Source organism: Nocardioides oleivorans, assembly GCF_004137255.1.
Classification (GTDB): Bacteria; Actinomycetota; Actinomycetes; order Propionibacteriales; family Nocardioidaceae; genus Nocardioides; species Nocardioides oleivorans.
The window spans coordinates 3,093,052-3,207,126 of sequence record NZ_SDWT01000001.1 but is presented as its reverse complement, the minus strand read 5'-3'; the positions used below and the strand labels follow the sequence as shown (position 1 = coordinate 3,207,126).

Annotated in this window: 103 protein-coding genes, 2 pseudogenes and 1 riboswitch (2 of these 106 cut by a window edge); of the genes and pseudogenes, 38 read left to right on the top strand and 67 right to left on the bottom strand. The window is 72.5% G+C overall.

Features of this window, described 5'->3' with window-relative positions; translation table 11 throughout:
• The 3 genes in view from hisB to hisD are tightly spaced (each overlapping or abutting the next) and all read right to left on the bottom strand, a layout consistent with a single transcriptional unit that may run on beyond the window.
• On the bottom strand, window positions 1-192 hold the 5' portion of the coding sequence (gene hisB / locus EUA93_RS15335) for an imidazoleglycerol-phosphate dehydratase HisB (protein ID WP_129400919.1). It extends 417 nt beyond the left edge of the window; only the first 192 of its 609 coding nucleotides appear in the window; its start codon is at window positions 190-192; the stop codon falls past the left edge of the window.
• Complete coding sequence (locus tag EUA93_RS15330; RefSeq protein ID WP_129400918.1) at window positions 189-1,340, bottom strand: histidinol-phosphate transaminase; 1,152 nt, start codon at window positions 1,338-1,340, stop codon at window positions 189-191. Before EUA93_RS15330 ends, hisB begins: the two co-directional genes overlap by 4 nt.
• On the bottom strand, window positions 1,337-2,671 hold the full coding sequence (gene hisD / locus EUA93_RS15325) for a histidinol dehydrogenase (protein ID WP_242497396.1): 1,335 nt from the start codon (window positions 2,669-2,671) through the stop codon (window positions 1,337-1,339). Before hisD ends, EUA93_RS15330 begins: the two co-directional genes overlap by 4 nt.
• 77 nt (window positions 2,672-2,748) lie before the next feature.
• On the opposite strand from hisD, the gene EUA93_RS15320 reads away from it, so the two are divergent.
• Both EUA93_RS15320 and ybaK read left to right on the top strand, forming a co-directional pair.
• Entirely contained in the window at window positions 2,749-3,414 is a 666-nt protein-coding gene (locus EUA93_RS15320) for an LON peptidase substrate-binding domain-containing protein (RefSeq protein ID WP_129400917.1), read from the top strand.
• Between the two features lie 8 nt (window positions 3,415-3,422).
• Entirely contained in the window at window positions 3,423-3,938 is a 516-nt protein-coding gene (gene ybaK, locus EUA93_RS15315) for a Cys-tRNA(Pro) deacylase (RefSeq protein WP_129400916.1), read from the top strand.
• Between the two features lie 19 nt (window positions 3,939-3,957).
• On the opposite strand, the gene EUA93_RS15310 is transcribed toward ybaK, so the two are convergent.
• The 27 genes and pseudogenes from EUA93_RS15310 to mraZ form a co-directional block, all read right to left on the bottom strand.
• Window positions 3,958-5,742, bottom strand: coding sequence for a DUF3352 domain-containing protein (locus EUA93_RS15310; RefSeq protein WP_129400915.1), 1,785 nt, complete (start codon window positions 5,740-5,742; stop codon window positions 3,958-3,960).
• 72 nt (window positions 5,743-5,814) lie between these two features.
• Window positions 5,815-6,333: a hypothetical protein gene (locus EUA93_RS15305; protein ID WP_129400914.1), complete on the bottom strand. Its 519-nt coding sequence runs from the start codon at window positions 6,331-6,333 to the stop codon at window positions 5,815-5,817.
• Complete coding sequence (gene dnaE, locus EUA93_RS15300) at window positions 6,330-9,878, bottom strand: DNA polymerase III subunit alpha (protein WP_129400913.1); 3,549 nt, start codon at window positions 9,876-9,878, stop codon at window positions 6,330-6,332. Before dnaE ends, EUA93_RS15305 begins: the two co-directional genes overlap by 4 nt.
• Before the next feature lie 145 nt (window positions 9,879-10,023).
• Complete coding sequence (locus EUA93_RS15295; protein WP_129400912.1) at window positions 10,024-10,992, bottom strand: DUF2332 domain-containing protein; 969 nt, start codon at window positions 10,990-10,992, stop codon at window positions 10,024-10,026.
• Between the two features lie 30 nt (window positions 10,993-11,022).
• A complete protein-coding gene (locus tag EUA93_RS15290) occupies window positions 11,023-11,736 on the bottom strand; it encodes a GNAT family N-acetyltransferase (RefSeq protein WP_129400911.1) in 714 nt (237 codons plus the stop codon).
• 17 nt (window positions 11,737-11,753) lie between these two features.
• Window positions 11,754-12,692, bottom strand: coding sequence for an RluA family pseudouridine synthase (locus EUA93_RS15285; protein WP_129400910.1), 939 nt, complete (start codon window positions 12,690-12,692; stop codon window positions 11,754-11,756).
• Window positions 12,689-13,279 (bottom strand): signal peptidase II, encoded by a 591-nt coding sequence (lspA, locus tag EUA93_RS15280; RefSeq protein WP_129400909.1) that lies wholly within the window; start codon window positions 13,277-13,279, stop codon window positions 12,689-12,691. The genes EUA93_RS15285 and lspA overlap by 4 nt, the downstream gene beginning before the upstream one ends.
• Complete coding sequence (locus tag EUA93_RS22065; RefSeq protein ID WP_242497395.1) at window positions 13,252-14,319, bottom strand: TraR/DksA family transcriptional regulator; 1,068 nt, start codon at window positions 14,317-14,319, stop codon at window positions 13,252-13,254. The genes lspA and EUA93_RS22065 overlap by 28 nt, the downstream gene beginning before the upstream one ends.
• A gap of 159 nt (window positions 14,320-14,478) precedes the next feature.
• Window positions 14,479-15,252, bottom strand: coding sequence for a DivIVA domain-containing protein (locus tag EUA93_RS15270; RefSeq protein WP_129400908.1), 774 nt, complete (start codon window positions 15,250-15,252; stop codon window positions 14,479-14,481).
• 105 nt (window positions 15,253-15,357) lie between these two features.
• Window positions 15,358-15,651: a YggT family protein gene (locus EUA93_RS15265; RefSeq protein WP_129400907.1), complete on the bottom strand. Its 294-nt coding sequence runs from the start codon at window positions 15,649-15,651 to the stop codon at window positions 15,358-15,360.
• Window positions 15,652-15,675: 24 nt separating this feature from the next.
• A complete protein-coding gene (locus EUA93_RS15260; protein ID WP_129400906.1) occupies window positions 15,676-16,161 on the bottom strand; it encodes a cell division protein SepF in 486 nt (161 codons plus the stop codon).
• Window positions 16,162-16,222: 61 nt separating this feature from the next.
• Window positions 16,223-16,924 carry a YggS family pyridoxal phosphate-dependent enzyme gene (locus EUA93_RS15255; RefSeq protein WP_129400905.1) on the bottom strand — a complete coding sequence of 234 codons (702 nt, stop codon included), beginning with the start codon at window positions 16,922-16,924 and terminating at the stop codon, window positions 16,223-16,225.
• Entirely contained in the window at window positions 16,921-17,616 is a 696-nt protein-coding gene (locus EUA93_RS15250) for a purine nucleoside phosphorylase YfiH/LACC1 family protein (protein ID WP_129400904.1), read from the bottom strand. Before EUA93_RS15250 ends, EUA93_RS15255 begins: the two co-directional genes overlap by 4 nt.
• A gap of 238 nt (window positions 17,617-17,854) precedes the next feature.
• Window positions 17,855-18,794, bottom strand: a pseudogene (ftsZ, locus tag EUA93_RS15245) (cell division protein FtsZ); the annotation flags it as partial.
• Between the two features lie 215 nt (window positions 18,795-19,009).
• Window positions 19,010-19,798 (bottom strand): cell division protein FtsQ/DivIB, encoded by a 789-nt coding sequence (locus EUA93_RS15240; protein ID WP_129400902.1) that lies wholly within the window; start codon window positions 19,796-19,798, stop codon window positions 19,010-19,012.
• Window positions 19,799-21,211 carry a UDP-N-acetylmuramate--L-alanine ligase gene (murC, locus tag EUA93_RS15235; RefSeq protein WP_129400901.1) on the bottom strand — a complete coding sequence of 471 codons (1,413 nt, stop codon included), beginning with the start codon at window positions 21,209-21,211 and terminating at the stop codon, window positions 19,799-19,801. It lies immediately after the preceding gene.
• Entirely contained in the window at window positions 21,208-22,290 is a 1,083-nt protein-coding gene (gene murG, locus EUA93_RS15230; protein ID WP_129400900.1) for an undecaprenyldiphospho-muramoylpentapeptide beta-N-acetylglucosaminyltransferase, read from the bottom strand. Before murG ends, murC begins: the two co-directional genes overlap by 4 nt.
• A gap of 23 nt (window positions 22,291-22,313) precedes the next feature.
• Window positions 22,314-23,603: a putative lipid II flippase FtsW gene (gene ftsW / locus EUA93_RS15225; RefSeq protein WP_129400899.1), complete on the bottom strand. Its 1,290-nt coding sequence runs from the start codon at window positions 23,601-23,603 to the stop codon at window positions 22,314-22,316.
• Window positions 23,604-23,633: 30 nt separating this feature from the next.
• Entirely contained in the window at window positions 23,634-25,109 is a 1,476-nt protein-coding gene (gene murD, locus EUA93_RS15220; protein WP_129400898.1) for a UDP-N-acetylmuramoyl-L-alanine--D-glutamate ligase, read from the bottom strand.
• Window positions 25,106-26,218: a phospho-N-acetylmuramoyl-pentapeptide-transferase gene (gene mraY, locus EUA93_RS15215; RefSeq protein ID WP_129400897.1), complete on the bottom strand. Its 1,113-nt coding sequence runs from the start codon at window positions 26,216-26,218 to the stop codon at window positions 25,106-25,108. Before mraY ends, murD begins: the two co-directional genes overlap by 4 nt.
• Complete coding sequence (locus EUA93_RS15210) at window positions 26,215-27,615, bottom strand: UDP-N-acetylmuramoyl-tripeptide--D-alanyl-D-alanine ligase (RefSeq protein WP_129401281.1); 1,401 nt, start codon at window positions 27,613-27,615, stop codon at window positions 26,215-26,217. Before EUA93_RS15210 ends, mraY begins: the two co-directional genes overlap by 4 nt.
• A 5-nt stretch (window positions 27,616-27,620) precedes the next feature.
• Window positions 27,621-29,162, bottom strand: coding sequence for a UDP-N-acetylmuramoyl-L-alanyl-D-glutamate--2,6-diaminopimelate ligase (locus EUA93_RS15205; protein ID WP_242497394.1), 1,542 nt, complete (start codon window positions 29,160-29,162; stop codon window positions 27,621-27,623).
• A 17-nt stretch (window positions 29,163-29,179) separates the two neighbouring features.
• Window positions 29,180-30,946, bottom strand: coding sequence for a peptidoglycan D,D-transpeptidase FtsI family protein (locus tag EUA93_RS15200; RefSeq protein WP_242497393.1), 1,767 nt, complete (start codon window positions 30,944-30,946; stop codon window positions 29,180-29,182).
• A gap of 97 nt (window positions 30,947-31,043) precedes the next feature.
• Window positions 31,044-31,658 carry a cell division protein FtsL gene (ftsL, locus tag EUA93_RS15195; RefSeq protein WP_129400896.1) on the bottom strand — a complete coding sequence of 205 codons (615 nt, stop codon included), beginning with the start codon at window positions 31,656-31,658 and terminating at the stop codon, window positions 31,044-31,046.
• Window positions 31,655-32,644 (bottom strand): 16S rRNA (cytosine(1402)-N(4))-methyltransferase RsmH, encoded by a 990-nt coding sequence (gene rsmH, locus EUA93_RS15190; RefSeq protein ID WP_129400895.1) that lies wholly within the window; start codon window positions 32,642-32,644, stop codon window positions 31,655-31,657. The genes ftsL and rsmH overlap by 4 nt, the downstream gene beginning before the upstream one ends.
• 2 nt (window positions 32,645-32,646) lie before the next feature.
• Window positions 32,647-32,808, bottom strand: a complete 162-nt coding sequence (locus EUA93_RS21635) for a hypothetical protein (protein WP_165355172.1) — start codon at window positions 32,806-32,808, stop codon at window positions 32,647-32,649.
• A 278-nt stretch (window positions 32,809-33,086) separates the two neighbouring features.
• Window positions 33,087-33,515, bottom strand: coding sequence for a division/cell wall cluster transcriptional repressor MraZ (gene mraZ / locus EUA93_RS15185; RefSeq protein WP_090971700.1), 429 nt, complete (start codon window positions 33,513-33,515; stop codon window positions 33,087-33,089).
• A 537-nt stretch (window positions 33,516-34,052) separates the two neighbouring features.
• Between mraZ and EUA93_RS15180 the strand changes: the two genes are divergently transcribed.
• From EUA93_RS15180 to EUA93_RS15170, 3 genes are read left to right on the top strand one after another with little or no spacing between them, the layout of a single operon-like run.
• Window positions 34,053-35,057 (top strand): AAA family ATPase, encoded by a 1,005-nt coding sequence (locus tag EUA93_RS15180; RefSeq protein ID WP_129400894.1) that lies wholly within the window; start codon window positions 34,053-34,055, stop codon window positions 35,055-35,057.
• 9 nt (window positions 35,058-35,066) lie between these two features.
• Entirely contained in the window at window positions 35,067-36,335 is a 1,269-nt protein-coding gene (locus EUA93_RS15175) for a DUF58 domain-containing protein (RefSeq protein ID WP_129400893.1), read from the top strand.
• Entirely contained in the window at window positions 36,332-38,710 is a 2,379-nt protein-coding gene (locus tag EUA93_RS15170) for a transglutaminase TgpA family protein (RefSeq protein ID WP_129400892.1), read from the top strand. The genes EUA93_RS15175 and EUA93_RS15170 overlap by 4 nt, the downstream gene beginning before the upstream one ends.
• Window positions 38,711-38,836: 126 nt before the next feature.
• On the opposite strand, the gene EUA93_RS15165 is transcribed toward EUA93_RS15170, so the two are convergent.
• The 7 genes from EUA93_RS15165 to EUA93_RS15135 all read right to left on the bottom strand — a co-directional run bounded on the left by EUA93_RS15165 (window position 38,837) and on the right by EUA93_RS15135 (window position 46,613).
• Window positions 38,837-39,283: a DUF3040 domain-containing protein gene (locus EUA93_RS15165; RefSeq protein WP_129400891.1), complete on the bottom strand. Its 447-nt coding sequence runs from the start codon at window positions 39,281-39,283 to the stop codon at window positions 38,837-38,839.
• A gap of 111 nt (window positions 39,284-39,394) precedes the next feature.
• Complete coding sequence (gene dinB, locus EUA93_RS15160) at window positions 39,395-40,576, bottom strand: DNA polymerase IV (protein ID WP_129400890.1); 1,182 nt, start codon at window positions 40,574-40,576, stop codon at window positions 39,395-39,397.
• A gap of 33 nt (window positions 40,577-40,609) precedes the next feature.
• Window positions 40,610-41,347, bottom strand: a complete 738-nt coding sequence (locus EUA93_RS15155; RefSeq protein ID WP_129400889.1) for a methyltransferase domain-containing protein — start codon at window positions 41,345-41,347, stop codon at window positions 40,610-40,612.
• Window positions 41,348-41,366: 19 nt separating this feature from the next.
• On the bottom strand, window positions 41,367-45,179 hold the full coding sequence (locus EUA93_RS15150) for a DNA polymerase III subunit alpha (protein ID WP_129400888.1): 3,813 nt from the start codon (window positions 45,177-45,179) through the stop codon (window positions 41,367-41,369).
• An 11-nt stretch (window positions 45,180-45,190) separates the two neighbouring features.
• The gene (locus EUA93_RS15145) at window positions 45,191-45,625 is read right to left on the bottom strand and encodes an SAV_6107 family HEPN domain-containing protein (RefSeq protein ID WP_129400887.1); all 435 of its coding nucleotides are present in this window, start codon (window positions 45,623-45,625) and stop codon (window positions 45,191-45,193) included.
• A gap of 10 nt (window positions 45,626-45,635) precedes the next feature.
• The gene (locus tag EUA93_RS15140) at window positions 45,636-45,947 is read right to left on the bottom strand and encodes a DUF6504 family protein (protein WP_129400886.1); all 312 of its coding nucleotides are present in this window, start codon (window positions 45,945-45,947) and stop codon (window positions 45,636-45,638) included.
• Window positions 45,948-46,145: 198 nt separating this feature from the next.
• Window positions 46,146-46,613: a hypothetical protein gene (locus tag EUA93_RS15135; RefSeq protein WP_129400885.1), complete on the bottom strand. Its 468-nt coding sequence runs from the start codon at window positions 46,611-46,613 to the stop codon at window positions 46,146-46,148.
• A gap of 69 nt (window positions 46,614-46,682) precedes the next feature.
• Here EUA93_RS15135 and EUA93_RS15130 point away from each other — a divergent pair, with 69 nt between their 5' ends.
• From EUA93_RS15130 to EUA93_RS15120, 3 genes are read left to right on the top strand one after another with little or no spacing between them, the layout of a single operon-like run.
• Window positions 46,683-47,156: a YbaK/EbsC family protein gene (locus tag EUA93_RS15130; protein WP_129400884.1), complete on the top strand. Its 474-nt coding sequence runs from the start codon at window positions 46,683-46,685 to the stop codon at window positions 47,154-47,156.
• 12 nt (window positions 47,157-47,168) lie between these two features.
• Window positions 47,169-47,759 carry a DUF4126 domain-containing protein gene (locus EUA93_RS15125; RefSeq protein ID WP_129400883.1) on the top strand — a complete coding sequence of 197 codons (591 nt, stop codon included), beginning with the start codon at window positions 47,169-47,171 and terminating at the stop codon, window positions 47,757-47,759.
• Between the two features lie 20 nt (window positions 47,760-47,779).
• Window positions 47,780-49,084 (top strand): phytoene desaturase family protein, encoded by a 1,305-nt coding sequence (locus EUA93_RS15120; RefSeq protein WP_129400882.1) that lies wholly within the window; start codon window positions 47,780-47,782, stop codon window positions 49,082-49,084.
• Between the two features lie 109 nt (window positions 49,085-49,193).
• Here EUA93_RS15120 and EUA93_RS15115 read toward each other — a convergent pair whose 3' ends face one another.
• Both EUA93_RS15115 and metF read right to left on the bottom strand, forming a co-directional pair.
• The gene (locus EUA93_RS15115; RefSeq protein WP_129400881.1) at window positions 49,194-49,805 is read right to left on the bottom strand and encodes an SIMPL domain-containing protein; all 612 of its coding nucleotides are present in this window, start codon (window positions 49,803-49,805) and stop codon (window positions 49,194-49,196) included.
• A gap of 34 nt (window positions 49,806-49,839) precedes the next feature.
• A complete protein-coding gene (gene metF, locus EUA93_RS15110; RefSeq protein WP_207208697.1) occupies window positions 49,840-50,730 on the bottom strand; it encodes a methylenetetrahydrofolate reductase [NAD(P)H] in 891 nt (296 codons plus the stop codon).
• A 63-nt stretch (window positions 50,731-50,793) separates the two neighbouring features.
• On the opposite strand from metF, the gene EUA93_RS15105 reads away from it, so the two are divergent.
• Window positions 50,794-51,870, top strand: a complete 1,077-nt coding sequence (locus EUA93_RS15105) for a polyprenyl synthetase family protein (protein ID WP_242497392.1) — start codon at window positions 50,794-50,796, stop codon at window positions 51,868-51,870.
• Window positions 51,871-51,899: 29 nt separating this feature from the next.
• On the opposite strand, the gene EUA93_RS15100 is transcribed toward EUA93_RS15105, so the two are convergent.
• Genes EUA93_RS15100 through EUA93_RS15090 form a run of 3 tightly spaced genes read right to left on the bottom strand, consistent with a single transcriptional unit; the run spans window position 51,900 to window position 53,214 of the window.
• Window positions 51,900-52,334, bottom strand: coding sequence for a barstar family protein (locus EUA93_RS15100; RefSeq protein WP_165355171.1), 435 nt, complete (start codon window positions 52,332-52,334; stop codon window positions 51,900-51,902).
• On the bottom strand, window positions 52,331-52,843 hold the full coding sequence (locus EUA93_RS15095; protein WP_129400880.1) for a guanyl-specific ribonuclease: 513 nt from the start codon (window positions 52,841-52,843) through the stop codon (window positions 52,331-52,333). The genes EUA93_RS15100 and EUA93_RS15095 overlap by 4 nt, the downstream gene beginning before the upstream one ends.
• Window positions 52,843-53,214 carry an Rv2175c family DNA-binding protein gene (locus EUA93_RS15090; RefSeq protein WP_129400879.1) on the bottom strand — a complete coding sequence of 124 codons (372 nt, stop codon included), beginning with the start codon at window positions 53,212-53,214 and terminating at the stop codon, window positions 52,843-52,845. The genes EUA93_RS15095 and EUA93_RS15090 overlap by 1 nt, the downstream gene beginning before the upstream one ends.
• A 126-nt stretch (window positions 53,215-53,340) precedes the next feature.
• Between EUA93_RS15090 and EUA93_RS22330 the strand changes: the two are divergent.
• The 4 genes and pseudogenes from EUA93_RS22330 to EUA93_RS15075 form a co-directional block, all read left to right on the top strand.
• Window positions 53,341-54,297: pseudogene (locus EUA93_RS22330) on the top strand (protein kinase domain-containing protein); the annotation flags it as partial.
• Between the two features lie 213 nt (window positions 54,298-54,510).
• Entirely contained in the window at window positions 54,511-55,542 is a 1,032-nt protein-coding gene (locus EUA93_RS22325; protein WP_420819079.1) for a PASTA domain-containing protein, read from the top strand.
• 17 nt (window positions 55,543-55,559) lie between these two features.
• The gene (locus tag EUA93_RS15080) at window positions 55,560-56,459 is read left to right on the top strand and encodes a DMT family transporter (RefSeq protein WP_242497391.1); all 900 of its coding nucleotides are present in this window, start codon (window positions 55,560-55,562) and stop codon (window positions 56,457-56,459) included.
• Window positions 56,460-56,757: 298 nt separating this feature from the next.
• Window positions 56,758-57,711 (top strand): NADase-type glycan-binding domain-containing protein, encoded by a 954-nt coding sequence (locus tag EUA93_RS15075; protein WP_165355170.1) that lies wholly within the window; start codon window positions 56,758-56,760, stop codon window positions 57,709-57,711.
• On the opposite strand, the gene EUA93_RS15070 is transcribed toward EUA93_RS15075, so the two are convergent.
• From EUA93_RS15070 to EUA93_RS15055, 4 genes are all read right to left on the bottom strand, one after another.
• Entirely contained in the window at window positions 57,689-58,690 is a 1,002-nt protein-coding gene (locus EUA93_RS15070) for a threonine aldolase family protein (protein ID WP_129400876.1), read from the bottom strand. The two genes, EUA93_RS15075 and EUA93_RS15070, sit on opposite strands and share 23 nt — an antisense overlap.
• 158 nt (window positions 58,691-58,848) lie before the next feature.
• A complete protein-coding gene (locus EUA93_RS15065) occupies window positions 58,849-60,186 on the bottom strand; it encodes a class II 3-deoxy-7-phosphoheptulonate synthase (protein WP_129400875.1) in 1,338 nt (445 codons plus the stop codon).
• 57 nt (window positions 60,187-60,243) lie between these two features.
• The gene (locus tag EUA93_RS15060; protein WP_129400874.1) at window positions 60,244-61,623 is read right to left on the bottom strand and encodes a metallophosphoesterase family protein; all 1,380 of its coding nucleotides are present in this window, start codon (window positions 61,621-61,623) and stop codon (window positions 60,244-60,246) included.
• Between the two features lie 70 nt (window positions 61,624-61,693).
• The gene (locus EUA93_RS15055) at window positions 61,694-63,142 is read right to left on the bottom strand and encodes an APC family permease (protein ID WP_129400873.1); all 1,449 of its coding nucleotides are present in this window, start codon (window positions 63,140-63,142) and stop codon (window positions 61,694-61,696) included.
• A gap of 177 nt (window positions 63,143-63,319) precedes the next feature.
• Here EUA93_RS15055 and EUA93_RS15050 point away from each other — a divergent pair, with 177 nt between their 5' ends.
• Complete coding sequence (locus EUA93_RS15050) at window positions 63,320-64,516, top strand: pyrophosphate--fructose-6-phosphate 1-phosphotransferase (RefSeq protein WP_207208696.1); 1,197 nt, start codon at window positions 63,320-63,322, stop codon at window positions 64,514-64,516.
• Window positions 64,517-64,582: 66 nt separating this feature from the next.
• Here the strand turns inward: EUA93_RS15050 and EUA93_RS15045 are convergent, their stop codons facing one another.
• Window positions 64,583-65,812: an MFS transporter gene (locus EUA93_RS15045; protein WP_207208695.1), complete on the bottom strand. Its 1,230-nt coding sequence runs from the start codon at window positions 65,810-65,812 to the stop codon at window positions 64,583-64,585.
• A gap of 43 nt (window positions 65,813-65,855) precedes the next feature.
• On the opposite strand from EUA93_RS15045, the gene EUA93_RS15040 reads away from it, so the two are divergent.
• From EUA93_RS15040 to EUA93_RS15030, 3 genes are all read left to right on the top strand, one after another.
• The gene (locus tag EUA93_RS15040; RefSeq protein WP_129400872.1) at window positions 65,856-66,707 is read left to right on the top strand and encodes a DUF1028 domain-containing protein; all 852 of its coding nucleotides are present in this window, start codon (window positions 65,856-65,858) and stop codon (window positions 66,705-66,707) included.
• Window positions 66,704-68,173 (top strand): glycerol kinase GlpK, encoded by a 1,470-nt coding sequence (gene glpK, locus EUA93_RS15035; RefSeq protein WP_129400871.1) that lies wholly within the window; start codon window positions 66,704-66,706, stop codon window positions 68,171-68,173. The genes EUA93_RS15040 and glpK overlap by 4 nt, the downstream gene beginning before the upstream one ends.
• A 588-nt stretch (window positions 68,174-68,761) precedes the next feature.
• Window positions 68,762-69,988 (top strand): HNH endonuclease signature motif containing protein, encoded by a 1,227-nt coding sequence (locus EUA93_RS15030; protein ID WP_129400870.1) that lies wholly within the window; start codon window positions 68,762-68,764, stop codon window positions 69,986-69,988.
• Between the two features lie 206 nt (window positions 69,989-70,194).
• Here the strand turns inward: EUA93_RS15030 and EUA93_RS15025 are convergent, their stop codons facing one another.
• Window positions 70,195-71,088 (bottom strand): coiled-coil domain-containing protein 6, encoded by an 894-nt coding sequence (locus tag EUA93_RS15025; protein ID WP_129400869.1) that lies wholly within the window; start codon window positions 71,086-71,088, stop codon window positions 70,195-70,197.
• 91 nt (window positions 71,089-71,179) lie between these two features.
• Here EUA93_RS15025 and EUA93_RS15020 point away from each other — a divergent pair, with 91 nt between their 5' ends.
• Complete coding sequence (locus tag EUA93_RS15020; protein WP_129400868.1) at window positions 71,180-72,196, top strand: phosphotransferase family protein; 1,017 nt, start codon at window positions 71,180-71,182, stop codon at window positions 72,194-72,196.
• A gap of 25 nt (window positions 72,197-72,221) precedes the next feature.
• Here EUA93_RS15020 and EUA93_RS15015 read toward each other — a convergent pair whose 3' ends face one another.
• Together EUA93_RS15015 and EUA93_RS15010 are read right to left on the bottom strand one after the other, a co-directional pair.
• Window positions 72,222-72,674: a GNAT family N-acetyltransferase gene (locus tag EUA93_RS15015; protein ID WP_165355169.1), complete on the bottom strand. Its 453-nt coding sequence runs from the start codon at window positions 72,672-72,674 to the stop codon at window positions 72,222-72,224.
• A complete protein-coding gene (locus EUA93_RS15010) occupies window positions 72,671-73,567 on the bottom strand; it encodes an arylamine N-acetyltransferase family protein (protein WP_129400867.1) in 897 nt (298 codons plus the stop codon). The genes EUA93_RS15015 and EUA93_RS15010 overlap by 4 nt, the downstream gene beginning before the upstream one ends.
• A gap of 170 nt (window positions 73,568-73,737) precedes the next feature.
• On the opposite strand from EUA93_RS15010, the gene EUA93_RS15005 reads away from it, so the two are divergent.
• Genes EUA93_RS15005 through EUA93_RS14995 form a run of 3 tightly spaced genes read left to right on the top strand, consistent with a single transcriptional unit; the run spans window position 73,738 to window position 76,522 of the window.
• Entirely contained in the window at window positions 73,738-74,616 is an 879-nt protein-coding gene (locus EUA93_RS15005) for a DUF4397 domain-containing protein (protein ID WP_129400866.1), read from the top strand.
• 26 nt (window positions 74,617-74,642) lie between these two features.
• Complete coding sequence (locus EUA93_RS15000) at window positions 74,643-75,254, top strand: class F sortase (RefSeq protein ID WP_165355168.1); 612 nt, start codon at window positions 74,643-74,645, stop codon at window positions 75,252-75,254.
• Window positions 75,251-76,522, top strand: coding sequence for a hypothetical protein (locus EUA93_RS14995; RefSeq protein ID WP_129400864.1), 1,272 nt, complete (start codon window positions 75,251-75,253; stop codon window positions 76,520-76,522). The genes EUA93_RS15000 and EUA93_RS14995 overlap by 4 nt, the downstream gene beginning before the upstream one ends.
• Window positions 76,523-76,532: 10 nt before the next feature.
• Here the strand turns inward: EUA93_RS14995 and EUA93_RS14990 are convergent, their stop codons facing one another.
• A complete protein-coding gene (locus EUA93_RS14990; RefSeq protein WP_242497390.1) occupies window positions 76,533-77,192 on the bottom strand; it encodes a response regulator in 660 nt (219 codons plus the stop codon).
• A gap of 53 nt (window positions 77,193-77,245) precedes the next feature.
• Window positions 77,246-77,764 carry a flavin reductase family protein gene (locus EUA93_RS14985; protein WP_129400863.1) on the bottom strand — a complete coding sequence of 173 codons (519 nt, stop codon included), beginning with the start codon at window positions 77,762-77,764 and terminating at the stop codon, window positions 77,246-77,248.
• Window positions 77,765-77,852: 88 nt separating this feature from the next.
• Between EUA93_RS14985 and EUA93_RS14980 the strand changes: the two genes are divergently transcribed.
• A complete protein-coding gene (locus tag EUA93_RS14980; protein ID WP_129400862.1) occupies window positions 77,853-80,090 on the top strand; it encodes a fused MFS transporter/spermidine synthase family protein in 2,238 nt (745 codons plus the stop codon).
• A gap of 15 nt (window positions 80,091-80,105) precedes the next feature.
• On the opposite strand, the gene macS is transcribed toward EUA93_RS14980, so the two are convergent.
• Genes macS through EUA93_RS14965 form a run of 3 tightly spaced genes read right to left on the bottom strand, consistent with a single transcriptional unit; the run spans window position 80,106 to window position 82,847 of the window.
• Entirely contained in the window at window positions 80,106-81,245 is a 1,140-nt protein-coding gene (macS, locus tag EUA93_RS14975; protein WP_129401271.1) for a MacS family sensor histidine kinase, read from the bottom strand.
• The gene (locus EUA93_RS14970) at window positions 81,242-82,027 is read right to left on the bottom strand and encodes a lysophospholipid acyltransferase family protein (RefSeq protein WP_129400861.1); all 786 of its coding nucleotides are present in this window, start codon (window positions 82,025-82,027) and stop codon (window positions 81,242-81,244) included. The genes macS and EUA93_RS14970 overlap by 4 nt, the downstream gene beginning before the upstream one ends.
• Before the next feature lie 19 nt (window positions 82,028-82,046).
• A complete protein-coding gene (locus EUA93_RS14965) occupies window positions 82,047-82,847 on the bottom strand; it encodes an alpha/beta hydrolase (protein WP_242497388.1) in 801 nt (266 codons plus the stop codon).
• A 90-nt stretch (window positions 82,848-82,937) separates the two neighbouring features.
• Here EUA93_RS14965 and EUA93_RS14960 point away from each other — a divergent pair, with 90 nt between their 5' ends.
• Window positions 82,938-83,444 (top strand): hypothetical protein, encoded by a 507-nt coding sequence (locus EUA93_RS14960; protein ID WP_129400860.1) that lies wholly within the window; start codon window positions 82,938-82,940, stop codon window positions 83,442-83,444.
• Here EUA93_RS14960 and EUA93_RS14955 read toward each other — a convergent pair.
• Complete coding sequence (locus EUA93_RS14955) at window positions 83,381-84,754, bottom strand: hypothetical protein (protein WP_129400859.1); 1,374 nt, start codon at window positions 84,752-84,754, stop codon at window positions 83,381-83,383. The genes EUA93_RS14960 and EUA93_RS14955 overlap by 64 nt on opposite strands.
• A gap of 40 nt (window positions 84,755-84,794) precedes the next feature.
• Between EUA93_RS14955 and EUA93_RS14950 the strand changes: the two genes are divergently transcribed.
• Window positions 84,795-86,033 carry an ornithine cyclodeaminase, nickel-pincer nucleotide-dependent gene (locus EUA93_RS14950; RefSeq protein WP_129400858.1) on the top strand — a complete coding sequence of 413 codons (1,239 nt, stop codon included), beginning with the start codon at window positions 84,795-84,797 and terminating at the stop codon, window positions 86,031-86,033.
• On the opposite strand, the gene EUA93_RS14945 is transcribed toward EUA93_RS14950, so the two are convergent.
• From EUA93_RS14945 to EUA93_RS14930, 4 genes are read right to left on the bottom strand one after another with little or no spacing between them, the layout of a single operon-like run.
• Complete coding sequence (locus EUA93_RS14945) at window positions 86,018-86,989, bottom strand: ROK family protein (protein WP_129400857.1); 972 nt, start codon at window positions 86,987-86,989, stop codon at window positions 86,018-86,020. The two genes, EUA93_RS14950 and EUA93_RS14945, sit on opposite strands and share 16 nt — an antisense overlap.
• The gene (locus tag EUA93_RS14940; protein WP_129400856.1) at window positions 86,986-87,414 is read right to left on the bottom strand and encodes a hypothetical protein; all 429 of its coding nucleotides are present in this window, start codon (window positions 87,412-87,414) and stop codon (window positions 86,986-86,988) included. Before EUA93_RS14940 ends, EUA93_RS14945 begins: the two co-directional genes overlap by 4 nt.
• Complete coding sequence (locus EUA93_RS14935) at window positions 87,411-88,607, bottom strand: ArsA family ATPase (RefSeq protein WP_129400855.1); 1,197 nt, start codon at window positions 88,605-88,607, stop codon at window positions 87,411-87,413. The genes EUA93_RS14940 and EUA93_RS14935 overlap by 4 nt, the downstream gene beginning before the upstream one ends.
• Before the next feature lie 13 nt (window positions 88,608-88,620).
• Window positions 88,621-89,058: an SRPBCC family protein gene (locus tag EUA93_RS14930; protein WP_129400854.1), complete on the bottom strand. Its 438-nt coding sequence runs from the start codon at window positions 89,056-89,058 to the stop codon at window positions 88,621-88,623.
• Window positions 89,059-89,167: 109 nt separating this feature from the next.
• Here EUA93_RS14930 and EUA93_RS14925 point away from each other — a divergent pair, with 109 nt between their 5' ends.
• The 10 genes from EUA93_RS14925 to EUA93_RS14880 all read left to right on the top strand — a co-directional run bounded on the left by EUA93_RS14925 (window position 89,168) and on the right by EUA93_RS14880 (window position 100,321).
• On the top strand, window positions 89,168-90,964 hold the full coding sequence (locus tag EUA93_RS14925; protein ID WP_129400853.1) for an AMP-dependent synthetase/ligase: 1,797 nt from the start codon (window positions 89,168-89,170) through the stop codon (window positions 90,962-90,964).
• 263 nt (window positions 90,965-91,227) lie between these two features.
• Complete coding sequence (cpaB, locus tag EUA93_RS14920; RefSeq protein ID WP_165355167.1) at window positions 91,228-91,974, top strand: Flp pilus assembly protein CpaB; 747 nt, start codon at window positions 91,228-91,230, stop codon at window positions 91,972-91,974.
• A gap of 5 nt (window positions 91,975-91,979) precedes the next feature.
• Complete coding sequence (locus EUA93_RS14915; RefSeq protein ID WP_129400851.1) at window positions 91,980-93,218, top strand: CpaE/TadZ family protein; 1,239 nt, start codon at window positions 91,980-91,982, stop codon at window positions 93,216-93,218.
• 1 nt (window position 93,219) lies between these two features.
• On the top strand, window positions 93,220-94,659 hold the full coding sequence (locus EUA93_RS14910; protein ID WP_129400850.1) for a TadA family conjugal transfer-associated ATPase: 1,440 nt from the start codon (window positions 93,220-93,222) through the stop codon (window positions 94,657-94,659).
• The gene (locus tag EUA93_RS14905; protein WP_129400849.1) at window positions 94,656-96,554 is read left to right on the top strand and encodes a type II secretion system F family protein; all 1,899 of its coding nucleotides are present in this window, start codon (window positions 94,656-94,658) and stop codon (window positions 96,552-96,554) included. The genes EUA93_RS14910 and EUA93_RS14905 overlap by 4 nt, the downstream gene beginning before the upstream one ends.
• Before the next feature lies 1 nt (window position 96,555).
• Complete coding sequence (locus tag EUA93_RS14900) at window positions 96,556-97,485, top strand: type II secretion system F family protein (protein ID WP_129400848.1); 930 nt, start codon at window positions 96,556-96,558, stop codon at window positions 97,483-97,485.
• A gap of 4 nt (window positions 97,486-97,489) precedes the next feature.
• The gene (locus EUA93_RS14895) at window positions 97,490-99,052 is read left to right on the top strand and encodes a sensor histidine kinase (protein WP_129400847.1); all 1,563 of its coding nucleotides are present in this window, start codon (window positions 97,490-97,492) and stop codon (window positions 99,050-99,052) included.
• On the top strand, window positions 99,049-99,678 hold the full coding sequence (locus EUA93_RS14890) for a response regulator transcription factor (RefSeq protein WP_129400846.1): 630 nt from the start codon (window positions 99,049-99,051) through the stop codon (window positions 99,676-99,678). Before EUA93_RS14895 ends, EUA93_RS14890 begins: the two co-directional genes overlap by 4 nt.
• 175 nt (window positions 99,679-99,853) lie before the next feature.
• Window positions 99,854-100,045 (top strand): Flp family type IVb pilin, encoded by a 192-nt coding sequence (locus tag EUA93_RS14885; protein ID WP_207208694.1) that lies wholly within the window; start codon window positions 99,854-99,856, stop codon window positions 100,043-100,045.
• A 96-nt stretch (window positions 100,046-100,141) separates the two neighbouring features.
• Window positions 100,142-100,321, top strand: a complete 180-nt coding sequence (locus EUA93_RS14880) for a Flp family type IVb pilin (RefSeq protein WP_129400845.1) — start codon at window positions 100,142-100,144, stop codon at window positions 100,319-100,321.
• Window positions 100,322-100,450: 129 nt separating this feature from the next.
• Here EUA93_RS14880 and EUA93_RS14875 read toward each other — a convergent pair whose 3' ends face one another.
• The 3 genes from EUA93_RS14875 to EUA93_RS14865 all read right to left on the bottom strand — a co-directional run bounded on the left by EUA93_RS14875 (window position 100,451) and on the right by EUA93_RS14865 (window position 103,233).
• Window positions 100,451-101,635, bottom strand: a complete 1,185-nt coding sequence (locus EUA93_RS14875; protein ID WP_129400844.1) for a gluzincin family metallopeptidase — start codon at window positions 101,633-101,635, stop codon at window positions 100,451-100,453.
• Window positions 101,636-101,696: 61 nt separating this feature from the next.
• The gene (locus EUA93_RS14870) at window positions 101,697-102,617 is read right to left on the bottom strand and encodes a C40 family peptidase (RefSeq protein WP_242497387.1); all 921 of its coding nucleotides are present in this window, start codon (window positions 102,615-102,617) and stop codon (window positions 101,697-101,699) included.
• 83 nt (window positions 102,618-102,700) lie between these two features.
• Window positions 102,701-102,864, bottom strand: a riboswitch (cyclic di-AMP (ydaO/yuaA leader).
• A 162-nt stretch (window positions 102,865-103,026) separates the two neighbouring features.
• Window positions 103,027-103,233: a hypothetical protein gene (locus EUA93_RS14865; protein WP_129400842.1), complete on the bottom strand. Its 207-nt coding sequence runs from the start codon at window positions 103,231-103,233 to the stop codon at window positions 103,027-103,029.
• A gap of 98 nt (window positions 103,234-103,331) precedes the next feature.
• Here EUA93_RS14865 and EUA93_RS14860 point away from each other — a divergent pair, with 98 nt between their 5' ends.
• Window positions 103,332-104,195 (top strand): glycosyltransferase family 87 protein, encoded by an 864-nt coding sequence (locus EUA93_RS14860; RefSeq protein WP_129400841.1) that lies wholly within the window; start codon window positions 103,332-103,334, stop codon window positions 104,193-104,195.
• Here the strand turns inward: EUA93_RS14860 and EUA93_RS14855 are convergent.
• From EUA93_RS14855 to EUA93_RS14845, 3 genes are read right to left on the bottom strand one after another with little or no spacing between them, the layout of a single operon-like run.
• The gene (locus EUA93_RS14855; protein ID WP_129400840.1) at window positions 104,182-105,579 is read right to left on the bottom strand and encodes a hypothetical protein; all 1,398 of its coding nucleotides are present in this window, start codon (window positions 105,577-105,579) and stop codon (window positions 104,182-104,184) included. The two genes, EUA93_RS14860 and EUA93_RS14855, sit on opposite strands and share 14 nt — an antisense overlap.
• The gene (locus EUA93_RS14850) at window positions 105,576-106,811 is read right to left on the bottom strand and encodes an NYN domain-containing protein (RefSeq protein WP_129400839.1); all 1,236 of its coding nucleotides are present in this window, start codon (window positions 106,809-106,811) and stop codon (window positions 105,576-105,578) included. The genes EUA93_RS14855 and EUA93_RS14850 overlap by 4 nt, the downstream gene beginning before the upstream one ends.
• A 10-nt stretch (window positions 106,812-106,821) precedes the next feature.
• The gene (locus EUA93_RS14845) at window positions 106,822-107,109 is read right to left on the bottom strand and encodes a hypothetical protein (RefSeq protein WP_129400838.1); all 288 of its coding nucleotides are present in this window, start codon (window positions 107,107-107,109) and stop codon (window positions 106,822-106,824) included.
• A 105-nt stretch (window positions 107,110-107,214) separates the two neighbouring features.
• Between EUA93_RS14845 and EUA93_RS14840 the strand changes: the two genes are divergently transcribed.
• Complete coding sequence (locus EUA93_RS14840; RefSeq protein ID WP_129400837.1) at window positions 107,215-109,005, top strand: DEDD exonuclease domain-containing protein; 1,791 nt, start codon at window positions 107,215-107,217, stop codon at window positions 109,003-109,005.
• Between the two features lie 27 nt (window positions 109,006-109,032).
• On the opposite strand, the gene EUA93_RS14835 is transcribed toward EUA93_RS14840, so the two are convergent.
• A complete protein-coding gene (locus tag EUA93_RS14835) occupies window positions 109,033-109,311 on the bottom strand; it encodes an Lrp/AsnC family transcriptional regulator (RefSeq protein ID WP_129400836.1) in 279 nt (92 codons plus the stop codon).
• A gap of 172 nt (window positions 109,312-109,483) precedes the next feature.
• Between EUA93_RS14835 and EUA93_RS14830 the strand changes: the two genes are divergently transcribed.
• Together EUA93_RS14830 and EUA93_RS14825 are read left to right on the top strand one after the other, a co-directional pair.
• The gene (locus EUA93_RS14830) at window positions 109,484-113,602 is read left to right on the top strand and encodes an Ig-like domain repeat protein (protein WP_129400835.1); all 4,119 of its coding nucleotides are present in this window, start codon (window positions 109,484-109,486) and stop codon (window positions 113,600-113,602) included.
• A 53-nt stretch (window positions 113,603-113,655) separates the two neighbouring features.
• A protein-coding gene (locus EUA93_RS14825; RefSeq protein ID WP_129400834.1) for a hypothetical protein crosses the window boundary here: on the top strand, window positions 113,656-114,075 show its 5' portion. The gene runs 210 nt beyond the window's last position; the window shows 420 of its 630 coding nt (coding positions 1-420); its start codon is at window positions 113,656-113,658; the stop codon falls past the right edge of the window.

Genomic DNA, 114,075 nt, shown 5'->3' with positions numbered 1-114,075 from the left:
CGCGTCGATGTGGGTGTCGCCCGTGGTCCGCACGACGAGGTCGACGAGCGAGTGGCGGGCGAACGCGTCGAGCATGTGGTCGTAGAACCCCACGCCGGTCGACACCTCGGACCGACCGGTCCCGTCGAGGTCGACCTCGACGACGACCTGCGACTCCTTGGTGGTGCGCTCGATCTTCGCGGTGCGGCTCATGCGAGGTCCTTCTGCTCGAACTTGTCCTGGGGCGTGTCCCGGGCCGTCTCCTCGATGGTCTCCAGGAGTGCCTGCCTGAATGCTGCCATCTCCTCGGCCGTCCCGATCGAGACGCGCAGCCAGCCGTCGGGTCCGGTCTCGCGGATCAGCACCCCGCGGTCGACCAGCCCCTGCCACACGGCGTGCCGGTCGGCGATGCGGCCGAAGAGGGCGAAGTTGGCGTCGGAGTCGGCCACCTCGAACCCCTGCTCGCGCAGCCACGCCACCGTCGCGTCGCGCTCGACCCGCAGCTCCTCGACCTTGCCGAGCAGCTCGGGCGCGTGCCGCAAGGCGGCCAGCGCGGTCGCCTGCGTGACGGCCGAGAGGTGGTAGGGCAGCCGCACCACGCGGATCGCGTCGCAGATCGCCGGGTCGGCGGCGAGGTAGCCCAGTCGCGCACCGGCCAGGGCGAACGCCTTGCTCATCGTGCGGGTCACCACCAGGTTGCGGTGGACGGGCAGCAGCTCCAGCGCGCTCGGCGTACCGGTGCGCCGGAACTCGACGTAGGCCTCGTCGACCACGACGATGCCGGCCGGCTCGTAGGACGCGGCGGCCTCGCACAGCATCGTGACCGCCTCGGGCGGCAGCGCCGTCCCGGTCGGGTTGTTCGGGCTCGGCAGCAGCACGACGGTCGGCTGCTGCTCGAGGACCAGGTCACGCGCCGCCTCGAGGTCGAGGGAGAAGTCCTCCGCGCGGTGACCGGCCACCCACTCGGTGAGGGTGTCGCGGGCGTACTCCGGGTACATCGAGTACGTCGGCGCGAACGACAGCGCCACGCGCCCGGGGCCGCCGAAGGCCTGGAGCAGCTGCAGCATCACCTCGTTGGAGCCGTTGGCCGCCCACACCATCTCGGGCGTGATGCCGTCGCCGCCGTCGCCGTTGAGGTACGCCGCCAGCCCGGTGCGCAGCTCGGAGAACTCGCGGTCGGGGTAGCGGTTGAGCGTCACCGCCGCCTCGCCCACGGACCGCGCGATGTCGGCCGCCGCCTCCGGCGAGGGACCGTAGGGGTTCTCGTTGACGTTGAGCTGCACGGGCACGTCGAGCTGCGGTGCACCGTAGGGCTCGATCCCCTGCAGCTCCTCGCGCAGGGGTGGGAACGCGGCGCTCACTGCTCGGCTCGCGTCTCGGTCCGGGAGGCGTCGAAGCGGACGGTCACGGCCTGGCCGTGGCCCGGCAGGTCCTCGGCCTCGGCGAGCGCGACCACGTGGTCGGCCACCTCCGCGAGCGCGGCCTGCGAGTAGTCGACGACGTGCATCGACCGCGTGAAGGCACGCACCGACAGCCCGCTGGAGTGGCACGCACAGCCTGCGGTGGGCAGGACGTGGTTGGAGCCGGCGCAGTAGTCACCGACGGAGACGGGCGCCCAGGGCCCGATGAACACCGCACCCGCGTTGCGGATCCGGGCCGCGTGGGCCTGCGCGTCGGCCGTGTGGATCTCGAGGTGCTCGGCGGCGTAGGCGTTGACGACCTCGACGCCCTGGTCCATGTCGTCGACCAGGACGATGCCGGACTGTCGCCCGTCGAGGGCCGTGCGGATCCGCTCGGTGTGCCGGGTGGCGAACACCTGCTTGTCGAGCTCGGCCTCGACCGCGTCGGCCAGGGCCAGCGAGTCGGTGACGAGCACCGAGCCCGCCATCGGGTCGTGCTCGGCCTGGCTGATCAGGTCGGCCGCCACGAACGCCGCGTCGGCACTGTCGTCGGCGAGGATCGCGATCTCCGTCGGGCCGGCCTCGGAGTCGATGCCGACGACGCCGCGCAGCAGCCGCTTGGCGGCGGCGACGTAGACGTTGCCCGGGCCGGTCACGAGGTCGACCCGCTCGCACGGACCCGCGCCGTGCGCGAACATCGCGATGGCCTGCGCCCCGCCCACGGCGTAGACCTCGTCGACGCCGAGCAGCGCGCACGCGGCCAGGATCGTCGGCTCGGGCAGGCCGCCGCTGTTCTTCTGCGGCGGGCTGGAGAGCGCGATCGAGCGGACACCGGCCACCTGGGCCGGCACGACGTTCATCACGACGCTGCTCACCAGCGGGGCGAGCCCGCCGGGGACGTAGAGGCCGACGCGGTCGATGGGCACCTTGCGGTGGGTGACGACCGCGCCCGGGGCGAGCTCGGTGGTGACGTCGTGCTCGAGCTCGGCGGCCGAGGTGATCCGCAGACGCCGGATCGACTCCTCCAGTCCTGCCCGGACGGCCGGGTCGAGCGTCTCCAGCGCGGCCGTGATCGCCTCGCGCGGCACGGCGATCTCGTCGCTGTCGACCCCGTCGAAGCGCGCGGACAGCTCGGTGATGGCCTCGACCCCGCGGGCTCGTACGGCGTCGATGATCGGCTGCACCTGATGCGTGGCGGCCTCGACGTCGAACTCGGCGCGGGGCACGCTCGCGCGGTAGTCGACGGACGCCGGGTCGGCGCCCCTCAGGTCGATGCGGCGGATCAGGGACATGCCCCGATCCTAGTTTCCCCGGCGGGTCGCCCCGGCCTCGCGGGTGTGACGTGGACAGTGCGGGCTAGGGTCGAAGCGTGAGCGACCAGCTGCCGATGTTCCCGCTGAACAGCGTGGTGTTCCCGGGCATGAGCGTGCCGCTCCACGTCTTCGAGGACCGCTACCGCATGCTCGTGCGGCACCTGCTCACCGTCGAGGACCCGGCCGAGCGCGTCTTCGGCACCGTCGCCATCCGCGAGGGCTACGAGGTCGGTGACCACGGCGCCCAGTCGGTCTACCGCGTCGGCTGCGTCCTGCAGCTGACCGAGGTGGACCGCCGCGACGACGGCACCTTCGACATCGTCGCCGTCGCCCGCGAGCGGATGATGCTCGAGGAGATGCAGCGCGGCGAGGAGTTCCCCCACGGCGTGGTCGCCAAGCTCGGCGAGCCGGAGGTCGACGTACCGACCGAGGTGCTCGACCGCGCGCGCTCGACCTTCACCGCGTTCCGTGCTGCGATGACCGAGCTCCAGGGCGACCCGTTCAGCGGCACGCTCCCCCGCGACCCCGACTACCTCGCGTGGACGCTGTCGGCGCTGACGCCGCTGCCGATGGCCGAGCGGCAGTCGCTGCTCGAGGCCGAGGACGCGACCGAGCGGCTCGAGCTCGTCACCCGGCTGCTCACCGAGGAGCTGCGGGCGATCAACGTCATCCCGTCGCTGCCGGCCACCCAGGTGGCGCGCACCGCCTGGTCGCCGAACTAGATCCACTGATGGCGAAGAAGCCGAAGACCGCGGGGGGTACGCCGGCCACGGTGGCGCTGACCGCCGCCGGCATCGCCTTCGAGGTGCGGGCCTACGAGCACGACCCTCGCGCGGAGTCCTACGGGCTGGAGGCGGCCGAGGCCCTCGACGCCGACCCGGCGAGGGTGTTCAAGACGCTGCTCGCCTCCCTCGACCCCTCGACGGGCTCAGGACAGCGCGGCAGGCTCGTCGTCGGGATCGTGCCGGTCACCGGGCAGCTGGACCTCAAGGCGCTGGCCCGGGCGCTGGGCGGCAGCAAGGCCGTGATGGCCGAGGTCGCCGCCGCCGAGCGCGCGACCGGCTACGTCGCGGGAGGCATCTCCCCGATCGGGCAGAAGCGCGCGCACCCGACCGTCCTGGACTCCTCCGCCCTCAACCACGACACGATCCTGGTCTCGGGCGGGCGGCGCGGCTTCGACCTCGAGCTCGCACCGCGCGACCTGGCGGCGATCACCGCAGCGGTGACCGCCACCATCGGTCGCTAGGACTGGCCGTCCTGTCGGGTCAGTCGGTCGTCAGCTTGAGCATGCCGTGGACGACGTCGCCGTCCACCCAGCCGCTGACCCCGAACGACGAGAGCGGCTCGAGGTTCTTGCTGAGCTCGGGCTCGTCCTGGGTGAGCCGGACCAGCCAGTCGTCGTCGGCGTCGAAGTTCACGAACAGCACCGTCTGGGCGTCACCGTCGATGACCTTCGAGTAGACGTCGCTGCCGCCGAGGCCGCTGTCGCTCTCGAGCGTGCCGCGGTAGTCGTCGTTGAAGGCGAGCACGGCGTAGCCGTCGCCCTCGGTGACCTGGAGGTACTGCTCGGCCTCCGGGCCCGCGATCGCGCTGATCTTGTCGAGGACGGCCTGGATGTCGCCGGCGTCGCCCTTGATCTTGATGCCGACCGGGATCTCCTCCGGTCCGCCGTTGGCGATGGCGTCGGGGTCGATGCCGCTGCCGACGGAGACGGTCACGCCCTCACCGAGGAGGGTCTCGACGTCCTCGGGGAACGACAGGCCGGTCTCGGTCTCGAACTGGGCGAGCTGGTCGTCGATCGTGGCGGCCTCGTCGGGCGCGAGGGTCTTGACGTAGTCGAGCAGGCCCTGGGCCCAGCCGTCGCCGAGGGAGAAGCCGAAGGCGGCGATGGTGTCCTCGGGGAGGTCGGAGACCATGTCGACGCCCTCCTCGCTGGTGAGGAACTTCGTCAGGTCCTTCTGGTAGTTGCTCATGGCGTACTCGACCTCGACCGAGCCGTCGTCGAAGCGGACCGTCGCCGCCGCGCCGTCGAAGTCGTTGATCATCTGCTGCAGCTCCGGCGGGATCTCCTCCGAGCCGGTGCCCGACGCGGAGTCGTCGGCCGGGGACTCCTCGGTCGAGGTCTCGAAGCAGGCGTCCATTTCCTCCGACGTGGTGGCGTCGGCGAAGCACTCCTCGTCGAAGCCCAGCGCCTCCGGCTCGTCCGTCATGGCCAGCGGGTCGCCCAGCGGGACCCCGAGCATGTTGCCCATCCCGGCTGCGTCCTCGAGGTACTTCGCGGCCGACTTGGCGACGTAGAACGACATGAAGCCGTCGTCGCCGGCCTCGCCGGTCCACTCGCCGAAGGCGGAGTCCGCGGCGAGCGTGCCGTCGTCGGTGGCGTCGACGACCTGCTGCGCGATGTCCTTGGTCTCGGCGACGACCATCCAGTCCCCGTCGACGACCCAGCCGCCGGCCTCGCCGTCGGTGCTGCCGCCGCAGGTCTCGACCAGGGTGGCCATGCCCTCCTCGGCCTTGCCGGCGTCGCTGACCTGGACCACCCCGACCGCGGCCGGCTGGTCCTCGCCGAGGTCGACGGCGGCCATCGCCGCGCGAGAGCCGAGCCACGGCTTGACGTCGTCGGCGTAGTCGAGGCCCTCGCACTCGCCGGACTTGGTGATCTCCTCGAAGAGGCGCTCACGCAGGTCGTCGTCGGTGTCGAGGTTGACCTCGTCGGTGAAGGCCGGGAACTTGCGGAGCGTCTTGATGGCCTCGATCTTCTGGCCACCGGCCGGGTCGAGGTCGACGCTGGCGTAGGCGATCGTCGAGGCGGGCAGTGCCTCGGCGGGCTGGGCACCGGTCGAGAAGAAGCTGGTCGCGGCCCACGCCCCACCTGCGACGACGGCACCGCCGACGACGAGGGCGCCGAGCGCGACGAGACGCTTCTTGTTGTCGTTGCCCGGAGCGGCCATGGCCGGTCCCGAGCTGTCCAGGTATTCCGGGGTGCTGCCCGGACCGCTGGACTCGGGACTGAACTCCGGACCGTTGGGTCCACCCGGCGTCGTGCTCATCTCGATCTACTCCCCCACCGTCACACGCGCCCCGAAGAAGGTCGGGACCACCCCGTCTGGTCGGGGGTCAGCCTACCCACGCGAACGGCGGGTCAACCCCTGCTTCCCCAAGAGATAGGTGGCGACCAGACCAGCCATCGCACCGGCCGGGAGGGCGACGAGCGCGCTGGAGTGCCAGGCGACCCGGTCGGCGTCCGGAGCGGTCAGGACGAGGTCGCCCGGCAGGGTCGTGTAGTCGGGCTTGGCGGCGGCCAGCACCTGCGGATCAGGCGGTCCGAGCGCGTGGCCGACGGCGTACATCAGCAGGCCCGCGCCCACCGCCGCGACCAGCACCGTCACGGTGGTGACGACCTCCTGGTCGCGCCAGATCCCGCTCAGCACGCCGAGGACGATCCCGAGCGGGACCGCGATCACGACGAAGAGCGCGATGCTGCTGAACGACTGGTCGGGTCCGGCGGGCTCGAGGTACCACTGGCCCTGGTAGGTCACGCCCGTCGTCGGGTCCCAGAGCCACTCCCAGAGCACGCCTGCGGCCGCGCCGGCCACGAGGAACAGCGCGGACACGAGACCGATCCGGCGCAGGGCGCTCATCCGGCCAGGCACCCCGGCCCCAGCAGCTGCTTGAGGTCGGCGAACAGGGCGGGGCTCGGGCTCACCCGGAGGTTGTCGTCGAGCCGGAGCACCTTGGTCGAGCTGCGGGTGAGCAGGCGCAGCTGCACCTCGGTCATGCCGGGGTGGGTGCCGAGCACGTCGCGCAGCTGCGCCACCACCGGTGGGGTGCAGCGCGTCGACGGCAGGCTGATCACGACCGGACCGGTCGGTCCCTGGGTGAGGTCCGGAGCGGTGACCTCCTGCGCGCGGAGCTCGGGCTGGTCCTTGTCGCGCGAGAGCTGGCCCTTGATCCGCACGATGTTGTCCTCGACGAGCAGCGTCGAGGCGAGCGAGTACGAGCTCGGGAAGAGCAGCACGTCGATGGCGCCGTCGAGGTCCTCGAGCGTGATCGTGGCCCACGGGTCGCCGCGCTTGGTGATGCGCCGGGCGACCGACGTGATGAGCCCGCTCACCGTGAGGGTCGAGCCGTGCGGCCGGTCCTCGTCGAGCATCAGCTGGCCGATGGTGCAGTCGGTGCCCTGGGAGAGGACGTGCTCGAGGCCGAGGAGCGGGTGGTCGGAGACGTAGAGCCCGAGCATCTCCCGCTCGTGGCTCAGCAGGGTCATCTTGTCCCAGTCGTCGATGTCGGGGATGGTGACGCTCACCCCGAAGCCGCCGTCGTCCTCGCTGAGCCCGCCGAACAGGGAGTCCTGGCCGATCGCCTCGTTCTTCTTGAGGTCGACGAACTGGTCGACCGCGGTCTCGTGGACCGCCACCAGCGCGCGCCGCTTGTGCTTCATGTCGTCGAAGGCGCCCGCCTTGATGAGCGACTCCACGACGCGCTTGTTGCAGACCAGCGCGGGGACTTTCTCCATGAAGTCGTTGAAGTCGGCGTAGCGGCCCTTCTCCTCGCGCGCGGCGGCGATCCCGGCCACCACGTTGTGCCCGACGTTGCGCACGGCGGTGAGGCCGAAGCGGATGTCGTGGCCGACGGGCGTGAAGTCGGCGTGGGACTCGTTGACGTCGGGCGGGAGGACCTGGATCTTCATCCGGCGGCACTCGTTGAGGTAGATCGCCATCTTGTCCTTGTCGTCCTTCACCGAGGTGAGGAGCGCGGCCATGTACTCGGTCGGGTAGTTGGCCTTGAGGTAGGCGGTCCAGTAGGTGATGACGCCGTAGGCCGCCGAGTGGGACTTGTTGAAGGCGTAGTCGGAGAACGGGAGGAGGATCTCCCACAGCTTGTCGATCGCGACCTGCGGGAAGCCCCGCTCCAGCATGCCGGCCTGGAAGCCGGCGTACTGCTTGTCGAGCTCCTCCTTCTTCTTCTTGCCCATCGCGCGGCGGAGGTTGTCGGCGGCGCCCAGGGTGAAGCCGGCCAGGACCTGGGCGATCGCCATCACCTGCTCCTGGTAGACGATCAGGCCGTAGGTCTCGCCCAGCACCGGCTCGAGCGCCTCGGCCAGCGCCGGGTGGATCGGCTCGATCGGCTCGCGGCCGTTCTTGCGGCGGGCGTACTTGTTGTGGGAGTCGGCACCCATCGGGCCGGGACGGTAGAGCGCCGAGACGGCCGTGATGTCGGCGAACACGTCGGGCTGCATCGAGCGCAGCAGCGAGCGCATGCCCGAGCCGTCGAGCTGGAAGACGCCCAGCGTGTCGCCGCGGCCCATCAGCTCGTAGGTGGGCCGGTCGTCGAACGGCAGGTCCTCGAGCACCACGTCGAGGTCGCGGTTGACCTTGATGTTGGACAGCGCGTCCTCGAGGATCCGGAGGTTGGACAGGCCCAGGAAGTCCATCTTGACCAGCCCGAGCGACTCGCACATCGGGTAGTCGAACTGGGTGATGATCGCGCCGTCCTGCGGCCGCGCCATGATGGGGACGACGTCGATGATCGGCGCGCTCGACATGATCACGCCGGCCGCGTGCACGCCCCAGTTGCGGATCTGCCCCTCGAGGCCGAGGGCGGTGTTGAAGATCGTGCGGACGTCGGCCTCGGCGTCGTGCAGCGCGCGGAACTCGCCGCCCTCGCCGTAGCGCTTGTGGTCGGCGTTGAAGATGTCCTTGAGGGCGACGCCCTTGCCCATCACGTCGGGCGGCAGGGCCTTGGTGATGCGGTCGGAGATCGCGAAGCCGTGGTCGAGCACGCGGGCGGCGTCCTTGATCGCGGCCTTGGACTTCAGCCGGCCGAAGGTGGCGATCTGGGCCACACGCTCGCTGCCGTACTTCTCGGTGACGTACTTGATGACTTCACCGCGGCGGGCGTCGTCGAAGTCGATGTCGAAGTCGGGCATGGAGGGGCGCTCGGGGTTGAGGAAGCGCTCGAAGAACAGGCCGTGCTCCAGCGGGCACAGGTCGGTGATGCTCAGCGCGTAGGCGGCGATCGAGCCCGCGCCCGACCCTCGTCCGGGGCCGACGCGAATGCCGTTGCGCTTGGACCACTGGATGAAGTCGGCGACGACGAGGTAGTAGCCGCAGTAGCCCTTCTGCGAGATGACGCCGAGCTCGAGGTCGACGCGGTCGCGGACCTCCTGGGTCGTGCGCTCGCCGGGGTAGCGGGCCTCGATGCCGCGCCACACCTCCTTGCGGAACCAGCTCTCCTCGGTCTCGCCCGCCGGCACGTCGGCGCGGGCCATGTAGCCGCCGGTGGACTCGGTGAACTCGACGTTGCACCGCTCGGCGATGGCGAGGGTGTTGTCGCAGCCGTCGGGGAACTCCGACCAGAGCTCACGCATCTCGGCGGCCGACTTGATGTAGTAGCCACCGCCGTCGAACTTGAGCCGGTTGGTGTCGGAGAGCCGCTTGCCCGACGCGACGCAGATGAGGGCGTCCTGGCCGTCGGCGTCCTCGGGGTTGGTGTAGTGGGTGTCGTTGGTGACGATGGTCGGCAGGCCCAGCGTCCTGGCAATCTTGACCAGGTCCTCCCGGGTGGCCCGCTCGGCGGCGATGCCGTGGTCCATCAGCTCGAGGAAGAAGTTGTCCTTGCCGAAGATGTCCTGGAACTCGCCCGCGGCCCGGAGCGCCTCGTCGTACTGGCCCAGCGTCAGCCGGGTCTGGATCTCGCCCGAGAGGCACCCGGTGCTCGCGATGATGCCCTTGGAGTACTGCTGGAGCAGCTCACGGTCCATGCGGGGTTTGTAGTAGTAGCCCTCGAGGCTGGCCAGGCTCGCCAGGCGGAAGAGGTTGTGCATGCCCTCGGTGGTCTCGGCCCACATCGTCATGTGGGTGTAGGCGCCACCACCGGCGACGTCCTTGCCGCCCTCCTCGGCGAGGTCGCCCTTGCCCCACCGGATCCGCCGGCGCTCGCCGCGCGCGGTCCCGGGCGTGAGGTAGGCCTCGATGCCGATGATCGGCTTCACACCGTGGCGCTTGGCCTTGCTGTAGAAGTCGTAGGCCCCGTGCAGGTTGCCGTGGTCGGTCATCGCGATCGCCGGCATGCCGAGCTCGCTGGTGCGGGTGAAGAGGCCGTCGAGGAGCGAGGCCCCGTCGAGCATGGAGTATTCCGTGTGCACGTGGAGGTGCACGAAGTTGTCTGTGGAACCGGCCGACATGGAGGAGACTTCCGCGCCTTTCGTGGGTCGCTGACGGTGCCATCTCTGGCGGGGCTGCTGGCTGATCAGCCGGGGAAGGTGGGAAGAGCAACCAGCCTACGTCAGTGTGCCGGGCCCCACCGACAAGACACGGTCGTCCTCGCCGTCACCGCTCCAGCCAGTCGAGGGCGTGGCCGTGTCCGTGGCTCCAGGCGACGGGTACGCCGTCGAGCGCGGTCACGAAGCGACCCGAGGGGACCTCCAGGGCGCCCGTCACGCGCGGCAGCACCCGCCTGCCCTCGTTGCTGATCCACCGGCACCTCGCGTCGGCCACCAGGCCCGTCATCAGGTCGTGAAAGCGCTCGCGGTCGGCCGGCTCGAGGTAGGCGATCACGGCCGAGTGGAGGACCACTGGCGTGCCGTGGGCGGCCGCCTCGTCGACGAGGTCGACCACGTGGTCGAACAGGTCACCTCGCCGCAGCGACGGCGGCTCGCGCCGGGCCACCTCGACCGCGGCGCGCAGCCGGTCGCGGCGCTCGTCCTGCTCGGGCCACACCAGGTTCTCCAGCCAGGCCATCGCGTCGGCGTCGCCCACGTCGAGCGGGTTGAGGTCGACGCCAGCGCGCCAGGCGACCTCCGGGTGTGCGACCGGGACCGGCACCGGCCCGGTGGCCGTGGCGGTGAGGAGCCGGCCGCCGCTCCCCCGCAGCGCTCCGACCGGCGGCCAGTCGTAGTCGTAGCGGTCCGGGTAGAGGCACAGTCCGGCGCTCGCCCCGACCTCCACCAGCGCGAGCGGACCCTCCAGCAGCCCCAGCACCGGCGTCAGGGTGGCCAGCCGGCCGACCTCGTTGGTCTGGGTCGCGCGGGCCATGACCGTCGCCCTGACGGCGAGCTCCTGCTCGACCAGCACCCGTCGCAGGCCGGCGTACGACCCGGGCGCGGGCGCGCCGTGCCAGCGCGCCGCGGCGAAGACGAGGTTGGGCTGGCGCTTGATCGGCGGCAGCGTGGCCAGCCACGCCAGCACCTGCTCGTCCTCGATCACACCGAGCGCCCACTCCTCGAAGCAGGGCGAGTCGCCCGCGGCGTAGGTGGCGAAGTCGCGGTACTCGTCGATCAGGTCGCCGTGCAGCAGCATGGGGCCATCCTGCGCCTGCGAGCGCCTGACCTAGCGGCCGGGTGCTGCGGTGTCGGTCGCCGCGGCGATGGACTCGGCGATGATCAGGTCGACGATGCGGGCGACCCGCTCGACGCCGAGCTCGGGCACCACGTCCGCGACGCGACGGGCGATCTCGGCCTCGCGGGCAGGATCGCGCTCGGTGGTCGGCTTGATCCCCTGGACGACGCGGGTGAGCGCGGTCCGGCGGGCGAGCACGTCACCCAGGACGAGGTCGACCTCGTCGATCATCGAGCGCAGGAAGGCGAGCGGAGCACGGCCCGGCCAGACCAGCTTGATGTCGGGAGCCTTCTCGTCGTTGGCCGAGCCGTCGGTGCGCTCCAGTGCGAGGAAGCCGTGGCGCGCGTAGAACTCCCGAGCCGGGACGTTGGACTCGAACACCCAGAGCCCGACCCCGTGCGGGTGCTCGGCGAGGATCCGCAGCAGCAGGGCGGTGCCGACCCCGCTCCCCTGCGCGTCGGGCAGCACGTAGAGGTCGTCGAGCCAGGTGGGCGTGGCCCGGGTGTAGCCGACGACCCGACCCCCCAGCTCGGCCACGTGGACGTCGTACGACGCCAGGTCCCAGCCGGCGACCCATGCGCGCGCCTCGTCGGCGCTGTGCACGTCGGGTGGGAACGCCTCGCCCGCGCCGGCGCGCGAGGCGAGGTGCACCTCCGCGACGGCCGGCAGGTCCGCTGCCGTCGCCGGCCGGAGCGACAGGTCCATGGTCACCACGCGTCCCGTCAGTGGGCGTCGCGGATGACCTCGAGCGCGTGGGCGAGGTCGTCGGGGTAGGAGGACTCGTAGATGACGTGGTCGCCGGTCTCGGGGTGCTCGAAGCCGAGCCGCATCGCGTGCAGCCACTGCCGCTCGAGGCCGACCCGCTTCGCGAGCGTCGGGTCGGCCCCGTAGGTCAGGTCGCCGACGCAGGGGTGCTTGAGCGCGCTCATGTGCACGCGGATCTGGTGGGTGCGTCCGGTCTCGAGGTGGATCTCGAGCAGGCTGGCGAAGCGGTGCGCCTCGAGCGTCTCGTAGTGGGTCACGCTGTGGCGGCCGTCGGCCATCACCGCGAACTTGTAGTCGTGGTGGGGGTGGCGACCGATCGGGGCGTCGACCGTGCCCGCGAGCGGGTCGGGGTGGCCCTGGACGAGCGCGTGGTAGGTCTTGTCGACCGTGCGGTGGCGGAAGGCGTTCTTCAGCACCGAGTAGGCGTGCTCGGACTTCGCGATCACCATCACGCCGGAGGTGCCGACGTCGAGGCGCTGGACGATGCCCTCGCGCTCCTTGGCCCCGGAGGTGGAGATCCGGAAGCCCGCGCCGGCGAGGTGCCCGACGACGGTCGGGCCGCGCCACCCCGGCGAGGGGTGGACGGCGACTCCCACGGGCTTGTCGATCACCACGATGGCGTCGTCGTCGTGGATGATCCGGATGCCCTCGACGAGCTCGGGCTTCACCTCGAGGGGGTCACGCTCGGCAGGGATCGTGACGTCGAGCATGGCGCCCGCGTCGACACGGTCGCTCTTGCCGGCTGCCTCCCCGTCGACCTGCACCAGGCCCTGGGAGATCAGGTCGGCCGCCTTCGTGCGGGACAGGCCGAACATCCGCGCCATCGCGGCGTCCACCCGCTCCCCGGCGAGGCCGTCGGGGACGAAGACCGTGCGCTGCTCGGTGTGGGAGGTCACGCCGCCCCGGGATCCTGCTCGCGCACGCCGTCGGCGGCCGGGTGGGACTCCCGCGTGCCGTCGATCCGGATGCCGCGGAACGTCTGGAGGATGATCACGCCGGCGGCGATGTTGATGCACACGTCGGCGATGTTGAACACCGGCCAGCTCGGGAGCATCAGGAAGTCGACCACGTGCCCGTGGAACGGCTCGGGCTCACGGAAGATCCGGTCGGTGAGGTTGCCGCTGACGCCGCCGAGGAGCACACCCAGGCCGAGGGCCCAGCCCGTGCTGCCGAGACGCCGGCTCAACCACAGCACGACGACCACCGCGACCATCGCCAGGCAGGTGAAGACGATCGTGAAGCCGGTGCCCGTGCTGAACGCCGCGCCCGGGTTGAAGGTCAGGTGCAGCGTGAACCAGTCACCGATCAGGGGCACGTCACCGTCGGTGAGCGCCGACAGCGCCCACTGCTTGGTGCCGAGGTCCGCGGCGTAGGCCACGAGGGCCACTGCAGCGAAGACGAGGCGGGCGTCGATGCGTCGACGGACCCGCTCCGGATCGGCCTGGTCGCTGGGGTTCAGCGACGCTCCTCGCGCTGCTTGCATGACAGGCACAGTGTGGCATGGGGCCGCGCCATCAACCGATTCTTGCCGATGGGGTTGCCGCACGAGTCGCAGACGCCGTAGGAGCCGTCGTCGATGTGGGCCAGCGCCCGCTCGATCTCGGCCAGCGTCTCGCGCTCCTTGGCCAGCACGGTGAACTCGTGGTCGCGCTCGAAGCTCGTCGCGCCGACGTCGGCCTGGTCCTGGCCGGCGCCGTCACCGGCGTCGCGCATCAGGCCGGAGAGCTCCTCCTCGGCCTGGTTGACAATCACGGTGAGCCGGTCCTGGTGCTCCTTGAGCTCCTTGACGACCTCGTTGAGCTCGGCCCTGCTCCAGGGCTCCTCACCCTCGAGCACGACGAGCGTGCTGGGGGTCGCCTTGCGGACCTTCTTGGGTGCGGCCGACTTCTCGGGCGCGGGGGCGGCCTTCGTCACGGGAGCTGCCTTCTGGGTAGTCGCGGTCTGGGTGGCAACAGTCTTGCTGGCCGCTCCAACCTTCTTCGCCGCCGCCTTCTTCCCGGCAGCAGGGGTCTTCTCAGCCGGCGTCTTCTTCGCCGGGGCGGCCTTCTTCGCCGGGGCCTTCGCAGCGGGCGCCGCCTTCTTCGCCGGGGGGGCCTTCTTCGCCGGAGCCTTCTTCGCGGGAGCCGCCTTCTTGGCAGGAGCCTTCGCGGCCGGCGCGGCCTTCTTCGCGGGGGCGGCCTTCTTGGCGGGAGCCTTCGCGGCGGGCGCGGCCTTCTTCGCGGGGGCGGCCTTCTTGGCAGGAGCCTTCGCGGCGGGCGCGGCCTTCTTCGCGGGGGCGGCCTTCTTGGCAGGAGCCTTCGCGGGAGCCGCGGCCTTCTTCGCGGGAGCGGCCTTCTTCGCGGGAGCGGCCTTCTTCGCGGGAGCGGCCTTCTTCGCGGGGGCCTTCTTCTCGGCCTTCTTCGCCGCCGCCTTCTTCGACGACGCGGAGGTCGAGGCGGAGGTCGAGGCGGCCGGGCGACCGATCACCCGACGCGCGGCGGCAGCCGCCGTACCAGCCAGGGACTTGCGGGTTGTGCCAGCCATCTCCGAGGACCCCCAAGGTGCGTGGGTGTGGCTCACACCACACGGTGGCAGGGACAGTAGCCGCTGTCGGGGGGCGAGCCAACACAGCCACGCCGAAATGCGAGAACGACCACCCGGAAGGGCGGTCGTCCTCGCTTTTCACAGGCCTGTTCGAAGGTGTCAGCCCTCGTCGTCGCCGAGGACGGAGCGCAGCCGCTTCGGAGCGGTGCCGCTGTCCACCGGAGCCTGGCTCTCGGCGCCCGTGGAGAGCGACTCGAGCTGCTGGGTGAAGTAGGTCTTGAGGCGGGAGCGGTACTCGCGCTCGAACTGGCGCAGCGTCTCCACGTCGCCGTTGAGCTTGTCGCGCTCCTTCTCCAGGTCCCCGAACATCTGCTGGCGACGCTCGGCGGTCTCGGAGTCGAGCATCTGCGAACGCTGGCGGGCGTCGGCCTCCATGCGGTCGGCCTTCGTCTTCGACTCGCCCTCGAGGCGCTCGGCCTTGGTGCGTGCGGCGCCGACGATGCGGTCGGCCTCGTTCTTGGCGTCCTCGACGAGCTCGTCGGCGTTGCGGGTCGCGATCTCGAGCAGGCGGGCAGCGGCGTTGGACGCGTCGGCCACGGTCGAGACACGGACGGTCTCCACGGGCGCCGGCGCGGCGGCGGCCACGGGGGCCGGGGCGGCTGCGACCGGCTCGGGCTCCGGCTCGGGCTCGGGCTCCGGCTCGGGCTCCGGGGTGACGGGGGCGAACGAGACGGGCGCGGAGGCCTGGGTCGAGGAGCCACCGGACTGCGCGGCCGACAGCTTGGACCGGAGGTCGTCGTTCTCCTTGGTGAGGCGGGCGAGCTCGGCCTCGACCTCGTCGAGGAACTGGTCCACCTCGCCCATGTCGTAACCCTCACGGAGTCGTACAGGCGTAAAACGCTTGTTGCTCACGTCCTCAGGCGTCAGCGGCATGACCTCACCCAAACTTTCACTCTTCGAATACAACGGTGGCTCTGCTGTCAGAAGACAATAGCGCCCGGAATGCCACGGGGCACAGTGACCCATGTGACGGATGGTTCAGAGCTGGAAGATGGTGCGCACCACGTTGAGCAGCAGCCATGCTGTCACCATCACCAGCAGGAAGCTCAGGTCGAGGGCGACCTGACCGATCCGCAGCGGCGGGATCACGCGGCGCAGGGCCACGATCGGCGGGTCGGTGGCTGAGTAGACGCCCTCGAGCGCCACGAGCAGCGGCCCCTTCGGCTCCCACTGCCGCGCGAAGACCTGGACCCAGTCCACGATGAACCGGATCCAGAGCAGCGCGATGAAGAAGAAGAGGATGTAGTAGAGCGTCAGACCGATGGCGAGCACGGTGTCAGTATCGGGGACGACTGGTCAGGACTGGTTGAAGAACCCGTCCTCGGCCATCCGCTCCTTGTCCTCGGCCGAGATCGCCACGTTGGGCGGGGAGAGCAGGAAGACCTTGTTGGTCACCCGCTCGATGGACCCACGGGTGGCGAAGATCAGGCCGGCGGCGAAGTCGACGAGGCGCTTGGCGTCGTTGTCGTCCATCTCGCTCAGGTTCATGATCACGGGCGTGCCGTCGCGGTAGTTCTCACCGACGAGACGCGCCTCGTTGTAGTTGCGGGGGTGAAGGGTGGTGATGCGGCTCAACTCGGCCACGACTCCCGTCTGGACCGAGGCCGGTCGGCGGCGCTCGGCAAGGTCGGACACAGGGGCAGGGCGACGCTCGCGCTGGACCGGACGCTGGTCGACAGCCTCCTGGGTCGAGGTCTCGGCGTCGCCGTCGTAGTCGTCGTAGTGGCCGGTGTCCTCGAGCAGGCCGAGGTACTCGCCGATCTTGCGCATCGCGCCGCTCATGAGACTGATCCTCTGCTAGACCTGACGCCCCGGACGGGACGCCTGTTGACTGTTGTGGACATTACTGGACCGCAGGCCTCGGACCGAGGACCGCGGAGCCGACACGCACGTGTGTCGCACCACGCGTGATCGCCGCCTCCAGGTCGCCGCTCATCCCGGCGGACAGCACGGTGGCTCCGGGGTGGTCGGAGACGAACGACGCGTGGACGTCGGCGAGCCGGTCGAAGGCGGCCTCCGGAGCCTCGCCGAGGGGCGCGACGGCCATCAGGCCGCGCAGCCGGAGCATGCCCGCCTCCTCGACGGCGGCGGCGAGCTCGTCCAGCCCGGCCGGGTCGGCGCCGGCGCGGTGGTCGGCGCCGGGCGGGTCGAGGCTGACCTGGAGCAGGACGTCGACCTCGTGGCCGCGGCCGTGGGCGCCGCGCGACAGGGGGCCGACCAGCTTGGCGCGGTCGACGGACTCGACCACGTCGGCGTACGACGCCACGGCGCCGGCCTTGTTGGACTGGAGCCCACCGATGAAGTGCCACCGCAGGCCGAGGTCGGCGCACTCGGCGGACTTGGCCTCGGCCTCCTGGTGCCGGTTCTCCCCCACGTCGGTGACCCCGAGGGCCGCCAGGAGGCGCACGTCGGAGGCGGGGAAGAACTTCGTCACGACGACGAGGCGCACCTCGTCCGACGCGCGCCCGGCCTCGGCGCAGGCGGCGTCGATGCGACGGCGTACGGCATCGAGGTTGGCGGCGAGCTCGTCCGCCCGACTCGTCACGCGTGGCTCCAGATGACCCCGGCGAACCGGGTGGACGCGGCGCCGTCGCGGCGGTGCGAGGGCCAGGAGGCGTCCTCGCGCGTGCACACGTCGACCACACGGACGTCGGTGATGCCCGCAGCGGACAGCTGGGCGTGCACGCCCGCACCGAGGTCGAGGGCGGGGGTGCCCCACGAGGTGGTCGAGCGCGACTCCGGGACCAGTGCGGCCACGTCCTGCTGCATCTGCGCCGGGACCTCGTAGCACGCCCCGCAGACGTGCGGGCCGATCCACGCGATGCTCGGATCGGCACCCTGCTCGCGCAGCTCAGCGACCGTGGCGGGTACGACGCCCGCGGCCAGGCCGGGTCGACCCGCGTGCACCGCGGCGATCCAGCCCGTGGCCGGGTCGGCGAGGAGGACCGGCACGCAGTCGGCGGCACGCGCGAGGAGCGCCACGTCGGCGCGGGCCGTGACCATCGCGTCGCAGGACACCCGGCCGCTGGTCCGCGGGTCGTCGACGACGTCCACGTCGGCGCCGTGCACCTGGTGCATCAGCACGGGAGCCGCGCCGGTCGCAGCCGCGACCTGGCGCAGCGCCTCGGCCCGCGCCTCGGCCCCGGCAGCGTCGCCGAGGCTGAGGGAGAGGTCGGTGAAGGCGACCTCGATCACGAGGTCGCCTTCGATCCGGTCGCGGTGGTGGAGCAGCGTCACTTCAGGAAGTCGGGAACGTCGAGGTCGTCGTCGTCGAACTGCACCTGGCGGGCCGGGCGCGGTGCGCTCGGCGTGATCGGCTGCGCGGACTGGCTGGGCTGCGCAGCCGGGGTCGCCGCGGGCTCGGGAGCCTTCGTGGCGATCTGCTGGGCGGCGGCGCGGGTCTGCTCCTGCGTCTGCGCGGGCGGCGTCGTACGACCCAGCACGTTGCCGTCGGAGCGGCGCTTGGGCATGCCGCCGTCGAAGCCGGCCGCGATCACGGTGACCCGGACCTCGTCGCCGAGGGCGTCGTCGATCGTGGCGCCGAAGATGATGTTGGCCTCGGCGTGGGCGGACTGCGACACCAGGGCGGCGGCCTCGTTGATCTCGAACAGGCCGAGGTCGGAGCCACCGGCGATCGAGAGCAGCACGCCGTGCGCGCCCTCGATGCTGGCCTCGAGCAGCGGGCTCGAGACCGCCATCTCGGCGGCGGCGACCGCGCGGTCCTCGCCGCGGGCCGAGCCGATGCCCATCAGGGCCGAGCCGGCGTTGGCCATCACGGACTTCACGTCGGCGAAGTCGAGGTTGATCAGGCCGGGCGTGGTGATGAGGTCGGTGATGCCCGAGACGCCCTGGAGCAGCACCTGGTCGGCCTGCTTGAAGGCGTCGAGGATCGACACGTTGCGGTCGGAGATCGACAGCAGCCGGTCGTTGGGGATCACGATGAGGGTGTCGACCTCCTCGCGGAGCTGGCTGATGCCCTCCTCCGCGGAGTTGGCGCGACGGCGGCCCTCGAAGGCGAACGGGCGGGTGACGACACCGATCGTCAGTGCACCGAGCGAACGGGCGATGCGGGCCACGACGGGCGCGCCGCCCGTGCCGGTGCCGCCGCCCTCGCCGGCCGTCACGAACACCATGTCGGCGCCCTTGATGACCTCTTCGATCTCGTCGGCGTGGTCGTCGGCGGCCTTGGCCCCGACGTCGGGGTTGGCGCCGGCACCGAGGCCGCGGGTGAGCTCGCGGCCGATGTCGAGCTTGACGTCGGCGTCGCTCATGAGGAGTGCCTGGGCGTCGGTGTTGATCGCGATGAACTCGACGCCCTTGAGGCCGACCTCGATCATCCGGTTGACGGCGTTGACGCCGCCACCACCGATGCCCACGACCTTGATGATCGCCAGGTAGTTCTGCGCTGCTGCCACGGCTCGGGGCCTTTCGATTCTGGGACGGCTGGTGCGAGTACTGGGGAAGGGTGAGGAGGTCGATCGACCGGTGCCCTCGGCAACCGTGAACCCTAACGGTGAACCTGAGGGTTATAGTTATGTCAACCTCGCCTTTCGCTAGAGGTTAGGAGCCGGGCAGCACGAAACGCCGCCGGACACGCCCACCACGCGCGTGTCGGCAAAGAAATTCCGGCTCAGCCGCCGCTGGTGGTCGGGTTGCCGGGGACGCTGACGTCGTACACCTGCGCCTGGACGGCGGCGAGCAGCCCGTCGAGGACCTCGGCCTTGGTGGCGGAGTCCTCCGCGCTCCCCCACATCACCTGGCGCTGGTCGCGCAGGACGAGGGTGATCTGGTCGACCGTGGCGACCTCGACGTGGTCGACACGTGCGGCGAGGTCCTTCGGCAGTGCCGAGACGACGGTCGCGGCCTCCTTCAGCGCGTCGGTGCCGGCCGCGGCGCCCGGCCGGATGCGCGGCATCCCCTTCGGCGCGGCCTTGTAGTCGCGGAACACGACGCCGTCGGCGTCGAGCCCGCGCAGCCGACCGGCGAGCTCGACCACCGCGACAGGTGTGCGCTCGACGACCGCGACGCGCACGCCGTCGGGCCAGGAGCGGGTGACGTCGACCGACTTCACCTCGGCCAGCGCGCCGACCCGCGCCGAGGCGCGCGCCAGGTCGACGAGGGCGAGCTGCTCGCCGAGCGGGACGTCGGCGATCTCGCGGACCCGCGCGTCGCTGACCAGCGAGTTGCCGGTGACCTGGACCTTCTTCACCTGCAGCGCGGTCGAGAAGAACACCAGGTAGACGGCCGTGCCGATGAGGGCCACGACGAGCACCAGGGCCAGGACGTAGCGCAGCGACAGCCAGCGTCGCGCCCACTGGCGCCGGGCGAAGCGCCTGCGGGTGCGCTTCTCGGTGCGCTGCTGCTTCGCGTCGGGCCGTGCGGGCTGGTCGGTCCGGACCTCTCCGGTGCGCTGGTCCACTCAGGCGCTCCCGAGCAGCGCGAGCACCTGCGGACCGACGGTGGTGATGTCGCCGGCGCCGAGGGTGATGACGAGGTCGCCCGGGCGCGCCCGGGCGGCGAGCTCGCGGGCCGCGGCGGGCAGCCCGCCGACGTAGGCCACCTGCTCCGGCGCGAGGGGTACGGCGTCGGCGACGAGGCGGCCGGTCACGGCGGGGTCGGGATCCTCGCGGGCGACGTAGACGTCCAGCACGACCACCTCGTCGGCCGCGCCGAGGGCGACGCCCATGGCCTCACCGAAGATGCGGGTGCGCGAGACCAGGTGCGGCTGGAAGGCCGCGACGACCCGGCCCTCGCCGGCGAGCGCGCGGGCGGCCTCGAGGTCCCCGCGGATCTCCACCGGGTGGTGCGCGTAGGAGTCGTAGACGCGGATGCCGTCGACCTCGCCCTTGAGCTCCATCCGGCGGCCGGTGCCGGTGAACGCACCGAGGCCGTCGACGAGGGCGTCGAACGCGCAGCCCAGCCGCAGGCCGGTCGCCAGTGCGGCGACGGCGTCGAGGACGTAGTGGCGACCGGGGATCCGCAGCCGCACCTCGCCGAGGTCGGTGCCGGAGCGCGAGACCCGGCAGGTGGACGTGGAGCCGGCGAGCGCGAGGTCGTGGATCCGCAGGTCCGCATCGGCGGACTCCCCCACCGTCACCACGTCGAGGCCGGAGTCGCGGGCGAACCGCGCGAGGTCGGCGGCTCCGAGATCGTCGAGGACGCAGACCAGGAAGCCGTCGCGGTCGATCGAGTCGACGAACTCCTCGAAGGCGCGGTGGTAGGCCTCCTCCGTGCCCCAGTTGTCGAGGTGGTCGGCCTCGACGTTCGTGACGATCGCGGCGTGCGGGCGGTAGTGGAGGAAGGCGCCGTCGCTCTCGTCGGCCTCGGCGACGAAGAGGTCGTCGCTGCCCGCGTCGGCGTTGCGGCCGGTGGCGCTCAGCACTCCCCCGACGGCGTACGACGGATCCCGGCCGGCCGCGAGCAGCGCCGAGGTGAGCAGCCCGGTGGTCGTCGTCTTGCCGTGCGTGCCGGCCACGGCGAGGACACGTGAGCCGGCCATCACCGCGGCCAGCCCGGCCGAGCGCGGCAGGATCCGCAGGCCACGGCGCCGCGCCTCGAGCACCTCGGGGTTGTCCTCGCTGGCGGCCGTGGTCACGACGAGCGTGTCCGCGGCGGCCACGTGGTCGGCGTCGTAGCCGAGGTGGCAGGTCACGCCGAGCTCGCGCAGGGCGGGCAGGAACGGGGTGTCGTGGTCGTCGCTGCCGCTGACCTCGACACCCTGCTGCGCCATGATCCGCGCGATGGCGGAGATCCCGGCCCCACCGATGCCCACGCAGTGGACACGGCCGAGCCGGTCGGCGGGCAGGATCTCGTCGGGCACCGGGATCCTCATGCCGAGCCCTCCTGCCCGGCGTCCAGGATCATCCGGGCGAGCTTCTCGTCGGCGTCGAGCGGGATGACGCCCCGCGCGGCGGCGCCCATCTCGGAGAGCCTCCGGGCGTCGGTGAGCAGGCCCGGCACCGTGGCCTCGACCCACTCCGGCGTCAGCGCCCCGTCGGCGACCAGCAGTCCGCCGCCGGCGTCGATCACGGGCCGGGCGTTGAGCGACTGCTCGCCGTTGCCGATCGGCAGCGGGACGTAGATCGCGGGCAGGCCGACGCCGGACACCTCGGTGACCGTGTTGCTGCCGGAGCGGCAGAGGACGGCGTCGGCGGCGGCGTAGGCCAGGTCCATCCGGTCGACGAAGTTGAGCACGACGTAGGGCACCTCGCCCGACGGCACGTCGAGCTCGTGCCGTGGTCCGACGATGTGGAGGACCTGCACGCCGGCGGCGGCCAGGGCGGAAGCGGCGCCGGAGACGGCGGCGTTGATCCGGGCGGCGCCCTGCGACCCGCCGGTCACCATCAACGTCGGCAGGTCGTCGCGGAGCCCGAAGGTGGCCAGCGCCTCCGCGCGCAGCGCCGAACGGTCCATGGTGGAGATGAGCCGCCGGACGGGCAGCCCGGTGAGGACGGCGTGGGCCAGCGCGGTGTCGGGGAAGCTGGTAGCGACGTGCGTGGTCATCCGCGCGCCGAGCTTGTTGGCCACGCCCGGGATCGCGTTGCCCTCGTGCACCACGATCGGCAGGCCGCGGCGGCGAGCGGCCAGGTAGGCCGGGACCGAGACGTAGCCGCCGAAGCCGACGACCACGTCGGGGCGCACCCGGTCGACGACCTCGAGGGCGGCGGAGCGGGCGGCGCGCAACCGGGTCGGCGTACGCAGCAGGTCGGGTCCGGGCCGGCGCGGCAGCGGCACCCGGGGCACGACCTCGAGCGGGAGCCCCGCCTCGGGGATCAACCGGGCCTCGAGCCCCTCACGGGTGCCGAGGCAGGTGATCTCGGTCGCCGGGTCGAGGCGACGCAGGGCGTCGGCCGTGGCGAGCAGGGGCGAGGTGTGGCCGGCGGAACCGCCGCCGGCGAGAAGGACGCGCATCGGGGCCGAATCTATCGAGTGGGCTATCGGGTGGAGGCGGACAGCCCGGCGGACCGGTTGCGCCGCCGTGCCGCCAGGGCTGCGGCGGCGTCGGGCTCGCGCCGGGCGAAGCCGATGACCAGGCCGAGCGCCACCAGCGAGGGCAGCAGCGCGGAGCCGCCGTAGGACACGATCGGCAGGGGGATGCCGATGACGGGCAGGACGGCGAGCACCATGCCGACGTTGATGATCATCTGCCCGAGGATCCAGACCACGATGCCGAAGGTGGTGTAGCGGACGAAGGGGTCCTCCGTGCTGAGGGCGACCCGGATGGCGGCGTAGGCGATGGTGAAGAACAGGCCGATGACCAGGAGCGTGCCGACTAGGCCCAGCTCCTCGCCGAGCACGGCGAAGATGAAGTCGGTGTGGGCCTCGGGCAGGTCGCCCCACTTCTGGGTGGAGGCCCCGATTCCCTGGCCGAACCAGCCGCCGCTCGAGAGCGCGTAGAGGCCGTGGGCCGGCTGCCAGCCCGCGTCGGTGAAGTCCTTGAACGGGTCGGTGAAGTTGGTGATGCGCTTGAGCCGCTCCGCGTTGGTCGCGGCGAGCGCCAGGGCGCCGGCGCCGAGGATCGACAGGCTCAGCACGAAGAGCCGCAGCGGGGCCCCGACGACCCAGAGCATGCCGAGCAGGATCGCGACGAGGACCAGCGCGGTGCCGAGGTCACGACCGACGAGGACGAGGCCGATGACGGCGAAGAGTCCCGGCACGACCGGCACCAGCAGGTGGTGGAGCTCGCGCAACCGGCGCTCCTTGTGGGCGTAGATGTTGGCCGCCCACAGCACGATGGCGAGCTTGGCGACCTCGGCGGGCTGCATGGTGAACGGGCCGATCGCCAGCCAGTTCTTGTTGCCGTTGATGAGCACGCCGAAGCGCGCGACGAGCGCCAGCAGGACGAGCGCGAAGAGGAAGCCGGGGTAGGCCAGGCGCCGGATGTGCCTGATCGGCAGCCGCGAGGCGACCCATGCGCACGGCAGGCCGATCACGACCCACAGCAGCTGGCGCTTCACGACGGCGTAGGAGTCGCCGGTGCTGACGTAGGAGCGGACGCTCGAGGCGCTCAGCACCATGATCAGGCCGATGGTCAGCAGCAGGGCGGACGCCCCGAGGAGCAGGTAGTAGGAGGCGAGCGGCTTGTCGAGCGCCTCGCGCACCGAGCGCCAGCCGGCGACGACCCCGGAGCCGAGCGGTGCCCGGACCTTGGCCGAGACCTCGGGTGTCGTGGCGACCACGCTGCCGGGGACGACCTGGGTGTCGCCGGGGTTCACGATGGTCATCGGTCCCCTTCGGTCGTGGTCGGGCGCTGCTCAGGTCTGGCGGGCGATCCTGCGGTGGACGGCCGCTGCGAACGCGTCGCCGCGGGCGCCGTAGTGGGTGAACATGTCCATGGACGCGCATCCCGGCGCCAGCAGCACGGTGTCCCCGGACCTGGCGAGCCCGGCGGCAGCGTCGACGACCCGCTCCATGGGGTCACCAGTCTGGTCGTCTCCCACATCGATGACCGGCACATCGGGCGCGTGTCGCGAAAGTGCGTCGGCGACGACCTGCCGGTCGCGCCCCAGCAGCACGACGCCGCGTAGCCGGTCGCGGACGGCGACCACGAGGTCGTCGAAGCGCGCCCCCTTCGCGAGCCCGCCGGCGACCCAGACGACCGGCTCGAAGGCGGCCAGCGAGGACTGTGCCGCGTGCGGGTTGGTGGCCTTGGAGTCGTCGACCCACGTGACGCCGTCGGCCTCGGCCACGTGCGCGATCCGGTGCCCGTCGGGCCGGAAGGCGCGCAGCCCGTCGCGGACGGCCTGCTGGCTCACGCCGTGGGCCCGCGCGAGCGCGGCGGCGGCCAGTGCGTTGGCCACGAAGTGCGGGGCCGGCGAGGCGAGGTCGGCCAGCGTGCACAGCTCGGCGGCGCTGGAGGCGCGTTCCTCGATGAAGGCACGGTCGACGAGCAGGTCCTCGACCAGCCCGACGTCGCCCGAGGACGGCGTACCGAGGGTGAAGCCGACCGCCCGCGCGCCCTCGAGGACGTCGGCCTCGCGGACCATCTCCTGGGTCGCGGGGTCGGCCAGGTTGTAGACGCAGGCGCGCTGGACGCGCTCGTAGATCCGGGCCTTGTCGGCGGCGTAGTCGCGCATGCCGTCGGGACCGTCGTACCAGTCGAGGTGGTCCTCGGCGAGGTTGAGCACCGCGGCCGCCTCCGCGGACATCGAGTGCGTGTAGTGCAGCTGGAAGCTGGAGAGCTCGACCGCGAGCACGTCGTAGGGCTCGGGGTCCATCACGGCCTCGACGATCGGCAGGCCGACGTTGCCGACCGCGACGGCGCGCAGCCCGGCGGCGCGCAGGATCGACTCGAGCATCTGGACCGTCGTGGTCTTGCCGTTCGTGCCGGTCACCGCGAGCCACGGCGCCGCCGTCACGGGATCACGCAGGCGCCACGCGAGCTCCACCTCGCCCCACACCGGGACGCCACGCTCGCTCGCCTGCGCGAGGAGCGGTGCGGTCGGCTTCCAGCCGGGAGAGGTGACGACGAGGTCGACCTCGTCGGGCAGGACCGCGGTCGCGCCCGGCTCGAGGCGGACGGTCGCACCGAGGGTCTCGAGGAGCTGGGCCTTCTCGGCCTTCTCCTCGCTGGAGGACTCGTCGAGCGCGGTGACCGTGGCGCCGAGGAAGAGCAGGTTGTCGGCGGCGGCGAAGCCGGAGACGCCGAAGCCGGCGACGACGACGCGGACGCCGGACCAGTCGCTCGTGCGACCGAGGGAGTCGGTGCGGGAGTCGGTGGGGTCGCTCATCCGATGCCGGCGACCCACTCGGCGTAGAAGATGCCGATGCCCGTCGCGACCGCGAGGCCGGTGATGATCCAGAAGCGGATCACGATGGTGACCTGCTCCCAGCCGATCATTTCGAAGTGGTGGTGCAGCGGCGTCATCCGGAAGACCCGGTGACCCGGCTGCACCTTGAAGATGCTCCGGAAGAGCCCGCTCGCGCGGCTGATCTTGAAGACCGACACCTGGATGATCACCGAGACGGTGATGGCCACGAAGAGGCCGCCGATGATCACCAGCAGCAGCTCGGTGCGGGTCATGATCGCGAAGCCGGCCATCGCCGCGCCGAGGGCGAGGGAGCCGGTGTCGCCCATGTAGATCTGCGCGGGCGAGGCGTTCCACCAGAGGAAGCCGAAGCAGGCGCCGGTGATCGCGGCCGCGACCACGGCGAGGTCGAGCGGGTCGCGCACCTCGTAGCACTTGGGCCCGGCCTCGAGGGCGCACGACTGGCTGTTCTGCCAGATGTTGACCAGCGTGTAGGCGGCGAAGACGAGGATCGAGCAGCCGGCGGCCAGTCCGTCGAGCCCGTCGGCGAGGTTCACCGCGTTGCTCGCACCGGTGACGATCAGCCAGATGAGCAGGATCGCGAGCACCATCGGCAGCGCGAAGCCCTCGTGGTCGCGGATGAAGGAGATGTGGTTGGACGCCGGGCGCCAGCCGCGCTCGTCCTCCAGGACCGGGGACAGGGCGAGGACGCCGAAGACGAGCCCCACCACCGTCTGCCCGATCATCTTGGCGCGGCTGCGCAGGCCGAGGTTGTGCTGGCGGCTCACCTTGAGGAAGTCGTCGAGGAACCCGACCGCACCGATCCCCACGAGGAGGAAGAGCAGCAGCAGCGCGGACGCCGTCGGCGCCGAGCCGGTGATCACCTTGGCGGCGAAGTAGCCGACCACCGTCGCGATGATGATCACCGCGCCGCCCATGGTCGGCGTCCCGCGCTTCACGTGGTGCGAGGTGGGACCGTCGTCGCGGATCGGCTGCCCGAACCCCTGGCGGGTGAAGAAGCGGATCGCGTAGCGCGTGCCGAGCAGCGAGATCAGCAGGGAGAGTCCTCCTCCGAACAGGATGGCTCTCATCCGGTGCTTCTCCCTTCGTTGCCGCTCTCCGCGAGGAGGTCGTCGGCGATCAGTTCCAGTGCGGCCCCTCGTGATGCCTTCACCAGGACGACATCAGCAGCCGAGACATTCTGCCGCAGCCACTCGACTGCTTCGCCACGCCCCGCCGTGGGGATGGTCACTCCCCCACCTGCCTGCGACTGTTCGACGGCGGCGAAGCCGTCGGAGATCCCTCCGGCGCCGACGCTCACCAGCACGTCGACCCCGACCCGGGCGGCGTAGTCCCCGACGCCGCGGTGCGCCTCGGCGGATCCGTCGCCGAGCTCGCGCATCTCGCCGAGCACCGCGATGGTGCGCCGGCCGCTGCGCGCGCCGATGCCGCCGAGGGTCTCGAGGGCGGCCCGCACGGACTCGGGGTTGGCGTTGTAGGCGTCGTTGATGACCACCACGCCGTCGGCGCGCTCGGTGACCTCCATCCGCCAGCGGCTCGCGGGCACGACGTCGCCCAGGGTGTCGGCGACCGTGTCGAGGTCGAGCCCGGCGGCGAGCGCCATCGCCGCGGCGGCCGCGGCGTTGCGCCACTGGAAGGCACCGATCTGGGCCAGGTGCACCGTCGCGCCGGCACCGCGATGGGTGATCTCGAAGGACTGCCGGCCGATCTCGTCGGTGGTGACCTCGCTGACGACGACGTCGGTGGGACCTCCCGAGGTGCTGCCGAAGGTGGTGACGGCGGCCCGGGTGCGCGGTGCCATGGCGGCGACCAGGTCGTCGTCGGCGTTCAGCACGGCCGTCCCGTCGGCCGGCAGCGCCTCGACGATCTCGCCCTTGGCGCGTGCGATGGCCTCGCGGCTGCCGAACTCGCCGATGTGCGCGGTGCCGACGTTGAGCACGGCCGCGACGCGGGGCGGGGCGATCGCGCAGAGCTCGGCGATGTGCCCGACGCCGCGGGCGCCCATCTCGACGACGAGGTAGCGGGTCTCGGGCGTGGCACGCAGCACGGTCAGGGGCACGCCGAGCTCGTTGTTGAAGTTGCCCCGGGTGGCCACGGTCGGCGCGGCCTCCCCCAGCAGGTGGGCGAGGTAGTCCTTGGTCCCGGTCTTGCCCTGGGAGCCGGTCATGGCGAGCACGGTGACGTCGGGGAGCGCGTCGACCACGTGGCGCGCGAGCCGACCGAGCGCGCCGGTCACGTCGTCGACCACGACCGTGGGCAGCTCGGTGGTGCGACTGCCCAGGACCGCGACGGCGCCGGCCTCACCGGCGGCGGCGGCGAAGTCGTGACCGTCGACCCGCTCGCCGGAGATCGCGACGAAGAGCCCGCCGGCCTCCGGGGTGCGCGTGTCGAGGAACGCGCCGCCGGTGACGGTGGCGTCGCCGTGGGCCACTCCCCCGACGACGTCGGCGATCTCGGCCAGCGTCATCTCGATCACGACGTGCTCCCCTCGGCCCGGGCGCCGGTCGCGGCACCGATCTCCTCCGCTGCCACCACCCGGTCGTCGAAGGGGTGCACGACGTCGCCGACCGTCTGGCCGGTCTCGTGACCCTTGCCGGCGATCAGCACGACGTCGCCGGTGCGCGCTCGTCGTACGGCCTCACGGATCGCGAGCCGCCGGTCGCCCACCTCGAGCACCTCCGCGGCGCCCTGCGCCCCCGCGAGGACGGCGGCGCGGATCGACGCGGGGTCCTCCGTGCGCGGGTTGTCGTCGGTGACGACGACGACGTCCGCGAGCCGGGCCGCGATCTCCCCCATCACCGGGCGCTTGAGGGTGTCGCGGTCGCCGCCCGCTCCGACGACGACGACGAGCTGGCCGTCGGTGAGGGGGCGCAGCGTCGCGAGGACGGCCTCGAGGGCGTCGGGCTTGTGGGCGTAGTCGACGACGACGGAGAAGTCCTGGCCGCGGTCGACCTGCTCGAGACGACCGGGTACGCCGCCGACGCGCGCGATGCCGTCGGCGACCTGGTGCGGGTCGAGCCCGGCGAGCGCGGCCGAGGCGATGGCGGCGAGGGTGTTGGAGACGTTGAACTCCCCGGGGAGGTGGACCGCGGCCGCGACCTCGACGCCGGGCCCGGTCACGGTGAAGGTCGCGCCGCTCGGCGAGAGCACGACGTCGCTCGCGCGCCAGTCGGCGCCGGGGTCGCGGACGGAGTACGTCGACATCGGGATCGTGGCGACGTCGAGGAGCCGGCGGCCGAACTCGTCGTCGAGGTTGGTCAGGCCGACCCCCGCGCGCTCGGGGGTGAACAGGCTCGCCTTGGCCGAGAAGTAGTCGTCGAGGTCGTGATGGAAGTCGAGGTGGTCGCGCCCGAGGTTGAGGAAGGTGGCCACGTCGAAGACCACGCCGTCGACCCGGCCGAGCACGAGCGCGTGGCTGGAGACCTCCATCGCGCAGGTGTCGACGCCGCGCTCGCGCATCACGGCGAAGAGCCCGTGCAGGTCGGGCGCCTCGGGAGTGGTGAGCTGCGTCTTCACGTCCTCACCGGCGATGCGGGTGCCCACCGTGCCGATCACCGCCGAGGTGACGCCGGAGGCGGTCAGGCCCTGCTCGAGGATCCGGGTCGTGGTGGTCTTGCCCTGGGTGCCGGTGACGCCGATGACGCGCAGGTCGGTGGCCGGGTCGCGGTAGACGTGGGCGGCCAGCCGGCCGAGCACGCGGCGCGGCTCCGGCACGACGATCACGGGTGTCCCGGGCGGCAGCCGGTCGAGCCCGGTCGGGTCGGTCAGCACCACGACGGCGCCGGCGTCGAGCGCCTGGCCGGCGTAGTCGGCACCGTGGGCACGCGCGCCCGGCAGGGCGGCGTACAGGTCACCGGGGTGGATGCGTGCCGTGCTCAGCGAGATCCCGGAGACGGCGTAGGGCAGGTCGCCGTGGACGGACACGTCGGCGAGGCCGCCCAGCCAGTCGGCGAGGTCGGCTGCGGAGGTCGACGGGGCCTGCCGCGGCCGGGTCGCGCTCACTGCCTGGTCCACCGACCGAGGGTATCGACTCACCACTCGACGGGAAGACGCGACGGCTTGCCGCCGGTCGGAGCGACGCCGTAGCGGCCCAGGACGTAGCCCATGATCCGCGCGAAGACCGGTCCCGTGATCGAGCCGCCGCCGCCCTCGACCTTCGGGGCGTGGATCACGACGTAGACGGTGAAGCGCGGGTCGTCGGCCGGGGCGAACCCGCCGAAGGACACCGAGGTGCTGCCGTCGTAGACCCCGTCGACCACGCGCTGCGCGGTGCCGGTCTTGCCCGCCACGAGGTAGCCGGGCACCTGGGCGCCGGGGGCGACGCCGTCCTCGGGGTCGACCACCTTCTCCATCATCTTGGCGGTCGCCGTGGCGGCCTTCTTGCTGATGACGCGGCTGCGGGTGGCGGTGTCGGTGCCGACGGTGACCCCGTCGTCGGTGACGGCGGAGCCGGAGATGATGCTCGGCGAGACGCGGATGCCGCCGTTGGCGACGGTGTTGACCGCGGCAGCCATCTGCATCACGTTGACCGACAGCGACTGGCCGAAGGCGACGCGGTCCTTGGTCTGCGAGGTCATCGCCTCCCCGGCCGTGAGCAGCCCGGGCGACTCGCCGCGCACGCCGATGTTGGTGCGCTGGCCGAGGCCGAACTGCTTGAGGTAGGTGACGAGCTGCACCGGCGAGAACGCGTCGGCCGCCAGCACGGTGCCGATGTTGGACGACTTCGCGATGATCCCGGCCAGCGTCAGCCGGATGTCGCCGTGGTCGAACCAGTCGCCGATGACGCGGTCCTGGCGGGCCAGGCTGCCGGGCACCTTGAACTTCTGGCGGGGGAAGGCCTTGCCGGCGTCGATGAGGGACGAGGCGGTGAGCACCTTCTCCACCGAGCCCGGCTCGTAGGTGTCGTTCATGGCACGCGAGCCGAGGTCGTCCTCGTTCGCCTCGCCCGGCTCGTTGGCGTCGAAGGTCGGGTAGTCGGCCAGCGCGAGGGTCTCACCGGTGCGGGTGTCCAGCACCACGGCGGCGCCGCTCGCGGCCTGGTACTGCTCGACCGACTGCGCGAGCACCTTCTGGACGAACCACTGGAGGTCGCGGTCGATGGTCGTCGTCAGCGGCTTGCCGTTCTGGGCCGCCTTCACCGTGCTGTCGCGCAGCGGGATCCGCACGCCCTTGCTCGAGTTCGACTGCCAGGTGGCCTCGCCGTCGACGCCCGCGAGCTGCTTGTCGAAGGTCCGCTCGAACCCGCCGAGCGGCTCGTCGGTGCCCATGTAGCCGAGCAGGTTGGCCGCGACCTCACCGGCCGGGTAGTCGCGGATCGGGTCGTCCTCGAGCGAGACGCCCGTGAAGCCGGCGTTCTCGAGCTCCGCGAGGGTGTCGCTGGCCAGCGTGCTCGGCACCCGGCGGGCGACGTACTCGAACTTGCTGCCCTCCTTGCGGCCCTTCAGCGCGCCGAGCGCCTTGAAGTAGTCGATGGAGAGGCTGTCGGAGAGGATCCGGGCGATCTCGGGTGCGTCGTCGGCGGTCAGCGTCGGGTCGGCGACGACCATCTTGCCCTTGATCGAGTCGGCGAGGGGGACGCCGTTGCGGTCGAGGATGTCGCCGCGCTCGGCCGGCAGCGTCACCCGCGCCGAGCCCTCGGCGGCGGCCATGGCGGCGTACGAGCGGGGGTCCACGCCCTGCAGCTGCACGAGCCGTGCGCCGAAGAACGACAGGACGATCGCGATGAGGACGAACCCTGCTCGCAGGCGCAGCATCGGCGCGCCGCGGGAGGCGCCGCGCTTGGGGCGGGTGCTCGGCACTGGTCTCCTCGTCTCCTGGCCCCGCCGGGCCTGTCCCCGGCGGTCGCCTGTCGCTGAATCTAGGTGGGTCGGGCCGCGGATCCGCGCGACCGCGCCGTCACCGGTTGCGGTTCTTGCCCTGCTTGTTCTGGTTCTTGTTCTTCTGGTTCTTCTGGTTGCCCGCGGCGTCCGCCGTCGCGGACTGGTCCGTGGTCGTGTCGGTGGTCGTGTCGGTGGTCGTGTCGGTGGTGGGCGGGACGACGACGACCGTCGGGTCGGGCTGGAGCACCTTCGGCTTGACCGGGTCCGGCCCCTGGAGGCGGATCGCGTTCTCGCGGGTCGCCGGGGTGCGGACGCCGCTGGTCCTCCCGGTCTCGAGGTCGAGGAACACCGGGGCGGGCGGGATGACCATGCCCATCTGCTGGGCCGCCTCGGCCACCCGCTGCGGGTCGCGCAGCTGGTCGAGCTCCATGCGGAGGGTCTGCTCGCGCGCGGCCAGGGTGTCGGCCTCCCCCTCGAGGGAGGACGCGGCGAACGACGCCTGTTGCATCGAGGTGTTGAACAGGAGCAGCCCGACGATGCCGCCCACCAGCACCAGGCTGACCAGGGTCACGAACGGCACGCGCGGGGCGCGGGTGCGCACCCGGGGGACGACGGAGAGGCGCGCCTTGTCGACGGCCTCCTGGGCGATCCGGGTGACCCGGGTCCTGGTCTGCAGGGCGGGGCTGCTCATCGGTGGACTCCCTGGGGAAGGCGGGACGTGGACGGTGCTGCGGGGCGGACGCGCTCGACGGCACGCAGCCGGACGGACGCTGCTCGGGGGTTCTCGGCGATCTCGTGCTCGTCGGCCTGCTCGGCGCCGCGGGTGACCAGGCGCAGGGCCGGCTCGGCGCCGTCGGGGACGAACGGCAGGTCCGGCGGGACGTCGAGGCGGGTGGCCTCGGTGAAGGCGCGCTTGACCAGGCGGTCCTCGAGCGAGTGGTAGGACTCCACGACCACGCGCCCACCGACGCCGATGGCCTCGATCGCCTCCGGGATCGCGCGGCGCAGCACGTCGAGCTCGTCGTTGACCGCCATCCGGAGCGCCTGGAAGGTGCGCTTGGCCGGGTGGCCGCCCGTGCGCCGGGCCGGCGCCGGGATGGTCGCGTAGAGCAGCTCGACCAGCTCGCCGCTCGTCGTGAACGGCGTCGTCTCGCGACGGCGTACGACCTCGCGGGCGATCTTGCTGGCGAACTTCTCCTCGCCGTAGTCACGCAGGATCCGGGTGAGGTCCTGCGCCGAGGCGGTGTTGAGCAGGTCGGCGGCCGTCCGGCCCGTGGTCGGGTCCATCCGCATGTCGAGCGGCGCGTCCTCGGAGTAGGCGAAGCCGCGCTCGCGCACGTCGAGCTGCATGGAGGAGACGCCGAGGTCGAAGAAGATCGCGTCGACATGGTCGAGTCCGAGGCTGCCGATCACCTCGGGGATCTCGTCGTAGACCGCGTGCACCGCGGTGAAGCGGTCCCCGTGGGCGGCCAGGCGCTCGCGCGACATCCGGAGCGCCGTCGGGTCCCGGTCGATGCCGATGACCCGGGCCCCGGGGAGCCGCTCGAGGACGGCCTCGCTGTGGCCGCCGAGGCCGAGCGTGCAGTCGACGTACACCGAGCCGGGTGCCTCGAGGGCAGGCGCCAGCAGGGCGACGACCCGGTCGAGGAGCACCGGGGCGTGGCTGGGAGTCACCATGCTCAGCCCTGGCGGCCCAGGTGCGTCAGCACGAGCAGGCCGAGTGCCAGCGCCGAGGCGGTGGCGGCGGAGAAGACGACCAGGGTGAGCGCCTCGCGCGCCTGGTCGCGCACCCGGAGCGGCGGTGCCGCTGCGGTGCGTGCCAAGGGCTGGCTGGTGCTCATGGTCTCGACCCCACTGTTGGTGCTGCGTGCTGGCTGGCTGCTGGTCTGTCCTGCTGATCTGTCCTGCTGGCGGTGCGACTGACGCTCCCCGGTGCTCTCATGGGCCCCGGGGTGAGCCGCCGCACCAGGTCCCTGCCCGCTCCCTGCTGATGGGGTGGCCCTCTGGTGCCGGGGAAGTGCCCCAGATGGCCACGCGAGGGAGCGGGCTCGAGACCTGGTGATGCGGTCCGATGTCAGTTCTGCAGTTGTCGTGGTGCCGGTACTGGTGCTGGTCCTGCTCAGATCCCGGGGAAGACCTCGTCGCTGAGCTCGGAGAACTTCTGCTCCTGCTCCTCGGAGTAGGTCGCCCACGCCGTGGGGTCCCAGATCTCGATCCGGTTCATCGACCCGATGACCACGCACTCCTTGCGGAGCGACGCGTACTCCCGCAGCGGTGCCGGGATGTTGATCCGTCCCTGCTTGTCCGGCACCTCCTGGCTGGCGGCGGCGAACAGCATGCGGACGTAGTCACGGGTGCCCTTTTGCGTGACCGGCGCCTCGCGGAGCCGGTCGGTGAGCCTCCCGAAGTCCTCCAGCGACCAGACAGTGAGGCAGCGCTCCTGCCCCCTGGTCACCACGAGTCCCTCCGTCAGCTCGTCCCTGAACTTGGCGGGGAGGAAGAGGCGTCCCTTCTCGTCGAGCTTGGGCGTGTAGGTGCCGAAGAACATCCGGCACCCCCCTCGCTCGGCGGGAAAGTTCGACCCTGTCCCCCACTTCGCCCCACAGTACTCCACATCGCTCCACCGTCAACCAGATTCCGCGTGTCTCACGCGTGAATTTCGGCTGTTCCGCGCCGGCCGCGGCCGTACGCCGTCCCGGCTCGGGGCTAGGACGCCGACGCCCCGCTGAGCGTGGAAAGGGCTGATTCCACGCTCAGGAGGTCGTTTCCGCGTCCTCCGGGGAGCGCCGGTGGGGGAACCCGGGGCGCGGTGGTGGAGCGAAGTGGGGGAAGAGGTGGGGAAATGGGTGGGTGGCCCGTCGCTGGGGCGGTCTCCGGATATCCGGTGACCACCCCGCTTGTCGGCCGGGATCCAGGCCGACAAGCGGGAGTCCTGGGTGCAGAGGTCCCTCAGAACGGTCCGGTAACGGTCGCGATCGACCCCTCGGCCCGGGCTCGGGGAGCCGGGTATGTTGCGCGCACCACATACCGTGGTGCCGAGCGCCAGACTGGGACGACAGCAGTTCGACGAGGGGATGGGCGAGACGTGACGACTGGGCCAGCGGGTGGGACCTACGGGCAGGCGCCCGACCTGGACACCGTGCACCGGGTGACGAGCGCGGTCCGCCACAACATCGAGCGGGTGATCGCCGGCAAGCCCGACGTGGTCAACGCCGCGCTCGTGGTGCTGCTGGCCGAGGGTCACCTGCTCATCGAGGACGTCCCCGGTGTCGGCAAGACCCAGCTCAGCAAGTCGCTGGCCCGCAGCATCGACTGCTCGGTGGCGCGCATCCAGTTCACCCCGGACCTGCTGCCCAGCGACGTCACGGGCGTCTCCATCTTCAACCAGGACACCCGGCAGTTCGAGTTCCGCCCCGGCGGCATCTTCGCCAACATCGTGGTGGGCGACGAGATCAACCGCGCCTCCCCCAAGACCCAGTCCGCGCTCCTCGAGTGCATGGAGGAGCGCCAGGTCACCGTCGACAACGCGACCTACCAGCTCGAGAAGCCGTTCATGGTGATCGCGACGCAGAACCCGATCGAGATGGAGGGCACCTATGCCCTTCCCGAGGCGCAGCGCGACCGCTTCATGGCGCGCGTGTCCGTGGGCTACCCGGTCGAGTCGGCCGAGATCGCGATGCTCGAGGGCCACACCGCGCACAACCCGCTCGACGACCTCGAGCCCGTCACCGACGCCGGCGAGATCCGCAAGGTCATCGAGATCGTCGGCCGGGTGCACGTGTCCTCGGCCGTGCACCGCTACGCCGTCGCCCTGACCACGGCCACCCGCACGAGCGGCGACCTGCACCTCGGGGCGTCGCCGCGCGCGACGCTCCACCTGGTGCGCGCTGCCAAGGCGGTGGCCGCGACCCAGGGCCGCGACTACGTCCTGCCCGACGACATCCACGGGATCGCTGTCCCGGTGCTCGCGCACCGGCTGCTCCCCAACGTCGAGGCGACGATGAGCGGTCGCACGACGGGTTCGATCCTGTCCGGGATCGTCGAGTCGGTGCCGGTCCCCTCGGGTGCCGAGTCCAGCGGCCGTGCGTGAGGACCTGGCGTGCGTGAGGCACTCGCGTCCCTGACCGTCCGCGGACGGGCCTTCCTCGCCGCCGGCACCACCACGGTCGTCGCGGCGATCGTGGTCGGCCACTCCTCCGTCGTACGCATCGGGGTGCTGGTCGCGGCGCTGCCGCTGCTCACCGCGTGGTGGGTGGGGCGCTCGCGCTACCGCCTCGCGCTCGTGCGCACGGTGTCGCCGCAGCTGGTCGTCGCCGGCCAGCCGTCGACCGTCGAGCTGTCGGTGTCGAACGAGTCGCGTACGCCGACGGGCGTGCTGCTGCTCGAGGAGCGACTGCCGTACGTCCTGGGCACCCGCCCGCGCTTCGTGCTGGAGGGCCTCGGGCACGGCTGGCGCCGCCACGCGACCTACCAGGTGCGCTCGGAGCTGCGTGGCCAGTTCGAGATCGGACCGATGTCGGTGCGGGTCACCGACCCGTTCGGGCTGGTCGAGCTCGGCCGCACCTTCCACGCCACCTCGCGGCTGACCGTGACCCCGCGGACGGTCACCCTGCCGAACATCCCGCTGGGCGGTGCCTGGACCGGGTCGGGCGACAACCGGCCGCGCGCCTTCGCGACCGGCAGCGCGGAGGACGTCACCGTCCGTGAGTACCGCCGCGGGGACGACCTGCGACGTGTGCACTGGCGCAGCTCGGCACGCCTCGGTGAGCTGATGGTGCGTCGCGAGGAGCAGCCGTGGCAGTCGCGCGCCACCGTGTTCCTCGACAACCGCGGCACCTCGCACCGCGGCCAGGGTGCTGCGAGCTCCCTCGAGGGTGCGGTGTCGGCCGCCGCCTCGATCGCGGTGCACCTCGCCCACCACGGCTACACCGTCCGGCTCGTCACCGCGTCCGGCGACAGCCGCGAGACGCAGTGGCACTCGCAGACCGCCGAGGCGAGCACGGTCCCGCTGCTCGAGGCCCTCGCCGTCGTCCAGCTCGACCACTCCCCCGCCCCCGACACCCAGTGGCTCGCCGAGCCGGGCCACGGCGGTCTCACCGTCGGCGTGTTCGGTTCTCTGGCCGACTCGGACCTCCCGTTCCTGCGCCGGCTGCAGCACCACGCGTCGTCGAGCCTCGCCCTCGCGCTCGACGTGGACGCCTGGGCGCCGCACCTGCCGGTGCAGCCCGGCCGCGGCGCCGCGACCCACCTGACCGCGAGCGGCTGGCGCTCGGTGACGCTCGGCCCGCGCGACCGGCTCGACACCGCCTGGCAGGAGCTCGGGCTGATGGCCAGCCGGGCCACGGCGTCGGCGGGGGCGACGCGATGAGGTCGTCGATCGCGTCGTCCACCTGGAGCTCGCTCCCGCACCAGCTGCGCGTCGCCGGGATCGCCCTGCTCGCGGCGTGGACCACGGTCCTGTCGTGGCGGGTCCTCACCTCGGACTTCGCCGAGGTCGGCATCCCGCTCCTCCTGATCGGCGTCGTGCTGGCCGGCGGCGGTGCCGTGGCCCGTTGGAGCCGCCTGCCCGCAGTCGTGATCATCGCCGGCCAGCTCGTCGTCGGCGCCCTGCTCGTGCTCGGCACCGTCACCGGCTCACCGGTCCCGACGCCCGCCACCGTCGACTCGTTCGTGCTGGCCGTGCAGGACGCGTTCGAGACCTCGCGCAACTACGCCGCACCGGTGCAGGCCGGGGTCCCGCCGGTGCACCCGCTGCTGCTCATCGGCGGCGCGCTCGTGGTGTGGCTCGTCGACGTCCTCGCCTGCACCCTGCGCCGCGCACCGGTGGCCGGGCTCGCGCTGCTGGCGGCGTACACCCTCCCGGTCGCGGTGACCGGCGAGGCCGTGTCGTGGTGGCTCTTCATCGTCATCGCCGGCCTCTTCCTCACCACCGTCTTCCTCCAGCACAGCGACCACGTCTCCAGCTGGGGTCGCGCGCCCGATGGCGAGAAGGGCTCGTTCTCCGTGCGCACGGGCGCGATCGGCAACACCGCGCTCGCCCTGGGTGCCGCGGCGATCGCGCTGGCCGTCGTGGTCCCCGTCGCCGTTCCGACGATGAGCATGAGCGTCTTCGACGGCAACGGCCCGGGCACCCGCGAGGTCGAGGTCAAGGACCCGATGATCGACCTGCGCCGCGACCTGCAGCGCGGCCAGGACGTCCCCCTGCTCTGGGTCACCACGACCGGTCCGAAGCCGTCGTACTTCCGGATCTCGGTGCTCTCCCGCTTCAACGGCTCGTCGTGGACGCCGGGCGATCGCGAGATCCCCGAGACGCAGACCGCGACCGGGTTGATGCCGGCGCTCGACGGAGTCGCGCAGGACGTGCCGCGCAAGGAGTCCACCTACGACGTGCGCGTCGGCCCCGACTTCGCCTCGACGTGGCTGCCGACCACCGAGCAGGTCACCCAGATCTCGGCGGGCACCGACTGGCGCTTCGACGTGAACACCCGCGACTTCATCGGCGCCAACGACGACGTCACGACCGCCGACCGCACCTACGACTTCACCGGCGTCCAGCTCACCTACGACGCCGACTCCATGAACAGCGCGGTCTCCGGTGCGGGCTCGGTGGCCGGCATCTTCAGCGAGGTGCCGCCGTCGCTCAACAACGAGATCCGCCGGCTCGCCGCGAGCGTCACCGCCGATGCCCCCACCCGCTTCCAGAAGGCCCAGCTGCTGCAGCAGTGGTTCCGCCAGGACGGCGGGTTCCGCTACGACGTGAGCCAGGTCGAGTCCGCCGGCAACGGTGGTGCCGACCTGATGGCCTTCCTCAACGACCGGGTCGGCTACTGCGAGCAGTTCGCCGCGTCGATGGCGATCATGGCGCGCGTCATCGGCATCCCGAGCCGCGTGGCCGTGGGCTTCCTCGAGCCGGAGAAGTCCACCAACGGCTCGTGGGAGTTCTCCGCGCACGACCTCCACGCCTGGCCCGAGCTGTACTTCCCGGGCTCCGGCTGGGTGCGGTTCGAGCCGACGCCCGCCGACCGCGCCTCCGGCGTCCCCGGCTACACCTCGGCGGAGTTCGCGCCGATCACCGAGGAGCCCTCGCCCAGCGCGAGCCGCTCGACCGAGCTGCTGCCCGACCGCGGCGAGACCGCCGACCCCGCCGCCGAGTCGGCCACCGACGACACCAGCTCGATCCCGTGGGTGCCGGTGCTCGCCGGGCTCCTCGGACTCGTCGTGCTGGCGCTGCTGCTGATGACGCCGCGCCTCGTGCGCGGGGCCCGTCGGCGCCGGCGCCTCGGCGGCGACATCGAGGACCTCTGGGTCGAGCTGCGCGACGTCGCGCGCGACCTGGGTCACGCCTGGCCCACCGGGCGCTCACCGAGGCGGGCCGGCGAGTGGCTCGGACGCCTGCTCGCCACCCCGGTCGGGAGTGGCGAACGACCCGACCGTCCGCGTCGCGGGCGCGACCAGGCGCCCGAGGCCGCGGCCTCCCTCGACCGGCTCGTCCAAGCGCTCGAGCGCAGCCGCTACGCCCGCGACCCGGAGACCTTCACCGCTGACCGGTTCGCCGCCGACCTGGCTCTCGTGGAGGAGTCCCTCGCCGCCGGCGTCACGCCGCGCGAGGCACGACGCGCCGCGTGGTGGCCCGCCTCGGTCGTGGGGCGGCGTACGTCGTGGCGCCCCCGCGCGCGGTCGAGCCAGGCCGAGACCACCACCGACCACGAGTCGACCCGGACGGCCGACGAGCTCGTCGGCTGATCCGGTCGGGCGGGCGGCTTCCGGCTCCGGCTGTCGTCCGACCCGGCCGGGTCCGCTCAGTCGTCCGGACGTGCAACGAGCCCAGCCGATCCGGCCGGGCTCGTTCGTGGTGCGAGGGTGTGAAGCTCAGAGGCCGCGCTCGCGGCGGCGACGCCACCGCTCCTCCATGCGCTCCATGAAGGGGCTGCCCGACCGCTGGCGGGACGAGCGCCCCGGGCGGTGCTGGCGGCCACCGTCGACGACGCCGAGTCCGGACTTGCCGGAGGCGCGGACGGTGGGGTTCGCGTGACCCGGGTGACGGGCCGAGGTGAGGGCGAGGACCGCACCGCCGAGCATCACCACGAAGCCGAGGACACCGAGGACGGTCTGGAGGACGGTGCTCACGTCGATCAGCACTGCTGCGATCAGGAGGCCGATGCCCACGAGGAGGATGACGGCGCCGAGCACGACCCGACGGCGGGCGGCTCGCTGGAACGAGGTGCCACGCAGCGTGGAGGCCAGCTTCGGGTCCTCCTCGACGAGAGCGCGCTCCATCTGCTCGAGCAGTCGCAGTTCTTCCTCGGAGAGCTCCATCGTTCCTCCTCACCTCTCGAGCGCAAGTCTAGGCACGCTCCCGGGCGTACGGTAGGCGTCCTCCGAAAATTCACCCCACCGTGGGTGGATCCGTGTCACCGGCGGCGCCCGTCAGGCCCGCTCGACGACCAGGCTCGCGGGCCGGACGGCGGCCGAGCCGAACCTCCGGGTGGCCAGGTCGACGGCGCGATCGGCCTCCGCCCATCCGTGCTCCGGCTCGCCGAGCACCAGCTGGCGGTGCACGGTCGAGCGCGGCACCAGCCCCTCGACGCGTACGCCGACCAGGCGCAGGCGCGCGCGCTGCAGGCCGAGCGCGTCGTAGAGGCGCGTCACGGCGCGGTGGATCTCGACGGTCACGTCGGTGGCCTCGGACATCGTGCGCGAGCGGGTGATGGTGGTGAAGTCGGCGAACCGCACCTTCAGGGTGATCGTGCGTCCGGCCACCCCGGCGGCGCGCATCCGGCCCGCCACCCGGGCGGAGAGCCGCAGCAGCTCGCGCACGATCACGTCGCGGTCGTCGGTGTCACGGGAGAAGGTCTCGTCCGCACCCATCGACCGCTCGGGCTCGTGGGGGCCGGCGGTCGGGGTGAGGTCGCCGCGGTCGGTGCCCCATGCCAGGTCGTGGAGGTGGCTCCCGAGATGGTGTCCGACGGCGCGCTGCAGGGTGCGCACGGGCGTGTGGGCGACGTCGCCCACGGTGACCAGGCCGAAACGCTGGAGGAGGGCCTGCGTCTTCTCCCCCACGCCGTAGAGCTCACCGACGTCGAGCGGGTGGAGGAAGGTCGTGACCTCCGAGGGCGGCACCACGATCACTCCGTCGGGCTTGGCGCGGCGACTCGCCAGCTTGGCCACCGACACGGTCGCCGCGACGCCGACCGAGCAGGTGATCCCCTGCTCGTCGTGGATGGCCGAGCGCAGCTGCTCGGCGATCACGACCGGTGCGCCGAGCCGCCGGACGGACCCCCGGACGTCGAGGAAGGCCTCGTCGAGCGAGACCGCCTGGACGATCGGCGTGACCTCGCGGAACGTCTCCATGACCGAGGCCGAGACGCTGGTGAACGTGTCGTAGTCGGGCGGCAGGACGACGACGTGCGGGCACAGGCGGCGTACGCGGGTCATCGGCAGCGCCGAGCGCACGCCGTAGCGCCGCGCGACGTAGTTGGCCGCCAGCACCACGCCCCGCCCGCTGCCGCCGACCACCACCGGCTGGTCGACCAGGTCGGGGCGCTCGCGCAGAGCGACGGAGGCGTAGAACGCGTCCATGTCGACGTGCAGGATCGGGGTGTCGGTCATGCCGCACCCCCGGCACCCGGGCCGGCGCCGGTCTCAGCGAGCGGCGATGACGTGCAGCTGCGCGGCGAGCGGGAGGTACTCCGGCCGGGTGGCCACGGCACGCTCGAGCTCGACCAGGGCCGCGGTCGCGCCGGGCTCGAGGTCGAGCAGGCTCCCGTGCACCAGGTCGGCGAAGACCCGGACCGCCTGGACCGCGGACGCCTGCAGGCCGGCCGCCTCGAGCAGGTCGACGAGCTGGTCGTGGGTGAACCGCTGACCGCCGCGGCTCGTGGCACCCGCGTCGACCTCGTCGTCGAGCAGCTCGCGGGCGGCCTGGAAGTGACCGGCCATGGCGCGCGCGATGACCGCGGCGTGACGCTGGGCCACGAGCAGGCTGAGGTGCCCGCCCGGGCGCAGCACCCCGGCGATCGCGGACAGGGCCGCCGCGGGATCGTCGACCATCTCGAGCACGCCGTGGCACAGGACCAGGTCGGCCTCGTCGACCAGGGTGGCGAGGTCGGACAGGTCGCCCTGCTGGCCGGTGACCTGGTCGGCGACGCCGCGCTCGCGGGCGCGCCGGTCGAGCGAGGCGAGGGCGTCGGGGCTGGGGTCGATGACCTGCACGGAGTGCCCCAGCTCGGCCAGCGGCACGGCGAAGCCTCCGGTGCCGCCGCCGATGTCGACGATGCGGGCGTGCTCGCTGCCGTCGGCCTCGAGGAGGCGGCGTACGCCGTCCCAGACCACGCCCGCGCGGACGGACTGGCGGCGGTCGCTGGCAGAGGGCTGGGCCATGCCGTCAACCCTAGTGGCTTCATCCCGGGCTCCCGGGGCTGCGGTGCCACAAGTGGCGCGCGACGTCCTTGGCGGCGTCGCCGGCGGGCCGGACGTCGGCGTAGGGCGAGAGCTGGAAGCCGCTGCTGTGGACGAGCACGCGCCGGTGGGCGGGTTCGGCCGCGGCCGGCACGCGGGGTCGCACCAGCTCGGCGCGCACCAGCGCGAGACCCTCCTCGCTCGAGCGGGCGCGCTGCCACAGCGCGTGGAGCGGTGGCAGCTCCCAGGCCCCGGTGGCCCGCACGGAGACGCCGCGGCGCCCGGTCCGGCGGAGCTCGCCGCGCACCAGCAGCAGCCACGACGAGAAGACGGTGACGGCGAACGGGCCCTGGGCGTCCTCGAAGAACGTCGCGTCGACCGGGCCGCTGCCGTCGTCGACGGTCAGGAACACCACGCGGCGACCCGACCGGATCGGTGGCGTCTGGGTGGCGACCTTGACGCCCGCCACCAGGAGCTCCGACCTGCTCCGTCGTTGCAGCAGGTCGCGGCTGCGGGTCACGCCCAGCGCGTCGAGGAACTCGTCGTAGGCGGCGATGGCGTGCTGGGTGACGTCGAGGCCGAGGATCTCGAGCTCGGCGCGCATCCGTTCGACGCTGGTCATCTCCGGCAGGCCGGTCGGGCGCTCCCCCGGCTCCCCCGGCTCGTCCCCGAGGCGGAGGGTCAGCTGGACCGACTCGGCCTCGACCACCGGGCGGCTCGCCTGCGACTGGGCGGCTGCGCGTGCCCACACGCCGCCGTCGGCGAGGGCGTGCCGCTCGGTCGTCTCCGCGCCCCCTCGCGTCGTGGCGTCGGAGCTGTTGCGCCGCGCCGCCTCCGCGGCCGCGACGGTGGAGGGCGACGGCGTACGACCGCGCGACAGGCCCCGGGCGCGTGAGGCGCGCTCGAGCGAGCGCGCGTGGAGGTCGAGCTCGGCGACCTGGAGCAGCAGGTCGCGGCGGGTCACCCGGCCCCGCCGCGTCACCGGGTGCTCGCCCGAGCCGATGCCGTAGACGCCGTCGAACCCGCCGGCCAGCACCAGCCGCTCGAGGATCGGCCGGGAGACGCGGGCGCGGTGGAAGAAGTCGGACAGGGAGACGTAGGGCGAGCCGGCGCGGGCCTCGACGACCCGCGCCACCTCGGCCGCGCTGATCCCCTTCACGTCGGTGAGCGAGAGCCGGATCGCGTGCCCCTCCTCCGACGCACCGCGCTCGACCGAGTAGTCCGACGAGCTGGCGTTGACGTCGAGGCCGAGCACGCCGACACCGAGCTGGCGCGCGTCGTCGAGGATCAGCCGCTTGGGGTACATCCCCGGGTCGTGGGTGAGCACGCCGGCCAGGAAGTGGGCCGGCCAGTGGGCCTTGAGCCAAGCCGACTGGTAGGTCGGGAGCGCGAACGCCGCGGCGTGGGCCTTGCAGAAGCCGAACGACGCGAACGCCTCCAGGACCGCCCAGAGCTGCGCGACGAGCGGCTCGTCGTAGCCCAGCGCGGCGGCGCGGGCGTAGAACCACGTCTTCGTGGTCGCCATCCCGGCCGTGGTGCCGAGCGCGCGCCGCACCTCGTCGGCCTCGTCGTAGGGGACGCCGGCGAACCGGGCGATGATCTCGATGACCTGCTCGTGGAACACCACCACTCCGCGGGTGCCCTCCAGGATCGGGCGGAGGTCGTCGTGGAGGTAGTGCGGCTCGGCCCACCCGTGCTTGGCCTCGAGGTAGGGCGTGACCATGTCGCTCTGGACCGGGCCGGGCCGGAACAGCGAGATGTCGGTGATGATGTCGTCGAAGCTCTCGATGCCGGACTTGCCGACGAGCTCGCGCTGCCCCGGCGACTCGATCTGGAAGACGCCGAGGGTCTTGGCGGAGCTGATCATGTCGTAGGTCGTGGTGTCGTCGAAGGGCACCTGCACCTCGTCGTCGAGGTCGATGTGGACGCCGTCGACGCGGGATATCTCGGCGACGGCGTGGGCCATCGCGGACTGCATCCGGATGCCCAGCACGTCGAGCTTGAGCAGCCCGAGGTCCTCGACGTCGTCCTTGTCGAACTGGCTCATCGGGAAGCCCGCCCACGAGGCCTCGACCGGCGTGCGGTCGAGAAGCGTGGCGTCGGACAGCAGGACCCCGCACGGGTGCATGGCGATGTGGCGGGGCAGCCCGTCGAGCCGCTCGACGAGCCCGAAGAAGTGGTCGAGGGCACCGTCGCCCAGTCCACTCACCCGCAGCTCCGGCAGGTCGCGCAGCGCCATCCGCGCGTCACGCGCCCGGATGTGCGGGAACGCCTTGGCGATCGCGTCGACCTCGCCCGGTGGCATGCCGAGCGCGGCCCCGACGTCGCGCACGGCGTGGCGCACGCGGTAGGTGTCCATCATCGAGACCGCGGCACACCGCTCGCCGCCGAAGCGGTCGAGGATCGCGCGGTAGACCTCCTCGCGCCGGGCCGACTCGACGTCGATGTCGATGTCGGGCAGCGAGACCCGCAGCGGGGACAGGAAGCGCTCCATCAGCAGGCCGTGGCGGATCGGGTCGACCCCGGAGATGCCGAGGAGGTAGTTGACGACGCTGCCGGCGCCGGACCCGCGGGCCGCCCGGCGGATGCCCCTCGCGGCGATGAGGTCGGTGACGTCGGCGACGGTGAGGAAGTACGACGCGTAGCCCAGCGCGGCGATGACCTCGAGCTCGTCGTCGATCCGCTTCCACACCACCTGCTTCGGGCCGGTGCCGTAGCGCCACCCGATCGCCGCCTCGCACCGCCGGCGCAGCGCGCCGTCGGCGGACGACGCCGTCGCGTCGGACAGCTCGAGCTCGGGGAGGTGCACCTCGCCGATGCCCAGGTCGGCACGCGGGTCCATCGCGCACCGGTCGGCCACCAACCGGGTGCGGGCGAGCAGGCGCCGGGCCTCCAGCTCGCTGTCACCGAGCCCGGCGAGGCGGCAGACCTCCTCGGCGACGTCGTGCATCTGCTTGCCGGACTTCAGGAAGCCCTCGGCGTTGCCGCGGACACCACCGGGGCCGACGTCGCGGAGGTTGGCCGACCCCAGCGGGACGAGTCGACGGGCGGCGTCGAGCACGTCGATGGTCGGCGCGTCGAGTCGGTCGGCGTAGCGCACGGCGTTGGTCAGCACGGTCGCGAGCCCGGCGCTCCGGGCGATGCCGGCCATCCGGGCCGCGTGGGGCGCGGTGCCCGGCCCCCACTCCCCCGGTCGGCCGCCGAGCCGGTGGGAGACCAGCTCGACGACGACGTTGTCGCGCGGCAGCAGGTCGAGCCACGGCGCGATCGTGGCGAGCCCGAGGTCGTCGCGCCTTCGGGTGGCGGCGAGGCCGAGCTCCGAGGAGGGCCCGAGCAGCACCAGGAGGTCCCCGCCGGCGAGCCACGGCCCGAGCACCTCGAGGGTCGCCACCGGACGACCGCGCTCACCGGACAGGTGGACCGCGGACACCATCCGGCACAGCGCCGCCCAGCCGGACCGGCCGCTGGCCAGGAAGGTCACCCGCGGGTGGCCGCCCTGCTCGAGGGAGGTGTCGCGCACCGCGCCGCCCCGTGCCGGCGTACGACGAGGGGCGGGGCGGCCTGCGTCGCGGGACGGACCGCCCAGCGCACCGGTCGGTGCCACCGCGAGGTCGACGCCGAGCACCGGACGCATCCCGGCACGCTGCGCCGCCCGGACGAACCTGACGGCGCCGTAGGTGCCGTCGCGGTCGGTGAGGGCGAGGGTGTCCATCCCGTGCTCGGCGGCCCGCTCGACCAGCACGTGCGGGTGCGAGGCGCCGTACTGGAGGGAGAAGCCGGAGGCGACGTGGAGGTGGACGAAGGGGTCCGACACCTCGACCGCGCTCAGGCGACGCTGGCGTGCGGCACCAGGCCGAGCGCCTGCTCGATCACCGCCAGGAACCGGTCGGCGTCGCGCACGAGGTCGTCGGCCTCGCGCTCGGTCACCGCACGCGTCGACCCCGCCTCGGCCGCCGCGCGCTTGGCGGCGCCGGCGGCGAAGAAGCTGGCCCACTCGGAGAGCTCGGGTGCGACCTCGGCCAGCAGGACCCAGGCGTTCTTCTGGCGCCGGGCCCGCGGCGCGGGGCGCGCCTTCGCCGCGAGGAGCGCGGCCGCGGCGCACAGCGCGGCCACGTGGGCGCAGGCGTAACGGGTGGGCACGTCGCGCGCCGTGATCGCGTCTCGCAGCGAGGTCGCCGAGCGCTCGAGGTAGGAGTGGGCGGTGGCCGGCAGCATGTGCGGGCCGGGGGTGGGTCCGGGGAAGGGAGCGGTGTGGTCCATCGGTCCGCCCTCAGTCCTGGCAGCCGACGAGCTGCCAGCGCCCGTCGGTCCAGTCGAAGGACAGGTCGAAGACGCCGTAGGTCTCGCGCTCGTCGGCCGGGATCCCGCGACCGGCCTCGACCCGCCAGAGCTCGCGCTCGGTGACCAGCTCTGCCAGCGGGCCGTCCTCGGCGCGGCTGCCGGCGCCCTGCCACCACGGACCGGTCTCGATCCAGTGGGCCACCACCGCACGGACCTTCCACAACCGGCCTCGCCACAGGAACTGCTCGGGGTCCTCCGCCTCACCCCGTCGCACCTCGACCGGGTCGTCGTACTGCCTCATCGCGCCTCCTCAGCACATCCGTCGACCCCGGGGCCGACCCGGGCGGAGGTGGGGGTCGAGGTCACCGCCACCCGGGTCGCATCGAACATCTGTTCGAACACCGAGAACGGTACTACCCGGCACCGACAACCCGTCAAGGGCGACGGGCCGGACAGATCCGGACAGAGCCAGTCACAGCCGGACGGAGCCGGCGTGGGCTCAGACGTCGCGGAGGAAGACCGTGGTCTCGCGCCGCCAGAGGAGGAACGAGAGCACCAGGCCCTCGGCGATGACGAGCGCGGAGAGCACCACGAAGATCGCCGGCAGGTGCGACTTGAGGGCGACGGCGCCGACGAGGACGCCGACGCCGGCCGTCGCGGTGAGCACGATCCGCGCCCAGCCGTGGCCGCCGAGGAGGAACGACCCGAGCACCATCGCGAGCAGGGTGAAGCCGACGAAGGCCACGACCGCCAGTGCCACGAAGCCGGGCACGATCGGGCTGTCGCGCAGCTGGTCGATGCCGCCCTGGGCGAGGATCTCCTGGGCGGACGGGTTGCCGCGCGCCCAGCCGAGGATCACGTCGTCGCGCAGGAGCCAGATCAGGACGGTGATCACCGCGGCGGTGGCGACGATCAGCATCAGCACCCGCACGCTGTTGACCACGGATCGGGGCAGGTCGCGCGCCATCGTGGAAACTCCTGTGCTCGTCGAAGTGGTGCTCGTCGAAGTGGTGCCGGTCGTCGCTAGGCTCGCATCATGTCGACCGAGCACGCATCGATCACCTCATTTAGGGGTGAGCTCACCCGGCGCGGCGGCACCGGTGACGTGGTCATCCTGCCGGACAGCGCCCACACTGCGGCACTCGCCGCGGCGGCACTCGGGTGCGAGGTCGGCGCGATCGCCAACAGCCTGCTCTTCGACAGCGACGGCGAGCCGGTCCTGATCCTCACCTCGGGCGCCCACCGGGTGGACACGAAGGCGGTAGCCGAGCGCATCGGCGTGGCCCGGCTCACCCGCGCCGACCCCGACTTCGTGCGCCGCCACACCGGCCAGGTGATCGGCGGCGTCTCCCCCCTCGACCACCCCGCGCCGGTCCGCACGTGGATCGATCCGTGGCTGCGGCAGCACCCGGTCGTGTGGGCGGCCGCCGGCCACCCGGCGGCCGTGTTCTCGTCGACCTACGACGAGCTGGTGGCGATGACGGGCGCCGAGGAAGTCCAGGTCGACTGAGGTGGGACAGACGTGGACGCGCTCGCACTGACCTTCTCCAGCGGGTGGGCGAGCGGCATCAACTCCTACCTCGTGGTCCTGGTGCTGGGCATCGCGGACCGGGTCGGCTCCTTCGACGAGATCCCCGACGTGCTGGCCCGGTGGGACGTGCTCGCGGCGGCCGGGTTCCTCTACGCGATGGAGTTCATCGCCGACAAGATCCCCTACATCGACTCGACGTGGGACGCGGTCTCCACCGCGATCCGCCCGACCGCCGGTGCGGTGATCGGCGTGCTGCTCGCGGGCGACGCCTCCTCGCTCGACCAGGCCGTCCTCGGCGTCGTCGGTGGCGGCACGGCCCTGCTCAGCCACCTCGCGAAGGCCGGCGGCCGGCTCGCGCTCAACTCCTCCCCCGAGCCGGTGACCAACGTCGTCGCGAGCATCACCGAGGACGCCGCGGTGCTCGGGGTCGTGTGGTTCTCGCTCCAGCACCCGCAGGCGGCGGCCGCCATCGCAGGCGTGCTGCTCCTCGTGGGACTGGTGGTGCTGTTCCTCGTCGGGCGCCTGGTCCGTCGGGGCTGGCGGCGGTGGAGGCAGAAGCAGCCTCTCCGCCAGGCTGCCTGAGCGGGCTCTAGGGTTCCCCCGTGGCTCGTGTCGTGGTGGTCGGTGGCGGCTTCGGCGGCATGGCCGCTGCCGCGCGGCTGGCCAAGCTCGGCCACGACGTGACCCTGCTCGAGCGCTCCCCGCACCTCGGCGGTGCCCTCAGCAGCGTCGAGCAGGACGGCTTCACCTGGGACGCCGGCCCCACCAGCACGCTGCTGCCCGCCGTCGTCCGCGACCTGTTCCGCAAGTCCGGTCGTCCGCTCGAGCGCGAGCTCGAACTCCAGCCGCTCGAGCTGGTGCGCGAGCACCGGTTCGCCGACGACACGGTGCTGCGGCTCCCCGGGGGCTCCCGCGCCGCCCAGCTCGCGGCCGTCGACGAGCTCGGGCCGGGCCTCGGCGAGCAGTGGGTCGAGCACGTGGCGTCGTACGGCGACACGTGGGAGCTGCTGCGCCGGGAGTGGTTCGAGCGGCCCTACGACGCCGACGTCGCGCCCCGCGAGCTGACCGCCCTGCTCGACCGGCGCGAGTCGCTGCACAAGCGGCTGCGCCGCACGTTCCGCGACGAGCGGCTGCGCCTGGTCGCCGGCCACCGGCTCGTGATGGACGGCCACACCCTCCGCGACGTGCCGGTCCTCGCGGGGGTCGACGTCTACCTCGAGCAGCGCTTCGGGGCGTGGACCGTCCCGGGCGGGCTCGCGGCGCTCGGCTCCGCGATGGCCGCCCGCCTGGCCCAGCGCGGGGTCACCGTCCAGACCGGCACGACCGCGACCGACCTCGTGGTCCGCGAGGGTCGCGTCACGGCCGTCGAGGTGGCCGGCGGGAGCCTCGACGCCGACCTCGTGGTCGTCGCGATCGACCCGCGTGCCCTCCCGGCGCTGGCGTCGTACGTCAGCCGCACGATGCCCGCCTTCCCGCCCGTCGTGACCCACCTCGGGCTCGAGGGCGACGTGCCCGACCTGCCGCACGAGGTGGTCGTGCACGGCGAGCCCCTGATGGTCGTCCGCACCGGCGGCCGGGCGCCCGAGGGCGGGGCCGCGTGGACGGTGCTCACCCGCGGACGGATCTACGAGGACGTGCTCGTCGCGCTCACCCGGCGCGGCATCGACGTCCGCGCCCAGGTCGTGACCCGCGTCGACCGGACCCCGCGCGACCTGGTCGAGGCTTGGGGCGGCTCGCCCCACGGGATGCTGTGGCAGGGTCCCCGGTCGGCCCGCACCCGCCTCGGCCCGCGTACGCCGATCCCGGGCGTGCTCACCGCCGGCGCCCACGCGACCACCGGCTCGGGGCTGCCCTTCGCCGGGCTCAGCGCCGCCCTCGTCGCCGAGATCGTCGGCCGCGCGCACTAGCGCCGGGTTCGTCGGCCGCGCGCTGTAACGCCGGGTTCGTTGCTGTACCCACCCCCGTGCAGAGGGGTGGGTACACGCACCAACACGGCGTTACAGGCCGGTCGGGAGGTCAGTGCAGCAGCTCGAAGACGACCGTGACGGTCACGCTGACCGTCGTCTCGCCCGGTGCGAGCCCACGGGCGGAGTCGGCCGCCATCGCCAGCTTCGGCATCGGCGACGGGCCGTTGCCGGCACCGCCCTCGACGATCGTCTGCACCGGGCCGAGGCCGGCGGCGCCGGCCATCCGGGCGAGCTGGGCCGCACGCTCGCGCGCGTCCTGGAAGGCGGCCTCGCGGGCCTTGCCCTCCGCGCCGTGGTCCTCGGTGACCTCGAGCCCGACGCTGTCGACGGCGAGGCCGTCGCCGACCTCGGCCGCCAGCTCGCTGAGCAGCGCCCCGGCGCTCGCCAGGTCGGCACAGCCGACGGCGTAGGAGTGGCGCGCCTCGTAGCCCTCCTGCCGACCCTCGCGGTCGTGCGTGGGCCAGACCGTGATGCCGGTCGAGGCGACCCGGCGCTCCTCGGTGTGGCGCTGGGCGACCTCGACGACGGCGCCCGCCGCCGCGGACATCGCCTCGTAGGCCTCGGCCACGCCGGCGCCGCGGGCGACGGCGGCGAGCCGGACGACCGCGCTGTCGGGCGCGACCAGGCTGGTGCCGATCCCGGTGACGGTGACGGAGTTCATGCCCTCACCGTAGCCGCGGTGCCCGGCGACCGGATCAGGCGGAGATGCGCAGGTTCGCGAAGATCTCGCGGGTCGCCTTCGACCGGTTCAGCGTGTAGAAGTGCAGCCCCGGCGCCCCTGCGTCGAGGAGCTGCGCGCACTGCTCGGTGGCGATCGCGATGCCCTCGGCGCGCAGGGCCGGCGGGTCGTCGGCGAGCGGCTGGAGCCGCGCCACGGTCTCGGCCGGCAGGTCACGCCCCGAGAACTCGACCATCCGCTCCATCGAGCGCAGGTTCAGGATCGGCATGATCCCCGGGATGATCGGCAGGTCGGCGCCGACGGCGTCGGCCCGCTCCACGAGCCCGACGTAGTCGGAGGCGCGCAGCACCATGTCGGTGACCGCGAACTCGGCGCCGGCGTCCTGCTTGGCCTTCAGCACCTTGGCGTCCTGCTCGAGGTCGACGGCGTCGACGTGGCCCTCGGGGAAGGCCGCGACGCCGACCCGCATGCCGTGGCGCTCCCGGACCAGCGCGACCAGCTCGTTGGCGTACGTCAGCCCGCCCTCGGTCGACGTCCAGGGCGAGCCGGGGCCGTCGGGCGGGTCGCCGCGCAGTGCCATCACGTGGTGCACGCCGGCCTCGCCGAGCTCGTCGAGGACCGCGTCGAGCTCGTCGGTCGTGTGCCCGACGCAGGTCAGGTGGGCGACCGGGAGCAGGTCGGTCTCGCGGGCGATCCGCGCGGTGATCGCCACGGTGCGGTCGCGCGTCGTTCCGCCGGCGCCGTAGGTCACCGACACGAACGTCGGCCCGAACGGTTCGAGCTCGGTGATGGCCTGCCAGAGCTGCTGCTCGCCCGCCTCGTCCTTCGGCGGGAAGAACTCGAAGGAGAAGGACCGGCCGCCCTGCGCGAGGAGCTCGCGCATGCTCAGGTCCCGTGGGTGCGTCATGCGCAACAGCCTACGGAGGAGTGCGCCGTCCTCCGCAATCCGTCCACTGGCTAGGCTCCCACCGTGACGAGGACCGTGACGAGCTGGGACCCCGCCCCCTTCCGCGACCAGGTCCAGCAGGTCCTCGACGCGTTCCTCGACGAGCGCGAGGCCGAGCTGGCACCGCTCGGGCCCGACGCCGGCCGCCTGGTCGCCGAGGCGCGTACGGCGATGCGCGGCGGCAAGCGGTTCCGCGCGGCGTTCTGCCACTGGGGCTACCGCGCGGTCCGGCCCGCGGTCGCCGACGAGGCAGCACTGGCCCGCGCCTGCGCATCGCTGGAGGTGCTGCACGCGAGCGCACTCGTCCACGACGACTACATGGACGCCTCCGACACCCGCCGCGGTCGCCCCGCGACCCACCGCGCATTCGAGGCCGAGCACCGCGCGTCGGGCTGGCGCGGGGACCCCGAGCAGTACGGCGCCGCCGCGGCGATCCTGCTCGGCGACCTGCTGCTCGGCTGGGCCGGCGACCTGCTCCGTCACAGCGGATTCGACGCCGAGGCGACCGCTCCCGGCCTCACGCTCTTCGAGCTGTGCCGCACCGAGGTCATCGCCGGGCAGTTCCTCGACGTGTCGGTCCAGGCCCGCGGCCGCGCCGACGTCGACACCGCGATGACGGTCCTGCGCTACAAGTCCGCGAAGTACTCCATCGAGCGGCCGATCCACGTCGGCGCCGCGCTCGCCGGCGCCGACGCGGCCCACCTCGACCAGCTCTCGCGCTTCGGCCTTCCCCTGGGCGAGGCGTTCCAGCTGCGCGACGACGTGCTCGGCGTCTTCGGCGACCCGGCCGAGACCGGCAAGCCGGCCGGCGACGACCTGGTCGAGGGCAAGCGCACCGTCCTGGTCGCCCTCGCTCTCGACGCCGCCCCGCGCGCCGCCGCGGAGCGCCTCGACGCCGCCCTCGGTACGCCGCTCGCACCCGCCGACGTCGACGTCCTGCGCGGCATCATCGAGGACTCCGGTGCCCGCGCGCAGGTCGAGGAGGTCATCGGCCACCTGACCGACCGGGCCGTCGACGCCCTCGGCTCCGCCGACGTCGACCCGCACGCCCGCGAGGTGCTCACCGAGCTGGCCGCCGCGGCGACCCAACGCACGGTGTAGAGGGGCTCGCTCCCGCGTCGTCGTCGCCGCTAGTCGAGGCTGGTGATCCCCGGGAGGCCGGGGCCGTCGCCGCGCAGGAGCACCGAGAACGGCGCACCGCGGTCGGTGTGGGAGCGGGCACCGAGCACGCTCAGCGCGACGCTGAAGGCACGCTCGTCGGCGCGCGCGAGGGTGGCCCAGCCGTCCCACAGCAGGACCGCTCCGGCACGGCCGGTGCCGACGTCGTACAGGCAGTCGGCCAGGGCGTCGAAGTTCTGCCCGTAGTGCGCGGGGAAGGCGAGCGCCTCCCCGACCGCGGCGAGGAAGGCCGCCCTGGTGTCGGCGCCGGTCCAGCCGTCGACGTGCCCGTATGCCCAGCCGGCGTGCTCGACCGCATGGCGCACGTCGTCCGCCTCGAGCGCGCTGTGCCAGAGGTAGGTGCCGGGCGGCTCGTGCCCGGCGAGCAGGCCCGCGAGGCCGCTCACGGGTAGCCCGCGATGCGCGCGAACGACGCGTAGTGGTCCGCGGTCCAGTAGAGCTCGCCGTCGCCGCCCTCGACGATGCGCCGCGCACCGCGGTCGTCGGAGCCGGGCGTGGGGACGGTGTACTCGCGGTAGTAGCCGCGCGAGGCGTCCGGGAGGATGCCCTCGCGGTTCTCGAACGTGATCCCGTCGCGGTCCTCGGGGAACGGACCGCCGTCCTCGATCAGCGCGATCGTCTCCGCCACCTGGGCGGGCAGGTCGTCGACCCGCACGACCGGCAGTCCGCTGTCGGGGTCGACCGATCCGGTGGTCTCGGGCGGGGAGGTCTCGGGGAAGGTCGTCGTGTCGTCCGTCGAGACCGCGGAGGGCACGGTCGGCGACGACGTGGGGCCGCCACCGCTGGCGCCCGGGTCGTCCTGCCCGGCGGGGGTGAGGAACCAGATGACGAGCAGCACGGCGGAGGCGAGCAGCACCAGCCACCGGTAGCGCTGGCGTCCCGCCGAGGCCGCCATCAGTACTCCAGGACCTGGGCGCGCCGCTTGACCTCGCTCCCGCGGTTCTCGCGGAGCGCGTCGATCGGCCGGCCGGGGAGGTCGTCGTCGGTGAAGAGCCAGGCGATGCACTCGCGGTCGTCGAAGCGGTGGTCGTGCAGCAGGGTCAGCAGCCCGGGCAGGCCCTTGACGACCAGGCCGTCCTGGATGAAGTCGGCCGGCACGCGCGGACCGGCGCCGGGCTCCGACACCGCGGCGGCCAGCTCGTGGTCGCGGATCATGGTGCGGACCTTGCCCGGCGTCACGCCCAGCAGCTCGGACACCTGGCTCCAGTCGAGCCACTCGGGGACGAGGGCGGCGAGGTCACGGTCGGCGAGGGGGGTGTTGCTCATGGCGGAATTCTGGCACGCCGCCACGCCGGGCGCGCACGCGTGAGCGCGGCCCCGCGTGCGACTTCCGTAGAGTGGTGGCGCCGGATCCTTCCCCTTTCTCCGTCGTCCGGCGCTGGAGGTCGAGCAGTGGAGCCACCCGAGCACGCCCGCGCGCAGGCGCCCGGCTCCGGCGACCCCTTGGTCGGACGGCTCCTCGACCGCCGCTACCGCATCGGCCCCCGCATCGCGCGCGGCGGCATGGCGAGTGTCTACGAGGCCACCGACACCCGGCTCGACCGGACCGTCGCCGTCAAGGTGATGCACCCCGGGCTCGGCGACGACCAGGAGTTCGCGGCCCGGTTCGTCCGCGAGGCGCGCGCGGCGGCCAGGCTGAACCACCCGCACGTCGTCGGCGTCTACGACCAGGGCGACGACACCTCGGCCGGCCAGGACACCGTCTTCCTTGTCATGGAGTACGTCCCCGGCCACACGCTGCGCGACGTGATCCGCAAGGAGTCGCCGATGTCGCCGACCCGGGCGCTCGTCCTGCTCGAGCCGGTCGTGTCCGCGCTCGCCGCCGCCCACCGGGCGGGCCTGATCCACCGCGACGTGAAGCCGGAGAACGTGCTCATCGCCGACGAGGCGCACGGCGGGCGGGTCAAGGTCGCCGACTTCGGCCTGGCCAAGGCGGTCAGCGCCGACACGCAGCACACGGCCACCGGCGGCGTGCTGATCGGCACCGTCTCCTACCTCGCGCCCGAGCTCGTCGTCGACGGCCGGTCCGACGCCCGCGCCGACGTCTACGCCAGCGGCGTCGTGCTCTACGAGCTGCTGACCGGCCGGAAGCCGCACGAGGGCGAGTCGCCGATCCAGGTCGCCTACCGCCACGTGCACCACGACGTGCCCCTCCCCTCGCTGCTCCAGCCCGGCATCCCCGACTACGTCGACGCCCTCGTCGCGCGCGCGACGTCGCGCGACCGCGACCAGCGGCCGGCCGACGCCACCGTGCTGCTCCACCACCTGCACCGCGTCGAGCAGGCCCTGCGCGAGGGGCTGGGCTCCGACCCCGAGCTCGCCGCGGACCTGCGCCCGCGACCGGTGCCCGAGACCCGCTCGGAGTACGACGACCCCGGCAACGACACCACGCCCGAGCCCTTCGACGCGAGCGCGCTGGCGCTGCTCACCGAGGTCGACCCGCGCGACTCGGGCCTCGTCGACGACGGCAGCCCCGACCGCACGACCGCGCTCGAGCGGCACCCGGTCCACCCGTCGGCCCCGGCGCCGGTGGAGCCCGTCGGCGGCCCGGTCACCGAGCCGATGCGGACGACGCCTGCGGACGGGCCGCGCGCGGAGGCACCCACCTCCGCCGTGCCGGTGGCGCCCGCCCCGGGACGTACCCCCGGCACCTCCCCTGCGAAGTCCCCCAGCAAGGTCGCGCCCGTGGCCACGACGGCGCGCCGCCGCTCGGTCAGGGGTCCGCTCGTCCTGCTGCTCACCGTGCTGCTCCTGGCCGGCGTGGCGGGCGGTGCCTACTGGTTCGGCTGGGCGCGCTACACGACGACGCCGGGCGTGCTGACCCTGGACGAGGCGGCGGCCACCTCGAAGCTCGAGGACGCCGGCCTCGACGTCGCGATCGGCGACCCCGCCTACTCCGAGAACGTCGACCCCGGCCTGGTCATCTCGACCGACCCGGGTCCCGGTGGCAAGGTGCTCAGCGGCGGCACGGTCACCCTCGTGCTGTCCCTCGGGCCGGAGCGCTACGACGTGCCCGACCTCGCGGGCCGCACCGAGGACCAGGCCCAGGACGCGCTCGCCGCGACCAACCTCGCCTTCGGCAAGAGCGTCGGCCGGTGGAGCGAGACCGTGCCCGAGGGGCAGGTCATCCGCACCTCGCCGAAGACCGGCACCACGCTCAAGCCCGGTGCCCTCGTCGACCTCGTGCTGAGCCGCGGGCGCAAGCCGCTCACGATCAAGGACTGGACCGGCAAGTCGTACGACGCCGCGAAGGCCGCGCTCGAGGGCCGCAAGCTCCAGGTGACGGTCACCGACGAGCAGTACAGCGACACCGTCGCGGAGGGCGACGTCATCTCCCAGGACCCCGCCACCGGCACCCTCTACAAGGGCGACACCGTCTCGTTCGTCGTCTCGCTCGGCCCGGAGCTGGTCGAGGTGCCGCGGGTGCGCGCGATGGGCGTCGAGGCCGCGACCGAGCTGCTCGAGGGCCTCGGCTTCGTGGTCGAGACGGAGCAGGCCGACAACTATCTCGGCCTCGGCTTCGTGTTCAGCTCCGACCCCTCGCAGGGCGACGAGGTGCCCAAGGGCTCGACGATCACGCTGTTCCTCATCTGACGCCGTAGCGTTCCTCCGTGACACCCGAGCAGACCCGACGTACGACCCTGCTCGCGGCCCTGGCGCTCCTCGCGCTGGCGGCCTGCTGGGGCAGCACGTTCTTCCTGATCAAGGACATGCTGGACCGGGTCCCGACGCTCGACTTCCTCGCCGTCCGGTTCGCCATCGCCTCGCTCGCGCTGCTGGTCGTCGCACCGAGGGCGATCGGGCGCCTGTCCCCCGCCGTCCGCCGCCACGCGGCCGTCCTCGGCCTGCTCTACGGCGTCGCGCAGATCCTCCAGACCGCCGGCCTCGCGCACACGCCGGCCAGCATCAGCGGCTTCGTGACCGGGCTGTACGTCGTCTGCACGCCGCTGCTGGCCGCGATGATCCTGCGCACCGCGATCCCGCCGGTCACGTGGGCGGCCGTGGCGCTCGCGACGGTCGGCCTCGGGGTCCTCGCGCTCAACGGCCTCAGCATCGGCTACGGCGAGCTGATCACGCTGGCCTCGGCGGTGCTCTACGCCCTCCACATCGTGGGTCTCGGCGCCTGGTCGAGCGCGCAGGACGCGATCGGCATGACGACGCTGCAGGTGATCGTCATCGCGGTGGTCTGCACGACGGCCACCGCGCCCGACGGGATCGTGCTCCCCGACCGGACCTCCGACTGGGTGTCGGTGCTCTACATGGCCGTGATCGTCGGTGCGCTGGGCCTGCTCGGCCAGACCTGGGCCCAGGCCCACCTGCCACCGACGCGCAGCGCGATCATCATGAGCATGGAGCCGGTCTTCGCCTCGTTCTTCGCGGTCTGGCTGGGCGGTGAGAACCTCACCGCGCGGCTGCTGGTCGGCGGCGCGATGGTGCTCGTCGCCATGCTCACCGTCGAGCTCGCACCGCGCCGCGTGGTCGAGGGCGAGGTCCCGCACATCGCCGTCTGAGGCCCCGCCCGGCGGACTCCTCGTGCCGGGACGTCCACGCGTCGTCGGCGACGCCCCTTATCGTGTGGCTGTGGACAGGTGCGTGGCGTGCGGAGCCGAGCTCGGCGTGGGTCGGTTCTGCCTCAACTGCGGACACCCCGTCGGCGCCCCGGCCCCGACGCCCCCGCCCGAACCCGCGCCCGAACCCAGGCCCGAGCCCACGCCCGAGCCCACGCCCGAGCCCAGCCCCCGGCCGACAGCCGAGCCGGCACCGACTCCCGCGCCCGTGCCCCCGCCCGTGCCCCCGCCCGTGCGGCCGATGCCGGCACGGCCGGTCGCGCCGCCCGCGCAAGCAGCCGACCCCGTCGCCGCACCCGTCACGCCCCCGGCAGCCACGACCCCCGCCACCCCGACGCGGAGGCCGTCGCTGCCGAAGCTGCCCGGGCGCCCGAAGCGGCCCGCGCGCCCGGAGAGGGCCACGCGCGAGCGCCCGCCCGGTCGTCGTACGGCCTGGGACCCGGACGAGGAGCTGCTGCCCTACGAGGAGGTCGACGGCCTCGAACCCGACTACCCCGTGCACGGGCGCGCCTGGATCGCGTGGGTCGCGGGTGCCGCCCTGCTCGTGGGCCTCGTGCTCGTGCTCCTGCAGGTCTTCGCCACCGACGACGAGGACGTCGCGGCCGACCCCGGCAGCACGGACTCGGCCTCGGTCGACCCCTCGGGCACCTCGGAGCCCGACCCCGGCTCCGAGGAGACGGCCCCGGCATCGAACGAGGGACCCACCGGCACCGGCCCGCGGATCCAGCTGGCCACCGGGGCGACCTTCGTCGTGCCGGACACCGCGCCGCCGACCCAGGACTTCGACGGCACGACGGTCGCCTACGACGCGTCCCAGATGGGCGACGGCAACCCGAGCACCGCGTGGCGCACCGAGGGCGACGCCACCGGCGAGACCATCACGGTCGCGCTCACCGAGCCCGGCGTCGTCTACCGGGTCGGCCTGGTCAACGGCTACTCCAAGCAGGTCGAGGGCGTCGACTGGTACCCCAACAACCGCCGGATCCTCGCGGTCACCTGGACCTTCGACGACGGCAGCACCCTCGCCCAGACCTTCGCCGAGCGACCCGGCCTGCAGATGCTCAAGGTGCCGCCGGTCGAGACGAGGACCGTGACGATCACCTTGGACTCGGTGACGCCGCCCGGTACCGGCAACCTCGGGCGCGACTACACCGCGATCAGCGAGGTCTCGGTCATCGGGCGCTCAGCCGACTGAGCACCGCCGCCGCCTGCTCGGCGTCGGCCCGGCTGACGTCGAGGTGGGTGACGAGCCGGACCGCGCGCGGACCCACCGCCGAGATCCGCACCCCCTCGTCGGCCGCCTGCGCGACGAACGCCGCGGCGTCCGGCCGCTCGACGACGACGATGTTGGTGTCGACGTCGCCCGGGTCGAGGCCGAGGGCCTCCCCGAGCAGCCGCGCGTGGGCGTGGTCGTCGGCGAGCCGCTCGACGTGGTGGTCGAGGGCGTACGCCGCTGCCGCCGCGAGCACGCCGACCTGGCGCATCCCGCCGCCCATCCGCTTGCGCCGCACCTTGGCCTCCCCGATCGCGTCGGCGGAGCCGACCATCAGGGAGCCGACGGGCGCGCCGAGGCCCTTGGAGAGGCAGACCGCGAGGACGTCGGCGATCCGGCCGTAGTCCGCGAGCGGGGTACCGGTCGCGACGTGGGCGTTCCACAGCCGGGCACCGTCGACGTGGACCTTGGTGCCCACCGAGTCGGCCCAGGCACGGAGGGCGCGCAGGTCCTCGATCGGCAGGATCGCGCCGCCGGCGAAGTTGCCGGTGTTCTCGACGGAGACCGCGGCGGTGCGCACGAAGTACATCCCCATGTCGGGGGCGAACATCGACTCGATGGCCGGCAGGTCGACCTGTCCCCGGGCGTGGGTCCAGGTGCGCATGGTGAGACCCGAGATCGCTCCGTGCGCGCCGAGCTCGGCGCGCGCGATGTGGGCCGAGGACTCGCAGAGCACCTCCTGCCCGGGTGCGACGAGCGAGGCGACGGCCAGGACGTTGGCCATCGAGCCCGTCGGGGTGAAGAGGGCCGCCTCGTGGCCGAACATCGCGGCCACCCGCTCCTGCAGCGCGTTGACCGTCGGGTCCTCGCCGTAGACGTCGTCACCGACCTCCGCACGGGCCATCGCCTCGCGCATCGCGTCGGTCGGCCGGGTGAGGGTGTCGGAGCGCAGGTCGATCACCCGACCATCCAACCAGTGGCCGTCGACCTACGGACGGGCGGTGTGCCTTCGGCAGCCGTGCTTCGACACGCCCGTCGGCCGGGTTCGCGAGCTCACCCGGTCGGGGCTTGCTCAGCCCCTTCGGCCACGCGCCCGCTCGCACGCTCGCGGTCGCTGCCTCAGGCCTTCCGCAGCATCTCGGCGACGAGGAAGGAGAGCTCGAGGGACTGGACCCGGTTGAGGCGGGGGTCGCAGACGGACTCGTAGCGGTTGGCCAGGCCGGCCTCGTCGATCTCCTCGCCGCCGCCGACGCACTCGGTGACGTCGTCACCGGTCAGCTCGACGTGGACGCCTCCGGGCCAGGTGCCGAGGCTGCGGTGCACGTCGAAGAAGCCCTGGACCTCGTCGATGACGTCGTCGAAGCGGCGGGTCTTGTAGCCCGAGGACGCCTCGAAGGTGTTGCCGTGCATCGGGTCGCAGACCCACGCCACGTTGAGCCCCTCGGCCGTGACCTTCTCCACGAGGGCCGGCAGGCCGTCGCGGATCTTGCCCGCGCCGAAGCGGGTGATGAAGGTGAGCCGGCCCGGGGTGTTGTCGGGGTTCAGGCGCGCGGCGTAGGCCAGGGCGTCGTCCGGCGTGGTCGTCGGGCCGAGCTTGATGCCGATCGGGTTCCTGATCCTCGACAGCAGCTCGACGTGGGCGCCGTCGAGCTGACGGGTGCGCTCGCCGATCCACACGAAGTGCGCCGAGACGTTGTAGGGAGCGTCCGTGCGCGAGTCGATGCGCGTGAGGGACTGCTCGTACTCCAGCAGCAGCGCCTCGTGGCTGGAGTGGAAGTCGACGCGGTGGAACTCGTCGGGGTCGGCGCCGATCGCCTGCATGAAGGTCAGTGCGCGCTCGATCTCGTCGGCCACCGCCTCGTAGCGCTGGCCGAAGGGCGAGTTCTGCACGAAGTCGGTGTTCCATGTGTGGACCTGGCGCAGGTCGGCGTAGCCGCCGGTGACGAACGCGCGGACCAGGTTGAGCGTCGCCGCCGAGTTGTTGTAGACCTCGACCAGCCGCTGCGGGTCGGGGATGCGTGCCTCGGGGGTGAAGTCGTAGCCGTTGACGGCGTCGCCGCGGTAGGCCGGGAGGGTCACGCCGTCGCGGGTCTCCATGTCGGAGCTGCGGGGCTTGGCGTACTGGCCGGCGAGGCGGCCGAGCTTCACCACCGGCACCGAGGCGGCGTACGTCAGGACGACCGCCATCTGCAGCAGGACGCGCAGCTTGTTGCGGACGTTGTCGGCGGTGACGCCGGCGAAGGTCTCGGCACAGTCACCGCCCTGGAGCAGGAACGCCTCGCCGCGGCTGACCGCCGCGATCTTCTCGGTGAGGTCGTCGCACTCGCCCGCGAAGACGAGCGGCGGCGCAGTCCTGAGACGAGCCACAGCGGTGTCGACCGCCCCCGCGTCGGGGTAGGTCGGCTGCTGCTTCGGGTCGAGGGCGTGCAGCTGCTCGAGGGTGGGGATGGCACTCACCCCACAAGGGTACGGCGAGCGGGTCTGCCCACCCGAACCGTGACCGAGCGGTGGTCGTCACAGGCCGGGGGTGAGGATCCCGTCGGCCTCGTCGATCCGGAGGCCGCCGGACGGCGTGCGGCTCGCCTCGAGCGTCCCGGTGACGATCGAGGGGTAGGGGTAGCTGATGTGGCCGGGCGCGCCCTCTCGCGAGGTGGTCCAGAGCCGGTCCTCGAAACCGACCTCGCCGCGGAACTGGTGGTTCTCCAGGACCAGCCGGTCGGCGCTCGCCTGCCCCACGACGTAGGACGCCTCCCCGCGGTAGAACAGCGAGCCGTGCGAGACCTCGAGGATCCCGTCGCGCTGGTGGACGGTCTGGTCGTGGACCTCACCGCTCAGGTAGACGTCGACGCCGCCCTCGACCATCGCCTTCCACAGGTCGGAGCGGGTGCCCTTCTCGTAGACGAGGTGGCTGGAGTTGCGGGTGCGGACCTTGCCCGTCATCGGCGTGTGGCCCTGCACCATCACCCACGGCACGCCGTCCTGCTTCGCCCTGCGCAGCACGCCCTTGAACCACCTGAGCTGGGCCGGGTCGACCGAGACGTGCACGTCTCCCCCGCGACGCTGGAAGACGTCGATGGTCACCAGGAGGACGTGGGCGTCGAGGCGGACGGCGTACGCCGTGTCCTGCGCGGGTCCGCGCCGGGGCCGGTCGGTGAAGCGGCGCTTCCCGTCGGCGCGGGTCAGCATCTGCTCGGCGTAGATCTTCTTGAACTGGGGGACGTGGCGGCGCTTGAAGTCGATCCACGGGTCGCGCCGGCGGCTGGACCACGAGTCGTCGCCGATCTCGTGGTCGCCCACGGCGGTGTACGTCGACAGGCCGTGGTCGCGGAACCGCTGGCGGTAGGCCGGGTAGTAGACCTCCGCCGCCCGGCGCCACGCCCGCATGCGCTGGGCCTGCGTCCGCACCGGCCCGAACACCCCGGTCCTCGCGTCGTCGCGACCCCACCGGCCCTCGACGAGGTCGCCCGCCACGAGCACGTCGTCGGTGCCGTGCGAGGCCATCTCGCCGATCACGTGGTCGAGGGCGGCGTCGTACTCCGGGTTGGTGGAGTTGGCCACCTGCCCGGTCTTCTCCACGATGTAGGACTTCCGCCCGTCGGCGGTGAGGTCGGCGACGTCCTGGTTGAGGAAGTCGGGCGCCGAGACGAAGCGGTAGGCCCCGGGAACCTCGGGGGCCGCCGGCACGGGCGGACGGTCGCGCGGGCCGCGACGCTCGAGGTCGGTCGCCGGGTCGGACGTCGCGGGCGCCTCGGTCAGCGTCGGCGGGGGAAGGTCGCCGCCGGGGGTCGCGCTGGCCGACGGGGACGGCGGGGTGACCGACGAGCAGCCGAGCACCGAGGCGATCAGCAGCGCCAGGAGCGGGCCCGAAGGTCTGCCGATGGGTCGTCGTGTCACTCGCCCCACCGTAGACGGCGGACCTACCCCACCTGGGGTAGGCCCCGCCGTGTCGCTCGACGCGTCCGGTTCAGTCCTCGAGGTGGTCGATGTCGCGGAAGCCGGTCTTCTTGGCCCGGACCCCGCGGTTGGTCAGCCACGTGAGGGCCCAGAGCACGACACCGACGGCGAGCAGCCCACCGGCGATCTTGTACTGCACCATGTCGGCCTCGAGGCGTGCCCACGGACCGAGCAGGTAGGCGCAGAGCAGGGCGCCGACGACGGGGAGCCCCGCGGGTGCCCGGAAGGCGCCGTCGGGAGTGGCGTCGCGGCGCAGGACCAGGCAGGCGACGTTGACGATCGTGAAGACCGCGAGGAGCAGCAGCGCGGTCGTGCCGGACAGCGCCGAGACCACCGACGACTCCGAGTCGAGCGTGACCACGCTGATCAGGGCGAGGGCGAGGAGGGTGGTGAACAGGATCGCGGTCCACGGCGAGCGGCGACCCGGCAGGACCTTGCCGAGCGAGCGCGGCAGGACGTCCTGCTGGGCCATGCCGTAGATGAGGCGGCTCGCCATCAGCATGTTGATCAGGGCGGTGTTGGCGACGGCGAAGACGGTGAGGAACGGGAAGAGCGTGTCGATGGGCAGGTCGGGCGCGCCGATCTTCACCACGTCGAGCAGGATGCCGGCCTCGGCGTTGGTGGGCTCGGCGATCTGTCCGGCGGGGATGACGGCGACGACCGAGATCGCCACGAGCATGTAGATCACGACCGCGATGCCGAGGCCGGTCAGCATCGTGCGCGGGAAGATCTTCATCGGGTCCTTGGTCTCCTCGACCATGTTGACCGAGTCCTCGAAGCCGACCATCGAGAAGAACGCGATGGCCGTGGCGATGGTGACCGCCATGAAGAGGCCCTTGTCGTCGGGGCTCTCGAACACGGTGATCCGGCTGAGGTCGCCGTCGCCGCTGGCGATGACGAAGAAGCCGATGCCGATGACGATGGCGAGGGCGGTCATCTCGACGATCGTCAGGAGCACGTTGAACTTCACGCTCTCGCCGACGCCGCGCAGGTTGATCGCGGCGAGGACGAGCATGAAGGCGAGGGCCGTGAAGAGCGTGGCGCCCGAGCTCGGGTCGTCGTTGCCGAAGCCGATCAGCAGGTTCGCGGCGAGCAGGTTCGACGACGTCGAGGCGCTGGTGATGCCGGAGCACACCACGGTGAAGGCCACGAGGAACGTGACGAAGTGGATGCCGAAGGCCTTGTGCGTGTAGAGCGCCGCCCCGGCTGCCTGGGGGTACTTCGTGACCAGCTCGAGGTAGCTGAACGCGGTCACGGTGGCGACCGCGAACGCGACGAGGAACGGCAGCCACGCGATGCCCCCGACCTGGCCGGCGAGCTTGCCGGTGACGGCGTAGACGCCCGCACCGAGGATGTCGCCGACGATGAAGAGCAGCAGCAGCTTGGGCCCCAGGACCCGCTTGAGGTCCGCGTCCTCCGGCCCGTTGACGTCTTCCTGCGTGGCTTCGGTGGCGCTCATCGTGACTCCCGTCGTCGGTCCGTGCCCGGGCACGGTGATGCCACACCCTGTCGCGACAGGGCGGGACAGGGCAACCTCTGTCCTTCCCGTGGGCCTAGCGCGGGTGGCGGGCACCGACGTGCGTCCACGGACGGACGGCCTTCCGGCATTGGATCGTTCATCACTACTGTTCTGACCATGCCGAAGCGTGTTGCGCTCCTGACGGCCGGTGGCTACGCCCCGTGCCTCTCCTCCGCCGTCGGGGCCCTGATCGAGACCTACGACGCCACCGACCCCGACATCGAGCTGATCGCCTACCGGCACGGCTACCACGGCCTGCTGACCGGCAACAGCCTCGTCATCGGGTCCGAGGAACGGGCCGGCGCCGCCGTGCTGCACCGCTTCGGCGGGAGCCCGATCGGCAACAGCCGGGTGAAGCTCACCAACGACGAGGACTGCCGCCGGCGCGGCCTGATCGGCGAGGGCGAGACCGCGCTCGAGGTCGCTGCCCGGCGCCTGCAGGCCGACGGCGTCGACGTGCTGCACACCATCGGCGGCGACGACACGAACACCGCGGCGGCCGACCTGGCGGCGTACCTCCGCGGCCTGGGCTCCGAGCTCACCGTGGTCGGGCTGCCCAAGACCATCGACAACGACATCGTGCCGATCCGCCAGAGCCTCGGCGCGATCACGGCCGCCCAGGAGGCCTCGCGCTTCGCCCAGCACGTGCTCGCCGAGCACGGCTCGAACCCGCGGATGCTCATCGTCCACGAGGTGATGGGTCGGGCCAGCGGCTGGCTGACCGCGGCCGCGGCGCGCGACTACATGGACTGGCACGGCGAGCAGCAGTGGCTCCCCGGGATCGGCCTCGACCCCCGTCGCTGGGCGATCCACGCCGTCTACGTCCCCGAGCGCAGCATCGACCTCGCCGCGGAGGCCGCCCGCCTGCGCGCCGTCATGGACGAGGTCGGCTGCGTGAACATCTTCCTCGCCGAGGGTGCCGGCATCGACGACATCGTCGCCGACCTCGAGGCCGCCGGCGAGGAGGTCGGCCGCGACCCGTTCGGGCACGTCAAGATCGACACCATCAACCCCGGCCGCTACTTCGCCGACCGCTTCTCCGAGGCCATCGGCGCGGAGAAGAAGATGGTGCAGAAGTCGGGCTACTACTCCCGCTCGGCGCCCGCCAACGACAGCGACCTCCGGCTCATCCGCGAGATGGCCGAGCTCGCCGTCGCCTGCGCCCTCGAGGGCACGCCCGGCGTCATCGGCCACGACGAGGACCGTGGCGACGAGCTGCGCGCGATCGAGTTCGAGCGGATCGCCGGCCACAAGCCGTTCGACCCCTCGCAGGCCTGGTTCGCCGAGCTGATGGAGAAGACCGGCCAGGCCTGACCCGCCTCGCCACTGAGCCTCGTCGTCAGGCCTCGTCGTCAGGCCTCGTCCGTCAGGCCTCGTCCGTCAGGCCTCGGCCTTCTGGGTGACCCGCAGCCCGGCGGCGGGCAGGACGCGAGGCAGCGTCTGGAGGTAGGCCGCGCTCGCGACGGCGATGAGCGCGAGGACCCACCAGAGCGTGGTCTGCCCGTGGGCGAGGAGCCAGGTGAAGGCCACGGGCGTCACCGCACCACCGAGGCCCCAGCTGAGCTGGAACAGCCCGAGGTAGCGGCCACGGAGGTGGTCGGGCGCGGCCTCGGCGGCAGTGGCGCTGAAGACCGGTCCACCGGTCAGCTCGCCACACGTGTAGACGGCCGCGCCGACGAGCATCACCACGACGGCCAGCCACACCGGCAGCCACCCGGCGACGACGAACAGCACGTAGCTGACCACGAAGACCAGCTGGGCCAGGCCCATCATCCGGGCCCGCACGCGCCCGGTCATCCGACGTACGACGAGACCCTGACCCAGCCCGACGAGGGCGGTGTTCAGGGTGAAGATCGCGCCGACCACCCACCCGGGCAGGTCGATGGTCTCGGCGGCGTAGACGGGCAGCGCGAAGTTGAGCACCATCATCCCGACGACGAAGCCCATCTGCCCGAGCACCAGCCGGAGGTAGGCGCCGTCGCGCAGCACCACGCCCCAGCCCTCCACCGGCGCGTCGGCGTCGCGGGCGACCCGGTGGTCGGGCACGTCGAGCAGCAGGCCGAACGCCACCACGAAGGTGACCGCGTTGACCACGACGACGGCCTGGTACGCCGCGTCGGTGCCGACCTGGAGGGCGATGCCGGCGAGCACGCCTCCGACGGAGTAGCCGAGGTTGCGCACGGCCTGGAGGAAGCCGAACCACAGCTCCCGCTCCCCCGGCGCCGAGATCGCAGTGACGACGTTGCCGAACGATCCCCAGAAGGCCTGCCGGCCGAGGTTGAGCAGCGTCGTCCAGAGCGCGACGACGAGCAGCGTGTCGGCCCAGAGGTAGGCGATCATCCCCACTGCCTGGACGAGGTTGCCGACCAGCATCATCTTCCGCGGGCCGAAGCGGTCGACGAGGCTGCCGATCACGAAGGCGCCGGGCATGGTGAGCAGCGCGGAGAGCGACAGCGCCGAGCCGATCTGCACGAGCGAGAGCTCGGTCATGGCGAGGAAGTAGAGCAACGTGATCGGCATGAAGAGCCCGCTGCCGACGGTGTCGGCGACGATCGCCGTGACGAACCTGCGGTGCTCGCCGACCTGGGGGAATCCGAGACGGGTCAGCACTGGCCCACCCTAGGACGGAAACGGCCCCGCTATGTTTCGGCACATGACCTTCTCCATCGTGGCCCGGTCCGACGACGGCGAGTCCTGGGGCGTCGCCGTCGCCTCGAAGTTCCTGGCCGTCGGCTCGGCGGTCCCGGCCGCGGCGGCCGGGGTCGGCGCCATCGCCAGCCAGGCCGACGCCAACCTCGCCTACAAGTACCTCGGCCTCGCCCACCTCGACGAGGGCGCGACTGCGCAGGTGGCCCTCGACCGGCTGGTCGAGGAGGACGACGGCCGCGAGCACCGGCAGGCCGGGATCGTCGACTCCGACGGCAACGCCGCGACCTGGACGGGCTCGGAGTGCTTCGCCTGGGCCGGCGGCACGACCGGCCGCAGCGGCGAGCGCGGCGGCTACGCCATCCAGGGCAACATCCTCACCGGACCCGAGGTCGTCGAGGCGATGGAGCGGGCCTGGCTCGCCACCCCCGACGAGACCCTCGAGCGACGGCTGCTCGCCGCCCTGGCGGCCGGTGACGAGGCGGGCGGTGACAGCCGCGGTCGGCAGAGCGCGGCCCTCCTCGTCGTGCGCGACGGGGCGGGCTACGGCGGCCACGACGACGTGGCGGTCGACCTGCGCGTCGACGACCACGAGGCCCCGGTCACCGAGCTCGCGCGCCTGGTCGACCTGAACGAGCTCTACCTGACCGCCTCGACGGCCGAGGAGCAGGTGCCGGTCGACGACACGCTGATGTTCGAGCTGGAGACGCTCGCGAAGGCCGACGGCAAGGACAGCTTCCACATGTGGGTCGGCTCGGAGAACTACGAGATGCGCGTCGGCGAGGGCGCCCGGCCCGCCTGGATCGACCAGCGGATCCTCGACATCATCCGGGGCACCACCCGGGAGCAGCAGTCGTGAGCGTCCTGGCCATCGACGCCGGTACGACCGGGGTGACCGCCGTCGTGGTCACCGCGGACGGACGGATCCAGGCTAAGGGCTACCAGGAGTTCCGCCAGCACTTCCCCCACCCGGGCTGGGTCGAGCACTCGCCCGAGGAGATCTGGCAGGCCACGCTCGAGGCGACCCGCGAGGTCCTGGACAAGGTCGACCGGTCCGAGCTCACCGCGCTCGGGATCACCAACCAGCGCGAGACGGTCGTGCTGTGGGACCGCGAGACCCTCGGCTCGCCGCGCCGCGCGATCGTGTGGCAGGACCGGCGTACGGCCGACATCTGCGAGCGACTGCGCGCGGACGGCCACGAGGACCGGGTCGCCGAGCTCACCGGCCTCCGGCTCGACCCCTACTTCTCCGGCACCAAGCTCGCGTGGCTCGCCGAGCACGAGCCGCACACGTGGGCGCTCGTGGAGTCCGGGAGGTACGCCGTCGGGACCGTCGACTCCTACCTGGTCGCGCGGATGACGCGCGGCACGTGGCACGTCACCGACGTCTCCAACGCCTGCCGCACGCTGCTCTTCGACCTCGAGGCCGGCGACTGGTCCGACGAGCTGTGCCGGCTCTTCGGCGTGCCGCGCGACGCGCTGCCCGACCTGGTGCCCAACTGGGGCGAGGTCGCGCCGACCGACCCGAAGGTGTTCCTCGGTCTCGAGCTCCCCATCGCAGGCATCGCCGGGGACCAGCAGTCGGCGCTCTTCGGGCAGACCTGCTTCGACGAGGGCGAGTCGAAGTGCACCTACGGCACCGGCTCGTTCATCCTCACCAACACCGGCAGCGAGGTCGTGCGCAGCGACGCCGGCCTGCTCTCCACGGCGGCCTGGCGCTCCCCCGACGGCGAGATGACCTACGCCCTCGAGGGCGCGATCTTCGTGACCGGGTCTGCCGTGCAGTGGCTGCGCGACGGCCTGCAGATCGTCGGCAACGCCGCCGAGACCGCGGCCATCGCCGCCACCGTCGACGACACCGACGGGGTCGTGTTCGTGCCGGCCCTGACCGGCCTCGGCGCCCCACACTGGGACCCGCACGCGCGCGGCATGATCATCGGGATCACCCGCGGCACCACCCGCGCCCACATCGTCCGCGCGACGCTGGAGGGGATCGCCTTCGAGGTGCGTGACGTGCTCGAGACGCTGCCCGAGCTGTCCACCCTGCGCGTCGACGGCGGCGCCGCGGCCAACGACTTCCTCTGCCAGCTCCAGGCCGACCAGGTCGGGCGCGCGGTCGAGCGACCCGAGATCGTCGAGACCACCGCGCTCGGAGCGGCCTTCCTCGCCGGGCTCGGCACCGGCGTCTGGAGCTCCACCGACGAGCTGCGGGAGACGTGGGCGCTCGACCGGCGGTTCGAGCCCGCCGGCGACCGCGACGCCCTCGACGCGTCGTACGCCCGCTGGGCCGACGCCGTCGAGCGCTCGAAGGGCTGGGGCGGCTAACCCGCCTGACTCGCGGCGATCGAGGAGGTCGCGCAGCGACCGTCACGAGACCTCCGGCCCCACCGCCGGTTGAGCAGGTCGCGCAACCCATCGCTGGTCGAGGAGGTCGCGCAGCGACCGTCACGAGACCCCCCAGCCTCGGTCGCCCGACCCTCGCCGCCTCCGCTGGTCGAGGAGGTCGCGCAGCGACCGTCACGAGACCCCTCAGCCCACCGCTGGTTGAGCAGGGCGCCCCGCGCCCGTGTCGAAACCAAGCCCACCCCACCGTTGGTCGAGGAGGTCGCGCAGCGACCGTCACGAGACCCGATCCGATCTTGACCGAACCTCTGAGCTCCCTCGGATGCGAGTGTCGGTGACGCGAGATATCATCGAACACAGTTTCGAGCGAGCGTGCTCGGGTCCTCCAGACAGCCGATCAACGGCCGTACACACCTCAGACACAGACCCCGTTTCCTGTCGTCGACCGCGCCACCACGTGCGCGGAGAGGTCCGTGTCCCGTGAGCAGCCGTCCACCCGATCGCCCTGAGAGTAAGGCTCCTGGCACGCCGTGGCGTGCGCCGGGTGTGGACGCGGACGCCTCTTCGCTGGTGACCGGTCTGCTGGCGCGGCTCGACGGGCTCCTGGACGACCTTGCAACGATGACGTTGGGCGGGATGGCGGATGCTGACGTGGTGCGGCTCCTCGACGCTGCCACGGTCGCATCGAGCAGGCTCACCAGCGTGCAGTGCCGCACCGCAGCCGAGGCCGACCGGCGCCGGCTGGGCGACAGCATCGGCGCCCGGCACACCCACCAGTGGTGGGCCCGCCGAAGCAACCTGACCCGCGCCGAAGCCAACCGCCTCACCGAGCTCGGCGTCGCGCTCGCTGACGACGTGCACGCCCCGACGGCATCCGCACTCGCCGCCGGCGCCATCCGGGCCGAGCAGGCCCGGGTCATCGTCGCCGCCGTCGACGCCCTCCCCGACCGTGTCGACGCCGACGTGCGTGAGAAGGCCGAGAGCATGCTGCTCGACCTCGCCGCGCAGCTCGACGCGAAGGACCTGAAGCAGCTCGGCAAGCAGATCCTCGACCACGTCGCCCCTGAAGTGGCTGAGTCCCATGAAGCAGCCGCCCTCGAAGCCGAAGAAGCCCGCGCGTTCGCCAACGTCGACCTCACCCTGACCGACGACGGCGAAGGCAGGTGCCGCGGGACGTTCGTCGTCCCCTCGCACATCGGGAAGATGTTCAAACGCCACCTGATGGCGCTGACGAACCCGGCCCGCCACACCGACGCCGACCTCAAGGACGAGACCGGCAACTGGAAGCCCTTACGCCGTCGACTCGGCGAGGCGTTCATCGAATACATCGAGCGCTACCCCCTCGACGCCACCTCACAGACCGCAGGCGTCAACGCCACCGTGGTCATCACCATGACCCTCGAACAGCTGCTGGGCGACGCAGCAGTCGCGCTGCTCGACGACGGCATCCGCCTCACCGCCGGCGAAGCACGCCGCCTCGCGTGCGAGGCCGCGATCATCCCAGCCGTCCTCGGATCGAAGTCCCAGCCCCTCGACCTGGGCCGCAGCGCCCGCTTGCACTCCAAAGCCCAACGCATCGCGCTCGGCCTCCGCGACGGCGGCTGCACCGCCCGCGGCTGCGAAACCACCGCGTCCGGGTGCCACGCCCACCACGACGACCCCTGGTCCAAGGGCGGCGCCACTGACCTGAGCAACGGCCGCCTCCTGTGCCCCCACCACCACCGCCTTGCCCACAGCAGCCGCTACGTCACGACCATCCACGCCGACAACACCCTCACCTTCATCTTGAGGACGTAGGCCGACCGCTCAGCACGGGCGAACCGCCCCAGGATGCAGCGCTGCGAAGCCGCGGCGAACCGCCGCGTACCGTCTGTGGGCGCGACATTGCGCCGCGTACCGTCTGGGGGCGCGACATTGCGCCGCCTGAGCACGACTCTTACCCCGGCGTCCACATGCCGAGTCGACATGACACCGACGGCGATCACCGAGACGGCGCGGCCACCTCAGAGGCTGTCGCGGGCTTCCTTGGCCGCGTCGACCTCGGCACGTGCCTCGTCCACGGCCTCCTCGGCCTCGGCCTGGGCCGCTTCGGCCTCGCCGAGGTCGTCGTCGATCTCCTCGAGGGTGTTCTCGAGGTCGACCACCCGGCTGCGCAGCTCGTCGAGCTCGGACTGCACCTGCAGCGTCCTCGCCTGGAGCTTCTCGACCTTGCGCCGGGCCGCGCGCTGCTCCTTCTCGGTCTCGCCGAGCACGACCTTGGCGTCGGCGACTCGCTCCTCGGCGGCCGCCCGCAGCTTCTTGTCCGCGTCCGGGTCGGGCACGACGCGGAGCTGGGGTCGCGCGTCGGGATCCGGGGCGGCGATCGGCCGCGCCGTCGCACTGAAGCCGAGCGCCTCGGGCAGCGCGACCGCGGCGCTGAGGTCGAGGTCCCCTAGCCCGGTGGCCGTGAGGGCGGTGACGAGCAGCCCGGAGCGCACGGCCTTCGCGGCGTCGGGCTCGAGCATCGCCGCGGTGAGGGTGGCCTCAACCTGGTCGGCCACCGATTCGGTGGTCTTCACGCCCTCGGCCCGCGCGTGGCGCCGGGCCGCGGTGGTGACGGAAGCGGTCAGCTGGCGGCGCTGCTTGGTGAGCTCGCGCAGCTGGGCGGCATCGAGGGCGTCCTGCGCCTCGCGCAGCGCCTCACCGACCGCGAGCACCTGGTCGACCTGGTCAGGGTCGCGACGGACCAGCAGGTTGACCACCCACGCCGCGAGCGACGACTTCTTCAGGCCCTTGATCGAGGCGGAGAGCGCCTTGTCGGCCTTGTGCTCCTTGGCCAGTGCGTCGCGCGCCGGCGTGAAGTCCGCGAGCGGCAGCGAGTAGAGGTCGTCGGCGATCTCCAGCAGAGGGTCGGCCACGCCGACGATCCTAGTGGGGTGCCGCCTCGGGACCCTCCCGGCCGAGCATGGGGCCGGACCGGTCGAGGACGTGGCTCCGTAGGCTCGGGTCGTGATCCCCGACGGCGCGCCGTACATCGACGCGACACCCGTGCCGGTCGACGTCTCCACCGAACCGTGGAGTCCCGAGGCGGCGGCATGGCGTCTGGACCGGCTCCGGGCCCACCTCCCGGTCCGCGTTCCGAAGGACGCCACGTTCGCCGGGGGCCAGGCCAATGATGCGTGGCTCTTCGATGGCGATGTCCTGCGCGTGTGCTGGCGTTCAGACCGTCGCAGGCTGCTGCGCGAGGCCCGCATCCTGGAGGAGCTGCCTGACGACATCCCGCACGCGGCTGTGTCCGCCGCCGGAGCCGCGGAGGACATGAGCTGGGTGCTGTCGCCGCGTCTGCCCGGTCAACCGCTGTTCACGATGGAGCATGTCAGCGCACCTGTGCTGCGGGACGTGTTCCGTCAGCTCGCCGGGCACCTGAGGGCGCTGCATGCGTGGTCGCCGTCCCCCAGCCTGCGAGACGAGCTCATCGAGCGCCCGGACATGTCCTTCGACCGGCCGATGTCGGTCTGGGCGGCCGACTTCGTGCCGCTCCCCATGGCGAGGCTCGAGGTGGTCGCCTCGCTGGCGAGGTCCGTGCCGTTCGTCGATCCTGCACTGGTGGACGCCGCAACGGCCCGGATCGGCTCGCTGGCGCGGCACGACCCGTTCTCCCCGGAGGCCGAGCTCGGTGATGCATGCGTGGTCCACGGAGACGCGACGGCGGCGAACGTCATGGTGCACGACGGCAGGATCAGCGGCCTGATCGACTTCGAGTACGCCCGGTGGGCACCGAGGGACCTCGAGCTGCTGAGCCCCGTCACGTTCGGGATGGGGTTCGGCGTGGACTGGTGGCAAGAGGACTACCCCGAGCTGTTCGCGGGCGAGCACGTACGCGATCGCGTCTGGCTGTACGAGCTGTGCTGCGCCGTTCGGGCGCTCGTCTGGTGGCCGCCCCAGTCCCCGCAGCGAGGCGATGCCACCGATCATCCGCCGGTCCAGCGGCTCAGGGAACTGGTGGAGGCTCCCACCCCCTGGTGACGACCAGCGCGATCCGTGGCCGCGGTCAGCGCGCGGCGTACTCCATCTCGGTCGGGTACGGCGGCCACGGACACTCCTGGGTGAGCCCGGTGGGGGCCCACCCGAGCGACTCGTAGAGCGCGCGGGCACGGGCGTTGGCCTCCAGCACCCAGAGCCGTCGGGCGCCGGCCGCCTCGGCCCGGGCGAAGCCCTCCCGACCGAGGCCGGCGCTCCAGTGGTCGGGCCGGACCGCGAGGTGCCGCAGGGTGCTGCCGTCGTGCGCCGCGAGGACGACCAGCCCCTGCTCGTCGTCGACGACGTCGACCACCACCTCCGGGTCGTCGAGGAGCAGCGCCCAGCGGGCGAGCACGTCGTCGTCGGGGTAGGGCAGGTCGCCGAAGACGTGGGCCAGCCCGGCCCGGCTCGCGACACGTTCGAGGTCGCGCAGGGCCACCACGTCGTCGACGGTGGCCCTCCTCCACAGCGTCCCCTGGGTCACGGACGACCCGCCTCGTCCCACGCGCGGTGCGACGCCAGCGTCCGGTCCCACAGGGACGCCCACTCGGCGTCGGTGACGTCGTCGGTCGGCAGCAGGAGCTCGTCGGCGAGCGCGGACCGCCAGTCGTCGTACGACGCCAGGTCGCGCTGGTCGCGCGAGCCGGGGGTCAGGACCTGGTGGACGAGGCCGCGGACGGTCAGCTGCCGGGCACCGTCGATCCGCTGGGCGACCAGGACCCGGCGGAAGGGCGAGCCCTCGCCGAGGCCGAGCACGGCGTGCGCAGCGGCGATCGCGTCCGGCGAGTGGTCGCGCGAGGTGACGACGATGCCGCCCAGCACGCCACCGGGCAGGTGCCGGTAGGTCCACGCGGCAGGTCCGGTCGGGCGACCGGCCGCCTGGGCGCCGTAGCCGGCGCCGATGCCGTAGGACCACCCGTCGACGACGTGGTCACCCCGCACGAGCGGCAGCGGCTCGGCGAAGCCCTCCCCCAGCCCCGCGTCGGCCCACCAGTGGCCGCCCGGGTTGTCGTCGGAGGGGAGGCCGGAGACCACGAGCACGAGGTGGTTGAGGTCGGTGGCGAGCTGCGTCCCGGGACTCGTCCAGACGTGCCCGTGGCGGCGACTGACCGAGAAGCCGAGCTCGGTGAGCAGCCACGCGAAGGCGCCGTTCTGCTGGAAGCAGTAGCCGAGCCGGCCGCCGGTCGTGACCCGCTCGACGCCGTGTGCGGGATCGACCGGGTCGGGGCGTCCGAGCATGATCGAGAGGTTGTCGTAGGGGACGCGCGACACGTGGGCGCGGTGCACCTCTCGGAGGCCGGCGAGGGTGGCCGCGGGTCGCCCGGTGAGACCGAGCCTGCCGAGGTAGCGATCGACCTCGGGACCCTCGTCAGGCACCTCTTGACCCCTTCCGTACCGCTCCTGTGGACCTGCCGTTGCCGAAACCTACCCCCACAGGTACCGGTCTGGTCCGGGGTACCCAATTTCAGGGTTGAACACGGGTGGACGCGGTGTTGTCGTGAGGACCGGTCCTCCTCCCGGGACCGTTTCATGGGGGTGAAACACCGATGTTCCGACTCTTCCCGACCGTCCTCGCCGCGTCTCTCGCGATGCTCGTCGTCGCTCCGGCCCAGCCCGGCGCGGCCGCCTCGGGTCCGGCCGCCTCGCCGGCCCAGGTGACGGTGATCCAGGCCGTGCCCGGCGCCACCGTCGGGGTCGCCATCGACGGCGAGTCCGTCGCCGAGGACGCCGAGGTGGGTGCCGTGCTCGGCCCCTTCGACCTCGCCCCCGGCACCCACGACGTCACCTTCACCGGGGACGACATGCAGGTCGACTCGACGCTCGACGTCGCGGCCGGTGCCTCCAGCGACGTCGTCCTCCACCTGCCTGCCGCCGTCGGCGGGGACCCGGTGGTCCACTCCTACGCCGCCCCGACGGGGCCGATCGGCCCCGGCAAGGCGCGGGTCCTGCTCGCCCACACCGCGACCGTCGCGCCCGCCGACGTCGAGGTCGACGGCAAGACGGTCTTCACCAACATCGCCAACGGCGAGTTCGCCGACGCCGACGTGCCCGAGGGCACCATCTCGGTGGCGCTCCTGCCCTCCGGCTCCACCGACGACCCGATCCTCGGCCCGCTCGACGTGAGCCTGGAGGGCAGCACGCTGTCGATGATCTACGCCTACGGCAACCCGCGCGACGGGTCGATGAACGTCATCGCGCACACCGAGGCGCTGTCCTCCGACGGCTCCGTCGAGCCCTCCCGCATCGACACCGGGTCCGCCGGGCTCGTCCGTGACCCCGTCAGCACGTTCGCGGGCGGATCCGGCTCGGGCACTCCGCTGGTCTGGTGGGTGGCGCTCGTCGCGCTGCTCGTGCCTGCCGCGGCTAGTGCCCCCGTCGTACGCCGCCGTCTCCGGCGTACGACGTCGCGCTCGCGGCTCGGATGACGCCGGCGCGGACCCTGGGGCTCGTCGTGGCACTCGCCGTCCTGGCCGCCGGCTGCGCCGGGACCGCCGCACCGGACGTGGCGGCTCCTGCCCGGACGAGCACGAGCGCCGCGCCCGCCCCGTCCGCCGACCCCAGCAGCGTCGCCCCGGCGACCCGCGCCGACACCGTCGTACGTCCCCAGGTCCCCTCCCTCGTCGTCCTGCCCGGCGGGCGCCGGGTGCCGGTGCGAGCCGTCGGGACCACCCCGGCCGGGCTGCTCGCGGTGCCCGACGACATCGACGTCGCCGGCTGGTGGCGCGGCGGGGCGCGCATCGGCGACCCCTTCGGCTCGGTGCTCGTCGCCGCCCACGTCGACTCGACCACGCAGGGGCTCGGTCCGTTCGCCGAGCTGCTCACCGCCGAGAGCGGCGCACGGCTGCGGGTGGAGTCCGCCGGCCTGCACCAGGAGTTCGTGATCCGTGAGCGACGGCTGGTGCCGCAGGGCAGCCTCGTCGACGACTCCTGGATCTTCGACGCGTCGGGCGACCTGCGGCTCACGCTCGTGACCTGTGCCCCTCCGTACGACTCCTCGCGAGGCGGCTACCAGAACCTCGCGGTCGTCACCGCCCTCCCGCTCGGACCTCCGGAGACCTCGTGACCAAGAAGAAGCAGTACAAGAAGCAGCTCCCGACGGCTGTGCCACCGCAGCCGCGGCGCGGGCCCGACGCCGACGTCGACGGAAGGCCCGACGCCGGCCCGGACGCCAGCGCGGACGCCCGCCCCGACACCCGCCCCGACGCCCGGGCCGCCGCTCCCGCGTCTCCGTCGCTCCTGCCCGTCCAGGCACCCGAGCCCGAGCTGGAGCAGGTCCGCGAGGCGATCCGCCAGCTGGTCCACGACCTCGACGAGGACCCCGGTCCGGCCGCGGCGCAGACGCCGACGCCGGCACCCGCACCGGCTAAGGGACCGGCCAAGGCACCGGCCAAGGCGTCCGCGACCACCCAGGCCGCGCCAGCCAGGGCGGGGTCGGGCAAGGCTGCGCCGGGCAAGGCCGCGACCACCAAGGCTGCGTCGGCCAAGGCCGCACCCGCCAGGGCCGCGTCGGCCAAGGCTGCGTCGGCCAGACCAGCGACGCGACCGGCCACCCCATCCCAGACGGCCGCCCGGACCGCCCCTGCAGCACGACCGGCCGCCCGGACCGCCCCGGCCGCACGTCCCACGGCCCCAGCGTCCCTGCCGGCGCCGCCCGTCGAGCGCGAGCGGGCGTCCGGCCGGAAGGTGGCAGGGCTGGCGCTGCTGGTCCTGGTCTCAGCCGCGGTCGGCGGCGGCGTGGTGGCCTGGCAGCTCGGCAGCGACGACCCGCCGGCGCCGAGCGACACCCCGGCGGCCCAGCTCCCCGCGGGCTGGCCGGAGGCGGGCGCCTCGCGCACCCTGACCCGGGTGCGCTCCGACGGCAGCCTCGAGGTGACGCACTGGATCCACACCGAGGACCCGCTCGACCAGGTCGACGTCTCCCTGCCCGAGGCGGGCGAGGGCACCGCGGTCGTCGCGACGGACGTGCAGGTCACCGCCGACGGCGAGGCGGCCTCGGGTCCGGCGGAGATCACCTTCAGCCGCGCCACCTACGTCTTCTCCTCCGCGACGCTGATCCGGGTGACCTACGACCTCGACGGCGCCGTCCAGCGCAGTTCCTCCGCCACCGGACGCGGACTGGCGACCACGACCGCGCTCGACGTCTCGGCGACGCAGCCGCGCGACGTGCGAGTGATCCGGTCCGCGGAGGTCCTGTCCCTGTCCTGCGCGCCCACCATGGCCACCGAGCTGGTGCCGTGCGGCACCTCCGACGGGGACGGTGAGTGGAAGGTCCAGCTCACCGGGAGCGAGGCCGGCGGCCGGGTCGTGGCCGCGGTGACGGTGCCCTCCTGAGGAGCAGGCGTCAGGTCCTGCCCTGCCCGGTGTCCTCCGCCTCGTCCTCGTCGAGCCCGTGCTCGATGGCCCACCGGGTGAGCTGGACGCGGTTGTTCATCTGGAGCTTGCGCAGCGTGTTCTGCACGTGGTTCTGCACGGTGCGGTGCGACAGCACGAGCCGGGTGGCGATCTGCTTGTAGCTCATCCCCGTGGCCACCATCCGGAGGATCTCGGTCTCCCGCTCGGTGAGCTGGTCGCGCGGGTCGTCAGCCGGCCCGTCGGCGATCCGACGGAACTCCCCCAGCACCAGCCCGGCCAGGCCGGGCGTGAAGACGGTGTCGCCGTCGGCCACCCGGGACACCGCGTCGACCAGCTCGGCGGACGACGCGGACTTCACGAGGTAGCCCGTGGCCCCGGCCTTGATGGCGTCGAGCACGTCGCCCTGCTCCCCGCTCGCGGACAGGATCAGGACCCGGGCGGTCGGGTCGTGCTCGAGCATCATGCTCGTGACCTGCACCCCGCTGTGGTCGGGCAGCTGGAGGTCGAGCACCACGACCTGCGGCGCGGCGGCGGGGAACCTCGCCATCGCCTCTCGCCCGTTGGACGCGACCGCCACGACGTCGTGACCTGCCGCCTGCAGGTCGCGCTCGACCGCGTCACGCCACATCGGGTGGTCGTCGACCACCATCAACCGCACCATCGGACTCCCCCGTCCCACGAGTTGGATGGATCGTAGACCGACTACCCGCCCGGCTGCTGGTAACGACCCCGGCGGTGCACCAACGGATCGTGGTCGTCACCGACCACGACCTCGCCGAGCCGGCTGGTCACCAGCCGGGACCAGCCGACCTCGACGTCCGACTCGACCTCGAGGGTCGCCCAGGTGGCGGCCCGCTCGAGCCGCGGGCCGTGGCCGGTGGACAGCCACTCGGCCATCCGCCACGGGCCACCCGGTGCCGGGGCGGTCCCCGCGAAGGCGTCGGCGAGGTCGCGCTCCGCCCACGTGAGCAGCTGCAGCACCCCGCGACCGGTCCCGAGCAGCACGTCGGTGAGGTCGGCGTCCGGGTCGAGCAGCGCGAGCACGCGCCCGGGCTCTCCGCCGGCGACCAGCCAGGACGTGACCGTGAGGCCCGCGCGCTCGCCGTCCACCGCCCCCGCCGTCCAGAGCGACACCGTGCCGCCGAGGCGCCCGCGCAGTCGTCGTACGGGGTCCCGGTCGCCCTCGGGCTCCAGGAACGGGTGGGTCGAGTGGATCGTCACGCGCTCCACGCTAGCGCCCGCCGGTTCGGCGAAACCGCGGTCACGGGCAGCGTGGATTGCCTACCCTCAGCGGGACGAAGGGGCCCTCGTGACCGACACCGCCGTGCCGACCGACCGCACGACCGACCGCACGACCCATCCGTCCGACCGCCGCGGCAGCGCCCGGCCCGAGGACGAACGGGGCGTGTGGGTCGCCGTGCTGTTCGCCTGCACCACCTTCGTCGGCGCCTCGTTGCTCTTCATGGTCCAGCCGCTGGCCGCCAAGCTGATCCTGCCGTCCTTCGGCGGCTCGGCGACGGTGTGGAGCACCAGCTCGCTGCTGTTCCAGGTCCTGCTGCTGGCGGGCTACGTCTACGCACACGGGTCCACCCAGCGGCTGGGCGCTCGCTGGCAACCGCGCGCGCACCTGCTCCTGCTGGCGCTCCCCCTGCTGGCCCTGCCCATCGCGCTGCCCGCGCAGGCGGCGCCGTCGGCCGGGGACAGCCCGGTGCTGTGGCTGCTGCGCACGCTCGTGCTGATGGTGGGCCTGCCCTTCGCCGTGCTCTCGACGACCGGACCGTTGATCCAGCGCTGGTACGCCTGGGCGGGCGGCCCGCGCTCGGACGATCCGTACTTCCTGTTCTCGGGGAGCAACCTGGGCAGCTTCGTCGGGCTGCTGGCCTACCCGTTCGCGGTCGAGCCCCTGCTCACGCTCACCCAGCAGCGGACGTGGTGGTCGGCCGGGTTCGTCGTGTTCATGGTCCTGATGGCAGCCTGCGCGCTCACGGTCCGTGGCCGCACCGCGGAGCCGGGGGCACGGGAGGCGGTCGCCGCCGGACGTCCCTCGTGGCGCCAGGCCGGCCTCTGGTGCCTGTGGGCGTTCCTGCCCTCGAGCCTGATGCTCGCGGCGACGGCCCACCTGTCGACCGACATCGCCGCGGTGCCCCTGCTCTGGGTGCTTCCGCTCGCGGCCTACCTCGCCTCGTTCGTGCTCGCCTTCGCCCGCACCACGCGCACCGTGTCCGCCACCCTCGTGCTCCCGTGCGTCGTCCTCGCCGTGACCACCGGCATCGTGTCCGGGCTGGGCAGCACCGCGCTCTCCTCGCTGGTCCCCCTCGTGGTCGGCGCCAACGTGGTGTCCGTCGGCGTGGCCGGCTTCGCGGCGCACGCGCGGCTCGCCGCAACGAGGCCGGACCCGACCCAGCTCACCTTCTTCTACCTCGTGGTGTCGGTGGGCGGGGCGCTGGGCGGACTGCTCAACGGGGTCGTCGCCCCGCTGCTGTTCGACGGCGTGTGGGAGTACTTCCTGACGGTCGCGCTGCTCCCCGTCCTGGCCATCGGTGTGCCCGCCGTCCGGCTCACGCCCCGGCGCGTCGTGGTCGGCCTCGCCACCGCGGCTGCGGCGACCGGCGCGGTGGGCCTGCTCAGCGTCGTCTCCGGGCTCGGAGCCGTCCAGAGCGCGGTGCTGGTCGCGGCCGGGCTCGTCGCGGTGGTCGTCGGCTGGCTCGCCATGCGCGCACCTGCCCTCCTGTGCGTGGGCCTGCTCATCGCTGCCGTGGCCGTCGTCGTGGTGCAGGAGCGGTCCTCGTTGCTGACCGAGCGCACGTTCTACGGTAGCTACCGGGTTCGGGCGGTGGACGGCCAGCACCGGCTGCTGCACGGCACGACCATCCACGGCACCCAGTTCCTCGACGAGGCGCGGCGTGACGTGCCGACCACGTACTACGCCTCGGACGGGCCGGTCGGCGACCTGATGTCCGTCGTCGAGCCGACCGACGTGGGTGTCGTCGGCCTCGGCGCCGGCGCCATCGCCGCCTACGGCACCGCGGACACGCACCTGCGGTTCTTCGAGATCGACCCGGTCGTCGCACGGATCGCGGAGGACGAGCGCTGGTTCTCCTACCTGGGCGACTCGCCCGCGGAGGTCGACGTCGTGGTGGGCGACGGGCGCCTGATGATGGAGCGCGAGCCGGAGTCGTCCTTCGACCTGCTCGCGCTCGACGCGTTCAGCTCCGACTCGATCCCCGTCCACGTGCTCACGCGCGAGGGCGTGGAGGTCTTCCTGGACCGGGTCCGCCCGGACGGCGTGCTCGCGGTCCACATCAGCAACCGGGTCTTCGACCTCCGCCCCGTCCTGGCCGCGCACGCCCGGGACCTGGGGCTGCGCGCGGTGATCGGCACCGGGGGCGAGGGTCCCGGCGCGGAGACGAGCGTGTGGGTCGCCCTCACCCGGTCCGACGCCGTGGCCGACGCGCTGACCGACCTGCAGCGCTGGGAGCCGCTCCCGACGTCGCCCAGCGTGGAGTGGACCGACGACTACTCCTCGGTGCTGTCCGTGCTGCGCTGACCCGCGGCCCCCGCATCACACCAGCGGGACGGTGAGCTCCCACTCGGTGCCCCACGAACCGCTCTCCATCACGGCGGTGCCGCCGAGCTCCTCGACCCGTCCCCGGATCGACGACGCGACTCCCAGCCGACCCTCGCTCGCGGCCTCCTCCAGGCGACCGGGCGCGATGCCCGGGCCGTCGTCGCGGACCGACACGGTGATCGAGTCGGGTGCCGCCTGCGCCAGCACCCAGGCGCCGGCGTCGGGACCCACGTGGGCGAGGACGTTGTCGAGGCAGGCCCGGGCCGCGGCGACGGTCTGCTCCGCCACCTTCGCGTCGACGAGCACGGTCCCGCCCGGCGTGGCCACCTCGACCCGCACGGGGTGCGCCGTGGCCATCGCCTCCAGCGCACCGGCGAGGTCGACCCGGCCGCCCCCGGCCGCCGGCACCGTGTCCTGCTGACGGATCAGGGAGCGCAGGCTGCGCTCCTGCTCACCGGCGAGGCGACCGAGCTCGGCCCACTCGCCGCCGGCTGCCGCACCTCGTCGCTGGGTCATCGCCAGCACCTGGAGCACGCCGTCGTGCACGGCCCGGGCCAGGCGGGTCCGTTCCTCCGCGGCCGCCGCCGCCCGCTCGGCGGCGTCCCGCTCGCGCGCCATTCGCTGCAGGGACTCGCAGAGGAAGCCGACGATCGGTCCACCGATGAGGATCAGGAACACGTTGCCGTAGTTGCCCTGGTCGAGCTCCGCGCGCGGCAGCACGTCGGCCAGCGAGATCAGCGCGGCTGCCACCAGGCCGCCCCGCCAGTGCCAGTGGATCGCCCAGGCGAGCAGCGCTCCCATGACCCAGAACCCCGGGATGGTGGCGTTGAAGTGCTCCGACTTCACCCACGGCGTCGCGGCCATGGCGGCCAGCACGATCGCGAGGTCGGCCACCAGCAGGGTCGGCGTACGTCGCGCGCGGTCGTGGTAGAGCCAGATGGCCGTCCCGGTCCAGACGACGAGGGCGGCGACGATCGCCAGCGCCACGTCGGGGTGGGTGAAGTTGTCGCGACGGTAGGCGTTGAGGCCGACCATGTTGACCGTCACCACGACCCGCACGATCGCGAGCGCGGAGTAGAGGCGGTCCTCGACGGCGAGGGACGAGTCCGCGCGGGGTGGCGCCGAGGTGCTCAGGACGCCTTCTGCTCCGGCCCGTCCCCGGCCTCGTCGGTGCCGGCCTCCTCGGCCGCCGCGGCTGCTGACTGCCGGGCGGCCTCCTGCTTGGCGGCCTCCCGGGCCTCCTTGTCGAGCTCCTTGGCCTTGCTGGCGTAGAGGTCGACGTACTCCTGGCCGGACAGGCGCATGATCTCGTACATGATCTCGTCGGTGATCGAGCGCAGGATGTAGCGGTCGTTCTCCATCCCGGCGTAGCGGGAGAAGTCGAGCGGCGGGCCGAAGCGCACGACCGGGCGGGTCCAGCTGCCGTAGACCTTGCCGTTGGGGGCGACCACGTCGGTGCCCACGACCGCGCACGGCACCACCGGGGCGCCGGACTCGAGCGCCAGGCGGGCGACGCCGGTCTTGCCGCGGTAGAGCTTGCCGTCGTGGGAGCGGGTGCCCTCGGGGTAGATGCCGAAGAGGTCACCCTCGCCGAGGATCTTCATCGCGGACTTCATCGCGCCCTCGGCGGCGTTGGCGCCGGACCGGTCGATGGGCACCTGGCCGGCACCGGTGAAGAACTTCTTCTGGAACCAGCCCTTGATGCCGGGGCTCGTGAAGTACTCCGCCTTGGCCACGAACGTCACCCGGCGCTGCAGGGTGAGCGGCATGAAGAGCCAGTCGGCGTAGGAGAGGTGGTTGCTCGCGAGGATCGCCGGGCCCGTCTCCGGCACGTGGTCGACGCCGAACGCCTTGGGCCGGAAGACCAGGCGGAGCACCGGCCCGAGGGCGACCCACTTCAGGAACCAATAGAGCACGGGCTGAGCCTAGCCCCCGCTAGCCGGTGACCCGGTCGATGAACTCCGCCGACTCGGCGAAGATGCGCGGGGCGTCGTTGTCGAGCGTGGCCACGTGGAAGCTGTCCTCGAGCACCCGCTCCTCGAAGTCCTTCGACGACAGCCCGGCGTTGAGCGCCTGCGAGCTCGAGATGTCGACGACGTGGTCGACGGCGGAGCGGAAGTAGAGCACCGGGATCGTGATCCGCGGCAGGTCGCGGCGCAGCTCGGCGTAGCCCGTGAACATCGACGCGGCCGCCTTCAGCGGGGTCATCGGGTAGCCGTGCTCGTCGGCGCCCGGCTTCTTGATGTCGTTGGCGATGCCGGGCATCGCCGGCACCACGTGCTGGAGCACGGGCAGCAGCTTGACGTCCTTGCGCAGCGTGTCGACAGCCGGGTTGACCAGCACGAGCCCGGCCAGGTCGTCGCCGCGGTCGGCGGCCAGGCGCAGGCACAGCGCGCCGCCCATCGAGAGGCCGACCGCGACCACGACGTCGTTCTCCGCGACGAGCGTGTCGACGGCACCGTCGACCGCGGCCACCCAGTCCGCCCACGAGGTCGTGTTCAGGTCCTGCCAGCGCGTGCCGTGACCGGGCAGCAACGGCATCTCCACGGCGTACCCGCGGCCCGCGAGGTCCTCGGCCCAGGGACGCATGGAGGCCGGGTTGCCGGTGAACCCGTGCTGGACGAGCACACCGACGCGCTTCCCGCCGGTCTGCTCGGGCCGCGCCGCCGTGGACATCGGCGCCACGAGGGCCGGGTCGAGGGGCGCCGCCGGGGCGCCGCGGAAGGGGATCTTCACAGGCGACAGTGTGCACCACGGACGGCCCCGGTGGCCGGTGGTCGGACGCGGGGACAGACGCGCGCACCACCCGCGGGCTACCGTGGTGCCGTGAGCCGGCCGGAGGACGAGAGCAGCACCGAGCTGGCGTGGCGCGAGATCGTGGAGAACTACGGCGATCGTGCCGTGCTGCCCGACGAGCGCACCGCCCCCGGGACCGGCTCGGGCGCTGGTCCCGAGCCTGCTCCCGCAGCCGATCCCGAGCCGGTCGACGCACGCCCGGGCGACCTGCCGTCCGACCTCGCCGGCGAGCTGCCCGACCGGCTCCTCGACGACGACGAGGTAGAGGCACGCCAGCAGGCGGTCGCGGAGTCGGAGCGGTTCCGGCCGCCGCTCCCTCCGCCGTTCCCCGTGCCCCGGACCTGGCAGCGGGGGCTCGCCTGGGCCGGCATCTTCCTGGCCCCGGCACTCGCCCTCGTGATCGCCCTGTTCTCGATCTACGTCAACCCGCTGTTCGGCTGGGTGCTGGTGCTGTGGTTCGTCGGCGGCTTCCTCTACCTCGTGCTCGAGATGCCGCGCTCGCCCCGCGATCCCTGGGACGACGGCTCGCGCGTCTGAGCCGGGTCGTCCTCCGGCCAGCCCACCCCGGCGAGCAGGAGCACGGCCCCGATGAGGGAGTAGTAGTTCACGAAGGCCTGCTTGGCGAGCACCACGGTCGCCAGCAGGCCGAGGCCGACGCACAGCGCGAACGCCGTCGGGCCCGGGCGGGTGCGCCACGCGACGAGGGCCGACACCACGATCCCGGTGAGCGACGAGACCGTCGTCAACCAGCCCGGGAGCTCTCCCACCGCCTCCTGGAGGGCCGGGAGCAGCGAGACCGCGTCGTCGCGGAACGGCTGGACGAACTGCAGCTGGACCACCGACCAGTAGAACTCCCGGGGATCCATGAGGGCGAGCGACCCGACGACCACGACACCCACGGCCCCCGCGGCGAGCACGACCCGCACACCGCTGCTCCGCAGTACGGGCCAGAGCGCAGGCAGGAAGTAGGCGGCGTACTGCTTGGCGGAGAAGAACGCGCCCAGGCCGAGGACGACCGCCCACGTGCGGCCACGGTGCATCCCCCACCACGTGAGCGCGAACAGGCCGGCGATCGCGGGCTCGATCCAGTAGTTGGCCAGCACCAGGGGGGTGGCGGGGGCGAGCGCCAGCACGACGATCGCGGCGCGGCCGAGCGCGTCGCTCGCCACGCGCCAGCCGAGCGCGAGCGCGAGCCCGAGCAGCAGGGCGTGCATCCAGACGGGGTCGCCGACCAGTCCCATCGGCAGGTCGAGCAGCAGCACCGCCGGGAGGTAGGGGAACCCGAACTGCAGCCGACCGTCCTCGACCACACCGGGGCCGTAGACGCGTGCGCTCTCCCCCGGCGGGTAGACGTCGGCGAACGTGAGGGCGTACGGCGACTCACCGCGCGCGAGCGCGGCGACGCCGTCCCTGACGAAGACCTCGACGTCGATCGGCTGGTCCCAGGTGCTGACGAAGGCCGCCACCAGGACGGCGTACGCCACCGCGAGGACGGCGTACGACCAGCGCGGGAGGCACCCCGGGACGAGGATCGCCGCGCCGCCGAGCACGAGCACCACTGGGGCCGTCGCGAGGACGGGCACCCCGGCCCCGTTCACCAGGGCGATGCCGCCGACGAGGGCCACGCCGACCACCGCGGCCGCGGCCATCAGCCACAGGAGCGGCCGGACGCCGACCGCCGCGCCCGGACGCCGTACGACGACGAGGAGCGCCACCACGAGCGCACCGAGGAGCAGCGCGTAGGTCGCCGACAGCACCGGGGTCGACGCCCAGGGGCTGAGCAGGCAGACCGTCCCGGTGAGGACGGTGAGCGCTCGTGCCACGGGCACCTGGGAGTCCACCGACACCCGCGCAGTATGCCAAGCAGGCCTTGGATAGGGTCGCTGCGTGGGTGCGAGGGAGACGGTCGAGGTCACGGGGCACCTGATGGACAGCGGGATCCTCTCCAGGATCCTCGACGACATCCGCGACTACGGCGGCGACTACGTCATCGAGAAGTTCGACGTCGGGCACGAGACCAACGACCCGAGCAGGGCGCGCATCTCGATCGAGGCCGAGGACGACGGTCGCCTCCAGCGCCTGCTGATGCGGCTGCAGACCCGCGGGGTCAACCAGGTCGCGGTCGGCAACGCCGTCCTGGCCCACGCCGAGCTCGACGGCGTGCTCCCCGACGGCTTCTACTCGACCACGAACCTCGAGACCCGGGTCTGCCTGGACGGTCGCTGGTTCGACGTGGAGAACCCGGAGATGGACTGCGGCCTGCTCGTGGCCGGGTCCGACACCGACGACCCGCGGGTGCGGACCATCCCGATGTCCGACGTGCGCTCCGGGATGCAGATCGTCGTCGGCGCCTCGGGCATCCAGGTGTCGGTGCCCGCGCCCGCCTCCCTCGGCGAGGCCTTCGGCCCACCCTCGGACTCGCCCCACGAGCGACCCCAGACCGTGCTGGTGCGGCAGGTGGCCGACGCGATGCGCCAGACCCGGGCCGACGGCAAGCGGGTCCTGTGGGTCGCCGGGCCGGGCATCGTGCACACCGGTGCCGCGCCTGCGATGGTGGCGCTGATCGGTGCGGGCTTCGTCGACGTGGTCTTCGCCGGCAACGCGCTCGCCACGCACGACATCGAGTCGGCGCTCTACGGCACCGCCCTCGGCATCGACATGAACACCGCGCAGGGCGTCGAGCACGGTCACGAGCACCACGTCCGGGCGCTCAACACCATCCGCAAGGCCGGCTCGATCGGTGCCGCCGTGGCCGACGGGACCCTGGGCAGCGGGATCATGCACGCGCTCGTCAGCCACGAGAAGCGCTACGTCCTCGTGGGCTCGGTCCGCGACGACGGTCCGCTGCCCGACGTGCACACCGACGTGATCGAGGGCCAGCGCGCGATGCGGGCGGAGATCCACGACATCGGCTACTGCCTGATGCTCGCCACGCAGCTGCACTCCGTGGCGACCAGCAACATCCTCCCGGCGACCGTCCCGCTCGTGTGCGTCGACCTCAACCCGGTCACCGTGACCAAGCTCGCCGACCGCGGCACGAGCCACGGCCGCGGCATCGTCACCGACGTCGGCCTCTTCCTCGAGCAGCTCGCCCTCGAGCTGGTCCCGGACTACCGGAGGGGCTGAGCGGCCCGGTCGGCCACGAGCAGCGCGGCGCCGACCATCCCGGCCTCCGGACCCAGCTCGGCCCCGACGAGCCGCGGCACCACGCGGTGGCCCACGCCGACCAGGGTGCGCTGGAGCGCCGTCCGTGCCGGGTCGAGGAGCCGGTCGCCCGCGGCGGAGACGCCGCCGCCGATGACGACGACCTCCGGGTCGAGCGCGGCGACGAGGTTGGCGGTGCCGACCCCCAGCCAGTCGCCGACCGAGGCGAAGGCGGCCCGGGCGACCAGGTCGCCGGCCTCGGCGGCCGTCGTCACCATCGGCCCGGTCACCCGGTCCGGGTGGCCCTCGCTCATCTCCGCCAGCACCGACGGCTGCTCGACCATGAGGGCACGCGCGTCGCGCACCAGCGCGTTGCCGGAGGAGTACTGCTCCCAGCACCCGCTGCGCCCGCACTCGCACGGTCGACCACCCGGCACGACCTGCATGTGGCCGAACTCGCCGGCCATCCCGTTGGCGCCGCGCAGCACCCGACCGTCGAGCAGCACGGCCCCGCCGATCCCGGTGCCCATGGTGATCATCAGGGCGGACGACGCACCGCGGGCGGCACCGTGGTGGGCCTCGGCGCGGGCCGCGCAGTTGGCGTCGTTGTCGAGCAGCACCGGACAGCCGAGGCGCTGCTCCAGCAGGTCGCGCAACGGCTCGCCCTGCCACGGCAGGTGCGGCGCGAACATCACCCGCTCGCCCGCCGAGTCGACGAAGCCGGCCGCCGCGACCCCGACCCCGACGAGCTCCCGGTCGCCGGCGGACTCCACGATGGCCTCCACCAGGGCGTCCTCGACCTGGCTCGTCACGACCCGCCGCCCCGGCGTCGTACGACGCGCGGTGGAGGTGACCCGACCGTCCGCGCCGACCACCCCGGCGAGCACCTTGGTGCCGCCGATGTCGACGCCGACGACGACCCCCGGCCGGTCCGTCACCGGTCCCCCGGCCAGTCCGACGACGCCGCGTCCTCGGGACCGTCATCGTCGTCGAGGTCGATGCGCTCGACGTCGCTCGAGGGATCGCGCCGCGGGTCGGGCGTCGCCAGGATCGCCGCGGCCGCCTGCGCCAGGGAGGTGACGGCCGAGGACAGGTGCGCCTTGACCTCGGGGCTCAGCTGGCGCACGGCGTGGACCGTGCGGCAGACCGGGCACACGCTGCACTCGGTGGAGCCGGTCGCGAGGTGCTCGTCGAGGTCACGGACGGCCGCGCCGGCGTGTGCGGCGAGGCCGGAGAGGCCGTCCCCGGCCTCGCCCGCCTGCTCGCGCGCCCAGCCGGACAGCACGCCGAAGAGCTTGGCGGCCTCGTCGCCGAGGGAGCCGACCCGGGGATCGGCACCGGGGTCACGGGCGTCGTCGCTCACGTGGCCTCCTCCGTCGCGGTGGTGTCTGCGGCGGCCTCGGTGAACCGCACCTGGAGCTCCCCGTCGCGCACGCGGGCGCCCGCCACGCGGTGCCGCGCCAGCCCGGAGGGCAGGGTCAGGAGGCGACGATACGACGCCACCGACACGACGAGCTCGTCGCCCTTCCGGGCGAGGGCGACGTCGTCGCGCGTGACCAGCGGCAACGGCAGCGACAGCACGACGCTCCCGCCCGAGCGACGTACGTCCAGGGCGGGTCGCGGTGCCCCGCTCGCGAGCGGGTCGTCGTCGCCGTAGACGTCGCGGGCGAGGGCGAGCAACGCCTCCCGCCCGACCGGCTCGCCGGAGCGGTAGACCGAGGTGCGCACGTCCAGGCCCGCGAAGGAGTCCTCGGCGTCGGCGAGCACGTGACGCTGGGCGTCGACCCAGGTAGCGCGCCAGTCGTCGGCGCCGCCCTCGGGGAAGACGCGGTTCACCACCGCGGCGTCGACCGGGTAGCCGAACATCGTCAGGAACGTGTAGGCCCGGCGCGCCTCCGCGAGCACCACCGACTCCGGCGTCAGCACGAGCCGGACCGAGGTCTCCGGGCCGGTCAGCACGGTGCGTACGTCGTCGAGCTCGGCGTGCAGTCGCTCGATCGCGTCGAACACCGGGTCGCCGGGCATCGGCACGCCGGCCGCCCGGGTGAGCACCGGCTTGAGCGCCTTCACCACCCGCCGCTCCATCGGCAGCACACGGGTCATGTACCACCCGAGCGCCTCGGGCAGCGCCAGCAGGCGCAGGGTCTCCGCAGTCGGTGCGCAGTCGACGACGAGCACGTCCCACTCCCCCGACCTGGCCTGCGCACGCACCTCGAGGAGCGCCAGCACCTCCTCGGCGCCGGGGATGACGGTGAGCTCCTCCGCCGCGACCGGGTCCACGCCGGCGACGTCGAGGACGCTGAGCAGGTAGCCCTGGATGTCGCGCCAGGACCGCTCGAAGCGCTCCTGCGCGTCGACGTGCTGCACCCAGAGGTGGGGTGCCGCCTCGGTCGGCTCCCCGGTCGCCTCGACGTCGAGCGCGTCCGCCAGGGAGTGGGCCGCGTCGGTCGAGAGCACGAGCGTGCGGTGCCCTGCCTCCGCGCTCGCACACGCGGTGGCGGCGGCGAGGGTCGACTTGCCTACCCCGCCCTTGCCGGTGAACAGGAGGATCCGCATGCGGGACCGGGCGTCAGAGCGTCTCGACGCGCTTCTTGAGGCCCTTCAGCGCGGTGTCGATGAGGATCTTCTCGCCCTTGCGCTTGAGCATGCCGATCAGCGGGATGCTGACGTCGAGCGCGAGGCGGTAGGTGACCTCGGTGGTGCCGTCGCCCTGGTCGACGAGGGTGTAGGCACCGTCGAGGGCCTTGAGCATGTTGCCCTCGACGAGGGTCCAGGTGACCTCGCGGTCGCCGTCCCAGTCGTAGGCGAGGGTGTACTCGTCCTTGATCGGGGAGACGTCGAGCGCGAAGTAGACCTGCTCGGCCCGGCCACCGGACCCGGGCGCCGTGACCTCGACCTGCTTCATGCCCTTGGCCCACTCGGGATAGGACTCGAAGTCGGCGATGACGGCCATGACGTCGGCCGGCGGGGCATCGATCGTGATCGATGCAGAGGTCTGGTCGGCCATGGCCGGAGCCTAGCCCACCGCTGCCGCGCCGCCCCGGCCGTGCTCGGCTCCCGCCCCCGGGCGATAGCCTGCGCTCGCAGGCGATTCGTTCGATCCGGGAGGTCCCACCGTGCGCGAGTTCTCGACTCCGCTCTCCATCTCCATCCCCACCACCGGCAACCTCACCGACGACGTCGTCGTCAATGCCCGCGAGGCCGGTGACACCGCGGTCTTCAGCCGCAACACGGGAGCAGGCTGGGTCGACGTCACCGCCTCCGAGTTCCACGACGAGGTGCGCGCCGTCGCCAAGGGCCTCGTGGCCGCGGGCGTCGAGGTCGGCGACCGCGTCGCGCTGCTCTCCAAGACCCGCTACGAGTGGACCCTCTTCGACTACGCGATCTGGTTCGCCGGCGCCGTCACGGTCCCGATCTACGAGACCTCCTCCGCCGAGCAGGTCGGCTGGATCCTCCAGGACTCCGGTGCCCGCGCCGTCGTCGCCGAGGGCCCCGACCACCTCGCGCGGGTGCGCGAGGCCCGGGAGTCCGGCGACCTCACCGAGCTCCAGCACGTCTGGTCGATCACCGACAACGCCGTCGACGTCCTCCAGCGGCTCGGCTCCGACATCACCGACGACGTGCTCGAGGAGCGCCGCACGTCCGCGACGCCGCTCGACCTCGCCACGCTCATCTACACGAGCGGCACGACCGGCAAGCCCAAGGGCTGCATGCTCACCCACGGCAACTTCATGTTCGAGCTCGGCGTCGCCGTCGACGAGCTCGCCGACCTGTTCGAGACCGACGACGCCTCGACGCTGCTGTTCCTGCCCCTGGCCCACGTCTTCGCCCGGATCATCCAGGTCGGCTGCGTGAAGAGCCGCGCGCGGATGGGGCACAGCGCCGACATCAAGAACCTCGTGGCCGACCTCGGCGAGTTCCAGCCGACCTTCATCCTCGCCGTCCCGCGCGTGTTCGAGAAGGTCTTCAACACGGCCTCCCAGCGCGCGACCGCCGACGGTCGGGGCGCGATCTTCGACCGTGCGGCCGACACCGCGATCGCCTGGTCGCGCGCTCGCGACGCGAAGAGGGTGCCCGTGCGCCTGCGTGCCCAGCACGCGGTCTTCGACAAGCTCGTCTACGGCAAGCTGCGCCAGGCGCTCGGCGGGAGCTGCATGTACGCCGTCTCCGGCGGCGCGCCGCTCGGCGACCGCCTCGGGCACTTCTACCGGGGCATCGGGCTCACCGTCCTCGAGGGCTACGGCCTGACCGAGACCACTGCGGCGCTGAGCGCCAACCTGCCGGACGCCACGAAGATCGGCACCGTGGGCCGACCGCTGCCCGGGACGAGCGTCCGGGTCGGCGACGACGGCGAGCTGCTGTTCCGGGGCGGGCAGGTCTTCGCCGGCTACTGGGGCAACGAGGAAGCCACCGCCGAGGCGCTCGACCCGGACGGCTGGTTCCACACCGGCGACGTCGGCGAGGTCGACGACGAGGGCTTCGTGCGCATCACCGGCCGCAAGAAGGAGATCCTGGTGACCGCCGGGGGCAAGAACGTCGCCCCCGCCGTCCTCGAGGACCGGCTGCGCGCCCACGCCCTGGTCGACCAGTGCCTCGTGGTCGGCGACGGCCAGCCCTTCATCGGCGCACTGGTCACGATCGACCGCGAGACCTTCCCCGGCTGGGCCGAGCAGCACGGCAAGACCGGCGACGTCGCCGACCTCGTCGAGGACCCCGACCTGGTGGCCGCCGTGCAGGAGGCCGTCGACGAGGCCAACAAGGCGGTCTCCAAGGCCGAGTCGATCCGCAAGTTCATGATCCTGCCAGGGGAGTGGACCGAGGAGGGCGGCCAGCTCACCCCGAGCATGAAGCTCAAGCGCAACGTGGTGGTGCGCGAGGCACGCACGGAGATCGACGCCCTCTACCTCGGCTGAGCGTGGACCGACGGTCACGGGCTAGACCATGACTACGTCGGACTAGTCACAACGGGCTATGCCGATGCTGCCTTCGGGTGGTTTGTCAGTCTTAGCCTCCGTCAGGGGTGGGGCGCACCTATCGTCGTGTGCCACGAGGGGACGTCGGGGCCACTCGTGGACTTGCGACGGTGGCACAGGCGCCTTCAGCGAATCGGATGTCCTTCCCGGCACGTTGTTCTTCGATCCACACCCCCGTGGACCTGACACCGAAGGAATGCCTCATGGCACGTCGTTCCGTACTCCTGGCCGTGGCCATCATCACGGCCCTGGTCGGCACCCTGCTCATCGTCATGTACGTCCAGGGCATCGACAACCGCGCCACCGAGGGCCAGGAGCTCGTCGAGGTGCTCGTCGCCAAGGAGGTCGTCAACGCCGGCGAGCCCGTCGCCGACGCCGAGTCCGCAGGCAAGTTCGAGAAGGCCCAGGTCCGCCGCGAGGACCTGGTCCCCGGTGCACTGTCCTCCTCGACCAGCGTCACCGGCCTGGTCGCCACCGGCAACATCTACCCCGGCGAGCAGCTGATCGCCGACAAGTTCGGCACGGTCGGCGACACCGAGAGCCTGGTCATCCCGGACGACAAGCTCGCGATGTCGGTGGAGCTCACCGACCCCGAGCGCGTCGCCGGCTTCGTGAACCCCGGCTCCGAGGTCGCGATCTTCGTGACCGTCTCCACCCCCTCCCAGTACACCCGGGTCCTGCTGACCCGCGTCACGGTGATCGGCGTGGGCACGACCACGTCGACGTCCCGAACGGTGACCGACGAGACCGGGGCCGAGACGACCGAGGCGATCCCGAAGACGATCCTCACCCTGGCGCTGAACCAGAAGGAGTCAGAGAAGCTCATCTGGGGCGACCGCTTCGGAGACCTCAACTTCGCGCTCCTCAGCGACAAGACCAGGGTCGTCGACGAGAAGGGCACCGACATCTCGATGGCCGTCCCCGGCGCGCCTGCTCCCGCGGTGGGCTGATCGCCATGACCTCCATCCTCGAGACAGACCCCGCGCAGCGCGCGATCCTCCAGGCGATGCTCCACGGCTCGACGGCCGTGGGCGCGCTCGACGACCTGTACTCCCACATCCAGGGCGCACCTGAGGAGTTCGCCGTCGTCGTCGGCCCCGGCATCACGACCGAGGAGGCGACCGGCTTCGCCCAGTGGGCCCGGGTCAACCGGCCCGACCTCGGCGTCATCCTGCTGCGCGACACCGTCGACGCCGGTGCCCTGTCCCTCGCGCTGCGCAGCGGCATGCGCGAGGTGGTCCAGAGCAAGGACCTGGCGGGCATCACCACCGCGGTCCAGCGGGCCCGCTCGGTCGCCAGCGCCATCGGCCAGACCATGCAGGGCGAGGCCCAGGCAGCCGCCGCCCAGGTGAAGGCGTCCATGATCGCCGAGGCCGAGGCCGAGCGCGCCGCCGCCGAGGCACCCCAGGGCAAGGTCTTCACCGTCTTCTCCACCAAGGGTGGCGTCGGCAAGAGCCTCGTCGCCGTCAACACCGCCGTCGCCCTCGCCGACCACGGGCACCGGGTGTGCCTGGTCGACCTCGACGTCAACAGTGGCGACGTGGCGCTCATGCTGCAGCTGACGCCCACCCGCAACGTCAACGACCTGGTCGGCTTCCGCGGGGGCATCGACGAGGGTGCGATCGAGTCGCTGCTGACGCAGCACTCCGACCGGCTCTCGGTGGTCGCCGCACCCGTCCACCTGGACTCCCCCGACCAGGCCTCCGGCGAGGAGATCGGTCAGCTCCTCGACGGCCTGCGCGCCATGTTCGAGTTCATCGTGATCGACACCTCGGGCGTCTTCGACGACCAGGCGCTCGCGGCGCTCGACCGCTCCGACAGCATCATCCTGGTCGGCACGCTCGACATCCCGGCGCTCAAGGGCGTCAAGCTCGCCACCAGCACGCTGGACCTCCTCAACTTCAGCCGCGACCTGTGGTCGTTCGTCCTCAACCGCGCCGACGCCAAGGTCGGCCTCACGCCCGCCGAGTTCGAGTCCACCCTCGGCCTGAAGGCCGACGCCACGCTCGTGTCGAGCCGCGAGGTGCTGGCCGCCGTCAACCGCGGCGAGCCCCTCGTCAACGCCTATCCCGGCAACGCGAACAGCAAGGCCCTCGTGGCCTTCGCCGCCAGCCTGGCCTCGACACACGCCGTGTCGGCGCCGGGCACCAAGCCCGGGCGCAAGCCCAGCCGTCTCCGCCTGAGGAAGAGCTGACATGAGCCTCACCGACCGCCTCGCCGCCGCCTCCCGCACGCGCTCGTCGGACACCGCCCCCGGCGCTCCCGCCGACGCGGCCGCGGCGCCCACCAGCACCACTCCCGCGAAGACCGTGGACTCCAGCGAGGCCAGCCGTCGCCGCGCCGCCGCCCGGACTACGTCGGACCCCTACAAGGACCTCAAGCGGGTCGTGCACGCGCGCCTGGTGAGCTCGCTCGGCCCGACGCTGTACGACGCCCACATGACGCAGTCCGACCTCGAGCAGCAGGTGCGGCTCGCGCTGCAGACGACGCTGGCCGAGGTGGACATGCCGATGTCGTCCGCCGACAAGTCGCGCATCTCGCAGGAGATCGCCGACGACATCCTGGGCTACGGACCGCTCGAGCCCCTGCTGCGCGACCCGGACCTCTCCGAGGTCATGGTCAACACCTTCCAGGACATCTACGTCGAGCGCAGCGGCAAGCTGGTCAAGGTCGACGCGACGTTCGCGGACGAGGCGCACCTGCGTCGCACCATCGACAAGATCGTCAGCAAGATCGGCCGTCGCGTCGACGAGACCAGCCCGATGGTGGACGCCCGCCTCCCCGACGGCAGCCGTGTCAACGCGATCATCCCGCCGCTCGCCCTCGACGGCTCCAAGCTGACCATCCGCAAGTTCTCCGAGGACCCCTACACGGTCGAGGACCTCATCACCTTCGGCACGCTGAGCCGCGCGTCGGCCGACCTGCTCGAGGCCTGCGTCCGCGGGCGTCTCAACATCCTGGTCTCCGGTGGTACCGGTGCCGGCAAGACCACCACCCTCAACGTGCTGTCGTCCTTCATCCCGACCGACGAGCGCATCGTCACGATCGAGGACGCGGCCGAGCTCCGGCTCGTCCAGGACCACGTGCTGCGCCTGGAGTCCCGCCCGCCGAACATCGAGGGCAAGGGCGCGGTCACGATCCGCGACCTCGTGAAGAACTCCCTGCGCATGCGCCCCGACCGCGTCGTCGTCGGTGAGATCCGTGACGCCGCGGCCCTCGACATGCTCCAGGCGATGAACACCGGCCACGACGGCTCGATCTCGACCCTGCACGCCAACACGCCCCGCGACGCCCTGTCGCGTCTGGAGACCATGGTCCTCATGGCGGGCATGGACCTGCCGGTGCGGGCCATCCGCGAGCAGGTGGCCAGCGCGGTCGACCTGATCATCCAGCAGACGCGTCTGAAGGACGGCACCCGACGCATCACCGCGATCACCGAGATCGTGGGCATGGAGGGCGAGATCATCACCACCCAGGACGTGTTCCTCTTCGACTACGCCGCCGGCGTCGACGAGCAGGGCAAGTTCAAGGGCGACCTCGCCTCGACCGGCCTCCGCCCGCGGTTCCTCGAGCGGCTCGCCGACCACGGCGTGCACCTCAACCCGGCCGTCTTCACCGTCGGCGCCAGCCGATGAACGTGCTCACCCGACGGATCGCGGGAGTCGCCGCGGGCGTGGTGCTGGCGATGTCGGCCGCGCCCGCGTGGGCGGCCGACGAGATCACCATCGACCACGTCGAGTCCGACGGCGGCGCGGTGAGCCTCCTCGTGTCGACCGACGAGCTCCCCGCCGGCACGACCGTCGACCCCTCCGAGGTCTACGTCGAGCTCAACGGCGGCGCCGTCGAGGCGACCGCGAAGCTCGTGGACCAGGGCGACATCGACCGCTCGACGGTCATCGTGCTGGACGCCAGCAACAGCATGAAGGGGCAGGGGAAGTTCGCGGCGGCGACCACCGCCATCAACGCGTTCCTCGACTCCGCGCCCGAGGACGTGGCGATCGGCCTGGTCGCCTTCGCGGGCGAGGTCACCACGACCCTGTCCCCCACCGTGGACCACGCGGCGGTGCGCCAGGCGCTCGCCGACGTCACGCTGGGCAAGGGCACCAACGTCTACGACGCCATCGTCGAGGGCGTGAAGCTGCTCGACCAGGACGGTGCGCGCAACCTGCTCGTCCTCTCCGACGGCGCGGACACCGGCAGCGACATGACGCTCGACGTCGCCACGATCGCCGCCCAGGAGGCCGACGTCGTCGTCGACGTGGTCTCCCTGGTGCAGGGCGCCAGGAGCGACGAGCTGTCCACCGTCGCCACGGAGACCGACGGCTCGGTCATCCCGGCCGACCCGGCGGTCCTCACCTCGGTCTTCAACGAGCGCGCGAACGCGCTCGCCCAGCAGCTGCTGGTCACCTTCGAGGCGCCTGCAGGCAGCGGCGCGGACGCCAACATCGACGTGGTGATCAAGGCCGACGGGACCGACTACCACGACACCGCGTTCGCCACCCTCGGCCCCGGGTTCGACGTCCCGGACGTGGTGACCTCCGGCAAGTCGCTGGTCGGCAACACGGGCATGATGGTCGGTGCCGGTGCGCTGGCGATCGGCCTGTTCGGCCTCCTCGCCACGGCGTTCATCAGCGCCGGCGACAACCGCTCGCAGTCGGTGCGCCAGCTCGAGGCGTACTTCAACGGCGCGGGCGGCGCCCAGGCCGGCAAGAAGAAGCGCAAGGCCGCCGCCACGACGGACCTCAAGGGCTCGGCCGTGTCGGTGGCCAACAAGCTCGTCAGCGCCGACCTCGAGACCAGGATCTCCCAGCGCCTCTCCGGCGCCGGATCGGCCCTCACCGCCTCCGAGTGGGTCCTGGTGCACTCCGGCATCGTCTTCGCGGGCGGCGTCATCGGCTTCATCATGGGCGGCATCGCGCTCAGCCTGATGCTGGTGCTGCTCGGTGCGGTCGTCCCGTGGTTCTACCTCAAGTTCCGCCACGGCCGTCGGCTCAGCCAGTTCAACGGCCAGCTCGCCCAGACCCTGGGCCTGATGGCCGGCGGCCTCCAGGCCGGACTCTCCCTCCCGCAGGCGGTCGACACCGTGGTCCGGGAGGGGCACGAGCCGATGGCCGGCGAGCTGCGGCGTGCCCTCGTGGAGCAGCGCCTCGGCGTCGACATCACCGAGGCCCTCGACGGCGTGGCCGAGCGGATGGAGAGCGACGACTTCTCCTGGGTCGTGATGGCCGTCCGGATCCAGCGGGAGGTCGGCGGCAACCTCGCCGAGATCCTCCACACGGTCGCCGACACCCTGCGCGAGCGCGAGTACCTGCGCCGCCAGGTGAAGGCGCTGAGTGCGGAAGGCCGGCTCTCGGGTTACATTCTGACCGGACTCCCCCCGCTGATCTTCTTCTACATGACCTTCGCGAACCCGGACTACGTCGCCCTTCTCTACACGACCGTGCCCGGTTACATCATCATGGCGCTGGCCCTGTTCCTCCTGGGTCTCGGTTCGTTCGCCATGGCCAAGCTCGCGACGGTGGAGGTCTGACATGGTGCTCTGGATCGGAGCAGGGCTCATCTTCCTGGCCCTCGTCACGGTGCTGTCCGTCTTCGGCGTGATCAGCAAGGAGCGGCGCGGCGTCGCCAGGTCGGTCGCGGCCATCCAGGCGATCGGCCAGTCGTCCCCCGACATGCTCAAGACCGAGCTCGAGCGTCCCTTCGCCGAGCGCGTCCTCGGCCCGCTCGGCGACCAGCTCGTCGGCACCGGCCGCAAGCTGGTGCGCGCCGACACGGCGCGCAAGCTCGAGTTCCGGCTCAACGTGGCCGGCAACCCGCCCGGGTGGGACGCCAACCGGCTCATCGGCCTGAAGGTGCTCGGCCTGGCCGGGTTCGGCGGCATCGGGTTCCTCTACCTCGCCGGCAGCGACTGGCCGTTCGCCCGGGTGCTGATCGTCACGGGGCTCGCGGCCGCCTTCGGCTACCTGCTGCCCAACATCCTGCTCTACAACGCCGGGCAGAAGCGCGAGAAGCTCATGCGCAACTCCCTCCCCGACGCCCTCGACCTGCTCACGGTGTCGGTCGAGGCAGGACTCGGCTTCGACGCCGCGGTCGACCGCGTGGCCCGCAACACCGACGGCCCGCTCGCCGCCGAGTTCTCCCGCCTGCTCCAGGAGATGAACATCGGCGTCGGTCGCACCGACGCTATGCGCGCGATGGCCGAGCGCACCTCGCTCGACGACCTCAAGTCGTTCTGCCTCGCGATGGTCCAGGCCGACAGCCTCGGCATCCCCATCGGCCGCGTGCTGCGCATCCAGAGCGCCGAGATGCGCACCAAGCGCCGTCAGCGTGCCGAGGAGAAGGCCCAGCAGGTCCCGGTCCGGATGATGATCCCGCTCATCCTCTTCATCCTGCCGTGCCTCTTCCTGGTGATCATGGGACCGGCGGCGATCCAGATCGCTGACACATTCGGGAACCAGTGAGCCGATGCGCCTGACCGATCTGAGGGACAGGACGAGGCCGTCGGGCGGGGTGCTCTACACGTGGCGTGTCACGACCGCCATCCGGGTCTTCGCGCTCGCCCTCGCTGCAGGCATCGTCCTCTCCGAGGGGCAGGCCGGCAGCACCTGGCCGCTCCTGGGAGCCCTCGGCGTCATCGCCGCCACCGGAGCGGCCCTCGACTGGACCCCCGAGCCCCACCGGGCCTCGTGGACCGCGGCGGCCGAGATGCTGCTCGCGGCCCTGATGCTCGGCAGTGCGGACGCCTCGGCGGGGTTGTACGCCTACCTCGCCGCACCACCGGTCCTGACCGGCGTACGCCACGGGCTGGTGACGACCGTCAACGTCACCGCCGTCGGCGCGCTGGGCGTGCTGGCCGCGGCAGCCGGTGCGGCGGGCACCGACCCTCGTCCGGCCCTGTCCGCCGCCGGCCCCTGGCTGCTGAGCGGCCTCGGTGCCGGCCTGCTGACCAGCTGGCAGTCGCGCTCGCTCCGCGACCAGGACGCCCGGCGCGCGCCCTACCAGGCCGCCCACCAGCTGATGGCCCAGCTCCACGGACTCGCCCGGCGGCGCGAGGTCGAGCTCGACACCGCCCAGGTCGCCGAGGACCTCGGGGCCGACCTGCGCCGCAAGACGGGCGCGGTCGCGTCCGCGGTCTTCTCCGGGTCCCACGAGGACGACTCGGTGCTCCTGTCCGGGTACGGCGACGTGTCGGCGCTCGACGCACAGATCAGGCTGCCCAGCAGCAGCCGCGCGCCGGACGTCCGCGTGCTGGCGATCCAGGGGACCGGCGGGGTCCTCGGCCACCTGGTGCTGGGCGGGGTGCTGCGCTGGAACGACGAGATCGCCGAGAAGGCTGCCGAGGTCACCGACAACTTCGCGCTCCGGATGGACACCGCGGTGCTGTTCGACGAGCTGCGCCAGATGGCCACCTCCGAGGAGCGCAACCGGCTGGCCCGCGAGATGCACGACGGCGTGGCGCAGGAGATCGTCGCGCTCGGCTACGTCGTCGACGAGATCGAGTCCGTGTCCGACGACCCGCGCGCGCGGGAGCTAGCCGCGTCGCTGCGGGCCGAGATCACGCGCGTGGTGAGCGAGCTGCGCTACTCCATCTACGACCTCCGGCACCAGGTCAGCGAGCACCGGCTCTCCGGCGCGCTGGCGGAGTACGTCCGCGACCTCAGCACCGGCACGGACCTCCGGGTCCACCTGACCTTCGAGGAGTCCGGTCCGGCCCTGTCCGGCCGGACCGAGGCCGAGCTGCTCCGCGTCGCCCAGGAGGCGATCAGCAACGTGCGTCGCCACTCGCGCGCGCGGAACCTGTGGGTGGGCTTCCTGACCGACGGCCGCACCATCGACCTCCAGATCGAGGACGACGGCATCGGCCACGCCGGTCCCAAGGACCGCCACTGGGGCCTGACCACGATGGCCGAACGGGCGACCGGCATCGGCGCCACCCTGCAGGTCGGCGACCGCCCCGGCGGCGGCACCCGCGTCCACCTGCACTCCGACCACTCCACCCGAGCCCGAGAGGGGAGCGCTCTTCCATGAGCACCACCGTCATGCTGGTCGACGACCACGAACTGATCCGTCAGGGGCTCGCCCGCGCCTTCGAGCGCGACGAGGACATGCACGTCGTCGGCCAGGCCGGGAGCGTCAACGAGGGGCTCCGGGTCTTCGGAGAGCTCACCCCCGACGTCGTCGTCACCGACCTCCAGCTGCCCGACGGGCACGGCCTGGAGATCGTCCGCGCCATCCGTGAGGGCAACGACGCCGTCGGCCTCGTCGTGCTCACCATGCACGCGGGCGACGAGCAGATCTTCGCCGCCATGGAGGCCGGCGCGTCCGCCTTCGTCGGCAAGGACAGCAAGTCCTCGGAGGTCGTCAGCGCCGCCAAGCACGCGGCCGTGGCACCGCGCACGTTCCTGTGCGCCGGCCTCAGCGCCGCGATGATGCGCCGTGCCACGGCTCCGGCCGCCCCGCGCCTCTCGGCGCGCGAGGAGGAGGTCCTCGAGCTGCTGGCGGAGGGCCTGGGCACCAGCGACATCGCCGGACGGCTCTACCTGAGCGAGTCCACGGCCAAGACGCACATCACCCACATCTACCAGAAGCTGGGTGCCGCGAACCGTGCCCAGGCGCTCGTCACCGCGATGCGGATGGGCCTGCTCCAGAGCTGATCCACGGGTGGACCATGCGCGGTGCGCAGAGGGTGGTCGCCAGATAGTCACATCGGACTACGCAGTCAGAGCCGAACACCCGATCCGCCGGCCGCGCGATTCGAGCAGAGTATTCCTCGACGGGTCCTCGTGGGCTCGGGACCTGCACCACGACTTACACATCAAGGGGAAAACAATGATCGAGAAGCTCCAGTTCATGACCATCATGCTCGTCAACGACATGAAGGCCAAGCGCGACGAGCGCGGCGCCACCGCCGTCGAGTACGGCCTCATGGTCGCCCTCATCGCCATCGTCATCATCGGTGCCGTCACCCTCCTCGGTGGCAACCTGAAGACGCTCTTCAGCAACATCGCGTCGCAGATCTGATCCAGGTCTCACTCGCACTTCGATGAGCCGGCGTCGTGGACTCCACGGCGCCGGCTCCTCGCATTCCAGGACGCTTCTAGGAGGAGGGATCCCCCGATGCTGCTGCTCCACAAGTTGCTGACGCTCCGCGCGGTTCGCGACGAGCGCGGCGCCACTGCTGTCGAGTACGGCCTCATGGTTGCGATGATCGCCATCGTGATCGTCGGCGCCGTCGCCCTGTTCGGCACGAACGTCAAGGCACTTTTCTCCGTCCCGGCCGGGGTCTTCACCCCCTGACCGAAGGACGCACCGCGACAGCACGGACGGCGTGGGGGCCGCCCGTCGGACTCGCACCGCCACCGAGGGCGACCGGTTCACCGGTCGCCCTCGATGCATGTCCGGACCACGACCTCGCGCCGGCTGCCCTCAGCGGGCGAGCGAGGCCAGCCGCGAGCGCCAGGCGCTCGTGAGGTCGGCCACCGGAAGCCCCCGTGCCCGCAGGGCGCGGTCCAGGGCGGCGCCGCCGGCCACGGCGTCGTACAGCGTCACGAGTCCCTGCTCCCCCAGCCGCTCGGCGACGATGCGGCAGGCGAGCCAGGCCTCCTCGTAGCTCGCCTGGAGGCCCGCCACCCGCGTGTCGAAGTCCGCCGCGTCCGGCAGCCGCCGCGGCTGCCCGTCGCGTCGTACGGCAGCGATCGCCCGCCCCAGGGTGGTCCGGTCGGACAGGCCGGTGTCTCGGAGCGCGACGTAGTCGGCGAAGCCCTCGAGCAGCCACGGCTCGAGCGGCGTGCGTGCCGCGTCGACAGCGAGGTGGGTCAGCTCGTGGCTCATCACCACCTGCGCACCCGCCGGGCGCAGGCCGTCGGTCACGTCGGGGTTCACGAAGACGTGGACCGGTGCGTCGTCGCCGGTCCCCTCCCCCGCGGTCGCGGTCACGCCGGCGATGGCGGCGTACGTCCCCGGGCCGGCGCCCAGCGTCTCGTCGAGGTCCGCGGCGCTGGCCGGCACCTCGACGACCGCCCGGCCGCGCCAGCCGGGCAGGACGCGGCGTACGACGTCGGCGCCGCGCCGCGCGCGGTCCGCGACGGCACGTGCCTGCGCCCGCGCGCCGTCGACCATGACGAGGACCCCCGACCCGCGCACCACCGACAGCCGGCCGCGCAGCCAGAGCGGCGTGCGCGTGCCGGCCGCACCCGCTGCCCCGAACGACGCGATGCCCAGGCCGTCACCGGCGGGTGCGAAGGTCGCGACCACGTCGGCCGACGACGGCTCGGCGTCGAACCCGCCGAGCTGCCAGGTGAGCTCGACGACGCCGGACCAGCGGCCGCCGGCGTCGACGGTGCCGACCTGGTCGACGTAGCGCGCGGTCACCCCGTCGAGGTCCAGCGTCTCGGCGTTGTCGGCGATCCCGGCGAGGACGTCGGTCGCGGTCGCGTCGTCGGGCGGCGCCAGCGCGGTCAGCGCGTCGCGGTCACGGGACCCCACGGCGGCGACGAACGACGCGAGCGCCTCGGCCGCCTCGGCGGGGCTGGCCCGGGGCGCGTCGACGGGCCGGGTGTCGACCTCGTGCCGCCCGTCGCGCGTCAGCAGGACGGCGACCAGCGCCACCACCAGGCTCAGCGAAAGGCCGGCCGCCCACAGGAGTGGACGGCCGGCCTTCGAGGACTGCTGGTCAGCCAGGGCGGACCGCGCCGACGTAGGGCATCGAGTAGAGGCCCGAGACGGTGACGCCGGCACCGGGGTTGGCGGCGTGGACGATCATGCCGTTGCCGATGTACATGCCGACGTGGCTGATCGGGCTGTAGTAGAACACCAGGTCGCCCGGCTGCAGGTCGCTCGCGGCGACGTGCGGACCGGAGCCGTACTGGGCGCTCGAGGAGTGCGGCAGCGACACGCCGGCCTGGGCCCAGGCGCGCATGGTGAGGCCGCTGCAGTCGAAGGCGCTCTCGCCCGCGGCGCCGTAGACGTAGGCGTCTCCGACCTGCGCCATGGCGTACTGGATGGCGGCGGCCGCGCGGCCGGAGGCCGGCACGTCGCTGGGCATCCGGACCGAGCTGCCGCGCGAGGCCAGGATGCGCTCGCGCTCCTCGGCCTCGAGGTCGGCGAGCAGGTCCTTGGCCTCGGCGAGCTTGTCGTCGACCGTCTGCTTGTCCGTGCTCAGCTGGTCGGTGAGGTCGGCGATCTCCTTCTCGCGGGCGTCGGTGGCCTCGCGACGGATCTCGAGTGCCTCGAGCTCGGTGTCGTAGCTGGTCAGGAGGGAGGACTGGAGGTCGTTGAAGGACGACATCGTCGACAGCGAGTCGAGGAAGGCGCCCGGGTCCTCCGAGACCACGATCTGGCCGACGGTCGAGATGCCCTCGCCCTCGAGCTGGCGCACGACGGCGTCGGAGGCCTGGTCGCGGACGACCTCGAGACGCTCGTCCTGGCGGTCCTGGTCGGCCTCGAGGCCGGACAGGTCGCTGCGGAGGTCGGCGAGGTCGAGCTCGGCGTCGTGCAGGCGCTCCTGGGCGGCCTCGGCCTCGTGGTAGAGGCGGTCGACGCGTGCCTTGACGTCCTTGATGCTGGGGTCGGCCTGCGCAGGTGTCGCAGGCACGAATGCGATGGCAGCGATGGCGACGAGACCGAGCACGGTCGCGCCAGCTCGCTTGCGGGTGTGAGCCACGGAGCGGGGGTTCTCCCTCAGGTGTCGTACGCCTACCAGGTGAGCTGACGGGTTCGGCACGACGTGTCCTACCCCTGCTCCACGCACCGCTCGCGCAGTGCGCCTCGCAGGGGATTCACCCCAGGGGGAAGTGTGGTTCCCCGGCTCATGGACCACGGTGATGCGGGGGCATGGTCCACGACTCGGCGCGACCTCCGCGCGGGCCGGGTGACCCACTTCCACGGAAGCCAGCCCACAGACTAGACGGCTGGTGGAACCCTCGCCAATCTTCGCGACAACTGGTCACCAGCTGGTATCGGCAAGATCTCGGCAAGGCGGACCGCCGCCGCGCGACCCGCCCTCACGCCGACTCGATCACCGGACCGTCCACGGGCTCGACCAGGCGCAGGGGCGGGACCAGCCCGCCCGAGGCCAGCACGTCGAGCGCCGCCATCTCCTCGTCGTCGATCATGAGCTCAGGTGGCGGTCCGAGGAGCACCGTCACCACGCAGTCGTGGCAGTGCAGGCCGCGCACCACGCAGGTGTCGCAGTCGATCCGTGTCGTCATGTCCCGAACGGTGACAGGCCCCACCGACAGTGGGGCGGCGCGACGGCGGAGAGGCGGTTCTGCGAACGCCGGCCGGCTGCTCCACCTACCCTGCCACCGTGACCGTCGGCGGCCTGCGACCCCACTTCCCCGTCGCCGTGGCGTGGCTCTACGCGATCATGCTGGTCTGGGTCACCGTGGACATCACGTCCGACGTCGGTCCCGGTCACGACGCCCATGCCTACTGGCGGGTCTGGCAGGTCCCCCGCAGCGAGGTCTACGCGACCACGCCGGGCTACCTCGACGCCTTCAACTACTCCCCGGCCTTCGCCCAGGCGATCTGGCCGCTCGCCCAGCTGCCCTGGCCGGTCTTCGGGACGTTGTGGTCGCTGGGAGCCCTGTTGGCTTTCGTCTACATGCTGAGCCCGTTGGGCTGGCGGCTCGCCCTGCCCCTGGTCCTGTGCTGCGCCCAGGAGATCGTCAGCGGCAACATCTTCTGGGTGCTGGCGCTGGTCGTGGTGGCGAGCGCCCGTCCGGGCGCAGGGCCCGCCGGCGCCTCGTGGTGGTCGGTCGTGCTGCTGACGAAGGTGACCCCGGCCCTCGGTCCCCTCTGGTACGCCCTGCGTCGCCAGTGGCCGCAGCTCGCGTGCAGCGTGGGGGCCACCCTCGTGGTCGTGGCGGTCTCGGCCGCGGTCTCGCCCGACCTGTGGCGCGACTGGACCGCCTTCCTCCTCGACAACGCGCAGGGCACGGCGGGCGTCGGGTCGACGGCTCTCGGTCCGCTGGCGGTCCGCCTGCCGATCGCCCTCGCGCTGCTCGGGTGGGGCGCCCTGACCGACCGGGTGTGGACGCTCCCGCTCGCGATGGCCCTGGCGACACCGGTGGCGGGACCGGCCGCGTTCACCATGCTGGCCGCCATCCCCCGGCTCAGGAGACCGGTCGAGCACCGGGAGCCGGTCAGGGAGCCGGTCAGGGAGTCCTGATCCGGCAGGTCCAGCCGTCCGGGCACTCGACGACCTGCAGACCGTCGATCCCGGCGACGACGTCCTCCGCCCGCGTCCCCTCCCTCGTCACCACCAGGTCGGACTGCTCGACCGCTCGGAGCATCCCGTCCTGGCCACCGAGGAAGTCGAGGTACGCCGCCTGGTCGGCGTGGCTGAACGCGTCGAGCGGGTTGCTGGCCCACAACCGGACACCCGCGACCGCCAGCGACTCCGACAGGGGCACCGGAGCCAGGACCACGACGTCGTCGCCCGAGGACCGGGCGAGGTCCGCGACCCGGTCCACGACGTCCGGCCCGGCGACGAGCACCGAGGACCCGCGCGACGCGGCCAGGGGCAGCGCCACGGCCAGCGAGGCGGCCACGGCCAGCACCATTCCGACCCGGGTGGGGGCCGGACGCTGGTCCGACCCGTCAGGGCGCTCGGCCCGGTCACTGGGGTCTCGGGGCGCCGGCGCGAGCGCCACCAGCAGGAACAGCAGCCACACGCCGTGCCTGGCCGCGCTCGCCGTCGCCAGGCACAGCCCCGCCACGGCGACGTACTCCCACAGCGGGCGGCGGGCACGCACGAACAGCACCAGCAGGAGCGCCGCGACGACCAGCATGAGCACGTCGAAGGGCGCGGAGAGCGACGGCCGGGCCCAGAGGCCCTCCGCGCGCTCGGCCGCGACATTGTCGAAGACCTGGGCGTAGTAGCGCGGCGTGTGCCAGCCCTGGGGTGTCGCGCACAACGCCGCGAGGCTGGCGATGCCGACGGCCACCGTCTCCGCCGGACGCAGCCGCAGCCGGTCGACGACGAGGTAGGCACCCAGCACGCAGGTGCCGAGGAGGGCGGCACCGTGGAGGTTCCCCCACACGGCGACGAGCGGGACGGCCCACCAGATGCCGCGGTCCGGGCGGCGATGCTGGCGTACGACGAGTGCCAACAGCAGCGCGAACGGGACGAGGGAGAGCGTCTGTGCGCGGACGATGCCCAAGGTCGCGAGGCTGCCCATGACCAGCGAGCCGACCGCGCCGGCGACGACCGGGTCGGAGGCACCGCGCGCGCGGGCGGCGGCCGCGAGGGTGGCCAGCGCGACCGCGACCGCGACCAGATGGGCCAGGACCGGCACGCGGGCGCCGGCGGAGTGCAGCAGGGAGGCCACGAGCTCGGCGAGGACGGGGACGTTGTGCCAGCCCGAGGTGTCCACGGCCGCGTAGGGCACCGACTCCGGGACGGCCCCGGTGCGGCGGATGATGTCGCCGAACGCCACGAGCCAGTCCCAGTCGCCACCGATCGACACGAATGCCGCGAGCAGCGCGACGCCGGCGACGCACGCCGATGCGCTCCACGCCCACTGGCGGGCGCCCGTGAGCAGCGAGGTCATCCGACGAGGCCGATCAGCGCCGCCGTCGGCACCACCCGCGCGCCGGCGCGGGCCAGGTCCCTGGCGAGCGCCTGGTCGTCGGTCACCGTGACCACGACCCGGCCGCGGGGCTCGGCGGCCACCAGCTGCCGGATCACGTCGTCCGCGATCACGCCCGACGGGCTGAACACCACGCGCACGCCGCGCGGGGCCGGCATCGCGGTCCGGGTGGTGGACTCGGCCGCGTCGAACACGACCGTGGTCTCCGCACCGGACCGTGCGACCAGCGGACCGAGGGCGGCGACCAGCCGGCTGCGCTGGGCCTCCAGGGTCGCGCTCGGCCAGGCCGCCTTGGTGACGTTGTAGCCGTCGACGACCAGTCGGGCACGCGGCATCGCCAGCACCTGGTCGAGCAGCGCGGGCGTGGCCGGGGCGCTCGACGTCGGCGCCGACTCGATGCCCGCGAGCTGGGCCTCCACCGCGTCGGCCGGACTGCCGTCGACCGCGGCGAGGCCGAGCTCACGACGCAGGCCGGTGGCGGACTCGACGACCGCGTCGAGCAGCAGCCGCGCCCGGATCGTGGCCGCGTCGCGCTCGGACCGCACGTCACGGCGCTGGGCCGCCAGGCCCGACTCGGCCTCGTCGAGCTGGGCCCGCAACCGGCGTACGTCGGCCTCCGCGGCCCTCGCGGTCGCCGCTGCCGCCCCCACTGCCTCGTCGCGGGCGGCGAACGCCTCGTCGCGGGCCTGCTCGGCGGCACGCAGGACGCCGCGGGCCTCCCCGAGCCGCTGGCGGAGCACCTTGTGGTCGCCGCGGGCCGCCTCGAGCTCCTCGCGGTGCGCCGACCGCAGCGTCGCGACCTCTGCCTGGAGGCTGACGACCTGGGCGGTCAGGCGGGCGACCTCGGCCTGGTGCTGGTCGTCGCGCGCGTCGTCGCGGCCGAGGTCGACCGCGACGGCGTCGACCGTGGCCTCCCAGCCCTCGTCACGCGCCAGCCACGCGCGGGCGGCACCCTCGACCGGGTCGTCGCCCGCCGGGATCGCCGACACCTGCACGGCGGCGCGGTGGCGGAAGTCGTCGTCGGCGAGCGCCTCCCAGATCGCGCCGCCACCGAGCCGCGCACGGCGGGCCGGCGCGAACGCCGCCACCTTGCGCAGCGACGGCGGGACGGGGGTGACCGAGGGCAGCACCGCGGAGACGAGCGCGACCACCCGGAGGCGGAGCCGCTCGGGCAGGTCTGCCGGCGCTGTCACGGAGGGTCCGTCAGCCGGCTGCCGCGTCGGCCGCCGGGTCGGAGCCCGTGTCGGCGGAGGCGCGGTCCACGACCTCGATGGCGTCCGAGCGGCCGCACCACCGGCACGAGACGGACTCCACGGCCTCACCGTGGACGGTCTCCTCCTCGACCCGGTGCTCGCCGGAGAGGTCGAAGTGCCAGTACTCCGTCGTACGACGCGAGCGCGTCACGTCGAAGCGGGTGAGGTTCCCACATCCAGCGCAGCGCCACCGCTCACCCTCGACGGGGACGCGTAGGTCGGCGGTCTGGTCTGCCACAGGTGCTCCTCGGTCGGGTCGCGCGTGCCGTCGGGTGATCGGCGCCGTCAGCGTAGTCCGCGCGCCGCCGCGGCGATGTCGGAGCCCACGTCTAGCGTCGCCGGCATGAGCACCACCGCCCACCGCCCGGCACGGAGCTCGCCCCGCTGGGAGTCGCAGCGCAGCTTCGACGAGCTGGGGCGGCCCCTGCGCGACATCACCTTCTGCGTGGTCGACCTCGAGACGACCGGCGGTTCGGCGGCCGGGGGCTCGATGATCACCGAGATCGGCGCCGTCAAGGTGCGTGGCGGCGAGCGGCTCGGCGAGTTCCAGACGCTGGTCAACCCCCACACCGAGATCCCCGCCTTCATCGCGGTGCTCACCGGCATCACCAACTCGATGGTCCGCGACGCGCCGCCCATCGAGTCGGCGCTGCCGGCGTTCCTCGAGTTCGCGGCCGGCTGCGTGCTGGTCGCCCACAACGCCCCCTTCGACGTCGGCTTCCTCCAGCACTTCGCCCGCGAGCAGGGTCGGCCCTGGCCCAAGCACGAGGTCCTCGACACCGCCAAGCTCGCCCGTCGGGTCATCACTCGCGACGACGCCCCGAACTGCAAGCTCTCCTCCCTGGCCCGCGTGTTCAACGCGACCACCACCCCCAACCACCGCGCCCTCGACGACGCGCGCGCCACGGTCGACGTGCTCCACGGCCTGATGGAGCGGCTCGGTGGCCTCGGCGTGCACACGCTGGAGGAGCTCCAGACCTTCTCGTCGCGGGTGAGCACCGCCCAGCGCCGCAAGCGGCACCTGGCCGAGGGGCTCCCCCACGCGCCGGGGGTCTACCTGTTCCGGGACGACCGCTCCCGCGTGCTCTACGTCGGCACGTCCCGCGACCTCCGCACCCGCGTCCGCACCTACTTCACCGCCTCCGAGACCCGCACCCGGATGGGCGAGATGGTCGGCCTGGCCACCTCGGTCACGGGCATCGAGTGCGCGACCCCGCTCGAGGCGGAGGTCCGCGAGCTGCGGCTGATCGCCGAGCACAAGCCGCGCTACAACCGGCGCTCGCGCTTCCCGGAGAAGGTCCACTTCGTCAAGCTCACCCGCGAGGCCTGGCCTCGGTTGTCGCTCGTGCGCAAGGTCCTCGACGACGACGCCGACTACCTCGGGCCCTTCTCCTCGAAGAAGACGGCCGAGAAGTGCCTCGCCGCCCTCCACGACACCTTCCCGGTGCGGCAGTGCAGCGGTCGGATGCCCCGGGTCCCCTCGGGCTCGGCATGCGTGCTGGCCGAGATGGGCAAGTGCCTCTCCCCCTGCGACGGCTCGGTCGACGAGCCGGCCTACGCCGCCGTCGTACGCCAGCTGCGCGACACGTTGCTGCGCAGCCCCGAGGAGGTCGTGGAGGTCATCAACCAGCGCATGGCGGCACTCGCCGACAGCGAGCGGTTCGAGGAGGCCGGCGTGCACCGCGACCGGCTGGCGACCTTCGTGCGGGCCGCCGCGCGCACCCAGCGCCTCTCCGCCCTCACCCGGTGCCCCGAGATCGTCGCCGCGCGCCGCGAGGACGACGGCCGCTGGTCCGTGCACGTCGTGCGCCACGGCCGGCTCGCCGCGGCCGGGCGGATCCCCTCGGGCGCCGACGCCCACCAGTACGTCCGCGAGCTCACCGCGAGCGCCGAGACGGTCAGCGGTGCCCCCGGTCCCGTCCCGGCCGCGACGGCGGAGGAGTCGGAGAAGGTCCTGCGCTGGCTCGAGTCGCCGGGGATCCGGCTGGTCGACGTCGACGGCGAGTGGGTCTGCCCGCTCGGTGGCGCGGCGCGCCACCTGGCCGTCTACGACGCCGTCAACCAGTCGCGGCTGTCGCTGGTGCCGTTCGACGAGCAGCGGCTGCCCTCACCGGTGCACCGACCCGTGCGGTGACGAGGGCCAGCGAGGGCCAGGCGAGGGTCAGTCGAGACCGATGCTGAAGGCCGACTCGAGGTCGTGGCGGGAGTAGGTGCGGAACGCGATGTGCGTCTCGGTCTCGGTGACGCCCTCGACCTTGTTGAGCCGGTCGGCGACGACCGACGCGATGTCCTCGTGCTGGCGCACCCGCACCAGCGCGATGAGGTCGACCTGGCCCGTGACCGAGTAGACCTCGCTGACCCCGTCGAGGGCGGCGATCGTCTCGGCGACCTCCGGGATGCGTGCGACGTCGGCCTTCACGAAGACGATGGCGGTGATCATGCGCTCACCGTAGCGCCCGCCGCCGGAGTGGCGGTCCGATCACCGATCGGCCAGAGGTGCCTAGTCCTTTCGGACTACCCGTGACCATTCGCACTCCGACGGCTCACAGCGACACCTAGCGTGGCGAGGTCATCACCGTGCCCGCAGGGGCTCTCCAGGGGGAATCGCTCGGATGTCACTCACCCGCCATGCCGTCGCCCGGCACGCTCGCGCCGTTCTCGTGCTCGCGATGCTCCTCGCGTCGCTCGCGACCTTTGCACAGCCCGCCGCAGCGGTCCCGGACGCTCCGACCGGGCTGAGCGCCAGCGGCGCTCCGATTCCCACGCTCTCCTGGACCCGCAACCCGACCGTCACGCGCTACCGCGTGCAGGGCGCCGAGGACGCGACGTTCTCGACGGTGGTCTTCGACCAGGAGACGGTCAACGACCGCTACACCCCGACCCGGGTGCTGCGCGCCGGCACGCTCTACTGGCGCGTGCTGGCCGTCGACCAGACCGGGTCCAGCGCGTGGGCCCGCGCGGAGGCGCCGGTCACGGCGCTGAAGGTGCCCACCGGGGTCCAGGTGTCGTCGGCCGGCAACCAGATCCTTCCGCCCGTCTCGCCCCCGATCATCCGCTGGGAGGGTGTGCCCGGCGCGGTCTCCTACGACGTCGAGATGGACGCCGAGGGGGACAACGTGGGCGGCATCCTGCGTGAGGACATCCGCTCGACGACCTACGTCTGGCCGGACCCGCAGGGTGTCGGCGAGCGCGAGGGCTTCGAGGACTTCTACGTCCGGGTGCGCGCCCGGTTCGAGAACAACATGCAGAGCGCCTGGTCCGGGTGGACCAGCTACAACGTCTCCCAGCTGCCGCCCGTGACGTCGCAGTCGTGTGCCACCGGCCTGGTCTGCGCGCCCAACGCCACCACGGGGCAGGTCCAGCCCAGCACCACGGTCCAGGACGTCGTCCTGGCGTGGGACCCGATCAAGGGTGCCAAGCAGTACGAGATCTGGGTCGCCCTCGACGCGGACTTCAACACGCAGATCGAGAAGCGCACGGTCTACTCCACGCGCTACTCGCCGACGACCACCTGGGACAACAACACCTACTACTGGAAGGTGCGAGCGATCAACGCCGAGGGCCAGCCGACCCCGTGGCCAGTCGCGCCGAGCGTCTTCCAGCGTCGCTGGCCGCTGCAGCCGACGTTGCTCTACCCGCCGGTCCAGAGCCAAGCCCCCGTGGTCAACGGTGACCTCTACTACCAGTGGACCCCGGTCAAGCACGCGTCCCGCTACGTCCTCGAGCTCAGCAACGACAACTTCGCCTCCAGCCCGAGCCAGTCGTGCCAGACCAGCTCGACCACCTTCGTGACCGGCGACGACCGCAACCTGGGCTGCATCCCCGCCCAGGGCACCACGGTCTACTGGCGGGTGCGTGCGCTGGACAACCCGCGCGGCGTCAATGGCGTCTACTCCCAGACCGGGCGCTTCGTCTACGACAGCGGGCAGGTGCAGCCGCTCGCCCCGGCCGATGGCGCGACGGTCAGCGTCCCCACCCTGCGGTGGGCGCCCAGCCAGGACGCCAACCGGTACTACGTCGAGGTCACGAGCGCCTACGGCTCGGCCAGCATCACCACCTCCGCACTCTCGTGGACCCCGACCGAGATCCTTCCCTCCGACAGCGACACCCAGGACCCGGATCGTCTGCCCGACTACTTCACCTGGAAGATCCACGCGATCGACGGCGACGGCCGGCGCTCCCCGACCTACGGCGCCGGCTCGTTCTACCTCCGCGAGTCGCAGACCGCCGGCGCGTCCCCGCTGACCCCGATCGCCCAGATCCCCGGACAGATCAGCTCGCGCTTCCCGGTGCTCGCGTGGCAGCCGATGGCGTCGCAGCAGGACGCACGCGTGCAGTACCAGCTCCGGATCTCTGAGACCCCGCCCTATGTGGTGTCCCCGGACGCCACTGAGGTGCTGAACCGGCGCGTGGCGTACTCCTCCGTGACCGACTGGGACAGCTACTTCCTGCGTCCCGGCACCTACACCTGGTGGGTGGAGGCCTACGACGCCGAGGACGGCACCAAGATCGGCACGGGCACCCCGGCCACGTTCACCATCGCTCCTCCCGCCGAGACGACGGGCGAGCAGGTCGCCCTCGACGGCCTCGCCGTGGACGCGGGCAACACGTGCGCCAAGCGTCTCGTGGTGGGCCAGGAGCAGACGGTCTGCGGTGGCCTGAGCGCCACCCCGGTCCTCGACTGGGACCCGACTCCCGGAGCGGGCGGCTACCAGGTCTACGTGGCCGAGGACGCCGACTTCACCAACCTCGTCTACGACGGCGTCCAGACGATCAACTCCCGGTTCACCCCGCACTCCAACAGCGGTCCGAGCCAGCTCCCCGACAACGAGTCGGGACCGGCGTACTACTGGTACGTCCGTCCGTGCGCCATGGTCATGCCGACCCGCAACTGCGGTCCGGCTCCCTCGGGCACCCTCGACGCAGGGACCGGGGCGTTCCGCAAGATCTCGCCCAAGGTGCAGCTGCAGAGTCCAGCGAACAACGCGACATTCGCCGACCAGGTCACCTTCACGTGGGCGGACTACAACACGACCAACCAGTCGACCGCGCCGATCTACGGCGGGACCCGCCCGCCCTACCAGACCGCGAACCGCTACCGGATCCAGGTGGCGCAGTCGGCCACGATCACCGACAGCAACAAGATCGATGAGCAGGAAGTCGACCAGGCGACCTACACGGCCTTCGGCCGGACCTACCCCGAGGGTGACCTCTGGTGGCGCGTCCAGGCCATCGACGACGCCGGCAACCGCCTGGCGTGGTCCGACACCCGACGCCTGCTCAAGGCCACGCCGGCCAGCAAGCTCGACGCGACGTCGACGGCCGCGCCGGCGTTCGACAGCCACATCGACGCAGGCACCACGCTCTTCCGGTGGGCCGCGGGCGACTTCGACTCCTCGTGGGACATCGAGGTCTACCGCAACGACGACACCACGCTGTCGGCCGGCAACCGGGTCCTGAGCCGCCAGGTCTCCCAGGCGGCCTACTCGATGCCCGACCTGCTCGCACCGTCCGCCCAGGCCTACCGCTGGCGGGTGCGTCGCACCGACGTGGCGGGTCAGCCGGGCCGATGGTCCGACCTCGGTCGGTTCTTCGTCGATCCCGTGACCGTGGCGTTGTCCGTCCCGGCGCAGGGGGCAACCATGGAGCCGAACGCAGGGGTCCTCACGTGGGACGCGCTCGCCGGGACGACCCGCGCCGCGCGCTACGTCCTCAACGTGGAGAACGTGACCGGCGGCGGCAGCCCCGGGTCCGTCACGACCTACGCGACCACGTACGCCCTCCCGAACACGCTCGAGACGGGCACCTACGCGTGGACCGTGCGGGCCTACGACGGCCAGGGGAACTACCTGGGGTCGAGCGTCGAACGCCGCTTCGTCGTCGACGCCGGGCTGCGGGCACTGACCGCGGTCCAGATCCAGGCCCCGACCGGTTCGGCCGTCGGCCAGACGCTGACCAGCACGGCGCCGACGTGGAACCAGCCCGACGTCACGATGTCGTACCAGTGGCTGCGCGACGGGAGCGACATCGGGAACGCCACTGGGCCGACCTACACGCTCACCACGGCGGACTACACGCGCGTCGTGACGCTGCGCGTGACCGCGCGCAAGCCGTCCTACGTCGAGGGACGGACGACCAGCAACGCGCTCTCGATCACCGCGGGCGGGGCCCTGCAGGGCACCGGCCAGCCGACGATCTCCGGCACGGCGTCCGTGGGCAGCTCGCTCCAGGTCACGACCGGGTCGTGGTCACCCGGCGCCACCGACTACCGCTACCAGTGGCTCCGACAGGGTGCGCCGATCCCGGACGCGAAGGGGTCGAGCTACTCGCTCCGGGCGGCCGACGCGGGCAAGGACGTGTCCGTGACGGTGTTCGCGTCCGCCCAGGGATTCGCCGAGGGTGCGCTCACGACCGCCGCCGTCTCGGTGGCGCGGATGAAGTCGTCGGTGACCGGTGCGCTCCAGGCCGACCAGGTGAAGGTCAAGAAGCGCGCGAAGCTCGGAATCACGGTGAGCGTGCCGGACCTCCCCAACCCGACGGGTGCCGTCCAGGTGCTCGACAAGGGCAAGAAGATCGCCCAGATCACCCTCGCTCCCGCGCGGAACGGGTCGCAGACGATCAAGCTGCCCAAGCTCAAGAAGGGCAAGCACAAGCTGCAGGTCGTCTACCTCGGGAACGCCCAGGTGTTCGGCTCGAAGAGCAAGAAGATCGTCCTCTACATCATCAAGTGATGTCGTGGACGTCAGGAATCAGCAGCCGGTCACGGCGGAAGTAGGCTCCCGCCGTGACCTGGCTCGCTGACCACTGGCTCGATGTCCTCGGCTGGGGCGGGAGCGCACTCCTCGTGTACTCCCTCCTCCAGGCCAGCCTGCTGCGCCTGCGCGTGCTCAACGCGATCGCGTGCGTGGTGCTGATCGTCTTCAACTGGCTGCTCGACGTGTGGCCGATGGTCGGGATGAACCTCGTGCTCGTCGGCATCAACGCGTGGTTCATCGTGAAGATGCTCCGCGAGCAGCACGACGAGACCGCCTTCGAGGTGCTCGAGGTCGGGCCCACCGACGAGTACCTCCGCCACGTGCTGCGGGTCCACGGCGACGACATCCTGCGGTTCAACCCGGACTTCGTGCACGACCCCGGCACGACCCAGGACGCGTTCCTGGTGCAGAAGGGCGACGAGACCGTCGGTGTCGTGCTGCTCCACGAG

Bases quoted from the DNA above. Each gene is read 5' to 3' on its own strand.
- hisD (WP_242497396.1), bottom strand. From the start codon at position 2,671: ATGTCCCTGATCCGCCGCATCGACCTGAGGGGCGCCGACCCGGCGTCC.
- ybaK (WP_129400916.1), top strand. From the start codon at position 3,423: ATGGCGAAGAAGCCGAAGACCGCGGGGGGTACGCCGGCCACGGTGGCG.
- EUA93_RS15310 (WP_129400915.1), bottom strand. From the start codon at position 5,742: ATGAGCACGACGCCGGGTGGACCCAACGGTCCGGAGTTCAGTCCCGAG.
- EUA93_RS15305 (WP_129400914.1), bottom strand. From the start codon at position 6,333: ATGAGCGCCCTGCGCCGGATCGGTCTCGTGTCCGCGCTGTTCCTCGTG.
- dnaE (WP_129400913.1), bottom strand. From the start codon at position 9,878: ATGTCGGCCGGTTCCACAGACAACTTCGTGCACCTCCACGTGCACACG.
- EUA93_RS15295 (WP_129400912.1), bottom strand. From the start codon at position 10,992: ATGCTGCTGCACGGCGACCTGATCGACGAGTACCGCGACTTCGCCACC.
- EUA93_RS15290 (WP_129400911.1), bottom strand. From the start codon at position 11,736: ATGGACCTGTCGCTCCGGCCGGCGACGGCAGCGGACCTGCCGGCCGTC.
- lspA (WP_129400909.1), bottom strand. From the start codon at position 13,279: ATGCAAGCAGCGCGAGGAGCGTCGCTGAACCCCAGCGACCAGGCCGAT.
- EUA93_RS22065 (WP_242497395.1), bottom strand. From the start codon at position 14,319: ATGGCTGGCACAACCCGCAAGTCCCTGGCTGGTACGGCGGCTGCCGCC.
- EUA93_RS15270 (WP_129400908.1), bottom strand. From the start codon at position 15,252: ATGCCGCTGACGCCTGAGGACGTGAGCAACAAGCGTTTTACGCCTGTA.
- EUA93_RS15260 (WP_129400906.1), bottom strand. From the start codon at position 16,161: ATGAGCGGCGCGATGCGCAAGATCGGCGAGTACCTCGGCCTGCTCGAG.
- murC (WP_129400901.1), bottom strand. From the start codon at position 21,211: ATGAGGATCCCGGTGCCCGACGAGATCCTGCCCGCCGACCGGCTCGGC.
- murG (WP_129400900.1), bottom strand. From the start codon at position 22,290: ATGCGCGTCCTTCTCGCCGGCGGCGGTTCCGCCGGCCACACCTCGCCC.
- ftsW (WP_129400899.1), bottom strand. From the start codon at position 23,603: ATGACCATCGTGAACCCCGGCGACACCCAGGTCGTCCCCGGCAGCGTG.
- murD (WP_129400898.1), bottom strand. From the start codon at position 25,109: ATGAGCGACCCCACCGACTCCCGCACCGACTCCCTCGGTCGCACGAGC.
- mraY (WP_129400897.1), bottom strand. From the start codon at position 26,218: ATGAGAGCCATCCTGTTCGGAGGAGGACTCTCCCTGCTGATCTCGCTG.
- EUA93_RS15210 (WP_129401281.1), bottom strand. From the start codon at position 27,615: ATGACGCTGGCCGAGATCGCCGACGTCGTCGGGGGAGTGGCCCACGGC.
- ftsL (WP_129400896.1), bottom strand. From the start codon at position 31,658: ATGAGCAGCCCCGCCCTGCAGACCAGGACCCGGGTCACCCGGATCGCC.
- rsmH (WP_129400895.1), bottom strand. From the start codon at position 32,644: ATGGTGACTCCCAGCCACGCCCCGGTGCTCCTCGACCGGGTCGTCGCC.
- EUA93_RS21635 (WP_165355172.1), bottom strand. From the start codon at position 32,808: ATGAGCACCAGCCAGCCCTTGGCACGCACCGCAGCGGCACCGCCGCTC.
- mraZ (WP_090971700.1), bottom strand. From the start codon at position 33,515: ATGTTCTTCGGCACCTACACGCCCAAGCTCGACGAGAAGGGACGCCTC.
- EUA93_RS15170 (WP_129400892.1), top strand. From the start codon at position 36,332: ATGAGGTCGTCGATCGCGTCGTCCACCTGGAGCTCGCTCCCGCACCAG.
- EUA93_RS15165 (WP_129400891.1), bottom strand. From the start codon at position 39,283: ATGGAGCTCTCCGAGGAAGAACTGCGACTGCTCGAGCAGATGGAGCGC.
- dinB (WP_129400890.1), bottom strand. From the start codon at position 40,576: ATGACCGACACCCCGATCCTGCACGTCGACATGGACGCGTTCTACGCC.
- EUA93_RS15155 (WP_129400889.1), bottom strand. From the start codon at position 41,347: ATGGCCCAGCCCTCTGCCAGCGACCGCCGCCAGTCCGTCCGCGCGGGC.
- EUA93_RS15145 (WP_129400887.1), bottom strand. From the start codon at position 45,625: ATGGACCACACCGCTCCCTTCCCCGGACCCACCCCCGGCCCGCACATG.
- EUA93_RS15140 (WP_129400886.1), bottom strand. From the start codon at position 45,947: ATGAGGCAGTACGACGACCCGGTCGAGGTGCGACGGGGTGAGGCGGAG.
- EUA93_RS15135 (WP_129400885.1), bottom strand. From the start codon at position 46,613: ATGGCGCGCGACCTGCCCCGATCCGTGGTCAACAGCGTGCGGGTGCTG.
- EUA93_RS15130 (WP_129400884.1), top strand. From the start codon at position 46,683: ATGTCGACCGAGCACGCATCGATCACCTCATTTAGGGGTGAGCTCACC.
- EUA93_RS15115 (WP_129400881.1), bottom strand. From the start codon at position 49,805: ATGAACTCCGTCACCGTCACCGGGATCGGCACCAGCCTGGTCGCGCCC.
- metF (WP_207208697.1), bottom strand. From the start codon at position 50,730: ATGACGCACCCACGGGACCTGAGCATGCGCGAGCTCCTCGCGCAGGGC.
- EUA93_RS15095 (WP_129400880.1), bottom strand. From the start codon at position 52,843: ATGGCGGCCTCGGCGGGACGCCAGCGCTACCGGTGGCTGGTGCTGCTC.
- EUA93_RS15090 (WP_129400879.1), bottom strand. From the start codon at position 53,214: ATGAGCAACACCCCCCTCGCCGACCGTGACCTCGCCGCCCTCGTCCCC.
- EUA93_RS22325 (WP_420819079.1), top strand. From the start codon at position 54,511: ATGCGGACGACGCCTGCGGACGGGCCGCGCGCGGAGGCACCCACCTCC.
- EUA93_RS15075 (WP_165355170.1), top strand. From the start codon at position 56,758: ATGCCGGCACGGCCGGTCGCGCCGCCCGCGCAAGCAGCCGACCCCGTC.
- EUA93_RS15055 (WP_129400873.1), bottom strand. From the start codon at position 63,142: ATGAGCGCCACCGAAGCCACGCAGGAAGACGTCAACGGGCCGGAGGAC.
- EUA93_RS15050 (WP_207208696.1), top strand. From the start codon at position 63,320: ATGCCGAAGCGTGTTGCGCTCCTGACGGCCGGTGGCTACGCCCCGTGC.
- EUA93_RS15040 (WP_129400872.1), top strand. From the start codon at position 65,856: ATGACCTTCTCCATCGTGGCCCGGTCCGACGACGGCGAGTCCTGGGGC.
- EUA93_RS15005 (WP_129400866.1), top strand. From the start codon at position 73,738: ATGTTCCGACTCTTCCCGACCGTCCTCGCCGCGTCTCTCGCGATGCTC.
- EUA93_RS14990 (WP_242497390.1), bottom strand. From the start codon at position 77,192: ATGGTGGTCGACGACCACCCGATGTGGCGTGACGCGGTCGAGCGCGAC.
- EUA93_RS14935 (WP_129400855.1), bottom strand. From the start codon at position 88,607: ATGCGGATCCTCCTGTTCACCGGCAAGGGCGGGGTAGGCAAGTCGACC.
- EUA93_RS14930 (WP_129400854.1), bottom strand. From the start codon at position 89,058: ATGGCCGACCAGACCTCTGCATCGATCACGATCGATGCCCCGCCGGCC.
- cpaB (WP_165355167.1), top strand. From the start codon at position 91,228: ATGGCACGTCGTTCCGTACTCCTGGCCGTGGCCATCATCACGGCCCTG.
- EUA93_RS14915 (WP_129400851.1), top strand. From the start codon at position 91,980: ATGACCTCCATCCTCGAGACAGACCCCGCGCAGCGCGCGATCCTCCAG.
- EUA93_RS14910 (WP_129400850.1), top strand. From the start codon at position 93,220: ATGAGCCTCACCGACCGCCTCGCCGCCGCCTCCCGCACGCGCTCGTCG.
- EUA93_RS14905 (WP_129400849.1), top strand. From the start codon at position 94,656: ATGAACGTGCTCACCCGACGGATCGCGGGAGTCGCCGCGGGCGTGGTG.
- EUA93_RS14900 (WP_129400848.1), top strand. From the start codon at position 96,556: ATGGTGCTCTGGATCGGAGCAGGGCTCATCTTCCTGGCCCTCGTCACG.
- EUA93_RS14895 (WP_129400847.1), top strand. From the start codon at position 97,490: ATGCGCCTGACCGATCTGAGGGACAGGACGAGGCCGTCGGGCGGGGTG.
- EUA93_RS14890 (WP_129400846.1), top strand. From the start codon at position 99,049: ATGAGCACCACCGTCATGCTGGTCGACGACCACGAACTGATCCGTCAG.
- EUA93_RS14885 (WP_207208694.1), top strand. From the start codon at position 99,854: ATGATCGAGAAGCTCCAGTTCATGACCATCATGCTCGTCAACGACATG.
- EUA93_RS14880 (WP_129400845.1), top strand. From the start codon at position 100,142: ATGCTGCTGCTCCACAAGTTGCTGACGCTCCGCGCGGTTCGCGACGAG.
- EUA93_RS14865 (WP_129400842.1), bottom strand. From the start codon at position 103,233: ATGACGACACGGATCGACTGCGACACCTGCGTGGTGCGCGGCCTGCAC.
- EUA93_RS14855 (WP_129400840.1), bottom strand. From the start codon at position 105,579: ATGACCTCGCTGCTCACGGGCGCCCGCCAGTGGGCGTGGAGCGCATCG.
- EUA93_RS14840 (WP_129400837.1), top strand. From the start codon at position 107,215: ATGAGCACCACCGCCCACCGCCCGGCACGGAGCTCGCCCCGCTGGGAG.
- EUA93_RS14835 (WP_129400836.1), bottom strand. From the start codon at position 109,311: ATGATCACCGCCATCGTCTTCGTGAAGGCCGACGTCGCACGCATCCCG.
- EUA93_RS14830 (WP_129400835.1), top strand. From the start codon at position 109,484: ATGTCACTCACCCGCCATGCCGTCGCCCGGCACGCTCGCGCCGTTCTC.